The sequence below is a fragment of the Caulobacter sp. BE264 genome (assembly GCF_031457805.1).
In the GTDB taxonomy this organism is placed as follows: domain Bacteria; phylum Pseudomonadota; class Alphaproteobacteria; order Caulobacterales; family Caulobacteraceae; genus Caulobacter.
Map to the genome: position 1 here is coordinate 280,774 of NZ_JAVDXI010000001.1, position 111,536 is coordinate 392,309.

A 111,536-nucleotide genomic window follows, 5' to 3' on the forward strand; every position below is an offset into this window, starting at 1 on the left:
CACCTTGATGGCGTTGCGGCGCTCAGGGCGTAGCTGGATGTCGAGGTAGCCCTTCTCGGCGGTGCCCTTGATGGTGCCGTTCAGGTCCAGTTCCTCGGCCGCGCCGGTGCGGGCGAACTTGCGCAGGCGGCGCAGGGCGACCTTGATGTTGCGGGTGCCCAGTTCGACGCTGTCGTCGAGGTTCTTGTACTCGCGCTTGTCCCAGACCTTCACCGCGCGGCCATGGCGGCTCTTGTCCTGGCCGATGCGCACGCCCTCGGGATTGTAGCCGTTGTTGCCGAACGGGCTGGTGCCGCCCGAGCCGATCATCTTGTTGCCGCCCTCGTGGCGCTTCTTCTGCTCGCGCAGGCGCTCCTGCAGGGTCTCCATCAGCTTCTCGAAGCCGCCCATGGCCTCGATCTGGGCCTTCTCCTCGTCAGTGAGGAACTTCTCGGTCAGGGCCTTGAGCCATTCCTCGGGAATGTCGGCGGCCAGGCCGTCATTGACCGTCTCCAGTCCCTTGAAGACGTGGCTGAACACGCGGTCGAACTTGTCGAGGTTCTTCTCGTCCTTCACCAGGCTGGCGCGCGAGAGGAAATAGAAGTCCTCCACCGACCGGTCGATGACGTCCTTGTCCAGCGCCTCCATGAGCAGGAGGTACTCGCGGAGGCTGACCGGCACCTTGGCCTGACGGAGCTCAGAGAAGAAGCGGAGGAACATCGGCGCGACTTTCGAACGGTTGTTCGGATTGTGCTGTGTTCCGGCGGCCGACGCAATGCAATCCTCCCCCCAGCGGGGGAGGCGGGCCGAAGGGCCGGAGGGGGAAGTTTTCAGACCTTGCCTCTTCCCCCTCCGTCGTCTCTTCGAGTCGACACCTCCCCCGCTAGGGGGAGGATTTGGGGCCGCCCCTCACCCCCGTCGCAGGATGAACTCCAGATCGTTCGTCTCGCCCACGGGGAAGAAGTACTCGCCGACCTTCTCGAACCCCAGGCGGCCGTAGAGCCGCTGCGCCCCAAAGTTCTCGGACCACACCCCGATCCACAGGCGGCGCGGGCCGGCGGGCTCCAGCCAGTCGAGCGCGGTCTTCAGGAGGGCGGAGCCACGGCCGCCACCCTGGTGGCTCTTCAACACGTAGATTCGCTTCAACTCGCCGTCCTCGGGCGCAACCTCGTCGTGCGGTAAGTCGCAGGGGCCGGCCAGGGCGTAGCCGATCGCTTCGCCGTCCTCGTCCTCCATCAGCCAGGTGGCCTTGTCGGGATGGCCAAGGTCGTTGCGGGTCCGCTCCAGGCCGTAGGCGTAGGCCAGGAACGTCTCCAGGTCCTCGGGCGGATAGAGGTGAGCGAAGGTCTCGCTGAAGGTGCGCGCGCCCAGGCTGGACACCGTGTCGGCGTCGTCGATCGTGGCCCTACGGATGGTGTACGAGGCGGTGGTCGGATCAGCGTTCACGGTCTAGGAGTCTCCCATGGCTGTCGCGCTTTATACGCATTTGGACATGCTCGACCACCGGCCCGGCGATGGGCACGTCGAGCGCCCTGAACGCCTGCGGGCGGTGGTCGACGCGCTGAGCGACGATCCCAATCTGGCGCTGGATCCGTTCGACGCGCCGCTGGTCGAGGTCGAGGACCTGCTGCGGGTTCATCCCAAGACCTATGTCGACGCCGTCTTCGCCGCCGCGCCCGCGACGGGGCGGGTGGCGCTGGATCCCGACACCGTTCTGTCGGCGGGCAGTCTCGCCGCCGCGCGCCGGGCCGCTGGCGCCGGCGTTGCAGCGGTGCGGGCCGTGGCGGCAGGGGACGCCGGGCGCGCCTTCTGCGCCGTGCGCCCGCCGGGGCACCACGCCGAGCCCGGCGTGGCCATGGGCTTCTGCGTCTTCTCCAGCGTCGCCGTCGCCGCGCGGGCGGCCCAGGCGGCCGGCCTGCAGCGCGTGGCGATCGTCGACTTCGACGTGCATCACGCCAACGGCACACAGGCCGTCTTCGAGCACGATCCGACGGTGTTCGTCGCCTCGATCCACCAGTCGCCGCTCTATCCCGGCACCGGCGATCCCAGCGAGACGGGCCTGGGCAACATCGCCAACGCCACGGTGCCCGCCCATGCATCGCGCGAGACCTGGCGGGCGCGATTCGAAGGCCTGCTGGACAAGGTCGACGGCTTCGCCCCCGAACTTGTGATCATCTCCGCCGGCTTCGACGCGCACGCCCGCGATCCCCTGTCGGCGCAAAGCCTTGAGGAGGACGACTTCGCCTGGGCGACCCGCGCGATCCTCTCGGTGGCCCGCGCGCGCGCCAAGGGCCGGGTTGTGTCCTCGCTCGAGGGCGGTTACGACCTTCAGGCGCTAGGGCGTTCCGCCGCCGCGCATGTCCGCGCTCTTCAGGAGGGGTGAGAAGACGGGTTGGCCTCTTGGCCGCGCGACTTCTCCTAAACATGGCCGACGCCACCATCGCCGACCACACGTCCCCGCCCGCGCGATCGGGCGTCATCACCCTGGCGCGCCATGGCGAACCCGCCCTGTCGCGCAAGGTCCGCCTGAACGCGCCGGAATACGGCGAATGGTGGGGCCGCTACGAAGAGGGCGGCCTGAAGGCTGGACAGACGCCGCCGGCCACGCTGGTCGAGATCGCCCGCAGCGCGGACGCCATCATCGCCTCCACGCGCCGTCGCTCGATCGAGACCGCCCAGGCGGTGGTGGGCGAGCGGGCCTTCGCCACCGATCCGACCTTTATCGAGGCGCCGCTGCCGCCGCCGCCCTGGCCCCTGTGGGTTAGGATGTCGCCAAAGCGACTGGGCTTCTTCGCCCGCTTCTGGTGGTGGTTCTTCGACAATCACGGCGGCCAGGAAACACGAAAAGAGGCCGAGGCGCGCGCCGGGCAGGCTGCGGATCTCCTGATCGAACTCGCGGCGAGCGGCCAGGACGTGCTGGTCCTGGCGCACGGCTTCTTCAACTGGATGATCGCCGACGCGCTGAAGGCGCGGGGATGGGCGAAAATCGTTGATGAAGGTCACGCCTACTGGAGCATCAAGCGCTTCCGCCGCGCCTGACTGTTCAAAGCCTCTTCCCTTAACCACGCCTTGGCTCTAGGCCGTTGCCCGCACCGCCTGTCGCCACTAGGCTGACGGCTGTTCACCTGAGAGTTGAAATGACCGACGCCGCGAACACGCCCGCTGACATCTCCGCCCTCAGCTTCGAGGAAGCGCTGTCGCAGCTGGAGCGCATCGTGCAGGAGCTGGAGTCCGGTCAGGCTGCGCTCGAGCGCTCGATCGACATCTATGAGCGCGGCGCGGCCCTGAAGGCGCACTGCGAGAAAAAGCTCGAGGCTGCGCGTCTGAAGGTCGAGAAGATCGTGCTGGGGCAGGGCGGCGCGGTGGCCGCGGAACCGGCCGAGTTCAACTGATGCCTGGCGATCGCCCGGCGTGCGAGGGGAGCCCCTCATGAGCGACCTCGCCAAACGCATCGTGCAGGCGGCTGACATCGTCACGGTGGCGCTGGACGAGCTGTTGCCGCGCGCCGACGGTCCCGAGAGCCGCCTGACCGAGGCCATGCGCTACGCGGCCCTGGGGCCGGGCAAGCGCCTGCGGCCGTTCTTCGCCCTCGAAACCGGCAAGATGTTCGACCTGCCCGAGCGGCCGGTGCTGCGCGCGGCCTGTGCGCTGGAATGCATCCACGCCTACAGCCTGGTGCATGACGACCTGCCGGCGATGGACGACGACGACGTGCGTCGCGGCCGTCCGACCGTGCACAAGCAGTATGACGAGGCGACGGCCATCCTCGCGGGCGACGCCTTGCAGACGGCCGCCTTCGAGATCATGGCCCACCCCGACACCCACGACGACGGTCATGTCCGTTCCGAGCTGGTGCGCAAGCTGGCCATCGCCTCGGGCGCGCGCGGCATGTGCGGCGGCCAGATGATCGACCTCCTGGGTGTTCGCGACGACCTGGGCGCGGTGGCGCGCATGCAGCGCCTGAAGACCGGCGCGCTGATCGCCTTCGCCTTCGAGATTCCGCTGATCATCGCCCGGGCCAAGGACGCCGAGCGCTCGGCCCTGATGGCCTTCGCCCAGGACCTGGGTCTGGCCTACCAGATCGTCGACGACATCCTCGACGCCGAGGGCGACGAGGCGACACTGGGCAAGGCCGCCGGCGGCAAGGACGCCGTCAAGGGCAAGGCCAACTACGTCACCTTGTTGGGGTTGGATGCGGCCAAGGAGCGCGTGGCGCTTTTGGCCGAGCAGACGCGTTCCCATCTCGAAATCTTTGGCGATCGGGCCGAACATCTGCGCGAAAGCGTTGATTTCGTGCTGGACCGCCGCAACTGACCGCGCTTTTTACAGACATGTCATCCAAAACGCCTCTCCTCGACACCATCGCCTCGCCCGCCGACACGCGCGGGCTGTCCCTCGCCGAGCTGAAGCAGCTTGCGGCCGAGGTGCGCGCAGAGACGATTGACGCCGTGTCGGTGACGGGCGGCCACCTGGGCGCGGGCCTGGGCGTGGTCGAGCTGACGGTCGCCCTGCACCATGTGTTCGAGACGCCCAAGGACATCGTTATCTGGGACGTCGGCCATCAGGCCTATCCACACAAGATCCTGACCGGTCGCCGTGACCGCATCCGCACCCTGCGCCAGGGCGGCGGCCTGTCGGGCTTCACCAAGCGGTCCGAGAGCGAATACGACCCCTTCGGCGCGGCCCATGCGGCCACCTCGATCTCGGCGGCGCTGGGCTTCTGCGCCGCGCGCGACGCGAAAGGCGAGGACAATAGCGTCATCGCCGTGATCGGCGACGGTTCGCTGGGCGCCGGCATGGCCTATGAGGCGATGAACGCGGCGACCGACACGACCAAGCGCCTCATCGTCATCCTCAACGACAACGACATGTCGATCGCCCCGCCGGTGGGCGGCATGAGCGCGTACCTCGCCAACCTCGTCTCGGGCGGCGCCTATCGCTCGGTGCGGAAGCTGGGCAAGACCGTCGTCGAGAAGCTGCCGACCCCGATGCGCGAGGCCGCGCGCAAGGCCGAGGAATACGCTCGGGGCATGGTCACCGGCGGCACCTTCTTCGAGGAGCTGGGCTTCCACTATGTCGGTCCGATCGACGGCCACGACATGGACGCCCTGGTCAGCGTGCTGAAGAACGCCAAAGCGTTCGGTGACAAGCCGGTGCTGGTCCACTGCGTCACCCAGAAGGGCAAGGGCTACGCTCCGGCTGAGGGCGCGGCCGACAAGCTGCACGCGGTGGTCAAGTTCGACGTCGTCACCGGCCAGCAGCAGAAGGCGGCCGGCGGCCCGCCCAGCTACACCAAGGTGTTCGCCCAGGAACTGATCAAGCAAGCGGAAAAGGACGACAAGATCGTCGCCATCACCGCCGCGATGCCGTCGGGCACGGGCCTTGATCTCTTCGGCAAGGCCTTCCCCGATCGCACCTTCGACGTCGGCATCGCCGAGCAGCACGCCGTGACCTTCGCGGCGGGCCTGGCGGCCGACGGCATGAAGCCGTTCGCCGCGATCTATTCGACCTTCCTGCAACGCGGCTACGACCAGGTGGTGCACGACGTCGCCATCCAGGGCCTGCCGGTGCGCTTCGCCATGGACCGCGCCGGTCTGGTCGGCGCCGATGGTCCCACCCACGCCGGCAGCTTCGACATCGGCTTTATGGGCGCTCTGCCGGGCATGGTGCTGATGGCCGCTGCCGACGAGGTGGAGCTGGCCCGCATGGTCGCCACCGCCGCCGAGATCGACGACCGTCCCAGCGCCTTCCGCTATCCGCGCGGCGAGGGCCTGGGTCTCGACATGCCGGCCATCGCCGAACCGCTCGAGATCGGCAAGGGCCGCATCGTTCGCGAAGGGACCAGCGTCGCCATCGTCTCGTTCGGCACGCGCTTGACTGAGAGCCTGAAAGCCGCAGACCTCCTGGCCGCGCGCGGCCTGTCGGCCACCGTCTGCGACGCCCGCTTCGCCAAGCCGCTGGACCTGGATCTGCTGTTGCGCCTGGCGCGCGAGCACGAGGCTATCGTGACCGTTGAAGAAGGCGCCATGGGCGGTTTCGGCGCCTTCGTGCTGCAGGCTCTGGCCCAGCACGGCGCCCTGGATCGCGGCCTGAAGATCCGCACCCTGTGCCTGCCCGACCTCTTCCAGGACCAGGACAAGCCTGACGCGATGTACGCCCAGGCGGGTCTCGACGCCGAGGGCATTCTGCACGGCGCGCTGTCGGCGCTGGGCATGGACAATGTCAGCGCGGCCGGCGCGGGGCGTCGGGCCTAAGGGCTCTTCTGCGAGGGCGAACGACGTTCCGGCGGGCAGGGGAAGGTCGGGTTTCTCGCGCCAGGCTCAAGGCTGCTTATGGCCCAGAGCGGACAGATCCTCCCCCGCTATGCGGGGGAGGTGGCCCAGAGGGCCGGAGGGGGCTAACGCGAGGCCTGCCCGGCTCGCCCCCTCAGTCGCTTCGCGACAGCTCCCCCGCATCGCGGGGGAGCATCTAACCTCCCGTCTCCACCCCTCGACGGCCCTTCCGCACGTCTGCTTTCGACCGCCAGAGCCCCCCGGTCCGGCATTCAGCAGCTCAGACCTCGCAGGCCTTAAAGAACGCCTTCACCTGGTCTCGATCCGCCATCGTGGCCGCCAAGCTGTGGCGTTGGCCGTTCGTGAGGAGCGCGAGATCACCTGACTGTCGAAACTCCGCCAGGGCGGCGGTGCTGGACTTGCCACGCGCTTCAAGCAGGTCGCCGCTCATCGGGTCTTCCACCCGGGCGGCGTCGAAGCGGCTCTCGGTCCTGCCGGACGCCAGGACGAGCTGTGCGTCGCTGAGACCGGCCACGGCGAGATCGATCTGATCGCGGCCAGGCTGGCAGCGGATCATCATGACGACGTCATCGCTGTTGGGACGGCCATAGGCGAGACGTGGTTCGGCGGCGTCGTCACTGACATAGGCCCATTGCAGACCGGTGGACGCCGGCTTCTCGTGCGCGCACCCGGCGAGGGCGGCGGCAAGGCCGAGGGCGGCGAGGGCGAGAGTTCGGGACGCCATGATGATGATCCTCCACGTCCGATCAACGTCGAGGCCGCATGAATGGCTCCTGAAACAGGAAGGGCGCGGAAGCCGCTCGGCCGCCGCGCCCGATCTGTGTCTCCGAAAAGCCGCGCTTAGAAGGGCGAGAACTTCTCGACCAGCGACTGGCCGGCCGGCGTCTTCTGGACGCGGCTGATATCACCGCGGCCGCCGTAGCTGATGCGGGCTTCGGCGATCTGGGTATGGCGGATGGTGTTGGCCGAGGAGATGTCCTCGGGGCGCACGATGCCGGCCACGGTCAGCTGCCGCAGCTCGGCGTTGGTGCGGACTTCCTGGGTGCCCTGGATGACCATGTTGCCATTGGGCAGGACCTGGCTGACCACGGCGGCGATGGTCAGGCTGATCTTTTCCGACCGGCTGACGCCGCCCGAGCCGGCGTTGGTGGTGGTCGAGTTGGTCTCCAGCGCCGAGGCGGGGTCGAAGCCGCCCGGCAGGATCTTGCCCAGGCTCGACTCCATGCCCAGAAGATGCGGCACGCCGGCCTTCATGTTGGCGGTGCGCGAGCTGTTGGTGGCGTTCTTGGTGCTGGCGCTGTCGTCGATGTCGATCATCACCGTGACGATGTCGCCGACCCGGCTGGCGCGCTGGTCGTTGAAGAAGGCGCGGGCGCCGACCCGCCACAGCGAGTTGGCCGAAGCCGCCTGCGGGGCGGGCTCGCGAGCCGACACATATTGTTGCTGCATGGGGGCCAGCTGAGCCGGGTAGCCGACCGGCGCCAGGTCAGGGCCCTTCACGGCTTCCTTGACGGTCGAGCAGGCGGCCAGCGGGGCCAGGAGGACAGCGGCGGCGAGGATGGCGGGACGACGCATGGTCTATGGCCTCTTAGCGAGCAGCGAAACGGACGGGTTGAGAACGGGCTTGCAAGGTCTGGGCCTGCGGGCCGACGGCGGCGAGGCCGGGCGCGACGGCGACCGCCTGAAGGACTTTTTTCGACAGGGTGTTCTGGACGGCGAACACGTCGCCGACGGCCGCTCCGGTGACCGCCTTGCCTTGAAGCGACAGGGAAATTCCGCTGTCTTCATAGGTGATGGTGATCAGGTCGCCGGTCTTGATGACCTGGGCGGCGGCGACGTCCTTCATGCCGACTGCGGCGCCTTCACGCAGGGGGCGCCTGGCGGCGAGGCCGATCACGGCGTCGGCGTCGCGGGGCGCATCGGCCGGCGCACCGGCCATCTTCACCCAGATGAGGTCCTGCGGCTGGACGATTTCGCCGGCCGAGAGGCTGCGGGCGTAGGCAAGAACTTCCACATTGGCGCGCGAGGCGCCCGCAAGGCGGGCTCCAGCGGCCGCAGCCGACGAGACGCCGCCGTTATCAACGCCCTCGCGGACGATGATCCGGCGCACGCCGTTGGCGTTGGTCCAGTCATAGCCGGCGCGACGGGCCGACATCTGCACCTGGCCGGCGTCGAGCACGGCGGTGGCGCCCATGCGGGCGGCGACCACGACGTTGGCGGCGGGACCGCTGACGCCGTCGAAGAGATCGCCCAGCGTGATGCGCCCGTCGGCGTCGGTGGTGTCCATCCGCAGGGTCACCGGCGTTCCGGCGAAGGCGGGCGCCGAGAGGGCGGTGATCACCAGGGTGGCGGCGGCGGCGAAGAGGAAGGCCTTCATGAGCTTACGACCGCAGCTGTGAGGTGGCTTGCAGCATCTGGTCGGCCGTCGAGATCACCTTCGAGTTCATCTCGTAGGCGCGCTGGGCGGTGATCAGGGCGGTGATTTCCGAAACCGCGTCGACGTTCGAGGCCTCGGTGTAGTGCTGCAGCAGCATGCCAAAGCCCGGTTCGCCGGGGGCCGCGAGGGTCGCGGCGCCGGAGGCGGCGGTCTCCAGGAACAGGTTGTCGCCGATGGCTTCCAGACCGCCTTCGTTCAGGAAGTTGGCGAGCTGGATCTGGCCCACGGTCTGGGGCTGAGGCTGGCCGTCCAGCTTCACCTGGACAAGGCCGCTCTTGCTGATCGTGATGTCCGTGGCGTTCTGCGGGATGGTGATGCCCGGCTGAACCAGGTAGCCGTCCTCGGTGACGATCTGGCCCTGGTCGTTGGTCGAGAAGTTGCCGGCCCGGGTGTAGGCCGTCTCGCCAGACGGCAGCAGGATCGGCATGTAGCCCTTGCCCTGGATCGCCAGGTCCAGCGGGCTGTCGGTCAGGGTCGGGGTGCCTTGCTCGGTGATGCGGTAGACCGAGCCGGCCTTGACGCCGCCGCCGACCTGCACGCCCGTCGGGACGATATTGCCGTCGCTGGACGACTGCGAGCCGGCGCGCTCGATCGTCTGATACAGCAGGTCCTGGAACTCGGCCCGTTGGCGCTTGAAGCCAACGGTGTTCATGTTGGCGATGTTGTTCGAGATGACTTCGACGTTCAGCTGCTGAGCAGCCATACCCGAAGCGGCGGTGCGGAGAGCTTGCATCGGCTAGCGGTCCTTAATTGACTTTGCCCAGCCGCTCGACGGCGGTGCGCGACAGTTCAGCGGTGTTGTCCATCATCTTGGCGACGCTCTCGTAAGCGCGCTGGATCTCGATCAGCTTGGTGATCTCGATAACCGGTTGGACGTTGGAGGCTTCCAGCATGCCCTGGTGGATCTGTGCGTCCGTGACAGGCTGCGGGTTGGTGTTGGTGGTGTTGCGGTAGAGGTTGTCGCCGTCCTTGGCGAACGTCGACAGGTCGTCGGGGCGCACCAGCGCGATGCGACCCACGCGGATCGCGCCTTGGCTGACGATGCCGTCCTTGCCGATGGTCACGGGGCCCAGGCGGGGATCGATGGTGATCTGGCCGCCGCCATCGTCCAGCACTGGCGCGCCGGCCTGGGTGACCAGCACGCCTTCGGGATTGGTGGTGAAACGGCCGTCACGGGTGTAGCGCTCGCCGCCGCCGGCCTGGACCTTGAAGAAGCCCATGCCGTTGATCGCCAGGTCATAGTCGCCGCCCGTCTTGGTCATCGGACCCTGGGTGAAATTGCGGGCCACGCCGGTGTCCAAGACGAACTTGACCGGCGAGGACCCGTCCAGAGTCTTGGCCGGCTTGGCTTGTTCGGTGCGGACCATCAGGTTCTCGACCTTGAAGCCCGTGGTGTTGGCGTTGGCGATGTTGTTGGCCACGATGTCGAGCTCGCGGCGAAGCGTCATCTGACGCGACAGGCCGACATAAAGCGCGTTGTCCATGGCGAGTTAACTCGGGCGGCTGACGCGACAAATGCGTCGCAGCCTAGGAAGCAACCTTCGTGCCAACGCCAAAAGTTCATATAATTCAATAAATAGGAAGGTTAACGACGGGGTGTTGGGCGGAGTCTGCCGGGCAGATTCAGCCTGCGACTAATTGGCCGCCAAAACACATCGTTAACCATGCTTCACGCATGAGTACGGGCATAGATTCCAAGGAACCGCGCGCGTGGCCAAGAAACCGGAAAAGGAAGCTCCCGCTCCCGAAGGCGAAGAGGGCGCTGAAGGCGAAGCTCCGGCTAAGAAAAAGCCGCCAATCCTGATCATCGCGATCGCTGCGGGCGTGCTCGTTCTGGGCGGCGGCGGCGCGGCCGCTTTTTTCCTGATGAAGCCCAAGCCCGCCGCCGAAGCCGGCGAGCACGGCGAAAAGAAGGAAGAAAAGAAGGAAAAGAAAAAGGAAAAGAAGGAAGAGAAGAAGGAAGGCGAGAAGGGCGCCGAGGGCGCCGCCGGCACGCCGGTGATCAAGGAAGGGCCTGACGGCGTAGTGTTCTACACGCTGCCCGACATCGTCGTGAACATGCAGACCGCTGACGGCAAGTCGACTTTCCTGAAGCTGAAGCTGACCTTCGAGCTGCCTGACGAGGAAACGGCTGATGAGCTGACGCCGAATCTCCCCAGGTTGCAGGACATGTTCCAGACCTTCCTTCGCGAGTTGCGTCCTGAGGACCTGAACGGCAGCCAGGGCACTTACCAGCTGCGCGTGGAGCTGCTGCGGCGGGTGAACCTGGTCGCAGCGCCGGCCAAGGTGAACGCCGTGCTCATCGAGGAGATGCTGATCAACTAGTCCTCGGGGCTGGTTGGGCGAACGATCATGGCGGACGAACTCGACGATCAGGCGGCGATGGCCCAGTGGGCCTCGGAGAACCCTCCCGGAGGCGACGAGGGGGTGAACCAGTTTGGCGATTTTTCCGGCGGCATGGGCGGCTGGGACGATGGCGGCGGCGACGGCGCCTCCGAGCGGATTCTGAACCAGGACGAAATCGACAGTCTCCTGGGCTTCGATCTTTCGGGCGATGGTTCCGACGACCGGACCGGCATCCGCGCCATCATCAACTCGGCGCTGGTGTCTTACGAGCGTCTGCCGATGCTCGAGATCGTCTTCGACCGCCTGGTGCGGTTGATGACGACCAGCTTGCGGAACTTCACCTCCGACAACGTCGAGGTCAGCCTCGACAACATCAGCTCGATCCGTTTCGGCGACTATCTGAACTCGATCCCGCTGCCGGCCATCCTGGCGGTGTTCCGCGCCGAGGAGCTGGACAACTACGGCCTGCTGACGGTCGACTCGAACCTGATCTACTCGATCGTCGACGTTCTGCTGGGCGGCCGTCGTGGCACGGCCGCGATGCGCATCGAGGGGCGTCCTTACACCACGATCGAGCGCGTGCTGGTGCAGCGGATGATCGAGGTGGTGCTGCATGACCTGAAGAGCGCTTTCGAGCCGCTGCATCCGGTCAGCTTCTCGCTGGATCGCCTGGAGACCAACCCGCGCTTCGCCGCCATCGCCCGTCCCGCAAACGCGGCCATCCTCGTCAAGCTGCGGATCGACATGGAAGACCGCGGCGGCCGTATCGAGCTCTTGCTGCCCTATGCGACGCTGGAACCCATCCGGAAGATGCTGCTGCAGCAGTTCATGGGTGAGAAGTTCGGTCGCGACAACATCTGGGAAGGCCACTTGGCCACCGAGCTGTGGAGCACGCAGATGGAGGTCCGCGCCGTTCTCGACGAGCAGCAGGTGCCGCTGTCGCGCGTGCTGAACATGCAGGTCGGCGACACTCTGATGCTGAACGCCACGCCTGATAGCCTGGTGGAGCTGCGCGCCGGCGCCATTCCGCTGACGCGCGGACGCATGGGGCGCCGCAACCATTCGATCGCCGTCCGGGCCGAGGCGCCCCTGACGCCGGCGGCGAAGAAGGCCGTGCAGAAGCTGAAATGAGCATCGTCGCCCTGGCCATGAATGGTTTCCTGGCGGTGCTGCTGATCGCGGCGCTGATCTTTGGCTGGCGTCTTGAACGCCGGCTCAAGGCGCTGCGCGACAGCCACGAAGGGTTCGCCAAGGCTGTCGCCGACCTCGACCAGGCCGCTGCGCGCGCCGAGCAGGGGCTCGCCGACCTGCGCGCCGCCACCGACGAGGCCGCCGAGACGCTGGCCGTGCGGATCGAGCGCGCCCAGGCGCTGGCGGCGCAACTGGAAGAGCGGGTCAACCGGCCTGTGTCGCCCTCGGCCCAAGCCGCTCCTGAGCGCGAGGCGTCCGCCCGTCCGTCGCGCGCGATAGAGGCCTCGCCGACCGCTTCGGTCAGTGAGCGCCGTCTGTCGGCGGCGGACTTCGAGCGTCTGCTCGAGCGAGAAGATCGAGTCGAGCGCGCCGCGCGCGGCGAACCGACGCCGCGTCCTGCGCCGCGCCCAAATTTGCCCCCTGAAACCCCGCGTTCACGAGCGCGGGTCGATGATGACCTGTTCGACGGGGCGGTTGATCCCCCGCGCCCTGCCAGCAATCCACGAGCGCCACGCCGATGAAGAATATTCCGCGCATCCTGCCCCTGATCGGCGTCGCCGCAGGCGGCGTGCTCGCCATCAACGCCCTGTCGGGCGCCAAGTCGCTGCCCGACCTCGTTAGCGGCGCCAAGGCGTTCGCCGAGGGCGTCGCCAAGCCCGAAGCCAAGGAAGGCGAAGAGGCCCCCTCGGCCGAAGGCGCCGCACAGCCCGCCGCCGCGAAAGCGCCGCCGCCCCGGGTGTGTGCGCCGTCAGCCGACGCCCTGGCGCGGGAGGCGGGTCTTTCGCCGGCTGAACTGCGCATCCTGCAAAGCCTGGGCGCGCGCCGGGGGCAGCTGGATCAACGCGAGCAGGATATCGACGTCCAGCTTCAGCTGCTGGCGGCCGCGGAGGCCAAGCTCGACGCCAGGATGAAGGCCCTGACCGGGCTGAAGGGCGACATTCAGGGGCTCCTGGGCCAGGTCGACGCCCAGAAGCAGGCTGAGGTCGATCGGCTGGTGGTCGTCTATCAGGGCATGAAGCCCAAGGACGCGGCCGCCCGGATGACCTTGCTTTCGGACGAGGTTCGACTGCCGATCGCGGCCAAGATGAAGGAAAAGACGCTGGCGATGATCCTGGCCAACATGGCTCCGGGCGACGCCAAGATCTTGACCGAACGCCTCGCCTCGCGCCTCACCAATCCGGCGGTGGACAAAGGCAAGGCTGCGGTCGCTGATAACGCCGCGCCCGGCCAGCGCGCCGCTGGCCCGCTGGCGGGGGCGACGCCCGCCGCCGCCAAGCCGCCCGCTCCCCAGGCTGGTTAAGGGAGGCCCATGACCCTCCGTCAGCTCCTGCGTTCCAGCGTCGCCGCCGCGTGCATCGCGGGCACGCTGGCGCCGACCGGCTACGCCGCGCCACCGCCGACGGCTGCGCGCGGGGCGCTGGACGTGCGTGTCGCGCAGGCGGCGGAGTTCTCACGGGTCGAGTTCCACTGGGCCGGCGGCGCGCGAATGACGCCCGTCCGGCAAGGCCAGACCCTGGTCCTGCGGTTCAGTCGCGACGCCAATCCTGATCTGTCCGCGCTGAGGATCGCGCCACCGCGCTGGATCAAGTCAGCGGACGCCCGCCGCGTGAACGGCGTGTTGGAAATCGTTCTGACCCTGACCGATGACGCCGACGCCAAGCTCGGCACGGCGGACGGCGTCGACTTCGTCAATATCTATCCCAAGGCGGGCGTCATCGCCTCCGCCGCAGCGGCGTCTCCGGCGACGGCGGCTGCGCCGATCGGCCGCCCCAATCCCATGCCGCGCGACGGCGTCGTTCGGGCCGGGATCGAGCGGCGGGACGGGCAGGTCACGCTGTCGTTCGACTGGGCCGCGCCGGCCGGTGCGGCGGTCTTCCGGCGAGGCGAGGCGGTGTGGATCGTCTTCGACACGCCCGCCCGGCTCGACATCTCCAAGCTGCCCGGCACGACGCCGCGCTATTCGAAACTGCAAGTCTATCGCGGGGCCGACTATGTCGCCCTTCGCGTCGTCGCCCCGCCTGGGGAGCCCTATGTCGCGGTCGGGTCAGGTCCGTCCTGGCGGGTCAGCTTCGGCGCGGGACCGCAGCAGAGCCCGGAGATCATTCAGGTCACGCGCGCCGAGCAGTCGCCTTCGGCCGCGCTCTCCGCCGCCGTCGCTGGCGTCACGCGGGCGATCTGGGTCGACGATCCTGCGGTCGGCGACCGCATCATCGTCGCGCCGGCCCTGGCGCCGGCCAAGGGACTGCCGTCGCGTCGCGAGTACGTCGAGTTTGCGCTCCTGCAATCGGCGCAGGGCTTGGCTGCAGAAGCCTACGCCGCCGACCTGATGGTCCAGGCGCAGGCCGATCAGGTGCGGATCGGCCGCCCCAAGGGGCTCGCCCTGTCGCCAGCCTCTGCGGCAGCCCCGCCGGAGGAGGCGACCGCCGGCGCGCCGCAGCCGCTGTCGATGCCGGCGCTCATCGACCTGGAAACTTGGCCCAAGACAGGCTCGGGCGGGTTCCTGGCGCGATACAATGCGCTGCAGAGCGCCGTTTCGGCGGCGACCGATGATGAGGCTGACGTCGGCGCAAGGCTGGCGCTGGCCCGCTTCCTGGTCGGCTCACAGATGTCATTCGAGGCGATCGGGGTCCTGAACGCGGGCGCGCGCAAGCATCAGACCTTGATGGGCAATCCCGAGTTCCGCGGTCTGCGGGGCGTGGCGCGCGTGCTGGCGGGGCGTCTCTCGGAAGCTGACGCGGACTTCTCGTCGCCGGTGCTGGCCGACGAGCCGTCGAGCGCCCTCTGGCGCGGCTACATCTCGGCCAAGAACGGCCAATGGCTCGATGCGCGCACCCAGTTCGCCAACGGGTCCCGCGCGCTGGATCTCTTCCCGCCGATCTGGCGAGCGCGTTTCCTGAAGGCCCAGGCCGAGGCGGCGTTGGGCGTCGGGGACCTGACCGGCGCCATGCAGTCGGTGACCAAAGCCCTGGCTCTGGCGAAGATCCCGATCGAAGACCAACTCGACATCCGCTTGGTCCAGGCTCGAATCTTCGAGGCCAAGGGCGAGAAGGTGCGTGCGCAGCGCATGTACACGGCTATCGCGAAGGCGCCGATCGATCGCATCGCCGCGCCCGCCACCTTGCATGCGACCCAGCTTCAATACGCTCGCGGCGAGATCAACGCGACCAAGGCGGCCGAAATGCTGAACCAGCTCCGCTATCGCTGGCGCGGCGACGGCGTCGAGCTGGAAGTCATTCGCGCGCTGGGCAAGCTCTACATCGACCAGGGGCAGTATCGCGAGGCGCTGGAGGCTTTGCGGTCTGCGGGACGTCGTCTGTCGGACCGCCCTGAGGCCGTCGCGCTGCAGAACGATCTCTCCGAAGCCTTCCGCCAGCTCTTCCTGCAAGGTCTGGCCGACGGCATGCAGCCGATCCAGGCCGTGGGATTGTTCTATGACTTCCAGGATCTGACGCCGATCGGCGCGGACGGCGACCAGATGGTGCGCAATCTCGTGCGCCGACTGGTTGATGTGGACCTGCTGGGCGATGCGGCCAAGCTGCTGAAGTACCAGGTCGAGAACCGCCTGAACGGCGTTTCGAAAGCTCAGGTCGCGACGGATCTGGCCTGGATCTACCTGATGGACAAGAAGCCCGAGGACGCGCTGAACACCATCAACGCGACTCGCACCACGATCCTGCCGCCTGCGCTCAACGCCGAGCGTCGCCTGGCCACGGCGCGCGCTCTGATGGGGCTTGGGCGCTACGACGCGGCGCTTGATCTTGTCGAGACGGACGCCAGTCGCGACGGACAGGAAATTCGCGGCGAAATCGCCTGGAAGCAAAGGTCTTGGCCGGCGGCGGGCGCGCTCTATGAGCGCTCCCTGGGCGACCGCTTCAGAACGGGTGGGGCGCTGAGCGCCGCCGAAGAGGCCCGTCTGCTGCGCGCCGCCGTGGCCTATAGCCTGGCCGATGATGACGCCGCGCTTGGGCGTCTCCGCGCCCGCTGGTCCGGCTTTGTCGATACGGCGAGCAACCCCGAAGGTCTCCGGGTGGCGCTGCAGGGCATGTCGCTCGGCTCGGTGTCCGCGTCCGATTTCGGACGGGTGTCCGCTGATAACGAGGCGTTCAACGGCTGGATTGGGCGCCTGAAGGAACGCTTCCGCACCGGGCAGCCTGCGGGGGCGCCAGCGCGCGCGGGCGGTTAGGGCAGGGCTCACCGCAAACGACCACGTGACGGGCCATCCAGGGGCATGGCGTTTCAGGCTGGCGTGAAAACCGGCGAAATATCTGATCTGAAATCGGATTGGTCTTATGGCGGGCCTCGGGCGATTGGCCTAGTTAGGGCCCCGCCGCGCGCCAATCGGATGAGCGTGACGCGCGACCGCTTGCCTTTGACTCGCAGGCATGTCATGACAACGTTGTCATAGGGTGGACGACATTGGCTAAGAACAACGACGCCGGCGATAACGGCCGCGAAGTCTTGGTGCTGCTGGGCGGAGCAGGCGATCTGGCGCTCCGGATGCTGCTGCCTTCGCTGTACTTTCTCGAGCTAGACCGGCTTCTGCCGCACGATCTGCGGATCATCGGGGTTGCGCGGGCCGACCATGATGCGGCCAGCTACAAGGCGCTGGTGCGTGAGCAGCTGGGCAAGCGCGCCACGGTGGAGGAGGCGGTCTGGAATCGCCTCGCCGCGCGCCTCGACTACGTCCCGGCCAACATCACCAGCGAAGACGACACCAAGAAGCTGGCCGAGCGGATCGGCGAGCACGGCACGCTGGTGATCTTCTTCTCCCTGTCGCCCAGCCTCTACGGCCCGGCCTGCCAGGCGCTTCAGGCCGCCGGCCTGACCGGCCCGCAAACGCGCCTGATCCTCGAGAAGCCGCTCGGCCGCGACCTGGAAAGCTCCAAGGCCACCAACGCCGCCGTCGCCGCGGTGGTCGACGAGAGCCAAGTGTTCCGCATCGACCACTACCTGGGCAAGGAGACGGTTCAGAACCTGACCGCCCTACGGTTCGCCAACGTGTTGTTCGAGCCGCTGTGGGATCGCAACACGATCGACCACGTGCAGATCACCATCGCCGAAACCGAGAAGGTCGGCGACCGCTGGCCCTACTACGACGAGTACGGCGCGCTGCGGGACATGGTTCAGAACCACATGCTGCAGCTGCTGTGCCTAGTGGCCATGGAAGCCCCGTCGGGCTTCGATCCGGACGCCGTGCGCGATGAGAAGGTCAAGGTGCTGCGCAGCTTGCGTCCGTTCACCAAGGAGACCGTGGCCCACGACACCGTGCGCGGTCAGTACGTGGCCGGCGTGGTCGAGGGCGGCGCGCGGGCGGGCTATGTCGAGGAGGTCGGTAAGCCGACCAAGACCGAGACCTTCGTGGCCATGAAGGTGGCCATCGACAACTGGCGCTGGGACGGCGTGCCGTTCTTCCTGCGCACCGGCAAGAACCTGCCGGATCGCCGCACCCAGATCGTCGTCCAGTTCAAGCCGCTGCCGCACAACATCTTCGGCCCGGCGACCGACGGCGAACTGTGCGCCAACCGGCTGGTGATCGACCTGCAGCCGGATGAAGACATCTCGCTGACGATCATGAACAAGCGGCCGGGTCTCTCGGACGAGGGGATGCGGCTGCAATCGCTGCCGCTGTCGCTGTCGTTCGGCCAGACCGGCGGGCGTCGTCGCATCGCCTATGAGAAGCTGTTCGTTGACGCCTTCCGTGGCGACCGCACCCTTTTCGTGCGTCGCGACGAGGTCGAGCAGGCTTGGCGCTTCATCGATGGCGTCTCGGCCGCCTGGCAAGAAGCCCAGATCGAGCCGGCCCACTACGCGGCAGGCACCTGGGGGCCGCAGTCGGCCCAAGGGCTGATTTCGCCCGGCGGTCGGGCCTGGAAGGCCTGACGATGCCTCATAGTCCCACCAAGCTCGAAACCTTCGCGTCGCGCGAAGACCTGTACGACGCCGCCGCCTCGATCCTCGTCGGCGCGCTGACGACCGCCGTGGCCAGCCACGGGCGGGTCGGGTTCGCCGCGACCGGCGGCACGACGCCGGCGCCGGTGTACGACCGCATGGCGACCATGACCGCGCCGTGGGACAAGATCACCGTCACCCTGACGGACGAGCGCTTCGTTCCGGCTATCGACCCCAGCAGCAATGAGGGTCTGGTTCGCCGGCATTTGCTGGTGGGGGAGGCCGCCAAAGCTTCGTTCGCGCCCCTGTTTTTCGATGGCGTCAGCCACGAGGACAGCGCGCGTCGGGCTGAGGCGGGTGTCAACGCCGCGGCGCCCTTCGGCGTTGTCCTGTTGGGCGTTGGTCCGGATGGCCACTTCGCCTCGCTGTTTCCCGGCAATCCGGTGCTGACCCAGGGGTTGGACCTAGCCTCCGATCGCAGCGTCCTGGCCGTGCCGCCGAGCGATCCGGCGCCGGACATTCCGCGCCTGAGCCTGACGCTCGCGGCGCTGACGCGTACCGACCTGATCGTGCTGCTCGTAACCGGCGCGGCCAAGAAGGCGCTGTTGGAAGGCGACGTCGATCCGGCCCTGCCGGTCGCCGCCATCCTGAACCAGGACCGCGCCAAGGTCCGCATCCTCTGGGCGGAGTAGATCGCCATGAGCCTGAACCCGGTCATCGCCGAAGTCACCGCCCGGATCGTGGCGCGCAGCAAGGACAGCCGCTCGGCCTATCTGGCCAACATGGAGCAGGCCATCGAGAACCAGCCGGGACGGGCCAAGCTGTCCTGCGCCAACTGGGCCCACGCCTTCGCCGCCTCGCCGGGCGTCGATAAGGTTCGCGCTTTGGATCCGAACGCGCCGAACATCGGCATCGTCTCGGCCTACAACGACATGCTGTCGGCCCACCAGCCGCTGGAAGCCTATCCGGCGCTGATCAAGGACGCGGCGCGAGAAGTGGGCGCGACCGCTCAGTTCGCCGGCGGCGTGCCGGCCATGTGCGACGGCGTCACCCAAGGCCGTCCCGGCATGGAGCTGTCGCTGTTCTCGCGCGACGTGATCGCCATGGCCACCGCTGTGGCCCTGACCCATGACGCCTTCGACTCGGCGCTGTACCTGGGCGTCTGCGACAAGATCGTGCCGGGCCTGGTGATCGGGGCCCTGACCTTCAGCCACCTGCCGGCGCTGTTCGTGCCCGCGGGCCCGATGACCTCGGGTCTGCCCAACAGCGAGAAGGCCCGGATCCGCGCGCTCTACGCCGAAGGCAAGGTCGGCCGCGCCGAGCTGCTGGAGGCCGAGAGCGCCAGCTATCACGGCCCAGGCACCTGCACCTTCTACGGTACGGCCAACACCAACCAGATGCTGATGGAGCTGATGGGCTTCCATCTGCCTGGCTCTGCCTTCGTTCACCCGAACACGCCGCTGCGCGAGGCCCTGGTCAAGGAAGCCGCGCGTCGCGTCGCCGCCGTGACCAATAAGGGCAACCAGTTCATGCCGGTGGGCCGCATGATCGACGAGAAGTCGATCGTCAACGGCGTGGTGGGGCTGATGGCGACGGGTGGCTCGACCAATCTGGCGCTCCACATCATCGCCATGGCCGCCGCTGCGGGCGTGCAACTGACCCTGGAAGACCTGGACGACATCTCCAAGGCCACGCCGCTGTTGGCGCGGGTCTATCCGAACGGTTCGGCCGATGTGAACCACTTCCAGGCCGCCGGCGGCATGGCCTTCGTGATCCGCGAATTGCTGAAAGCGGGTCTCGTGCACGAAGACGTCCAGACGATCGCGGGCGCGGGCTTGTCGCTGTACACGCGCGAACCGGTCCTCGAGGACGGCGTGCTGGCATGGCGCGACGGGGCGCAAGACAGCCTGGACACCGCCATCGTCCGTCCGGTCTCCGACCCCTTCAGCAAGGAAGGCGGTCTGCGTCTGATGGCCGGCAATCTGGGGCGTGGCGTGATGAAGATCTCGGCCGTGAAGCCCGAGCATCACGTGATCGAAGCCCCGTGCGCCGTGTTCCAGGAACAGGAAGACTTCATCGCCGCCTTCAAGCGCGGCGAGCTGGACCGCGATGTGGTGGTCGTCGTCCGCTTCCAGGGACCGTCGGCCAACGGCATGCCCGAACTGCACAACCTGTCGCCGTCGATCTCGGTGCTGCTGGATCGCGGACACAAGGTGGCCCTGGTCACGGATGGCCGGATGTCGGGCGCGTCGGGCAAGACGCCCGCCGCGATCCACGTCACCCCGGAAGCCGCAAAAGGCGGGCCGCTGGCCTATGTCCAGGACGGCGATGTGATCCGCGTCAACGCCGAGACCGGCGAATTGAACATCCTGGTGGACGAGGCGGTCTTGCGCGCTCGGACGCCGGCGAACGTCCCGGCGTCCAAGCCGGGCTTTGGTAGGGAACTGTTTGGATGGATGCGAGCGGGGGTCGGCGCGGCCGACGCCGGCGCGTCCGTCTTTGCCTGAGGAAGCGCTAGGTCATGGACGTCAATCACAACGGCGGGCTTGGCCTCGTCGGCGACATCGGCGGGACGAACGCCCGCTTCGCCCTGGTCGAGTTCGACGGTCAGGACCCGCGCCTGATCGAGCCGACGGCCTATAAGGGCGAGGACTACGGCACGGCCGAGGACGCGATCGAGGACTACCTGCGCAAGGTCGGCGTCAGGCACCCCGACCAGGCGGTGGTCGCCGTGGCCGGTCCGATCGACCATGGCCAGGTCCACATGACCAACCTGGACTGGCGTATTTCTGAGGACGGCCTTCGCCGCGCCGGCGGCTTTCGCAACGCCAAGCTGATCAACGACTTCACCGCCCAGGCGCTGGCGGCCCCCCGCCTAAGCCCCAAGGACCTGCGTCAGGTCGGTTTGCTCCCGACCTCGGGCGAGGGGGATCTTGCCATCCTCGGCCCGGGCACCGGCTTCGGCGTCGCCGGCCTCGTGCGTCGGCATGGCCAGGAGATCCCTCTGGCCACCGAAGGCGGTCATGTCGCCTTCGCGCCGGTCGATGACGTCGAGATCGAGGTGCTGCGCGCCCTGACCAAGCGTCTGGACGGCGGTCGGGTGTCGGTCGAGCGCATCCTCTCGGGCCCGGGCATGGAGGATCTTCATATCGACCTCGCCGCTGCTGAAGGCCGCGTGGTTGAGGCGCTAAGCGCCAAGCAGATCACCGAACGCGCCGTGGAAGGCTGCGCCGACAGCTTGGCTACCGTGAATCGTTTCTGCGCCGTGTTGGGCTCGACGGCCGGCGACATCGCCCTGACGCTGGGCGCGCGCGGCGGCGTGTTCATTGCGGGCGGCATCGCGCCGCGCATCATCGACATCCTCGAGAAGAGCCCGTTCCGCGAGCGCTTCGACAGTAAGGGCCGGCTTTCGGGGTTCACCCAGGCGATCCCGACTCATGTGATCCTGCACCCGCACACCGCCCTGATCGGCGCGGCGGTGGCGTTGACGCCGGAGGGCCGCGCGGCCGTTTCGTAGTCGATTTCTTGGGGCTCGCCATGACAGCCTTGTCATGGCTAAGTACGCGCCGAACCGAACGAATCGGGGCGGCGAGGGACGGAATTGAGCGCCAAAGTCACGATCCACGACGTGGCCCGCGAAAGCGGAGTCTCGATCAAAACCGTCTCGCGGGTGCTCAATCGCGAGCCCAACGTCAAGGCCGACACCCGCGATCGGGTGCAGGCCGCCGTGGCGGCGCTGAACTATCGCCCCAATATCTCGGCCCGCAGCCTGGCGGGTTCGAAGGCGTATCTGATCGGCGTCTTCTTCGATAACCCGAGCCCGGGCTACGTCACCGACGTTCAGCTGGGCGCAATCGCGCGCTGCCGGCAGGAGGGCTTTCACCTGATCGTCGAGCCGATCGACTCGACCGCCGACGTCGAGGAGCAGGTGGCGCCGATGCTGGCGACGCTGCGCATGGACGGCGTGATCCTGACGCCGCCGCTGAGCGACCATCCCGTGGTTCTGGCGGCGCTGGAGCGGGAGGGCGTGGCCTATGTTCGGATCGCGCCGGGCGGTGACCTCGACCGCGCGCCCTGGGTTAGCATGGATGACCGACTGGCCGCCTATGAGATGACCAAGCACCTCATCGATCTGGGTCACAAGGATATCGGCTTTATCATCGGCCACCCCGATCACGGCGCCTCGCACCTGCGCCACCAGGGATTCCTGGACGCCATGCGCGACAGCGGGTTGCTGGTGCGCGACAATCGCGTGGAGCAGGGGTGGTTCTCGTTCCGCTCAGGTTTCGAGGCGGCGGAGCGGCTTTTGAGCGGGCCGGACAAGCCGACGGCCATCTTCGCTTCGAACGATGATATGGCGCTGGGCGTTATGGCGGTGGCCAATCGTCTGCGCCTCGACGTGCCGTCCCAACTGTCGGTCGCCGGCTTTGACGACACGCCGGGCGCGAAGATCACCTGGCCCCAGTTGACCACCGTCCGCCAGCCGATCCACGCCATGGCTGGCGCGGCCGCTGACATGCTCATGCAGGGCGTGGAGCGGGAGGAGGGGGCGCCGCCGCCATCGCGGCTGTTGGACTTCGAATTGGTAGTGCGGGAGTCCACCGGCCAGGCTCCGCGGTAGCGATTGGCGGCGTGGGTGATGTTACCGCAATCATATTCCCCTTGACAGCGCTGTCCAATGCGCGCGAGATCACGTTGATCAAGACAGTCGCCACGACAAGGCGGCGTCAGGAGGAAACCCCATGACCTCGCCTGGCCAGTCCAGCGGCTGTTGCGCCCTGTGCGCACGATCACTCCCCTCCAAGCGGGCCTGAACCCGCTTCTCTTTGCTCGACGCGGTCACCCCGCAAGCGCCGCGTCGAGCGCCTTTCCTCAAAATACCGCTCCGCCCGACGGACGCCCCTTCCAAGGATCGCCCATGCTTCCGCGCCGTTTCGCCTTCGCTTCCGCCCTGGCTCTCACGATCGCCTGTGGAGCGGCTGGCGGGGTCCTGGCTCAGACGCCGCCGAACGCCATCGCCAACCCGGCGGTCTGGCCGAAGGCGGCCAGCCCCGCGACGATCACCGACGCCAAGACTGAGGCTTTCATCACCCAGTTGATGAGCCGGATGACCGTCGAGGAGAAGGTCGCTCAGACCATCCAGGCCGACGGCGCTTCGATCACGCCCGAGGAGCTCAAGCAGTATCGGCTGGGCTCGGTGCTGGTCGGCGGCAACTCCGCGCCGGACGGCAACGACCGCGCCAGCCCCCAGCGCTGGATCGAATGGATCCGAGCTTTCCGCGCAGCCGCGCTGGACAAGCGCGGCGACCGCCAGGAGATCCCGATCATCTTCGGCGTCGACGCCGTGCACGGGCACAACAACGTCGTGGGCGCTACGATCTTCCCGCACAACGTCGGCCTGGGCGCCGCGCGCGATCCTGACCTGATCCGCCGCATCGGGGAGGTGACCGCCAAGGAGATGGCGGCGACGGGCGCGGACTGGACGTTTGGACCCACCGTGGCGGTGCCGCGCGACGAGCGCTGGGGCCGCGCCTACGAGGGCTATGGCGAGGACCCGGAGATCGTGAAGGCCTATTCCGGCCCGATGACGCTGGGCCTGCAGGGCGCGCTGGAAGCGGGCAAGCCGCTGGCGGCGGGACGCGTGGCCGGCTCGGCCAAGCACTTTCTGGCTGACGGCGGCACCGAGAACGGGCGTGACCAGGGCGACGCCAAGATCTCCGAAGCCGATCTCGTGCGCCTGCACAACGCGGGCTATCCGCCCGCGATCGAGGCCGGGATCCTGTCGGTGATGGTCTCGTTCTCCAGCTGGAACGGCGTCAAGCACACCGGCAACAAGAGTCTGCTGACCGATGTCCTAAAGGGCCGGATGGGCTTCGAGGGCTTCGTCGTCGGCGACTGGAACGCCCATGGCCAGGTCGAGGGCTGCACCAACACCAGCTGCGCCCAGGCCTACAACGCCGGCATGGACATGATGATGGCCCCCGACAGCTGGAAGGGCCTCTACGATAACACCCTGGCGCAGGTGAAGGCTGGGCAGATCCCGATGGCGCGCATCGACGACGCCGTGCGTCGTATCCTGCGCGTGAAGGTCAAGGCGGGCCTGTTCGCGGATAAGCGTCCGCTGGAGGGCAAGCTCGACCTGCTGGGCGCGCCCGAACACCGCGCTGTGGCGCGGGAAGCCGTGCGCAAGTCGCTGGTGCTGCTGAAGAACGAGGGCGTTCTGCCGTTGAAGAGCTCGGCCCACGTGCTGGTCGCCGGCGACGGCGCCGACGACATCGGCAAGGCCTCGGGCGGCTGGACCCTGACGTGGCAGGGCACCGGCAACAAGAACAGTGACTTCCCGCACGGCCAGTCGATCTACGCCGGCGTCGCCGAGGCGGTGAAGGCCGGTGGCGGCAGCGCCGAGCTGTCGGTTACGGGCGATTTCCAGAAAAAGCCGGACGTGGCGATCGTCGTGTTCGGCGAAAATCCCTACGCCGAGTTCCAGGGCGACATCACCAGCATCGAGTACCAGGCTGGCGACAAGCGCGATCTGGCGCTGCTCAAGAAGCTGAAGGCCGCCGGTGTTCCGGTGGTGGCGGTGTTCCTGAGCGGCCGCCCGCTGTGGACCAATCCAGAGCTCAACGCCTCGGACGCGTTCGTGGCGGCGTGGCTGCCCGGCTCGGAGGGCGGCGGCGTAGCCGACGTGCTGGTCGGCGACAGAGCCGGCAAGCCCCGCCACGACTTCCAGGGCAAGCTGTCCTTCTCCTGGCCCAAGCGCGCCGACCAGGAGCCGATCAATGTGGGCGACCCAGGCTATGATCCGTTGTTCGCCTACGGCTACGGCCTCAGCTACGCCAAGCCAGGCAAGGTGCCGACGCTGTCAGAAGACCCTGGCGCGGCCTCGGCGGCGGCGAACGTCGATCGCTACTTTGTCGACGGCAGGACGCCGCCGCCGTGGATGATGAGCGCGTCCGGCGCGGCGTCGCTCAAGGCGATTGACGCCGGCGCACAGGAAAACGCGCGCCAGGCCACCTGGAGCGGCGAAGGCTTCGGCGTGGTTGGCGTGATGGGTTCGGCCGTGGATCTTTCCCGCCAGACGACCGGCGACATGGCGGTGATGTTCCGCTACCGCGTGGACGCCGCGCCGACCAAACCTGTTTCGCTCAGCCTAACCTGTGGCGAATCCTGCCGGGCGACGGTAGACGTTACGTCAACGTTGTCAGGTGCGAAAACGGGCGAATGGCGTACGGCGAAGATCAAACTTTCCTGCTTCCAGGCCAAGGGGGCGGACATGACGCATGTTTTGTCCCCGTTCGGGCTGTGGACAACAGGGCCGCTGACGCTGTCGTTCACGGAAATCCGCTTGGCGTCCAACGAGGGCGACGCTTTCTGCCCGGCCTAACCCTGGAAGGAGCGACGGCATGATCCGCGCCCGTCGCTCTCGCATCGTCGCCACCCTCGGCCCTGCGTCGAGCTCTTTCGAGATGATCGTCACCCTGGCCAAGGCCGGGGCTGACGTCTTTCGCCTGAACTTCAGCCACGGGGCGCACGAGACCCACGCGGCCGTGTACGCGGCCATTCGCGAAGCTGAGAAGGTCGTTGATCGTCCGCTCGGCGTGCTGGCTGATCTTCAGGGGCCCAAGCTGCGCGTCGGAAAATTCGCCGACGGCCCGGTGATGCTGAAGCCAGGGCAGGCGTTCCGCTTCGACAGCGATCCGACCCCAGGGGACGAGACCCGCGTGCACCTGCCGCATCCGGAGATCCTGACCGCGATGCGGCCGGGCGCGACGCTGCTGCTGGATGACGGCAAGCTGCGCATGACGGTGACCGAGGCGGGCCCTGGCTACGCTAACACCCAGGTCGTCAATGGCGGCAAGCTGTCGGAACGCAAGGGCGTGGCGGTGCCGGACGTGGTCATCCCGATGTCCCCCCTGACCGCCAAGGATCGCGAGGATCTGGCCTTCGCCCTGCGATTGGGCGTGGACTGGGTGGCGTTGTCGTTCGTCCAGGCGCCCGAGGACATGGCCGAGCTGCGCCGCATCGTCGAAGGCCGCGCCGCCGTGCTGGCCAAGATCGAAAAGCCCCAGGCGCTGAAGGTTCTGGGTCCTATCCTGGACCTCTGCGACGGCGTGATGGTGGCGCGGGGCGATCTTGGCGTGGAGATGGCGCCCGAGGAGGTGCCGGTCGCCCAGAAGGAAATCCTGCGGGCCGCGCGCGAGCGGGGCATTCCCGTGATTGTCGCCACCCAGATGCTGGAGTCGATGACCAGCTCGCCGACCCCGACCCGGGCCGAGGCGTCAGACGTCGCCAATGCCGTCTACGAGGGCGCGGATGCGGTGATGCTGTCGGCGGAGTCTGCGGCCGGCGACTATCCTGAAGAGTCCGTCTCGATGATGAACCGCATCATCGAACGGGTCGAACGCGACCCGAAGTGGCCCGAGCTGATGTACGCCGAACAGAGCCACGACGACGTGGACGCCGATGTTCTTGTGGTCGCCGCCGCGGGCGCCGCCAAGGCGGGGTCAACCAAATGCCTCGTGGCGTTCACGACGACCGGGGCGACCGCGCGCCGTCTGTCACGCGAGCGCCCGCTGCAGCCCGTGCTGGCGCTGTCGCCCGAGCTCAGCGCCGTCCGTCGCATGTGCCTGGTCTGGGGTGTCGAGCCGCGCGTCAGCGCTCAGCCTGACAGCCTGGAGGTCGTGACGACCGACGCGTCGAGCAAGGCTCTTGAGTTAGGACTGGTGGCGCCGGGCGAGCGACTGCTCGTGGTGGCCGGCACGCCGTTCGGGGCTCCGGGCGCGGCGAACCTGCTGCGTCTGGCCCATGCGCCAGCACCGGCTCGACGTCGCTAGCTGAACGAGGCCGGGAGGAGTCGCTCATAGCCGCGCCTGACCGCGCCATAGCACTCGCAAGCCATGGCCTCGAGGCCGGCGCGGTCGAGAATGTCGACGACGCCACGACGATACCGGATCACGCCCTTGGTCTGCAGGGAGCCGGCGACGGCCGTTACAGTTGTTCTCTGCACGCCCAGCATGTCGGCCAGAAACTCTTGGGTCAGGCACACGGTGTTGGTGTCTAAGCGATCATGGCACGAGAGGAGCCAGCGGCAGAACCGCGCCTCGACAGCATGCAGGGCGTTGCAGGCGACCGACTGGATCGCGTGGCCAAAGAGCGCCTCGTTATGACGATCCACGACCTCCCGCAGCGGCGCGCTGCGCCGCCAAGCTTCATGAAGCGGGGCGGCTGCGATCCGTAAAGCCGAGCCCGGCGCTTGGACGATCGCGCGTCCGAGGGACTGCCGCGGCGCCACGGCCGCCATCAGGCCGAGCGCGCCCTCCCGCCCGATAGTGGCGGATTCGATCGCTGCGCCGTTGTCCATCAAGGTCATCAGCGAGAGGACGCAATCGGTCGGGAAGTAGGCTTGGTCGATCAGATCGCCGGGTTCGTACAGAAGTCGGCCCTTCTCAAGCTCGACTTGCGAAAGGTGAGGCGTCAGGAGGGCCTTGTCTTCCGGCGGGAGGGCGAACAGCAGGCGGTTCATAGAGGTCGGCAACGGCCCAGTCATGTGGAGTCGAACGCCGTCTCCCGGCAAGGGTTGCAAGCTATAGGTGGACTTAGGAGCAGGCGCCGTCGCGTAGCCGACACAAGGCAGTCAGGAACGGTCTAAATGCAGAAGAGTCCACAGAACTGACTATTTTTCGTTTTAACTGACCCTCAGTCCGCTTTGTCGGGATTCCGACTTAGATCCGTCAGCAAGCAGGCCGTGCGCGCTTCCTTTTCTGACCGGATAAAGAAAGAGCCGCCTTGGAAGGCGGCTCTTAGGGGCGTCAGGCCAGATTGATGTGCTGTTGGCGGCCGACATCCGGGGTATCGCCGGTCAGATTGGCCTTGGCGATCTCCCAGGCGAAGCGAAGGCCGCCCTTGGAGGCCCAGGTCTCGGCGTCGGTCAGGTCGAATCTCAGCAGCGTCAGGCTTGGGTCATCCTTGCCGCGCGGGAACCAGGCGGCGACCATGGGATTCCAGTAGCGCTCAATGCGAGCGCGATCCTTGTCCTCGGTGAGGCGGCCGCCGATGCAGGCCTGATAGTCCTGATCCTTGGCCTGGATGATGAACATGGCCATGTCCTGGCCGTCACCCAGCGCCTGAATCAAGCCGTTGTCTTCGTTGGTGAAAAACCAAAGCGCGTTGTCTTCGGGCTCGGCGAAGGCGGTCATGGGCTGGAAGTGGTCGCCACGCGCGGGCACGCCGAGCATGCCGAACCGGACGTCGTCGATTTCTTTCCAGAGCCGGCGTTCGGCGTCTGCTCTGTCGTGAATAGCGTCTTGCATGGGAGGCCTTCCTTGCGATCGGGGAATCGCAAGGAAGAACCAATGGCGCGGGCGGCGGTTCCTACGCCTCAGGTCTCGCGACTTGTTCCTGGGAAAAGGAACGCGCGCCTGACCTGTTCCCACGCACAAGGTTCGCCGACTACCCTTGCGGCGTCCCTGCACGCTGCGGCCTTGGGATCGCACCGCCGCGCGATCCCGCCGAACTGTCTATTTCGGCTTGGCGAAGGCGGAGGACATCCAGCCCCGCGCGCCGTTCTCGTCGTCCACTTCCATCCACACGCCATTGCGCTGGCCCGTGGGGTAGATTGTGGCCCCGGCCTTGACCGTTCCGACAATCGTAGCCGTGGGGGAAGCAGCCCCCCGAAGGGAGACGTCCTGGGTAGTCGCCAGGAGATTGGGCGCGGCCGTCGCGCTCATCGTCGCCGGAACGGTGGCGGAGACGGGGGTCGCGGTCGGCGCGTTGGCGCATTTGCCTTGGTAGAGACCGCCCATCACTGCGCGCCGCTGCTGGGCGATCTGGATGTTTTGGGCCTCGCGCTGCGCCTTGGCGGCCGCTGCAGCCTTGGCCTGGGCCGCAGCGGCGTTGGCGAACGCGCCGAGCCCGGGCACGCGGCCCAAGGCGCCGCTATAGAGAGCGGCGTTGACCCCAAGGCTAGCGGCGGCTTCCGCACCGCGCGCAGCGCCCTCGGCGCTGGCGATGGCGGAGGTCGACAGGCCCATCAACTGGTCCATCCGCACCATCTCCGCGCTGATCTGCTCGCAGCTCATCGACACGTCCGTGGGGTAGCTCAGTTGCAGCGGCGCCTGGGCGTAGGCGGCCGTCGCGCTGAGGGCGAGGCTCAGCGCGGCGAAGGTGGCCAGGGTCTTGGTCATGTTCAGCTCCCGAATGACGGAAGCCGGCGACCGTCTAAGCCCACCGCGGGCGGCCGGTCCGTCATAATGTGAACGACGGTATCCGGCGGCCGGCGGGGGGCCTATCCCCTGAACAGGGGGTGTCAGAAGCCCATCAGTCGGGCGTAGCGATCTCGATGGAAACTGGCCCCGCCGAAGAGAGCCTCGGTGACGCGGGCGCGCTTCATGTAGAGGCCGGCGTCATGGGCGTCGGTCATGCCGATGCCGCCGTGCATCTGGACCATCTCGTTCGACGCCAAATGGACCAGCTCGCTCGCCTTGGCCTTGGCCAACGACGCCAGTGCGCGGCTGTCGGCGCCGGCGTCCAAGGACTCAAGCGCGGCCTCGACGCAGGAGCGGGTCGTTTCGAGATCGGTGAACCACTTGGCGGCGCGGTGCTGAAGGGCCTGGAAAGTTCCGATGACCTGGCCGAACTGGGTGCGGGTCTTCAAGTAATCCAGGGTGATGTCGAAGGCGGCGCTGGCGCTGCCCAGCATCTCGGCGGCGAGGCCCGCATAGGCGCGATCGAGCGTCGGCTCCAGCACGGCCCAGCCCTTGTCGACCTCGCCGAGCACAGCGTCCGCGCCGACCTCGACGCCGTCGAAGACGATCTTGGCTGCGCCGCGCGAGTCGATCAACGACAGGTGCGAGCGACCAACGCCAGCAGCGTCGCCCGGCACGAGGAACAGGGTCAGGCCCGCTGTGTCGCCCGGCTGCCCGCTGGTGCGGGCCGCGACGATCAGCAGGTCGGCGGCTTCGCCGTCCAGCACCAGGGTCTTGGTTCCGTTCAGCACGTAGCCTGCGCCGCCCTTGGTCGCCGAGAGGGCGGTTCGGGCGGGTGCGTGATGAGCGCCTTCGTCGATGGCCAGGGTGGCGACAGCCTCGCCCGAAGCGATCTTGGACAGCCATGCCAGCTTCTGGGCGTCCGAGCCGCCCAGCTGCAAGGCCGAGGCGGCGATCATGGCGGTGGAGAGCAGGGGAGACGCGGCCAACGTGCGGCCGGTCTCTTCCAGGATCAGCCCCAGGCCCAGATAGCCGAACGCGGAGCCATCATAGGCTTCGGGCACGATCACGCCGGCCCAGCCCATCTGGCCCATCTCGGCCCAGGCGGCGGGATCGAAAGTCTGCTTGGTCTTGCTGTCGCGCAGCTTGCGCAGGGCGCCGACGGGCGCGCTTTCGCTGGCCCAGCCCTTGGCGGCGTCGCGCAGCATCGTTTGTTCTTCAGTCAGGACGGCCATGTTCAGGCTCCTCGAAAAGTCTTGGTCTCGGCGCGCCGTGCCGACGGCGCGCGCTGTTTGCTTTGCGGCGGCTACTGGTGGTCCAGAAGACCCAGGACGCGCTTGGCGACGACGTTGAGGTTGACCTCGCTGGTGCCGCCCTCGATCGAGTTGCCCTTGGCCCGCAGCATGGCGCGCGGGGCGGCCAGCTCTTCAGCGCTGAAGCCGTCGCCCTCCCAGCCCAGACCCTGCAGGCCCAGAGCCTCGACCAGCAGCTCGGTGCGCTCCTGGTTCATCTTGGCGGCGGCGTACTTGATGATCGAGACGGCGGCGCTTGGCCCAGAGCCCTGCTTGGACTCCGCCTCGGCGCGGCGCACGGTCAGCATGAAGGCGTGAGCGTCCATGGAGTGGGCCGCCAGGCGCGCGCGGAAGTCGCCGTCGGCGATCCGGCCTTCGCTGTCGACGCCGATCTCCTTCTTGGCCGCCTCGACGACCGAAAGACCGCCGCCGCCGCCGAAGCCCGAGGCGCTGATGTTCTGGCGCTCGTACTGCAGCAGACGCTTGGCGATATCCCAGCCGCCGTTGAGCTTGCCGACCAGTTGCTCCTTGGGGACCTTCACGTTGTCGAAGAAGGTCTCGCAGAAGGGCGACGAGCCGCTGATCAGCTTGATCGGCCGCGCCTCGACGCCGGGCGAGGTCATGTCGAACAGCACGAACGAGATGCCCTCGTGCTTCTTGCTGGTGTCTGTGCGCACCAGGCAGAAGATCCAGTCGGCCTGGTCGGCGTAGCTGGTCCAGACCTTCTGGCCGTTGATCAGGTAGTGGTCGCCCTTGTCCTCGCACTTGGTCTGTAGAGACGCCAGGTCAGAGCCCGCGCCGGGTTCGCTGTAGCCCTGGCACCAGCGGGTCTCGCCGCGCACGATCTCGGGCAGGAAACGGCGCTTCTGCTCCTCGGTGGCGTACTCCAGCAGCACCGGGCCCAGCATCCAGACGCCAAAGCTCATCAGGGCCGGGCGCGCTTTGAGGCGGCGAAGCTCTTGTTCCAGCACCTTGTTCTGGGCCTTGGAGAGACCACCGCCGCCATATTCCTTGGGCCACATCGGTGCGGTCCAGCCGCGTTCGGCCATCCGGTCGAGCCACAGCTTGGCGTCCGGGTTCTTCCAGACCATCTTGCGGCCGCCCCACGGCGCCTCGTCCTCGCCCATTGGCGCGTTCAGGGACTTTGGATAGTTGGCTTCGAGCCAGGCGCGGGTGTCGGCGCGGAAGGCGTCGAGATCGGTTCCCCCGAAATCGGCCATGGTCTCATCTCCCTAAGCGGACCGGTGTTTGGCCGACACACTACGCCTCGCGACGCCGGCGGCAAGCTGTTTCAAACAATCGTTCGCATCTTGGCGCGGGACCACGTCGGGCAATACGCGGTATAGAAACGCCTGCTCCTGGATCCCTTGGGGATTCGCGATTTCGGGATCTGGATGTCCTCGACAGTTTTCAGGCCCGCGGCCCATGCGATCGCCCCCACCGTGGCGGCGATCCTGGCTGCGTCGGCGGGCGTCATGCTGTTGGCTTCTGGGGCCACACCGTCCGAACCGACCCGCTTCCTACTGCTGCTCGCCTTCGCGCCGGACCTTCTGATCGAGATCAGCCACTTCTTTTCTTCGATCCTCGGGCTGGTGCTCCTTTTGCTGGCCTTTGGCTTGCGCGCGCGGCTCGGCGCAGCCTGGTGGGCGGCGCTGATTGTGCTTGGCGCCTCGGCGGTCCTGGCGATGTTCAAGGGCTTGAACTGGGAGGAGACCGCCATGTTGCTGGTCTGTCTCTTCCTGATACTGCCGTTCCATGACGCCTTTCCTCGAAAGGCGGCGCTGACCAAGATGGAGATCACCCCCGGGTGGTTGCTATCGGCCGCTGCGGCGATCGTCGGCGCCTCGGTCCTAGGCTGGTGGTCATTTCACCACACCGAGTTCGCCGACAAGTCCTGGATCAAGATCCTGCAGGACCACGACGAGGCGGCGCGGGCCATTCGCTCGTCGGTCGCCGCCGCCATCGTGCTGCTGGCCGTCGGGGTCTGGCGGCTGATCGCGACGGCGGCGACACCGCCCGTGGTCGATGACACCGACCCCGAGTTCGACCGCGTCCGCGCCATTCTGGCCAAGGCCGAAGGCGCCGAGCCCAGCGCCAACCTCGCGCTGCTGGGCGACAAGCGCTTCTTGTTTTCGGCCTCGGGCGAGACCTTCTTGATGTTCGGCGTTCGGGGACGATCGTGGATCGCTCTGGGGGCGCCGGTCGGCAAGCGCGAAGAGCGCATGGAGCTGTTCTGGCGGTTCCGCGAGCTGGCCGACGCCCATGCGGCGCGCGCGGGCTTCTACGGCCTTGGCCCCGACGATCTCCCCGATACGGTCGACCTGGGTCTGGCGATCCAGAAGACCGGCGAAAGCGCCGCAGTGCCGCTGGAGGCCTTCAGCCTTGTTGGTCGCCGCCGGGAGGTTCTCCGCCGAAACTGGCGCAAGGCCGGGGAGGGCGGGGCGGCCTTCGAGGTTCTGCCGGTGGGCGCGGCTCCAGCCATCATGGACGAGTTGAAGACGATCTCGGACTCCTGGCTTTCCCATCACGCGGGCGGCGAGAAGCGCTTTTCGATGGGCGGTTTCGATCCGCGCTACGTGGCCGAGTTCCCAGTCGCGATCGTTCGCAGCGAGGGCAAGATCGTGGCCTTCGCCACGCTCTGGACGACGGCCAGCAAGACGGCGTTCTCGATGGACCTGATGCGTTACTCGGACGAAGCGCCAAAAAACGTCATGGACTATCTGTTCGTTGAGCTCCTGCAATGGGGCAAGGACGAGGGGTACAGCGCTTTCGAGTTCGGAGTCGCTCCGCTTGCGGGGCTACAGGATCGCCCGCTGGCGCCGATCATGTCGCGCGTCGGCAGGCTGCTCTATGAGCGTGGCGAGGAGATCTATAACTTCCAGGGCGTGCGTCGCTACAAGGACAAGTACGACCCTGTCTGGCAGCCGCGCTACATTGCCGCGCCTCAGAAGTGGGCCATCCCCTTCCTGCTCGCCGACATCGGTCTGCTGTCGTCCGGCGGCGTCTCCGGCCTGGCGAAACGACCCAAGAAGCAGCCTGAAAGGGCCGCGACCTAGTAACGCGTCTGGTTGCCGGTCTGGACGCCCAGAAGGTTCACCAGATGCACGACCATCAGCATCAGTCCCACCACGCAGATCATCATCAGCGGACGCCACGGAACCATCCGCGGCCCCTTGAGAATGTTGATCGGACGGGCGCCGAGCCACCCGAAGAGTACGGCCAGGATCAGGAACAGGATCGCGGCGGCGGCGGTGACGGGCAGGTCCATGCGTGCTTCTAGGCCTGCGACAATCCGCCTGGCAAATGGTTAACCTGCGTTAACCCTCTTGCTTTTGAACCGCGCTACAGAGTGTTGGGACTCTGTCCTGATTCCTCCACAGTGAATCGCGCGGCCACAACATCTGGCGTTTTCGTCGCGTTTACACCCCAGGAATCGGTGACTAGCGTTTTCCCCAGATGCGGGGAGATCGATTCGCATGACGGCGGCGTCGCCATGGAGCGTTAAGGGGATAGACCCCAAGGCACGGGAGGTCGCGAAGGACCTTGCGCGTCGCTCCGGCATGACTCTCGGTGAATGGCTGAACCGCATGATCATCGAGGGCGATGGTCCGGCCGCTGATCCGCGTCCGGCGGGGGACGAGGCGCCGAACCGCGCCTATCTCGAGATCGTCAAGGACGACGCGCCGCCGCGTATCGAGATCGCTGAACATCCTGCTGACGAGGTTGGCCGTGTCGCCTTGGCGTTGGATCGGCTGACCCAGCGCATCGAGGCCGCCGAAGGGCGCAACGCCGCGGCGATCACCGGCATCGACCATTCCGTCCGCGACGCGCTGGCGCGTCTTGGCCAGTCCGAACGCGAGCAGATCGCTGTCGCCGCCCGGTTCGAGGGCGCGGTCGACGAGTTGAAGACAGAACAGGCGCGAGCGGCCGAACGCCTGCGTCGCATCGAGGCCGAGGCAGCCGGTCCGCGCTCCGCCGAGGCTCTGCGCGCGCTGGAAGGCGCTTTGGGCAAGGTCGCTGGCCATCTCTACGAGGGCGAAGCGCGCACCCGCGAGGCGATCGCGACCTTGGAAGCGCGGCTGAACCAGCAGGTCACGAGCGATCCCAGCGCCCTGGTCGACGCCGTGGTCGCGCGACTGGGCGAGCGTCTGGAAGCCGCCGAAAGCCGCACCAGCGAGGCGCTCCGCGAACTGGGCGCGTCGTTCCAGGCCCTGGATCAGCGTCTGGGCGCTGTCGAGAGCGCCAATCCCGCGACGGGCGTCCAAGAGCGTCTGGACAGCCTGGCCGCTACCCTCACGCAGAAGATGGAAGCCGCGCGCCTGGAGATGGCGGCGAAGCTTCGCGAAAGCGCCGACGGCCGCTTTGACCGCATGGAGCGCAAGCTCGGCGAGATGGCCGCTCACGTGCAGGCGGCCGAGCAGCGCTCGGCGCAGGCCATCGAACGCATGGGGCGCGAGATCGTCGGTGTCGCCGACGCCTTCAATCGCCGGGTCCATGCGGCCGAGAGCCGAAACGCCAGCGCCATAGAACAGGTTGGCGGCGAAGTCGCTCGCATCGCCGCAAGTGTCGAGCACAAGCTCAATCGCGCCGACAGCGTGCAAGCCCAAGCGCTTGAAAAGCTTGGTGGCGAGATCGCTCGTATCACTGAGAAGCTGGCTGAACGCATCGGCAGCGCCGAACGCCGCAACGCCCTGGCGATCGACGATGTCGGCGAACAGGTCGCCCGCGTCACCGAGCGCCTGAACCAGCGCCACGAACGCTCCAGCCAGGAGCTGGTCGATCGGATCCGCCAGAGCGAAGAGCGCACGCTCCGCATGCTGGAGGAAGCGCGCGAGAAGATCGACAGCCGTCTCTCGGAGGCGCAGCGAAAGCTGGAAGCCGCGCCGCCGCAGCCCGCGCCGGCCGCAGCGCCTGCGCCCGCGCCGGCGCGTCCATCGCCGCCGGCGGTCTCCCCGTTTGACGATAGCTATTTCAGCCAGGCCGCTTCGTTCAGCACGGTTGAGGATGAGGACGACGCGTTCGACGCGCCGCCGGCTCCGACCCGGGGCTTCGACGTGGCTGAGTTCCCGGCCGCCGAGCCCGAGGAACCGGCTTTCGCTCATGACGACTATGCGATCGCCGACGGCTTCGAGCCGGAAGCGCCGCGCTATGAGGTCGAGCCCGAGGTCTCCGACTTCGCGCCGACTCAACCCACGCGGCCGATGTCGACCCGCGACATCATCGAGCAGGCCCGCGCCGCCGCGCGCGCCGCGGCCGCCGCCGAAGGCAAGGGGGGCGGGAAGCCCAAATCTGCCAAGAAGGACAAATCGACCAAGGCCAGCGGCTCGCTGTTCAGCGGCTTTGGCGGCTTCTCGACCAAGAAGTCCAAGGCCCGTCTGGGCGCGACGGTGACGACGGCCGTTGTTGTGTTCGCCGCCGCTGGGGCGCTCGGCGCCGGCGTGGGCGGACTTCTGTTGCTCAACAGCGACGACGTCAACACTTCGCCCAGTCGCGTGGCCCAGGCGATCGCCGGACGTAAGGCCGATGTCGAGGTCAATGGTCCCGAAGCCGACACCACGCCTGGCGCGCCGCGCGCCGCTGTCGCTCTGACCACGGGCAAGGTCGTGCCGGCCGAGGTCGAGGCGTCGGCCGCGCCGCCGACCAACGAAGCCAAGACCCTGTTCGAGGACGCGGTCCGCAAGATCGATTCCGGGGACCGCTCGGGCGTCGAAACCCTCAAGCGCGCCGCGAACGGCGGCTACCCGGCCGCCCAGTTCTATCTGTCGAAGATGTACGAGGGCGGAAAGAACGGGGTGAAGGTCGACATGGCCGAGGCGCGCCGCTGGAGCGAGCGCGCCGCCAATGGCGGTGATCCGCGCGCCATGCACAATCTGGCCCTCTATTACTTCAAGGGCGAGGGCGGTCCGCGCAATTCAACGACGGCCGCCAGCTGGTTCCGTAAGGCCGCCGACATGGGGCTGGTCGACAGCCAGTTCAATCTCGCGCAGCTCTACGAAAGCGGCCTGGGCGTCAGCCAGAATCCCGCCGAGGCCTACAAGTGGTACGTGATCGCTGGCCGTGCGGGCGACTCCACCGCGCGAGGCCGCGCCACGGCGCTCCGCTCGCAACTGACCGCTGAGGCGCAGCAGACTGCTGATCGGTCGGCCCTGGCCTTCCGTCCGCAGACCCAGGTCCAGACCGCCAGCCTGTCGTCGGCCGCGCCGGCTGCGGCGAACGCCAATCTGGGCCTGGCCCAGCGTGTCCTGTCGCAGCTGGGCTATTATCAGGGGCCTCGCGACGGTGTTTCCTCGCCCGCCCTGCGCATGGCTATCGCCGCCTACCAGCGTGATCAGGGCCTTCCGGCCACGGGATCTATGGATGGTGAGACGCTCAACCGCCTGTCGGTGTACGCGCGCTAGAGCCGGCCAAGCCGCGCCTCGTGCGTCGGTGCTATACCGCGCTCGACGCCGTTTGCCGACCGCCTCTGCGTGCGCGTGGGGACAAAGTCCATTGCAATCAAACACCTTCCTGGGCCAATTCAGATCCTGACATCGGGCTTCTCGCGCTGAAGATCGTCCGTGGACCTATCGCGTCCGGTCGGTAATAGTCGGGCGCGGGGCAGGGTGGGCGACCAAGGTCGCCTTCCGAAGGAGTTATGGCATGAACGAGTCCGCGGGCGGGCGGACGCCGGTACCACCGGCGGCATGGGTCTTTGGTCTGTCGACCTTGATCCCCTTCTTTGTGGCTTCGGGCCTGTTCTGTTATGGCCCTGCGGCCATCCGGAGTTCCGCGCTGCTGGGGTTGTTGGCCTACGCGGCCGCGATGGTGTCCTACTTCGGCGGCGTTCGCACCGGCCTTGAGATTGAGAACCCGAGCCCGCGTTGGTCGGTCCTGGGCATTTCTCTGCTATTTCCGTTGGCCGGCTTTGGTCTGCTTCTCGGCGAGCTCAAGTTCGAACCGGCCTGGCAGCTGTCAGGCTTCCTGCTGGTGTTCCTGCTGCAGTGGGTTTGGGACGTCACCGATCATGATGGGCCAAGCTGGCGGCCTCGGATGCGTACGTTGATGACCGCCGGTGCGGCGGTCTCCCTGGCGTTCTCGCTGGAGCAGGCCCTCCAGATGTGACGCCGACGTCAGTCGGGTCTCAACGACTTCTGGCCGACGGCATGCACCCGCCGCGGCCCCAAGGCGCCAGCCAAAAGCGGGCCGTCGAACAGGCTTGAGAAGGCCTCATCCAGAATGTTCAGTCCGCCCGTATAGGCCCCGAACGCGGGCAGAACGAGGCGGGCGCCATCGGTGACGAAACAGCGCCGACGGACCATCGCGCGCCCGCTCGACACCTTGGCCGCCGGATGCAGGTGGCCCGCCACCTCGCCCGGCTGCGCGCCGGGAAGCGGTTCATGCCGGAGGGTCAGCCCCGCGATGTTGGCTTCGTCGATCACATCGCCCGGCAAGGCCTTGGGGCCATCGGCGTCGTGGTTGCCCACCGCCCAGACCAGTTCGCGGCCAAGAGCCAAGCCCTCCAGTCGCCGATAGTCGTCCATCGCCAGCCGGGTCTCACCCGCGCCGTCGTGGAAGCTGTCGCCCAGGAAAATCAGCCGTTCAGGCGTGAGTTGCGTGATCTCGCGGTCAAGGCGATCCAGGGTCTCGCGCGTGTCATAGGGCGGCAGCATCTGGCCGAAACGGGCGGCGTAGCTGCTGCCCTTCTCGAAATGGAGATCGGCCACGATCAGCGTGCGCTCGCGTTCCAGCCACAGCGCGCCCGACCAGCGCAGCATGACCTCGACATTGGCCAGGGCGACACGAAGGCCGCCGCAGGCCGAGGGCTCGAAACGGGTCATGGGCGCGCCTCGGCGATCAGGTCGGCTTCGGCCTCGGCCAGGATCATCTCGCCGGCGGCGTCGCCCGGGGCGCGCTCGCGGCCGATCTCCAGGATCATCGGAACCGCGAAGGGTGAGACGCGATCCAGGGGCATGTGGCGGATACGACCCTTCACGCGGGCCAGCATGTCGCCCAGGCGCGCGATGTCCAGCAAGCCGGTCGCCGCATCGTGACGGGCGCACCGAAGCATCAGGTGGTCGGGTTGGTGTTTGCGCAGCACGTCGTAGATCAGGTCGGTGGAGAAGGTCACTTGCCGGCCGGACTTCTCGGCGCCGGGATGGCGGCGCTCGATCAGGCCCGCGATCAGGGCGCACTGCTTGAAGGACCGCTTCATCATGAAGCTTTCGTCCAGCCAAGCCTCAAGGTCGTCGCCCAGCATGTCCTGGGCGAAGAGTTCGTCGAGATCGAGGCCGTCCATCGGCCTCAGCGACCAGAGGTTCAGCGCGTAGTCGTTGCAGACAAAGCCTAGCGGGCCGACGCCCAGGCGATCCAGGCGGCGGGTCAGCAACATCGCCAGGGTGGTGTGGGCCAGGCGTCCGTCGAAAGGATAGCAGACCATGTGAAACCGCTTCCCGCGCGGGAAGGTCTCCAGCAGCATCTCGCCTTCCTGCGGGATCGCCGAGCGGATCTTCTGCCACGACAGCCATTCCTGCACATCGCCGGGCAGGGCGCTCCACTCGCGCTCGTCATGCATCATCTGGCGCACGCGGCCAGCCAGATAGGTCGACAGCGGGAATTTCGAGCCGCCCCAGCTGGGCATCTTCGGATCATCGTTGGGCGCGGGCGAGACATAGGCGTCGGCCCCGACCAGGCTGTTGTAGCGCCAGACCTGTCCGGCGAAGACGAAGGTGTCTCCGGGCGTCAACTGTTCGAAATAGCCTTCCTCGGCCTCGCCGATCTTACGGCCGCCGACAGGTCTGCGGCCGCCCCCGATGCGGATGTTGATCGTGGCCGGCGAGATGATTGCGCCCACGTTCATCCGGTGCTGCTGGCGGGCCTGGGCGTTACGCGCGGTCCAGAGGCCGTCGGCGGTTTGCACGATCCGCCGGAACTTGTCGTAGGTGCGCAGCGCGTAGCCGCCGGTCGAGACAAAGTCGACGACGGCTTCGAAGTCCTCCCAGGTGAGGTCGGCGTAGGGGCCGGCCGAACGGACTTCGTCATAGAGCTCGGTCAGCTTGAACGGCTCGGAGCAGGCGCAACCCATGACGTGCTGGGCCAGAACGTCGAGCGCGCCGATGCGCGGCGGCTCGCCGTCGAGATGGTTCTCTAGGATCGCGTCGGCGGCGGCGCGGCATTCCAGCATCTCGAAGCGACTGGCCGGCACGAACAGAGCCCGACTGGGCTCGTCCAGGCGGTGATTGGCGCGGCCGATCCGCTGCACCATCCGCGAGGCCCCCTTGGGCGCGGCCAACTGGATGACGAGGTCGACGTCGCCCCAGTCGATGCCCATGTCCAGGGTCGAGGTGCAGACCACCGCGCGCAGCTCGCCCCGCGCCATCGCCGCCTCGACCTTGCGGCGCTGTTCGGCCGACAGGCTGCCGTGGTGCAAAGCGATTGGCAGGCCTTCGTCGTTCAGCTCCCAAAGTCGCTGGAACGCGAACTCGGCCTGGAAACGCGTGTTGACGAAGACGAGGGCGGTCTTGGCCGCTTTGATGACGTCGTAGACCTCGGCCATGGCGTGCTCGGCCGTGTGGCCGGCCCAGGGCACGCGTCCGCCGGAGACCAGGACCTCGACGACCGGCTGGGCGCCGCCCGAGCCCAGGACGAGGTCGATGGAGAAATCCTCCCCCTCAGGGGGGAGGTGGCGCGAAGCGCCGGAGGGGGAAGGGGCAAGGTCAGCAGAACTTCCCCCTCCGTCGGCTGCGCCGACACCTCCCCCGCTAGGGGGAGGGTTCTTGTTCACGCCCAGCCACTTTCGCACCAGATCCGGATCATCGACCGTGGCCGACAGTCCGACCCGGCGCATGTTGGGCGCGAACTGCTGCAGTCGGGCCAGGCCCAGCGCCAGGAGATCGCCGCGCTTGCTGGGCCAGATCGCGTGGGCTTCGTCGATGATCACGCAGGAGAGGTCGGCGAAGTACTCGCGCGCGCCTTCCCAGGCGCAGAACAGCGCCAGTTGCTCGGGCGTGGTCAGCAGGATGTCGGGCGGGCGGACCTTTTGCCGGGCCTTGCGGCTCTCGCCGGTGTCGCCGGTGCGGCTCTCGGCGACGATCGGCAGGCCCATCTCGCGGATGGGGGTGAGCAGGTTGCGCTCGACATCGACCGCCAGCGCCTTCAGCGGCGAGATGTAGAGGGTATGGACCCCGGCCGGTGTGTTCCGAGGCGGGCGCTCGGCCAGTTCGATCAAGCTGGGCAGGAAGCCCGCCAGCGTCTTGCCGCCGCCCGTCGGCGCGATCAGCAGGGCCCCGCGACCGGCGCGCGCTTTTTCCAGCATCGCCAACTGGTGCGCGCGTGGTGTCCACCCGCGCTTGGAGAACCAGGCCTGGAACTGGGGAGGGAGGGCGTTCGCCGCGGACATTGCCCGCGATATAGCATGTTCCCTTTCTGTTTCACCTGACTTTTGCGCGCGCGTGGCGCGAGTCTGGTTGCTTCCGCCGAGGCTTGCGATTGTCTGGACCAACGCTCGCGGCGCCACATGACGCTTCCGGCCAAGGTGGGGGTTTGATGCGGTTGGGTTGGCTGATGGCGTTGGTGCTCATGGTCCCTTGGACCACTGGGGCGGCGTACGCTGAGGCGTGGCGGACGCAGATCGACTGCGAGGCCATCCAGCGGGCTGCGGAAGCTGGCGATGCGTCCTTCTATGTCGATCTGGCCGTTTGCCATATTCGCGGCGACGGGCGTGAGCCGGATGTCGCCAAGGGGTTGCCGTGGCTGCGCAAGGCGCTGGCCTTGGACGACACCGACGCCATGGTCGAACTGGGGAACTTGTATCTCTTTGGCGCGGAGGGCCTGGATTCGGATCCGGACGCCGCCTTGAAGCTCTACGCCCGCGCGGCGCGATTGGGTGACCCCAACGGCATGTACAATCTGGCGGTCATGCACCGGGGCGGACATGGAGCGCCGGAAAACCCAAGGCTGGCGCGCGCCTGGTATCTTCGCGCCGGCGAGGCAGGTTCAGCGCCAGGGGCCTTTGGCGCGGGCGTCGTCCTGCTGGAGGGTTATGGTGGTCGGGTCGATGAAAGGCGGGGCTTACTGTGGCTGCGTCGCGCCATCGAGATGGGCTCGGCCGAAGCGATGAACGAACTTGGCCGCCTCCACGCGGAGGGTTCGGGCGTGATGTCCGATCCGGCCAAAGCCCTCTACTTCTATCGCGCTGCGGCCCGGAACGACCTACCGGACGCGATGTATCGGCTGGGCGCGGCGCACTACAACGGTCAGCTGACCGACAAGAACTACGTCGAGGCGATGCGCTGGTTCCAGCGGGCTGCGGACCGGGGCGACCACGACGCCTGGTTCGCGCTGGGGCTGATGTGCGAGATCGGCCGCGGCGTTCGAGCTGATCCTGAGCTCGCCCTCCAGATGTATCGCCGGGCCGTGGAGAGCGACGAGCCGGCCCTGCGGGAGAAGGCCCAACGGGCGATTGGCCGGTTGCTGGGCCTGGCCGACGATGATGAGACGCCGGTCGGCTAGGACGCCGCGCGGTCTGTTTCCATTCTGTTTCGAGCCGGCTTCTGCTAACGGACAGAGGTGACTGCTTCGCCGCCGACTCTGGACTTGGCTCCCGCTCTGGTCGTCCTGCCGGGACCGCGCGCCGGCTTGGCGGACGGCGGCGAGGCCAGGATGTTGCGCGCGCCGGACGCGCGCGATCTTTTCGAGCACGGCCCCGTCCTGGTGGCTCACGCGGCCATGACCGCCCGCCGACTGAACCTGTCGCCGCCGCCGCGTTCGTCGCGCCTGTTCGATGTGCTTGAACTTCACGCGTTTGTTCGGCCGGCGGCGTTTTGCGCGCCTTCGGCGGTAGGACTGGCGACAGCGCTGGGTCTGCGCGAACCGCACGGCGCGGCCGAGCAGGCCCAGACCCTTCGCGAGGCCGCTGATGCGCTTTTGCGGGAACTGGCGCTGACGCCGGTCCCGTCTCGCGAGGAGGCTTTGGCGATCGCCGAGACCCTGGCCAAGGCGGGGTGGGCTTGGGGGGCGGCGGTCATCGGCGCCTTGCGCTCGGTCCCCGTCGGTAACCAGTTTCGGGGTTCCGGCCTCGATGTCTGGGCGCGGCTTGTCGAGTGGGAGGACCAGGCGCCGCCCGGCGAAGCAGGGTCCCGGCCCATCGATCCCGAACGCGCCGGCGAGCGCCTGGCCGAGCTGCTGCAGCGCTCGGGGCTGGAAGAAGTCCGTGAAGCTCAGGCGACTTTCGCCAAGGAGGCCGCCTTCGCCTTCCAGCCGCGCGAGCGAGAGGGCGAGCCGCGCATGATGCTGGCCGAGGCGGGCACGGGCGTCGGCAAGACCCTGGGCTATCTGGCGCCGGCGTCCCTGTGGGCCGAGGCCAATGGTCCGTCTGTCTGGGTCAGCACGTATACGCGGGCCCTGCAGCGGCAGATCGAGCGCGAGAGCCGGTCGATCTATCCCGATCCCAAAGAGCGCGCCCGCAAGGCGGTCGTGCGAAAAGGCCGTGAGAACTATCTGTGCCTGTTGAACTTTCAGGAGCAGATCAACGGGGCTCAGCTGGGTAATGGCGACCTGATCGGCCTGGCCCTGACGGCGCGTTGGGCGCGGGCCACGCGCGACGGCGACATGACCGGCGGCGACTTTCCCGCCTGGCTACCCACCCTGACCGCCGTGCCCCCTTCGATGCAGGCCAGCCCGGCAAATCTGGTCGACCGGCGAGGCGAGTGCATTCACGCCGGTTGCCAGCACTATCGGATCTGCTTCATCGAGAAGGCGGTGCGGGCGTCCAAGCGCGCGGATCTGGTGATCGCCAACCATGCTCTGGTTCTCACGCAGGCGGCGTTTGACGGCGCGCGCACAGCGCGGGGACTGAAGGGCGACAACGAGACCACCAGCCTCAAGCGGATCGTCTTCGACGAGGGCCACCATCTGTTCGAGGCCGCCGACAGCGCCTTCTCGGCCGCCCTGTCCGGCGCTGAGGCGGCGGAACTGCGGCGCTGGATCCGTGGGCCCGAGGGGCGGGGCCGTCGCGGGCGCGGCCTCGAGGCGCGCTTGCTGGACATCCTGGGCGACCGGGAGGGCGCGCGCGGTGCGATGAGCCAGGCCATCCAGGCGGCGGCGGCTCTGCCGGGCGAGGGCTGGTCGGGGCGCGTCGCCCCGCCTGACGGCCAGATCAACCCGATCGGACCGATCGAGAACTTCCTGGTTGCGGTCATCGAGCAGCTCCGCGCCCGCAGCGGCGATCGGGGCGGCGCTGACCTCGGTTTGCAGTGCGATGCGCGTCCGCCGATCGATCTGGTTCGTGAGCGCGCGCCCGAGGCGGCCAAGGCGCTGGCGGCGATCGAAGCGCCGCTATTGGCGCTGGCGCGGGCGCTGGAAGACGTACTGGATGAGGACGCCGAGCACCTGGGCGCCTCGGAGCGGGCCCGTATCGAAGGCGCGCTGCGCGGCCTGGATCGCCGCGCCCGCATGACCCTGCCCGCCTGGCGCTCGATCCTGAAAGCGCTAGAAGAGGATGACGCCGAGCCGACCGAAAGCGACCCGGACTTCGTCGACTGGTTCGAGGCCACGTTCTTGTACGGGCGGGTGGTGGACGCCGCCTGCCGTCGCCACTGGGTCGATCCGACCGAGCCGCTGCGGGCGGCGGTGCTGTCGCCTGCGCACGGCGTGCTGGTGACCAGCGCCACTCTTGTCGATCCCGCGCTGGAAGATCCGTTCGCCCTGGCCGAGATGCGCACGGGCGCGGCGCGCCTGCCGACCGCGCCCAAAGTGCTGCGGCTTGTTTCGCCTTTCGACTACGAGAACAACGCCAAGGCCTTCGTCGTCACCGACGTGAACAAGGAAGATCCCCGCCAGGTCTCGGCGGCCATGCGCGAACTGTTCCTCGCGGCCGGGGGCGGGGGGCTGGGGCTGTTCACCGCCATTCGTCGCCTGAAGGCCGTGCACGAGCGCATCGCTGCGCCGCTGGCCGACCAGGGCCTGGCGCTCTATGCCCAACATGTTGATCCGCTGGAGGTCGGCGCGCTGGTCGACATTTTCCGGGCCGAGGAGGACGCGTGCCTGCTGGGCACGGACGCCATTCGTGACGGGGTTGACGTCCCGGGTCGCTCGCTGCGGCTCCTGGTATTTGATCGCGTGCCCTGGCCGCGCCCGGACGTACTGCACAAGGCGCGTCGCCTGCGCTTTGGCGGCAAAGGCTATGATGACGCCGTGGCGCGGGCGCGGATCAGCCAAGCCTTCGGGCGCCTGATCCGACGCGCCGATGATCGCGGCGTGTTCGTGATGCTGGACGCCGCAGCCCCCACGCGGTTGTTCTCAAGCCTGCCCGAGGGGGTGACGCTGGAACGTGTGAGCCTGGTCGAGGCCATAGAGGCCACTGCAGCCTTCCTGAAGACGACAAAGTCTTAGGGGCAGGCGGCCTGGCGATGCGTCCGGCGCGTGTCCGGAACCGTACCGCTCCTCGTGACCAGGAGCACTGTGTACATGCGCGTCCGATACTCCGCCGCCTTGGCCGCTCTGGCGTCCGCGCTTCTGCTCGCTGGCCAAGCCTGGCCCTTCGAACTTTCTCCGAAGGCCCGCGCAGCGTTGGCGAAGGGTGACGCCTATGCCGAGGTGACGCCCGATCCTGACGGCATCTCGGGTCATGTGCGGGGTGTGGTGGACATCAACGCGCCGCCCGAGAAAGTCTGGCGCATCATGACCGACTGCTCGGCGGCCAAGGTGATGATCACCACGCTCGCCGTCTGCCGGATCGTCGAGGGCGACATGGCCCGGGGTTGGGACATTCGCGAGCACGTGACGCGCCGCAACCTGGTTTTCCCTGGGATGCGGATTGTGTTTCGCTCCGACTATGAGCCCTACAGCCGGATCAAGTTCCGACTGGTCGGCGGCGACCTTAAGGTCGAACAGGGCGAGTGGAAGCTTCAGCCGCTGGACGGCGGGCGGCGGACCCGCGTCTACTACGACAACCGTCTGGCTGTGGACTGGCCGGTCCCCAAGGCGCTGATCCGCGAAGCGCTGCGCAAGGACACGCCCAAGGTCCTGATGAACCTCAAGCGCCTTTGCGAGTGAGTTAGTGTCCTAGCTCGCCGTTACGTACTTGATCAGCGCTGCCATGTTCTCGATGTAGGTCCCGGTCGAGATGCCGATCTTCGGCGTGTCGGTGATGTAAGGCGAGGTGTCCGTCGCATCGCCGACGCGGGTCTGGCTGAAGTCCCCGGGCGCGGGCGTGGGCGAGCCGTCGCCGATGTACGGATTGCTGGTCGCCCGGAGCTCTGTCGGCCACCAGCCTTCGGCGTTGAGCGCGGCGATCAGGCCTGCGGCCTTGTCTGGCGAGGTCTGACCGGTGTCGGCCTTCAAGGTGTCCACATTGAGGTCCGACACCGATATGTCGCCGGTCGTAAAGTACTTGGGCAGCGCCTTGCGGCCGCCCTTGAGCGGCGAGTCCTTGCTCGCGATCTCGGGTGGTGTGGCTTGCAGCTTGGCCAGTCGCTGGCGCAGGCCTGCGACGTTCACCGCGCGGAACGACGAGTAGTGGATGACCGTGCCCTGCGGGTTCTGGTCGGCGTAGTACTCGCCGTTGACGACATTGCTGCCCCGACGATGGATGTAGAGCGGCTTGCCCGTCCCGACCTGAATGAAGGTGGGGTAGGGGCGACCCTTCTGGATTTCCTGCGGCAGCTTGATGCTGTCCAGCCAGTCCAGCGCCTCGCCCAGGCGCGCCAGGTACTTCGGGTCGCCGGTCAGTTCGTAGAAGTCCATGCACGACGCGATGTTCGCGCCTGTGGTGTGGGAGGCGAACGCCTCGGGCTCGTAGCTGCGCGCGCCGGCGGGCTTGAGCGTGTCGACATAGTGCTGCAGGCCCCAGGCGGGTTGAGGCTGGGGCTGCTGGCAGATCACGAAGCAGTCCATGGCCTTTCGGATAGCGGGCAGGGCGCGGGGATCGCCCAGGCTCTGCCAGACCATGATCAGGAACTTGATGTTCTCGCCGGCCACATCGTCGTTGAAGGTGATGTAGCCGGTGTAGTCGGCATGGCCGTGGTTCTGGAAATCGGTCTTCAGGGGGAAGCGCTGGGGCCAGCCGCCGTTGGGATACTGGCTGTCCAGAACAAACTGCAGCGCCTTGTCCAAGGCGGGCTTGATGCGCTTGTCTTTCTTCTCGACATAGAGGCGCAGCAGGAACTGCGAGGTCTCGGCGGTGCCTGCGTCATCGAACGTGGCGTTGCCGTAGTAGTGCTGGAATTCTTCGAGCCGCCAGCCGTTTTTCCCGATTGTGTCATACCATTTGCGGATCGAGGCTTCGCCCGCGAGATCGCCCAGATAGTTCCAGCCGCCAGCAGGATGCTGGATCGCGATCAAGGCCTTGGCGGCCTTACACGCGGCTTTGTAGTAATACTCGTCGCCCGTCGCGTGATAGGCGTCGAGGAACAGGTGCCCCATCGTCGCCGTGCCTGGCGGCTGCACCCAGATCATGGTCGGAAAGGCCTCCATCTCGCCCCAGCGGCGCGAGAAATCCGGCAGATAGCTCCAGACGTAACCGCCCTTGTAGGCGACCTTGTCGACCATGAAGCGCGTGGCCGTCTTCATCGTTTTCAGCGCCGTGTCTCGGCCCGGCGCGGCGACTGCGCGGAGCGGCGCGAGAGCGCCCGCTGCGGCGAAGGCCGCCGCCGAGGTGGCCAGGAGGCGACGGCGGGAAAGCGGGCTCAGAGGCATGGATGAACTCCGGTCAGCGCGGAGCTTACATCGAAGGATAGGCGAGCGAACCTCCCTGGCCAGCGACGGCTCCGTCATCTTTGAAGTGACGTTGTCGCTATTATGATACCGGTGTCATAGATTTGACTACCCACTTTTCACGGCAATATCGGTAATTCGCTCGTCGGTCTGGCGATGCGACAGGTCCCCCCCCTGCGACAGGCGGCCGCGTTGTCTGTCGTTGCGCGTTCGGCGAAATTTGAGTGGCCATTTGAGGCGACGCCGCCGCGCTCGGCGCAGCGCGGCCGACGCCGTCCTGTTGGGGAACAGGACAACGCCCCCGGACCGGAGAGGTCCGGGGGCGTTTTCATCTCACGCTTGACGCCCTGGCACAGGCATTGCCGCCGAACGGTGATCACTCTGCGTCTAGCGGTCGCATGGCGGATTGGCGTTCATATCTTGTAAACCTTTCGATCATGGGGACGCGACACGACCACTTGACCGAAGCCGAGCGGCTCGAGCGACAAGCCGAGATCGCCGACAATGCGCACGCCCGCGCGGCTCTGCTGCGCATGGCGCAAGCCTCACGCGGCGCCGCTGCGCTGGTGGGTCTGTTTGAGGCCAGCCACGACGAACCGCTGCCGATCGTCCGCAGCTAAGGCCCTACTCCGTCAGACAGGTCTCGACACAGCGAACCGCCAGGGTTTGGGTGGCGTCCAGAAACGGCGCTGAAAGATCGGTCTGGGACAGCACCAAGGGCACTTCGGTACAGCCCGCGACCACAGCCTGCGCGCCTTTGCCGATCAAACGGTGAGCAAGGGCGGCCATGGCGTCCCGCGATTCCTGACCCACATCGCCTCGCTTGATCCGGTAGAGCAGGGCCATGAACTCGACCTGTTCGTGGTCGTCCAGCGTTACGACTTCCAGGTCGAGCTGCGAGAAGCGATCTCGATAGAGGCCAAGCGCCAGGCTGGTGCCCAGAACGCCGACGACGTTCGCGCCTTGGCTGCGGGCGGCGAGGCCGGCGGTTTCCAGCATGTCGATCAACGGCAAGCCTGAGGCGCGGACCTCAGCAGCGTAGGCGTGGGCGGTGTTGCACGCGATCGCCAGCACTTGCGCCCCGGCGTCGCGCAAGCCCGCCGCCATCCCCGCGAGCACCGGACCGGGATCCGAGCCCTCGACATTGCGGTCGGGAACCTTGGGGTTGATGTCCACCAGCACCCGGAGATGGTCCTGCTCACGGCTCACGGGCGTCGCGGCCTGCAGCTTTGCCAGAAAGTCGAGCGTGGCGGCCGGACCCATGCCGCCCAGAACGCCCAGGACCTTGCTCATCGGAGGCGCTCCTAGCCGAGGGCGGGTTCAAGCACGGTCTGATAGCCGAACAGCCCCTGCGCCCCGCCGGTGTGGAGGAACACAATGCGCTCGTCCTTGAAGGCGCCCTTGCGCGCCTGATCGATCAGACCCTTCATCGCCTTGCCCGAATAGACCGGATCCAGCAGCAGGCCCTCGGTGCGGGCGGCCAGGGCCAGGGCGTCAATGACGCCTTGGTCCACGAGGCCGTAGCCTTCGCCAACATAGTCGCAGTCGGCGACGACCGCTTCGCGCCGCACCCGGCCCGCTGCGCCGATCGTCTCAGCCGTGGCGACGGCGAGGTTGTAGACGTTTTCTTCCTGCTTCGGCTTGGGCGCCCGCACGCCAAAGCCCAGGATCGGGATATCGACCGATAGCGCCGCGAAGCCGGCGACCAGGCCCGCATGGGTGCCGGCGCTGCCTGTCGCGGTCACCAGGCGGTCGATCTTCAGGTCCATCTGGTCGGCCTGGACGACGAGTTCGCGCGCGCAATCGCCATAGCCGAGCGCCCCGACCGTATTCGAACCGCCGCCGGGGATCACATAGGGCTTGCCGCCCCGCTGACGCACGCTCTGGGCGGTGACCTCAAGCTCGGCGACCATGTCTGTCCCGCCGGGCACGTAGCGCAGCGAGGCGCCCATCAGCTTGTCGAGCAGGACATTGCCATTGCCCATGTAGTCACTGGCCTTGGAGCCGGTCCGCTCCTCCAGGATCACCTCAGTCTTCAGACCAAAGCGCGCCCCGGCCGCGATGGTCTGGCGGACGTGGTTGGACTGGACCGCGCCTTGGGTGACCAGGGTGTCGGCGCCCTGAGCCAAGGCCTCGCCAAGGAGGAACTCCAGCTTGCGGGTTTTGTTGCCGCCGCCGGCCAGGCCCGTGCAGTCGTCACGCTTGACCCACAGGTCTATGCCCAGCGCCGCGCCGAGGCGGGGAAGGGGCTCCAGAGGCGTGGGCAGGTGCGCGAAACGGGCGCGAGGAAAGCGAGCGAGGTGCATGGGCGCGGTTCCTGATCGAGTCGCGCTCTTGTTATCACGTCCGATGCGCTGGTCGCCGCACGACTTCAGGGCTGCTGCGCCTGAGCCTTGGTTTCAATGCGCCGTCGGGCGCGCTCGGCCGCCAAGGCGCGGGCCTCGGGGTCCTTGAGCTGCTTCTTGATCATCTGAACCAGTTCGTAGGGCGGGTCAGTGGTTGGCGGGGATCCGCTCGGATCACCCATGATCTCGGCCACGACATTCGCCGTGTCCCTGGCCTTTTCCTGATCGTACCACTGCCGAAGCGTGCCGCAGACCGTTTTGGGGATGATCGTGCCTCCCATGGTCTTTTTCACGCAGACCACCCGGTCCGGCTCGGCCTTATGGAGCGCGTTCAACTGCTCAATGATCTCCTGATCCGGCAGGGTCTTCTGGAGCACCTTGCGAGACGCTTCCACCGTCACCGCATCCACGGATCCATCTTGGCTAGTCTGGACCGACAGCGCGAAAAGCAGAGCAACGATCAGCATGGCGACAACCTGCGGGTGAGCAGGCCTCTATGGCCCGCTTTTGAGGACTAGCCCAGCCGTTTTGTTCGCGCCTTCGATCCGAACGGGTTCGGTTTGCGCGTGATTTCAGCGTCCGGTCGTTCTTGAGGCTGGGGAACCGTGCTAGACTCTACGCCATAAAACGGTCGCCACGGATCACAAACACGCTCGGGGCCGACCGCGAAATTATGGGAGGACGTCATGAACCAGCGTGACCTTCTGGGGACGGCGGTTCTTGCGGCGACGATGTCAGCCGCACTGTCGGTTAGCGCCGTAGCCAACGCCTCGACCCTCGTCATCGGGGGCGGTCTGGCCAAGGAATGTTCCGAGGCCGCGCTTGACGGCCGTGCGGACAAGGCTTCGGTGCTGACCTGCACGACCGCCCTGGAGACCGAGAACCTCAACTTCAGGGATCGCGCGCGGACCTTCGTCAATCGCGGCGTTCTGCAGATGCGGCAGCGGGATTTCACCCGTGCTCGCGCCGATTTCGACACCGCGTCGAAGCTTGACCCGAACCTGGGCGAGGCCTGGGTCAATCGTGGCGCGGCCTATGTGGGCGAAAAGCGCTATCGTGAAGGCGTCGATCAGATCGACAGGGGCTTGGCCCTGGGGGTCAAGGATCCCGAGCGCGCCTGGTTCAATCGCGGGCTGGCCAACGAAGGGCTGGGCGATCTGAACGCCGCCTATCGCGACTATTCTCGGGCGGCCGCCTTGAAGCCGGATTGGACGGCGCCAAAAACCGAACTCGCGCGTTTCACGGTCAAACGACCCTGAGGCGGGAATGATCGAGAGGCCCGAATGATCGAGTCCGGCCGCGCGAGGGGCGCCAGATAAGGGGGCGTCATATGATGCGATCAAGCGCCGCTTCCTTGGTGATGGGCTGGCTCCTGGTCTGGCCTGTGTGCGCCGGGGCGCAGGATCTGCGGGACATTCAGGCGCGAAACGCCGCCGCCCATGCGCTCGAAGACCTCCGTCGCGAGGCGGTGCAGAGCCAAATCACGGCCTCCAACGCTCAGGAGCGGGCTCGCACCGACGTCATCCTGCGCGACCTGAGCGCAGGCGTGGTCACCGGACCCGTCGTGTTGAGGCAGACGACCGCGCCGCCCGCGCTCGATGAAGCGACGCGGCTCGACTTGGATTTCGATGCCTCTATGGACCGCCTTGAAAGGCTTACCCAAGAGGCGCTGGCGCAGAGCAATACGCGGATGCGGGCGATCCGACCCGCCAGCGAGCCCAAGGAGTAAGGATCTCATGGAGTGGGAAGGCGGCCGTCGGTCGGGCAATATTGAGGACCGACGTGGGCTTGGACCCGTCGGGATCGCGGGCGGTGGAATCGGCGCGGTGGTGCTCGCGGCGATCGGCTACTTCGTCTTCGGGGTCGACCCTCGGACAACTCTTGAGGCGACACAGCGCCTGCAGCAGCCCGCCCAACAGGAGGGCGTGCGGGGCCAGGTCTCCGACGCCGAGGGGCAGTTCGTCGATGTGATCGAAACCTCGAACCGAGACGTCTGGACGCCGATCTTCCGTCAGGAAGGCGTGGACTACAGGCCGCCCGCCGCCATCGTTCTCTACGAGCAAAGCACCGGCACAGGGTGCGGTACCGGCCAATCGGCGATGGGCCCGTTCTACTGTCCTGCCGACCAGAAGGTCTATCTGGATCTTTCGTTCTGGCAGGAGCTGGACGCGCGCTTTGGCGCCAAGGGCGAGTTCGCGCGCGCCTATGTGATCAGTCATGAGGTCGGCCACCACGTCCAGCATCTGCTGGGCGCAGATCAGCAGGCCAGGAGGCTCGGGGCGCGCGGCGAAGAGAGCGGCTCGGTCAGGCTGGAGCTGCAGGCCGACTGCTACGCCGGGGTCTGGGCGGCGCGGGCCGGAGACGCCTCAGGCGGTGGTATCGTCATCAATCCCGCCGACATCGAGGACGGCCTTGGCGCAGCCGCGGCGGTGGGCGACGACACGATCCAGAAGCGCTCCCAAGGTCAGGTCGTGCCCGACAGCTTCACCCATGGTTCCAGCGCCCAGCGCATGCGCTGGTTCCGGCGGGGTTTTGAGCAGGGCGACCCGGCGGCTTGCGACACCTTCTCGGCGTCGCGGCTCTGATCGCACGGCCGCACTTGACCTGTGCGTCAGCGAGCCTAGTCTCCGCCCTCTGTTCACCGGGGGGCCGCCTGCGCGGCTGAGATTGGGCCCACGCCCTGACCCGTAGAACCTGATCCGGGTCATGCCGGCGAAGGGAGGGAACGCGGGCGGGAGCGTTTGTTTCGTCCGTAAGACCGACTCAAGCACGCACGTCCGGGTCTCCTTGGAAGCTTGAGGAGCGCCCGAAATGAATATCCAGAGCACCATCAAGGCCGTGGCCGAGACGATCTCGACCGGTCCGATCCCCGGCTCGCGCAAGGTCTATCAGGCCGGGGAGCTGTACCCCGAGCTGCGTGTGCCGTTCCGCGAGGTGGCCGTCCACCCGTCGGCGAACGAGCCGCCGGTCACCATCTATGATCCCTCGGGCCCCTACAGCGACCCGACCGTCCAGATCGACATCGAGAAGGGCCTCCCGCGCACCCGCGAGGCCTTCGTCGTGGCGCGCGGCGACGTCGAGGAGGTCACAGATCCTCGCCAGGTGAAGCCGGAAGACAACGGTTTCGCCCAGGGCAAGCACCTGGCGCCGGAATTCCCTGACACCGGCCGCAAGATCTATCGCGCCAAGCCCGGCAAGCTGGTCACCCAGCTGGAATACGCCCGCGCCGGGATCATCACGGCCGAGATGGAATATGTCGCCATCCGCGAGAACCTTCGCCGCGAGCAGAACCGCCCGTGCGTGCGCGACGGCGAGGACTTCGGCGCTTCGATCCCCGACTTCGTGACGCCCGAGTTCGTGCGCCAGGAAGTGGCGCGCGGGCGCGCGATCATCCCGGCCAATATCAACCACGGCGAGCTGGAGCCGATGGCGATCGGCCGCAACTTCCTGGTCAAGATCAACGCCAATATCGGCAACTCGGCGGTGCTCTCCACCGTCGCCGACGAGGTCGACAAGCTGGTCTGGGCCACGCGCTGGGGCGCCGACACGGTCATGGACCTGTCGACGGGCCGCAACATCCACAACATCCGCGACTGGATCATCCGCAACTCGAGCGTGCCGATCGGCACGGTGCCGATTTACCAGGCGCTGGAGAAGGTCAACGGCGTGGCTGAGGACCTGAACTGGGAGGTCTTCCGCGACACCCTGATCGAGCAGTGCGAGCAGGGCGTCGACTACTTCACGATCCACGCCGGCGTGCGCCTGCCGTTCATCCCGATGACCGCCAAGCGGGTCACCGGCATCGTTTCGCGCGGCGGCTCGATCATGGCCAAGTGGTGCCTGGCGCACCACAAGGAGAACTTCCTCTACGAGCGCTTCGACGAGATCTGCGAGATCATGCGCGCCTATGATGTGTCGTTCTCGCTGGGCGATGGCCTGCGCCCGGGCTCGACCGCCGACGCCAATGACGAGGCCCAGTTCTCGGAACTGCGCACCCTGGGCGAGCTGACCAAGGTCGCCTGGAACCACGGCGTCCAGGTGATGATCGAAGGGCCTGGCCATGTCGCCATGCATAAGATCAAGGCCAACATGGACGAGCAGCTGAAGCACTGCCACGAGGCCCCGTTCTACACCCTCGGTCCGTTGACCACCGACATCGCGCCTGGCTACGACCACATCACCTCGGCCATCGGGGCGGCGATGATCGGCTGGTTCGGCACGGCGATGCTCTGCTACGTCACGCCCAAGGAGCACCTGGGCCTGCCGGACCGCGACGACGTGAAAACCGGCGTCATCACCTACAAGCTGGCCGCTCACGCCGCCGACCTCGCCAAGGGTCACCCGGGCGCAGCCATGTGGGACGACGCCATCAGCCGCGCACGCTTCGAGTTCCGCTGGGAGGACCAGTTCAACCTGGGCCTTGACCCGGAAACCGCGCGCAAGTTCCACGACGAGACCCTGCCCAAGGAGGCGCACAAGACCGCGCACTTCTGCTCGATGTGCGGTCCCAAGTTCTGCTCGATGAAGATCAGCCAGGAGGTCCGCGACTTCGCGGCCGCCAAGGCCCCGAACGACGCCGAGCTGGGCATGGCGCAGATGAGCGAGAAGTTCCGCGAGCAGGGCTCGGAAATCTATCTGAAGACCGAGTGACGTCGTTTTCACTGGCGCGGCGGGGGAGACGCCTCCACCGTCGCGCCATGAAACGCTTGAGTCTCGCTACGGCCGTCGCTGTCCTGTCCCTGGCCGCTCCGGCTTTGGCGGAGAGCCCGTTCTGGCCCGTCCAGCCGAAGAATGGCCCGGTAGCGACCGAGTTGCGCGGCGCCTGGAAGTCCCGGGGCTATGGCTGGATTGTCCAGTTTGGGCCCGACGGCGCGCAGCTGTTCCACACCGCCGGCGGCGCCTGCTATCCCGATCCGCGTCGCGAGCCGGATCCCGACGGGGTCTTGGCCCTCTGGCGGGCCGAGGGGCCGGGCGTCGTCAGCCTGACGGGCGATGCCGAGGGCACGCGCTACACGTTTGATCGCCTGCCGAACCTGCCGACGGACTGCATCTCGGCCGCAGGCTGGACCCCGGATCGCATCGTCGCCTTCGCCGCCGACACCTTCGCCGAGCTCTATCCGCGCTCGGCCGAACGGAAACTGGATTGGCCGGCGCGCAAGGCCAAGGCGCTGGCGCAGGTGGGCCCTTCGGCGACCGAAGATCAACTGTGGCTGGCCCTGGCCGGCCTCCTGGCCGGACTGGATGATCCCCACGTCGAGCTGCACGGGATAGCGCAGGGCGCCAAGCGCGACCTGGAACCAGGGGAATCGCCGACGCTTCTGCGCGTACGTGCGGCCGACCCCGCCGGCGAGGAAAGGGCCTGGCTCCAGGCCTATCGTGAGGGAATCCTGACCAGCCTGCTGCAAGGCAAAGGGCGTCAGGCCGCTAACAATCGCATCTTCTGGGGGCGGGTCGACGATGTGGGTTACCTCAACATCTTGACCATGGGCGCCTTCGCGCGCAACGCCGCGCCGGATGATCCGCGCCCGCTGGACGCCGTTCTGGACGAAGCCTTCGCCGCCTTCGCCGGCGCCAAGGCGGTGGTGGTCGACGTCAGCAACAACCGGGGCGGATACGACACCATCAGTCGGCGCATCGCGGCGCGCTTCACGGCCCAGCCCCGCGTCGCCTACGCCAAGGTCCCGGTCGGCGCGAAAGGCCCGCAGCAGACCATCAGGGTCGAGCCCTCCGGAGCGGTCGGATTCACGGGGCCTGTCTATGTGGTGACGAGCGACATCACGGTCAGCGCCGGCGAGACCTTCACCTTGATGATGAAGGCGTTGTCGAACGTAACCCAGGTCGGCGCGACGACGCGCGGCGCCTTCTCCGATCAACTGCCCAAGCCTCTGCCGAACGGTTGGACGCTGGCCCTGCCGGCGGAGCTCTACCGTTCGGCGGATGGCCAGGAGATGGAAGGGCGGGGGTTGGCGCCGGAAATCCCTTTGGTTGTCTTCCCGGAGGCGGACTTGTCGGAGGGGCATGCCAAGGCCATCGCGGATCTGATCACGAAAATCCGTGAGGGCGCTGTCGGGACGGCCGCGCGCTGAACGTCCTTGCGGGGTCAGCAACCCGCAAGGCGCCCGCATCATGACCTATGTCGACGGATTTGTGGTTCCGATCCGCAAGGCCGAGTTCGAGGCTTACCGCGCGCTGGCGCGAAAGGCCGCCGAGATATGGCTGGAGCATGGCGCGCTCTCCTATGTCGAGTGCCTCGCAGAAGACGCGCCCTACGGGGAGCGGACCTCGTTTCCCAGCGCGGTCCAGTTGGAAGACGACGAGGTGGTCGTGCTGTCCTGGATCACCTACCAGGATCGAGCGACGCGTGACGCTGTGATGGCCAGGATAATGGCCGATCCGCGCTTCCAGAACGAGATGGCGGGGCCGCCCTTCAACACCCAGCGCATGATCCTCGGCGGGTTCGAAACCTTCATCGAATCCTTACGCGCATAGATTGTTTCGAGGCGCGCGCGGATCGAACGCTCGCCGGGCGGGCAGAAACTCGTCGCCGCGGACATGGCGCCGCGACCGATTTTGTTTCCCCTCTGAAACATCGTGTCGTGTTGCTCATTCGCACGCGTCAAATATGTCTATTTTTCAAAGCCTAGGCCGCATTTGGCGCGGATTGGGACACACCACTGTGTGCATTGTGCTGCAATAGCTGAGCTTGTTCCCAATGGTTGTTGCGGTGGTCTCCGCCCAGCCTTAAGGAGCGGCAACCCAGCGTTGGCGCCGATCGCGTCAGCGTCCCTCGCAACTCATGCTTTTGTGGGCCTGAATGACCCTTTCGACCGTGCTCCTCTACGGGCTGGCCGCCGTTTCGCTGGATCCTGCGGCCGCGGCGGCTCCCGCCACCACGGCCACCGTGGTCGCCGAGGACGTCCAGACGGCGCAGCGGGCGAAGGATGAAGGACCCAACGAGGTCGAGGGGCTCGTCATCCAGGCCGATCCACGTGGCAAGGTCGAGGGCGCTATCCAACCCGAGATCGAGCTGAACGAAGAAGAGATCAAGAGTTTCGGCGCCAATAGCATTGGTGAGCTTCTCACCCTCCTGACTCCCCAGACCGCCAGCACGCGCGGCCGGGACGGTGGCGGCGGCGGGCCGGTATTGCTGATCAACGGTCGGCGGATCTCGGGCTTCCAGGAAATCCAGGGCGTCCCCCCCGAGGCGATCGAACGCTTCCAGGTCCTGCCGGAAGAGGTCGCGCTGAGCTACGGCTACAAGGCCGACCAGCGGGTCGTGAACATCATCCTGAAGAAGAACTACACGGCCACCACGATCCAGGCGGCGGCTACGGTCGCGACCGACGGCGGCCGCACGACGCTGAATGGCGGCGGCAACCGGGTCAATATCGACGGCGACAAGCGCTGGAATCTGGATCTCCAGCTACAACGCGATCCCTATCTCCTGGAGACGGACCGGAACATCGTCCGCGCGCCCAACGGCCAGCCCTTCGATCTCGTCGGCAATGTGAGCGGCCTGGGCGGCGGCGAGATCGATCCGGCCCTGTCCGCTGCGGCCGGCGGCCTCGTGACCATCGCCGGTGTGCCGGACGCAGCCCGGGCGGGGAAGGTTGGGCTCTCGGCCTTCTCGCCGCTGGCGGGGCGTTACAACACCGATCACCTGACCGCCAGCCGGTCGCTGATCTCCAAGTCCGAACGCGCGACGCTGCGCGGATCGATCAGTCGCGACCTGAACAAGACCACACAACTGACGATCAGCGGCAATCTGGAAGACACCAGCAGCCAGGCCTTGCTCGGCCTGCCAGGGCTCACGTTCACCCTGCCGGCGGGCAGCCCGTTCTCGCCGTTCTCCAAGCCCGTCACCGGTTATCGCTTCATCGACGCGCCGGGCGCGCTGGCGCGCGACACCGACGTCCTGCGCACCCAGGTCAGCATGGCCGCCAACGGTCGCGTGAAGGACTGGCGCTGGACCCTGACCGGCGACTTCGATCGCACCGCCACCGACACGACGACCGGTCGCGGTCTGGACGCCTCGGCCTTCCAGGCGGCGGTGGCGGCGGGCGATCCCAGCGTCAATCCGTTCGGGACGATCGCATCCAACCTCTACAAGGCCGTGGCGCCCGACACTGCGCACTCGGTGTCGACCTCGGCCAGCGCTGAGCTCGTGCTGAACGGCAACCTGTTCCAGCTGCCGGCGGGCGGCGTTCAGACCACCTTCAAGATCGGCGCGGACACGCGGGGCCTCGACGCCAAGACCGTGCGGTCGGGTGTGAGCACCCAGCGCAAGGTGACGCGCGACCGTGAGAACCTGCAGACCAGCTTCACCCTGCCGCTGACCAGCACGCGGAACGATGTGCTGGCCAAGGTCGGCGACCTCTCGGCCAACTTCAACGCCGGCTACGAGAACCTGTCGGATCTCGGTGGCCTCACGACCCTGGGCGCGGGCGTGAACTGGACGCCGATCAAGCCGCTCAGCCTGATCGCCAGCTTCACCGACGAGGAGGGGGCTCCCTCGACCAACCAGGTCAATGATCCGCTGGTGGTCACGCCGAACGTCTCGGTGTTCGACTTCACGACGGGCCAGACCGTGCTGGTCACCCGCACCGACGGCGGCAATCCGAACCTGCGCAACGACAATCGCAAGGTCTCGAAGTTCCAGGTCAACTACAAGCCGCTGGAGAAGGTGGAGCTGACCTTCAACGCCACCTACACCCGCGCCGAAACCAGCAATGTGATCTCGAGCTTCCCGGCGATCACCCCGGACCTCGAGCGAGCCTTCCCGGAACGGTTCACGCGGGACGCCACCGGCCGCCTGCTGGCCATCGACGCCCGCCCGGTGAACTTCGCCAGCGCCGAGCGTGAAGACATCCGGTGGGGCTTCAACCTGTTCAAGCCCGTGGGGAAGCCGACGCCCGGGGCCGCAGCGGGTCCCGGCGGGCCAGGAGGCATGGGGGGCGGGCGCTTCGGCGGTGGTCCGGGCGGCGGCATGGGCGGCATGATGCGCTTCGGTGGTCCCGGGGGCGGGGGCATGGGCCCTGGCGGTCCGGGCGGCATGATGCGGCCCGGCCAGGGCATGCTGCAGATGTCGGTCTACCACACCTGGCGTCTGACGGACGAACTGACCACCCGCAAGGGCCTGCCCGTGCTGGACCAGTTGGATGGCGCGGCGATCAGCTCGCGCACGGGCCAGGCCCGCCATGAGGTTCAGGTGCAGGGCGGTTACTTCAAGGATGGCCTTGGCGTGCGCTTCAACGGTAACTGGAAGGCGTCCACCTGGGTGAACGGCGGGGCCACCGGCGGCCAGACCCTGTATTTTTCCGACCTTGCTACCCTGGGCCTCAGCGTCTTCGCCAGCTTCAACGCCCCGGCGCGTAAACCTCTGGTCGACAAGTATCCGATCCTGAAGGGCGCTCAGGTCTCGCTTAACGTCGAGAACGTGTTCGATGCCAAGCAGACGGTGCGTGACCAGAACGGCGTCACCCCGCAGGCCTACCAGCGCGACTATCTGGACCCACTGGGCCGCACCGTGCGAATTGGCTTCCGCAAGCAGCTTTAGCGGCTCTAGCCGGACGGGAGCGCGCGGACGGTCTCAACCCGTCCTTAAGTACTGCGGCGCAGACTGGAGATCTGAGCGGCCGGTTTTCGGCTGGATCGGAGGCCGTCATGGCGACCATGACTTCCAGTACGCGCCGCACCGGCGACCATTTCGAGCCCACGGACGTGGACCCTCAGGTCCAGCGGCGCTTGCGCGGCTATCTCGAACAGATCGACTACACCGCCTACGCCTCCAACAAGGCGGTGCTGGGCGCGACCTTTCCCAAGGTGGAGGGCGCCCAGTTCCAGCGGCTGGCCGTGGCGGCGGCGACTGCGCGGGCCAAGTGGGTCAGCGAAGCCGCGATGATGGCGGAAGGCGGGGCGACGCTTTCGGAAGGTCAGCTGGCGCGTCTGGCTCATCTGCGGTCGACCTACGAGGAGCTCTCCGCTGTCTACGAGGCCACACGCCGGATGGTGGAGCGGGGCTACATCACGTACAAGCCGATCGCGGGATAATTACCCGGGCGATATTGACTCAAGATTTCATCCGGATAAAAGGCGCTCCAGGAGGTTCGCCATGTCCGGACGCAAAGCGCTGCTTCGCGGTTATAAAGAACGCAAGTTCGATGCCGGTGTGTACGCTGTTCGCTGCGTGACGACCGGCGAGGTCTGGATCGGTGCGACGCCCGACCTTTCCACCCGACAGAGCGGAATCTGGTTCTCGCTACGGCTCGGCTCGCACCGTGAGCCGAGTCTTCAGGCGGCTTGGAACGCTCACGGCGCGGACGCCTTCGCCTTCGAAGCGGTTGAGGTGATCGATGTCGATGGCCTGGACGCCTTTGGCCGCGCCTCGCGATTGCGGGATCGCCGGGACCACTGGATCGGCGCGGCGGGCGCCCGGGGGCTGAACTGATGGATGAGCGGTTTGTGGTCTTCCACGGCCATCGGCGGATCGCCGCAGGTTCGAGACTCGAGGCGGCGCTGGCGGCGGAGGCCCTCTCGCGTGAAGCCGGGGTGCTGATCTTCGATCCGGCTGGGCGCTCGGTGGACTTCGACCTCAGTGGTGGTCCCGACGCGGTCAGGGCCCGGCTGCAACCCGAAGAGACGCCGCCGCGTGGCCGGGGCCGACCTAAGCTTGGCGTCGTGGCCCGCGAAGTGACCTTGCTGCCGCGCCACTGGGACTGGCTGGCCGCTCAGCCCGGCGGCGCTTCGGTGGCGTTGCGCAAGCTGGTCGAGGCCGCCCGGCGCGCGGCGGAGGGACCCGATCGAATCCGAGCCTCGCGGGATGCGGCCTATCGGTTCGCTTCAGCCATGGCTGGAGATCTCCCAGGGTTCGAGGAAGCCATGCGGCGACTGTTCGCCGGCGATGACGCGGGCTTCGAAGCGCTGATCGAGGCGTGGCCTGGCGATATCGCCGCCCAGCTTAGAACCTACGCCGCCGAAGCCTTCGCCGCCGAAGAGGGCGCTTAGCGCGCGGAGCGGGCCAGTACATCGCTAAGAACAGCCTGGTAGGCAGCGTCGAACGCGGTCTTGTCGTCCTCGGCCTTCGCTGGCCACAGCGGGCGCAGGGCGGCCGTTCTGGCTGCTGCGTCCAGCAGCCAGGCCCTGTCTGTCTTGGCCAGCCGAGCGACCCGCGCCTCGACCTCCGCCTTCGGAACACCCGCATAGGCCAGCAGAGACCGCAGGGCCCACAGCGCCTGCTCCTCGGGATTGGGCGTCGCCGCGCCGGGAAGACGGTGCGCGGTCCAGCGGATCGCATCCAGAAGCTGGGCGCGATAGCGCGGATCGTCCCAGGTGCTGGGCGTGTGGCCAAGATTGGTTTGGAACAGGCGGCCCTTGCCGATCTGGCGCGTCCAGGTGACGGGCACGAACCAGGGACGCTTCAGCGGCGTCTCGGTGAAGTCCAAGGCCTGCAGCACCCGGACCTTGGCGGGGTCATAGTCCGAGTACTGATAGATTTCCTCGGCGTAGGCGAAGCGCCCCGGCCAAGCCTTGTTGACCGGGTTGGGGCCACCGAGCGACTGGATGGTCACCGGCGTGCCCTGCGTCCAGGGATGCCCCGCGAACTTGCCGTTGATGAAGTCGGTATAGGTCTGGCCGGGGCCGGAATAGGGCCAATGGGTGTCGGTGGCGCTATGCAGGCCCACAAAGCCGCCTTGGCCGCTCTCGACCCAGCGCTGGATCGCCTGCCAGTTGGCGGCCGAGATGGGTAGCTTGCCTGTGGTGTAGAAGATCAGGACGTCGATGGTCTTGAGCTTCTCGGGCGTGATTTCGCGAGCGTCCTGCGTGGCCTCAACGCTGAAGGCGCCGCTCTGGCCGCCGATCTCGGCGATGGCTACTTCGGACAGTGTCGGACCGTTGCTGTTCTTGGGGCGGGCGACCGGTGCGTGCAGCCAACCAACCGACTGGTCCAGATAGAGCACGCGGATCTTCGGTGCGGCCTGCGCGCCTGAACAGGCGAGGGCGGTCACCAGCGCGACAAGGGTCAGAAGGCGGGTCATAGCGTTCTCAGGCCTTGGGTTGCATCAGATCCCAGCGATTGCCGGACAGGTCTTCGAAGACAGCGACCGTGCCGTAGGCTTCATGGCGGGGTTCTTCAAGGAACCGCACTCCGGCCTCGCTCATGCGGGCGTAGTCGCCAACGAAGTCGTCCGTATGCAGAAACAGCCAAACGCGCCCGCCGCCTTGGCGACCGATCGCCTCGGCCTGCTCGCCCACGGCGCGGGCGAGGAGGAAGTTCGTCCCGTCGCTCCCCGGCGAGACGATGACCCAGCGTTTGCCGTGCCCCATGTCGGTGTCTTCCACGAGTGTGAAGCCAAGCTTGCCGACATAGAAGGCGATCGCCTCGTCGTAATCAGCGACCAACAGGGAAACGAGCGCGACACGGCGGGCCATACTTGCGACTCCAGATGACGGGCAAACTGATAGCACGCGTCTGCGATACCGCCTTTGCATCGTTTCTCGGCCGGAAGGCGGATATGGTCGACCCCTGTGTTTCAAGGAGAGGCCCCCATGATCCCGCATCTGATCTCGGCTCTTGCCTTCGTCGTCGCGCCCGCCGTCGAGACCAAGATCACACCCGTCGCCGCGAAGGATCTGCCGGCCGCGGTGGTGGCCGTCGTCAGGGCCGCCGCGCCGGGCATGACCATCAAGGAAGCCGAGCTCAAGGAGCGCGAGAACCGCCGCTACTTCGACGTGGAAGGCGTGATGCCGGACGGCTCGGAGATCGAATTCGACCTGCTGGAGAAGGACGGCGTCTGGGCCATCGTCGAAACCCAGCGCGACATCGCCTGGTCCGACGCGCCCAAGATTGTGCGAGACGTCGCCGCAGCCTCGGGGAAGGCCATCACGCCGGTGCGGGTGATTGAGAGCAAGCAGAACGACGGCGTGGTCATCTACGAACTGTTCGCCGCCGGGAAGCCTAAGGATCCGTCGATGGAGGTCAGCTTCAAGGACGGTCAGGCCAAGGTGCTGACCGAGGTATGGCCGCACTAGCGCGGCCGCTCGGCCACCTAACGGTCTAGCCGCCGGAGTAGCCGCCGATGATCGGCAGGATCTCTCCGGTGATGAAGCTGGCGGTCTGGGGCGATGCCAGGAACACATAGGCCGGCGCGATCTCTTCGGGCTGCGCGGCCCGCCGCATGGGCGTCTTGGCTCCGAACTGGGCGACATGCGGCGCGGACTTGTCGGCCGGGTTCAGCGGCGTCCAGACCGGGCCGGGCGCGACGGCGTTGACCCGGATTCCCTTGTCGATCAGGTGGGTGGCCAACGAGCGGGTGAAGGCGTGAATCCCGCCCTTGGTCATCGAGTAGTCCAACAGGTCCTTGTTTCCCAGCAGGCCGGTCACCGAACCTGTATTGATGATCGAGCCGCCATTGGGCAGATGCCGCACCGCCGCCTGGGCCATGTGAAAGTAACCGTAGAGGTTGGTCCGCAGGGTGCGGTCGAAGTGTTCGGGCGTGAGGTCCTCGAACGCTGTGACATGTTCCTGGAAGGCGGCGTTGTTGACCAGCACGTCCAGGCGACCGAAAGCCTCGACAGTGCGTTCGACCGCCGCCCGGGCGTAGCCTGCATCCGCCACATCGCCTGGCAGCAGAATGGCGCGGCGGCCCTCGTTTTCCACGGCGGCCTTGGTCTCCGCCGCATCGCGGTCCTCATCGAGATAGGCGATGGCGACGTCGCAGCCTTCGCGGGCGAACAGCACCGCCACCGCGCGACCGATGCCGCTGTCGGCGCCGGTGATCAGCGCGACCTTTCCCTCGAGCTTCCCTGAGCCCTTGTAGAAGGGCGCCTCGTACATCGGCGCGGGATTCAGGCGATGCTCCTGGCCGGGCTTCGCCTGATGCTGCTCGGGATAGGGCGGCGCAGGATATGCGCGCGCGCCGGCCTGCATCGCCTTGGGCGGGCTTTCGGCCGGCTCGTTCTTGGGATCGAATGATCGCGCTTCCTGCGCGTCGAGCGGCGCCTGGATCTCGCGATAGGCCTGGGCGACCCGTTCGCCGGTATGCTCGAACTCCGGGGTATGGCTCTTGGTCATGGCGCGCTCCTGAGGGACGGAGTTGGGTAACCGTCGGGGTGGCGCGATGTTCCAAGCGCCGCTAAATGCAGGTTGCCCGGAAAACGGGCATGAGCCACTTTGCGCTCCTTCTTTGACAGTGGTGACGACCATGCCGCGCGACGCGGCCGGAACGGCGCTCCTCCCGGAGCGGCCGCGCGGCCCCATTATGACCGATCTGATCGAACTGCTCCGCCTGGCGGGGCCGGTCGTGCTGTCGCGTCTGGGCATCATGGTGATGGGCCTGACCGACGCGATCGTGGTGGGACATTTCTCGGCGCAGCAGCTTGGCTATCACGCCATGGCCTGGGCGCCGTCCTCGGTATTTGTCACTGCGACGGTGGGTCTTCTGGTCGGCGTTCAGGTGATGACCGCGCGGGCGATGGGGGCGGGCAATCCGCATGAGACCGGCGCGGTGCTGCGGCGCGGCTTGGCCTACGCCGCGTGGCTGGGCTTTGGGTCGATGACGCTTCTGGCGCTGTCTGGGCCCATGTTCCTGCAGGCCATGGGGTTGAAGGACGGCCTTGCCGAGGGCGCGACCCTGCCGCTGATCGTGTTTTCGCTGTCCCTGCCGGTTTACGCGATTTCGGTGGTTCTGACCTTCTGGCTAGAGGGGCTTTCGCGGCCCGGACCGGGCGCGGCGATGATGTGGCTGGCCAATGTCGTGAACCTGGGCGCCAACCTCTTACTGGTGCCGGGCGTGATGGGGCTTCCGGCGCTGGGCGCTGTGGGCGGCGCCTGGGCGACCTTTATCGCGCGATCGGCGCTGGCGCTGGCGTTGGCCATCTTTGTGATCCGCATGAAGGACGCTCGCGAGCTGGGCGTATTCGACAAGCCCGCGCGCAATCGGTCGGCTGAGATCGAGCAGCGTCGCATCGGCTATGGCGCCGGCGCGTCCAACTTCTTCGAGGTTTCGGCCTTCGCCGGCATGAACCTGATCTGCGGCTGGATCAGCGCTTTGGCCGTGGCCGCCTACACGGTGGTGCTGAACGTCTCGGCGATCATCTTCATGGTGCCGCTGGGCGTGGCTTCGGCGACGGCGGTTTTGGTGGGGCGAGCCTATGGCGCCCGCGACCCCGCAGGCATGACCCGCGCCGGGTGGATCGCCTTTGCGGTGATCGCAGTGATCGGCGTGTTGTTCGGCCTGCTGCTCTATCCCACCAAGCATTGGGTTGCCCTGGCCTACACCACCGATCCGGCGGCGTTGGCGCTTATCTTGCCGGCCCTGGTGCTCTCGTGTCTGTTCTTCGCGCCCGACGCGGTGCAGGTCGTCGCGGCCCAGGCGCTGCGTGCGCGCGGCGAAGTCTGGGTCCCGACGATCACGCACCTGATCAGCTATGCGCTGGTCATGGGGCCGCTGGCGTGGTGGCTGGCGATCCCGAAGGGCATGGGCCTCAACGGCGTGCTGATTTCGATCATCGTCACCAGTTTCCTGGCGGCAGGCTTCCTGCTGATGCGGTTCCGGATGCTGGACTGGCGAGACCGCAAAGCGGCGCTGGGGGCGGCTTAAGCCCCCAGAATCCAGCCTTCTTCGGTGGCGGCGGCGACCAGCGCCTCTTCGCCCAGGGCCTTCGGTGCGTCGAATGACGCGCCCAGCTTGCCGGCCTCGTCGAGCTTGGCGAAGTGTTCGGCCAGGCTGCGGACCTGGGCCAGGTCCTTGACCTCGCCCGGCGCCGGTGTCGGCTTCAGCAGCGAGGGATAGACCTCCGCCACCACGACCTCGACGCCTTCCAAGTCGGCGTCGGTCAAGGCCTTGAAGCCCGTCTCGAACGGCCAGACCCTAACGGCGTCGCCGCGGGCGTCCCTCAGGCGGCGCACGGCAGGGATGCCCATGATCGCCTGACCGCCCACCGAGCCATTGTAGTAGAGCTTCCAGATCGAATGCGCGCCCTTGGCCGCCTGGTCGGCATAGCGGAACTCAGGCAGATCTTCAGGACCGTGCTCACGCGGACGCTTGGGTTGCAGGGTGGTCAGGGCGTCCTTCGGTGGGCAGCCCCAGAACGGGAACGGGCCGCCAGTCAGACGCCGGTTGATTTCCGAGCCCACGCCAAAGCGGTTGTTGGTGTTGTCGGCCTTGTCCTTGACCATCTTGGCCAACTGATCCCAGACCGCTCGCCAGGGCGCTTCGCCGGGCAGGGCCAGGGCATGGGCGAGGCCGCGCGGAAAGCCGAGCGGGAAGTCGAAGCCCACCAGAGCGCGTTCGCCGCGCTTTTTCAGGTCGTCGAGAATAGCCGCCAGCTTGGTCTCGGCCTCGCCGCGCGTCGCCGGATTGTAACTCTCGAAACTCAGGCGGAAACGCACGTCGCGCTTAAGCACGCCGATCCAGATCGAGTCCGCGCCCGTGGTCGGCTTGGCCGCCGCGCTCCAATCGACGATTACATAGGCGCTGAACAGACGCGACACGGCACGCGGCTCCTTGGACGGAAACGAAGCCGCGCTTCTACCGCTCCGGGAACGTCAGGACCAGCCCGGTTCAGCGTTACCGACGATCAGGCCGCGTCACGAATCTTGGTGGTCGGGCCGATCGGGCGGCCGTGACGCGCGAACCAGCGGATCGGCGGCTCGCAGGCGGGGCCCACGGCGGCGCGGACGATCGCCGGCGGACGGCGCTCTTCCGGCGTCATGAACAGGCCGTTGGTCTTCAGCTTCAGGCCGGCCACCTTGTGGGCGCCCAGCATGGTCAGCGGAACGGCCAAGACCAGGCCGGCGAGAATGGGCGCGGTGGCGGTCAGAAGGTCCGGCGTGAACCAGAACGAGCCAGCCAGGATCAGGCCCGACAGGCTGATCCAGCCCATGGCGGCCCAGGCCTCCTTGAAGTCGACCTTGTCGGCGTCGCGGCGCTGAGCGGCCCAGCCGCCGACCTTGCCAGCCAGGATTTCGACGATGGCGCGGGTCTGAGTGAACATCAGCATCGGCGCGACCAGGGCCGAGAACAGCATTTCGACGGCCAGACCGGCGGCCATGCGCCGCTTGCCGCCAAAACCCTTCACTTCCCCCTTGCGCGCCAGCACCAGGATGGCGCCCAGGATCTTGGGGCCGAACAGCAGCACGAAGGTGATGATCATCGCCCAGGCGGTGGCCTGGATCTCGCGCCAGTCGATCAGGGCGTGGGCGGCGGCCTTCAGGTCGGCCATGGTGAAGGCGGCCTTCTTCAGCTCGGGCATCAGGGCGCGCGAGATCAGGCCGGCCGACAAGCAGAAAAACCACAGCGGCGAGAGGGCGTAGCTCAGCACGCCGATCACCAGGTGCATGCGGCTCATCCAGTGAAGGCCCGGCAGGGCGATCAGCGGCACATGCTGGATATTGCCGCGGCACCAGCGACGGTCACGCGTGGCGAAGTCGAGCAGGTTCGAGGGGCTCTCTTCGTAGGAGCCATCCAGATAGGGGGCCAGATGCACGCTCCAGCCGCCGCGGCGGAGCAGCGCGCTTTCCAGCGCGTCGTGGCTCATGACCTCGCCGCCGAAAGGCTTGGGGCCGGGCAGGTGCGGCAGGCCGCAGGTCTCGGCGAAGGCGCGGGTGCGCACGATCGCGTTATGACCCCAGAACGAGCTCTCCGAGCCCGACCACCAGGCCAGGCCCGTCCAGGCGACGCGGCCGTACAGGCGCGTGGCGAACTGCAGGGTGCGGGCGAAGATCGTCTGACCGTTGATGATCATCGGCATGGTCTGGATCAGACCTGCGCCGGGGTGCCGCTCCATGGCGTCGGCCAGACGCACCATGGCCTCGCCCGTCATCAGGCTGTCGGCGTCCAGCACCAGCATGTGCTCGTAGGCGCTGCCCCAGCGGCTGACCCAGTCAGCGACGTTGCCGGCCTTGCGTCCCGTGTTTTCCTTGCGGATGCGGTAGTAGACGTTGCAGCTGGCCTCGCGACGGAAGCGGGCGAAGCAGGCCTGCTCGGCCAGCGCCACCTGAGCGTCGCGCGTGTCGCTGATCACGAAGATGTCGAAGTTACGGGCCGCGCCGGCCTCGGCGATCGAGGCGTCCATGGCGCGCAGCCGCGCGAAAACCGCCGTAGCGTCCTCGTTATAGACCGGCATCAGGATGGCGGTGCGCGTATGCAGCTTGGGCATCGGCGTATCGCCGTCGATGCCCAGCGGGTCCTTCGGCTTGCCCATCAGCACCACGAAACCGATGAAGGCGGTGCAGAACCACAGCGACAGGGCCAGGAACAGCGGCGCCAGGAGCGCGACCACCACGGCCTCAAGGCGAGTCACGCCGCCCAGTGCGATCGTGTCGAACGACGCCTTCCAGCCCGCGACGCCCATGGCCACGGTCATCAGGCCCAGCAACCAGCGGCGCAGGGTCATGTTCTGGATCAGCGCCGTGGCGCGACGCGCGCCGCCCTGCCAGAAGCTCAGCGGCTGAACCGGCATGGCCAGAGGCGCTTCCGAAGGGATCTCGACGGTGTCACGGCGAACGACCTGATCGAGGCTCACGCTGGTGGAGGTGCGCACATCGAAGAGGGCGGAGCGATCGCTCATATCGTCAGTTCTCGGACTTTTCCGGCAAGCCGGGCTCTCTCCGCGCGCGTCTTCCGCCTCAGCCTCTTTTCGCCAGCCCGTGGGTTCGCTAGGGAACGGGGCGGGGCGTCTGGAGCGCTGCGCGGCGGAAGCTACCGGCGTGGAGAGCCGCCGGTGCGCCTACAGTAAAACTTCGATCACAAATTCGCTACCAGAAATCACGTTGATTTCGCAGTTGCGAGAAGAATTTGTGACCTCGCGCTCGGCAGCGGTGGGCGGACATTCCGGGATCGGTTCATAAGTATATGAATTTTCGAGTGATTATAGGCGCTATTGCGCTTCTGGGGCTCGCGGCTTGCGGGAGAGATTCTCCTGAAACGGGTCCCGCTGGGAGCGCGGTTGAAGTCGTTATGTCGACTGAAGGGCTGCCAAAATACGACTCGGAGGGCGTTATCGCCAGTCTGGAGGGTCAGATTCTCACGCTCGATCACGAAGGTGCGAGCCCCGCGGGCCTCAAGCCAGGCCGTGATCGCTTCAGGGTTTACGCGGATGTCTTGGCGGAGGCGCCGATCACGCCAGGATCGCGGGTCTCCTTCTCATTCAAGAAGACGCCCCGGAGCCTGGACATCGCGGAATTGCGCACACGGCCCTGAACAAAGAAAGCGGGCGGCCGGTCGCCCAGCCGCCCGCTCGCTTCTTGCCTGACCACAGGACCGGCTGACGTCCGGCCCCGTGGCGATTATCGTCAGCCCAGCTTCACCAGCATTTTGCCAAGGTTCTCGCCGGTGAAGAGCTTGAGGAACGCGTCCGGGGCGCGTTCGACGCCTTCCTCGACCGTTTCCTTCCAGGTGATTTTACCGGCCTTGATCCACTCGGACATGTCCTTGGCGAACTGCGGGTAGAGATCGAAGTGGTTCGAGACAATGAAGCCTTCCAGGCGGAGGCTCTTGCCGACAGCCAGGATGATGTTTGACGGGCCCTCGGGCTTTCCGGTCTCGTTGTACTGCGAGATCATGCCGCAAAGCGCGAAACGGGCGAACGGGCGGGCGGAGTTGATGGCCGCTTCCAGGTGCACGCCACCGACGTTCTCGAAATAGACGTCGATACCCTTGGGCGCCACCTTGGCCAGTTCGGCCACCACGTCCGGCGTGGCCTTGTAGTCGATCACGTGGTCGACGCCGATCGACTTCAGGAACGCCACCTTCTCGGGCCCCCCCGCCGAACCGATCACGGTGTGCCCCTTCAGCTTGGCGATCTGGCAGACGATCGAGCCCACCGCGCCGGCGGCGGCCGAGACGAACACGACATCACCGTCCTTGAGCGCCGCGACGCGCAGGAGACCAGCATAGGCGGTCATACCGGGCATGCCGACCACGCCCAGGAACGCCTGCGGAGGGATGCCATGGGTCTCGATCTTGGTGATCGCGCCCATGCCCGCGGCGGCCAGCGACTTGGGATGAGCGTTATAGGCCTCGCGCCAGCCGAACATCGAGCTGACCATGTCGCCCGGCTTGAAGTCGGGGTCGTTGGAGGCGATCACCTCGCCGATCGCGCCGCCCTGCAGGGCTTCGCCCAGCTGGAACGGCGGCACGTAGCTGGGGCGGTCGTACATGCGGCCGCGCATGTAGGGGTCGACCGACATCCACAGGTTCTTGACCTGGATTTCGCCGTCGCCCGGCGCGGGCAGCTCGACGGTCGCCAGGTCGAAGTCCGACGCCTTGGGCATCCCGACGGGACGAGCTTTCAGACGGATCTCGCGCGAGGTGGTCATGGGTGTCCTCCCTGCCTTGGTCGTGGCCAAGGGCTGCAAATTTAAACGGATGTTTAGCGCGCCCTCACGCAAGTCGCCAGTGCTTCTAAGCGACGGCGAAGCGCGGTAGACAGCGGCCCATGACCCAGACTCTGAAAGCGGGCGTCGTCGGCGCCGGAGTGTTCGGCGGCTATCACGCCAAGAAGTACGCCGAGCTGGACGGCGTGACCCTGGTCGGCGTGTTCGACATCGACCTGGCGCGCGCCAAGGCCCTGGCCGAACCGCTCGGCGCGCAAGGCTATGACGACATGGACGCGTTCCTGGCCGCCGTCGACGTGGTCACCGTCGCCGCACCGGCCGTTCATCACGCCGCGCCGGCCCTGGCCGCGCTCAAGGCGGGCAAGCCGGTCTATTCGGAAAAGCCGATCGCGGTGTCGCCTGACGACGCTGACAAGATGGTCGCCGCCGCCGCCAAGGCTGGCGTCCCGCTCGCCTGCGGGCATCAGGAACGCGTGGTGTTCCAGGCCATGGGCCTGCTGGACATTCCCGAACAGCCGCTACGCTTGGAAGCGGTGCGTCGCGGCACCCCGTCGGACCGCAATCTCGACGTCTCGGTCGTGCTGGACTTGATGATCCACGACATCGACCTGGCCCTGGCGCTCTGCGACGGCGCGCCGATCGCGGTGGAAGGCGAGGGCGCGATCACCCGCTCGACCTCGCTCGACTGGGTCAAGGCCGAGGCGACCTTCGACAACGGCTTCACCGCCGTGTTCGACAGCTCGCGCGTGGCCGAGGCCCGTGAGCGGACCATGAAGGTCGTCTACCCGTCGGGCGAGGTCGAGATCGACTTCCTGCAGCGCACGTTCCGCAACACCACGCCCTATCCGCTGATCGAGAACTTCACTGAGACCCCCGCCGGCAAGGATCCTCTGGGCCTTTCGGTCGCTGGCTTCCTGTCGGCGGTGCGCGGCGAGGCCCCTGGGCCGATCGTGACCGGCGAGGAAGCTGCGCGCGCGCTGGATCTGGCGCTGGCGGTCGAGCAGGCGGTCGAGGGCTAAGCGCCCCCCCGACCAACCTGAGCGCCAACCGTCAGGCGGGGAACATCGCTGTCAGGGTCTGTTCCAGAACGACCAGCGGCATCGGACCCTGCAGCAGCACGTCGTGGAAGGTCTTCAGATCGAAGCGGGCGCCGGCGCGCTTCTTGGCGTCTTCCCGCAGTCGCACCCATTCGACGTGACCGATCTTGTAGCTGCAGGCCTGGCCCGGCCAGATGCAGTAGCGGTCGATCTCGCGTTGGACGCGGGGGCGGGGCATGCCCGTCTGACTGACCATGTAGTCGACGGCCTGAGCGCGGCTCCAGCGCTTGAAGTGCAGGCCCGTGTCGACCACCAGGCGCACGGCGCGGAACTGCAGCGACTGCAGGTAGCCGATCTCGCCCAGAGGATCGCCGTCGTAGACGCCCATCTCGGCGGCCAGCTGTTCGGCGTAAAGCGCCCAGCCCTCGCCATAGGCGGCGAAGCCCATTCCGGCGCGCCTTAGCATCGGGATCTCCTGGGAACCCAGCAGCATCGATCCATGCCAGACGTGCCCGGGCAGGGCCTCGTGGTAGGTGAGGGTCGGCAGATTGTACTTCGGCCACTCGGCCGTGTCCTTGAGGTTGATGTAGAAACGACCCGGGCGCGAGCCGTCCAGCGCGGGTGGCTGGGCATAGCCGTTTGGCGCGCCATCCTCGATCTCCTGCGGCACGCGAACGATCTCGACCGGCGCGGCCGGCAGGGTCTTGAACACCGTGCCCATGCGGGCGCGGATCGCGGCGGTCTGGCCGTTGAGGTCCGTCAGGAGCTGGGCGCGACCCGCGTCGGTGTTGGCGTATTGCTGGTCCGGGCGAGCGGAAAGCGCCGATAGGCGCTGGGCGACCGTCCCTTCGGTCAGTCCCAGGCGACGCAGGCGCGCATCGATCTGGGCCTCCAGCTCAGCCACCTGTTGCAGGCCCAGCCGATGCACCTCATCGGGCGTGCGGCGTGTGGTGGTCTGGAAGGCCAGGGCATCGGCGTAGAAGGCGTCGCCGTCAGGCAGTTTCCAGGCGCCGGCGTCGCCTGTGGCCTTGGCGCGGGCCGCTTCCAAGGCTGCGATCTGCCGGTCAAGGGCGGGATTGACGCTGGCGCTGACGATCTCCGCCGCGCGGGCCGCCCAGTCCCCTGGGAGGCCTGCCTTGGCGGCGCGCGTGGCGAGGGATCGGGTCACGCTGGCGTCGGCCGCGGCGACGGCTCGCTGTCGCCGCAGCTGCGCCAGGCCGGCGTCCAGGGCGAAGTCGGGGGCCAGGACGCCCTTGGCGACGTCCATCGCCAGAGCCTCGGTGTTGCTATCCAGGGCGACGGCATAGGCCTTCAGGCGCGAGAGATAGGCCTCTGCGTCGTCCTGCGTCCGGATCGGGTGCCGCGAATCCAGGAAGTCAGGGGTCGCCTGATAGGCTCCGGTCAGCTGGCTCAGCACATAAGGCGAGTAGGGCGCGTAGCCGAACCCGGCCCGGCCTTCGCCGAAGTCGTACTTCAAACCGCCCTCGACCGAACGGCGGTAGGTGTAGGTCGTCACCTCCAGGTCGATGCGCGCGGCTGGCGAAAGCTGGTCCGTGGGGATCTTGGAAAGTTGCGACAGCCTGGCCCTGCGCGAGGCTATCCAGTCGTTACGGCCGGCGCGTGAGACATCGTTGAGCTTGCCGCGCTGCGCCGCGCGCGTACCCACATCCAGACCCAGCGACGTCGTCATTTCCGGCGCGGCGTCGAGTTCGGCGGTCCAGAAAGAGTCGAGCAGCGTCCGAAGCTCGGCGTCACGTGGGCCTGGCGCGCCAAACGCCGAGGTCGCGGCGAGCAGCGGCGCCGTCGCGGCCGCACCGATCAGAAACTGGCGTCTATCCATCTTGTGGTGTTCCCCCACTTGGACCTTCACGGTAAGCCCATTCACCACCGGCTCGCCAGAGCCGAGGCGATCGGTGAACGATCGCCGATTCGATGATCGGAACCCGCAGGAGAGTTCTTTGTCCCACGCCGCGTGGCCTGTCGATCCTGGCGCGATCGCCCCGTTTCTAGCGGCCATCGTGCTGATCGAGCTGACGCCGGGCCCGAACATGGGCTATTTGGCGGGCCTGTCGGCGGTCGAGGGGCGTCGCGCCGGGCTGGTGACAATCGCCGGCATCACCGCAGGCCTGCTCGCCTATATGCTCGCTTCAGTGGCGGGACTGACCGAGATCCTCCGACTGAATCGTCCGCTCTATGAGATCCTACGCTGGGCGGGGGTCGTGTATATTCTATGGCTGGCTTTCGACGCCTGGCGCGGCGAGAAGCCGACTGACTGGCGAGGTGAAGACGGCCGGGCCTGGGTGCATTTTCGTCGCGGGCTGCTGGCGAACCTGCTCAATCCCAAGGCCGCGCTTTTCTACGTGACTCTTCTGCCCGGCTTCATTCAGACCGGTCACGCGTCGCCGACGATGCAAGCCCTGATCCTGGGCGGGACGCATATCCTCGTCAGCATTGTGGTCCACGGCGCCATCGTCCTCTCGTCAGACGGCTTGGCGCGTCGCGTGATCGCCACGGGCTCCAGTCCCGTCAGCCGCCGCCTGTTCGCCCTGGCGCTGGCCGCCACCGCCGCCTGGATCGCCGTCGAAACCGGACGCTGACGCCGGCTAGTCTTCATCAAGGTCGAACGGCAGCTCGTCCTGATCGTTGTTGGTCTCCCGCCGCGCCTTGGAGACTGGTTGGTAGACCGGCGCCGGTTTCGTTTGGGGCGCAGGTTCGTCATCGTCCCAGGGCGGGTCATCGAACATGTCCGGCTCGCGGGACGCGACGGGCGGTGGTGCGGGGCGTGACCCCGGACGCGACGCGGTCGGCCGTCTTGCGTCGTCGAAAGACGAGCGACGGGCCAGCGGCGGGGGTGTGTCGGGCAGGGGGGGCGGGGGGGCGTGGAAGTCGTCGTCTTCTTCCTCGTCCGGCTCCAGGGCGACGGGCGGCGTGGCCTGGAGCGGGGGAGACGCCACGACGGTCTCCGCCGCCTCCCGCACGGGACGCGGCGGCAGCGGGCGGCGCACGATCGCCTCGCAACGGGCCAGCCAGCGATTGGCTTCCTGCATCAGTTCGGCGGGCGACTTGCTCTCGCGACGCGTCTCGTCGCCCGGCGCCCAGAGGTCCAGAGCGAAGTCGGGGTTTCGCGGATCGTCGAAGATCAGGCGGAGGGTCACCGTCTGGGCCTGAGGCGCGACATGGTCGATCGCGCGCCGGCCTTCGCCTCGAAAGACCCGGCCCATCACCTGCCCGTCCACCAGAAGTTCTGCGCCGACCAGCTCCTCCAGGCGGTAGATTAGGCACCAAGCGCCGCGATCCCAGGCGACCGCCAGCAGGTTGGTGGAGAAGGAAAAGCCCGCGCCGCGTCCGCGCCCGCGCGCGACCACAACGCCTTCCGGCTCGCTCTTGAGAACGTTGCGCAGGGCGCGGCGAATGCGCCGGTCCTCATCGCCGTACCAGATGGCCAGGCTGCCCAGGAACGTCACCGCCGAGCCGGCGATGGCCACGAACAGCAAAAGACGCGCGAGTTCGCTCATAGTGTCTCAAGGCTAACGAGAGTCGCGACAAGGCGACAGGCGGCCTACGGGACGCGGCAAATGTCCTGTTCACGCAGGAGCGAGACCTGCAGGGGCGCTCCGCCAGGACCGTTGGCGCTGGATAGGAGGGCCGTCATGGGGCGCCCTCCCACCTTTACGCAATGAAGCTCCTGGCGCATCGGCTTGGAACCCGGACCGCTATCCTGAACCGGACGCGTCGGCGCCTCGGCCGCCAGCAAGCCCAGCACGATGCGGCGCAGCTCTTCGCCGTCGCCCTGGCCGACACGCATGTAGCAGCCGACCTGTGGCGGACTATCCGACATCAGAATCTGGCCAGCGCCCTTCATCACGTAAATCCCGCGCCCCTTGTCCGCCAAGACGATGAACGGGTTGGAGAGGCCGGCCAGCTTGACGCCCTTGTGCACGGCCGCCAGGCAGCCGTGGGTCAGCGCGTAGCGCGCGGCCTCTGTGGGCGATGTCGCAACGGCGGCCGGTGGCGCGACCGGCGTAGTCGTCGCCAGGACGAAGGCTATCACAGCTGATGCGAGCATCTGAAACCTCCGAGGGTTTCAGAGTTTTTGCACTAAACCCTGGGTGTGTCTATCGCGCCTAGTCTCGGAAATGACCGACCACCGGCACGTGGTCCGAGGGCTTTTCCTTGTCCCGCTCGTCACGGTGGATCACGAGGCCGGTCAGGCGATCCGCCGCCTGAGGCGAAAGCAGCAGGTGATCGATGCGGATCCCGAGGTTCCGCTGCCAGGCGCCGGCCTGATAGTCCCAGAAGGTGTAGCCGCCCGGCGCACCGTCTGCCTGCATGTAGGCGTCGGCAAACCCGAGGTTCTTCAGGGCGCGGAAGGCCGCGCGGCTCTCGGGCTGGAACAGCGCGTCGCCGAGCCAGGCCTGTGGGTTGGCCACGTCTTCGGCTTCGGGAATGACATTGTAGTCGCCGGCGATCACCAGAGGTTCCTCGAACGCCAGCAGGCCCTGGGCATGGGCGTGCAGGCGGCGCATCCAGGAGAGCTTGTAGGCGAACTTCTCGGTCCCGATCGGGTTGCCGTTCGGCAGGTAGATACCCACCACCCGGAACGGCGTTGGCGCGGCGATCACCGCCTCGACATAGCGCGCCTGCTCGTCGGCCTCGTCGTCGGAGAGGAAGGGCAGGCCTTTGCGGACATCCTCGATCGGATGCTTCGAGAGCAAGGCCACGCCATTGTAGGTCTTCTGGCCGTGGACGGCGACGTTATAGCCAAGCCGTTCAAAGGCTTCGGTCGGGAACTTCTCGTCGACGCACTTGATCTCCTGCAGCACGGCCACGTCGGGGGCTTCCGACTCGAACCACGCCAATACCCCTTCTAGGCGAGCGTTGATCGAATTGACGTTCCAGGTGGCGATACGCATTGACGGCTCCAAGGTGCGGCGGGAGGCTAGGGCGCATGAAGGCCGCGCTCAAGTCGGGGAAGAAGCCCATCGATCGCACGCAGCTGGCGTTGATGACGCTGGCGACCGGCGTTTGCGGCCTGCTGGCCGTGCTCGGCGCGATCCTGGCGATCTTTACGCCTCTGGTCTTTGACCGCGCCGGCAACGTCTTCAATCCGATCGCGTGGCTGGGTTTCGCCTTCGCCGCCCTGTTCTGGGTGGTCTGCCTGCTGGGGCCGCTGGCGGGATGGATCCTCTGGCGCAAGGGGGCGACGCCGCTGGCCTGGGCCGCCATGGTGACGCCCCTGGCCTGGGGCGCGGCCACGATGACGCTTTTACAGTTCGTGCCGGTCTGACAGCTCAGATCGAGAAGCTGACGCCGCAGCCGCAGCTGGACTTGGCGTTAGGGTTGCGAACCCGAAACTCCGCGCCGGCCAGTTCGTCGACGAAGTCGATCTCCGAGCCCTTCAGCAGGGCCAGCGACACCACGTCGACCAGCGCCGCTGCGCCATCACGCTCGACCTTCAGATCATCGTCCTCGACGGTGTCGACCAGATCGAAGCGGTACTGAAAGCCCGAGCAACCACCGCCGTCGACGGCGACGCGCAGCATCAGCGGACGGCCCTCGGTCTGCGCGATGGCCTTGATCCGGCGGGCGGCGTTTTCGGAAAGCGTTAAGTCGATCTGGGTCATGGCTGTGGAAAAATCACCTTCGGCCTATATGAGGGTGTCGAGGCCTCTTCGGAAGGGGCCAAATCGTCCAATGCGATAAAGGCGGTCTATGTCCCAGACTCCGTACTTCGTCCCCCGCGCGCCCTACGCCGAGGATCCCTCCAAGTCGAAGGGGCGTCGGTTCAAGGAGGACGAGAGCCGCACCCGCACGCCGTTCGCGCGTGACCGCGACCGCATCATCCATACCTCGGCCTTCCGGCGCCTGAAGGAGAAGACCCAGGTCTTCGTCGCTCACGAGGGCGACAACTTCCGCACGCGCCTGACCCACACCCTGGAGGTCGCGCAGGTGGCGCGCTCTTTGGCGACCGCCCTGGGCCTGGACGCCGACCTCGCCGAGACCATCGCCCTGGCGCACGACCTGGGCCACCCGCCGTTCGGCCACGCGGGCGAGGACGAACTCGAGATCCAGATGCGCGAGTACGGCGGGTTCGACCACAACGTGCAGACCTTCCGGGTCGTGACGGAGCTGGAGCACCGCTATCCCGATTTCGTGGGCCTGAACCTGACGTGGGAGACGCTGGAAGGCGTGATCAAACACAATGGGCCGGTGACCACCAAGTTGGGCAAGCCCTCGTGGAAGGCGATCTCCAAGTACGACAACGAGTATGAGCTGGGCCTCAACACCTGGGCTTCGGCCGAGGCCCAGGTCGCGGCCCTGGCCGACGACATCGCTTACAACAACCATGACGTCGATGACGGCGTGACGGCGGGCCTGTTCACGCTGGATGAGCTGATGGACGTGCCGTTGATCGGCCCGATCCTGGCGGCGGTGAAGAGTGAGCGGCCGGATCTCGACGCGCGCCTCACCCATCTGGAGGCGGTGCGCCGCATGATCGGGGCCATGGTCGACGACGTGATGGGCGAGACGCTGCATCGCGCGGCGGCCAGCGGCGTCCAGTCGGCTGACGAGGTCCGGGCCCTGGACCATGCTCTGGTCGCCTTCTCGTCGGACATGGCTGAGGATCTGGCCAGGCTGCGCGGCTTCCTCTACGAGCGAATGTATCGTCACTGGCGCGTCAATCGCACGCGCAGCCAGGCTCGCCGTATTCTGGGCGAAATGTTCTCGCTTTTCTTGCGGGAGCCGGAGGTGCTGCCCACCGTCTGGTTCGCCAAGTCGCAGAACCGCGACGAAGCCGGCCGAGCCCGTGTGGTCTGCGACTATATTGCGGGTATGACCGACCGCTTCGCGATAGAAGAACATCGCAAGCTGTTCCACCTCGACGTCTGGAACTGATCTCCGAAGGATCGGGACCCGGACCGGGGAGGCGAGCAGTCAATCGCCCGCCACCGGAACGGGGCGGGCGCTTCTGGGACGGGCCGGCCTTGGGTAACCTAGCGTCGCGCGCGTCTGATTCGATGCGTCGTTCCGTGCGCCGCCCGTCGGCGCGCCGAGTTTTGGAGCCTATCTGAGATGTCCGATCCGCACCGCGGGGCCTATACGCCGCCTACCGACGCGCCGTTGTCGTTCGATGCGCGTCAGCCGGTGCGGGGCGCGCGCCCGCTCCCCATGACCCTCATCATCAGCGCGGTGGTGCTCGTGACCCTGGTGGTGGCGGTCGTCATGATCTATCGCGGCGGCGTGCGCGGACCCAATGAGCCGCCCCAGGCGGTCGGAACCGAAGTCGCGCAGATGAAGACCCCTCCGGCCGAGGGCAGCCAGCCCAAGGACCCGGCCTCGGGCCTCCAGATCTACCACAACGAGGATCCGCAGCCGTCGGCGACGTTCGCTGCGCCGCCGGAAACGCCCCAGGCCCGTCCCGTCGCGCCGACGGCGGCGACCCCTGTGGAGACCGCCAGCCTGCCGGCGGCCAAGCCGGCCACGCCGGCCCCGACCATCGAGTCGCTGGCCACCGCAGCGGCGACCCAGAAGCCCGCCCCCAAGCCCGTTCAGCTGGCGCAGACCGCGCCCAAGCCCGTCTCGGCGGCGCCGGTCACGGCCGTCAGCGCGCCCAAGCCCGCCGCGACGGCGACCGGGCCGGCTTCCGTGCAGATCGGCGCCTTGTCGTCGCCGGCGCTGGCTGACAAGGCCTGGACCGAGGCCGTACGCTTGGCGCCGGGCCTCGCGGCCGGCAAGGGCAAGAAGGTCGAGACGGTCGATAAGAACGGCACGACGCTCTACCGCACCTCGGTGACGGGTTTCGCCACCCGCGAGGCCGCCAAGGCCTTCTGCGAGGCGATCGCCGCCTCGGGCAAATCCTGCTTCGTAAAGTGAGCCTTCTGATGGGCGCGCCTTCCGCCGCTATTCTCGGCTGCGCCGGGACGACCTTGACGGCCGACGAGGTCGCCTTCTTCAAGGACGTGAAGCCCTGGGGCTTCATCCTGTTCAAGCGCAACATCGCCGACCCCAACCAGGTCCGGGCCCTGACGGCCGCCCTGCGCGAGACGGTGGGCCGACCTGACGCGCCGATCCTGATCGACCAGGAGGGCGGCCGCGTCGCGCGTCTGCAACCGCCACACTGGCGCACCTATCCTCCGGGCCGGGCCTATGGCGAGCTGGTCGCGAACGATCCGCTGGTCGCGCGGGAGATCACGCGTCTTGGCGCGCGTCTGATCGCGCATGACCTGCATGCGCTGGGGATCAATGTCGACTGCGTCCCGGTACTGGATGTTCCCGATCCCAAGGGCCACGAGATCATCGGCGACCGCGCCTATGGCGATACGCCCGAGCAGGTCGCGACCTTGGGCCGCGCGGCGGCGGAGGGTCTGCTGGCCGGCGGGGTTCTGCCGATCATCAAGCATATTCCGGGGCACGGCCGGGCCATGGCCGACAGCCATCTAGAGCTGCCGGTGGTGAACGCCAAGCTGGCCGAACTGGACGCGCGCGACTTCGCGCCGTTCCGGGTGCTTTCGGACATGCCGATGGCGATGACCGCGCACGTCGTCTACACGGCCATCGACCGCAAGAACCCGGCCACGACCTCGAAGAAGGCGATCAAGAAGATCATTCGAGAGTCCATCGGCTTCGACGGACTGCTGATGAGCGACGACCTGTCGATGAAGGCTCTGTCGGGCGACTTCAAGCAGCGCGCCAAGGACAGCCTTTCGGCCGGCTGCGACGTCGTCCTGCACTGCAACGGCGACATGGCCGAGATGAAGGCCGTGATGTCCGGCGTCGGGCGGATGGGCAAGGAGGCCCGTCGCCGCGCGCAGGCGGTCATGGGGCGCCTGGTCAAGGTCCCCGAACCGTTCGATGTGGCCGAAGCCCGGGCGCGCTTCGATGCGGCCTTCGACGGAAAGTACGCTTGAGCACGGGCTTTCAGCCCACATTCGACTTTGAGGCCGCCAACGAGGCGGCCGAGGATGGCGCAGCGCTCGTCATCGACATCGATGGCTACGAAGGCCCGCTTCACGTGCTGCTGGCCCTGGCGCGGAGCCAGAAGGTCGACCTTCTGCAGTTGTCGATCACCCGTCTGGCCGAACAGTATCTGGCCTTCGTCCAGCAGGCGCGCCGCGTGCGGTTCGCCCTGGCGGCCGACTATCTGGTCATGGCCGCCTGGCTGGCCTATCTCAAGTCGCGCTTGCTGCTGCCCAAGCCCGAGCGCGCCAAGGCTGAGGAGCCGCCGGCCGAGGAAATGGCCGCGCAACTGGCGTTCCGGTTGGCCAAGCTGGACGTGATGCGCAAGGCCGTGGAGGCCCTGAAGGAGCGTCCGATCCTCAAGCGCGACGTCTTCATGCGCGGTGACCCGGATGCCGTGAAGATCGTCTCGTCGACCCGGCTGGAGGGCGATCTCTACGGCCTGATGAGCGCCTACATCGTTCAGCGCAAGCGTGAGCACAGCCGTCACTATGCGCCGCGTCCGCCTACGGCCTACCCGCTGGAAGATGCTCGTGACCGCCTGCGGGGGCTCTTGCCCAAGATGGAGGACTGGACCGTCCTGACCTCGGTAGCGCCCTTGGGGCGGGTGCTGGAGGAGGATGATGGTCCGTCATCGGCGTCTTATTTGGCGTCTACGCTCTCTGCGTCGTTGGAGCTGGTGAAGGAGGGCGTATTGGAGGCGCGGCAGCTCGAGCACTTCCAGGACATCTACTTGCGGACACGAGCGGAGCCGCTGGACGTCGGTTCGTGAACTTGCTCTTCGCTCCGACCTCCCCGGCGAAGGCCGCGGTCCAGATCGAACGCATTGTCGTTCGACAGATCGACAGAGCGCTTTTCGCATCACCCCAAACCGCTCAGGCTGAATCTGGGCCCCGGCATTCGCCGGGGAAATCGGCTATGGCGAGGCCATGACCATCGAACTGGACCCTCTCTTTGTCGAGCGCTGCATCGAGGCGCTGTTGTTCGCGGCCGCCGAGCCGCTGAGCGATGTCGATCTGGCCAAGCGTCTTCCCGAAGGCGCCGATATCGCCGCCGCGATCGCGGCCCTGCGCGGGCGATACGAGGGGCGGGGGATCGAGTTGGCCTGCGTTGCGGGGCGGTGGCGATTCCAGACGGCCGCCGACCTGTCGTTCCTGATGACCGAGGAACGGGAAGAGCCGCGTCGCCTGTCAAAGGCCGCGCAGGAGACTCTGGCCATCGTCGCCTACCATCAGCCCGTCACGCGCGCCGAGATCGAGGCCGTGCGGGGCGTGCAGGCCAGCCGGGGAACCATCGACGTCCTCCTGGAGCTGGGTCTGATCCGCATGCGGGGGCGGCGGCGCACCCCCGGACGGCCGGTGACGTTCGGCACCACCGACGCCTTCCTGGAGCACTACGGCTTGGCGACTTTGGCGGACCTGCCCGGAATCGCCGAGATGAAGGCTGCCGGCCTCCTGGAAATGAATCTGCCGCCGGGCTTCACCGTGCCGGATCCGCTGGGCCTGAGACCCGGCGAAGAGGAAGATCCCCTCGATCTCGACGACGGTGATGCGCCCGAATTCGCGCAGGATTTCCTGGGCGAGCCCGAAAAAGCCTGACCCGCTCGGCGCCGACGCTTCTGAGGTCCGGTCACGCTTGGCTCTGCGCCATGCGAGCGCCTATATAGAGTCAGAGATTGTAACGACGCGGCGCACGGTCTAAAGCGCCGCTGTCGCAAGGAGCACCGACGCTATGGGTAGCATGAGTTGGATTCACTGGGTGATCGTCATCGGGGTCGTCGCCCTGTTGTTCGGCGGTCGCGGTAAGCTCTCGGGCATCATGGGTGACGCCGCCAAGGGCATCCGGGCGTTCAAGGACGGCCTGAAGGAAGACACCAGCAGCGAAGTCGCCGACAACAAGGCCAAGGGCGCTCTGCCGCGCACCGAGGCCGAAGCCGAAGAGCTTCGCAAGTCGTAAGATCGAGCGCGCGGGGTTCTGCCTCGCGCGATGGTCCAACCTCGCGGGGCGCTTTGCGGCTCCTGCGGTCTAAGGCGCGTCCATGCTTCCTGATATCGGCGGCACAGAACTTCTCATCATCGCCGCCGTCGCCCTGATCGTGGTGGGTCCCAAGGACCTTCCCCTTCTGCTGCGCAAGCTCGGCCAGTTTGTCGGTCGCATGCGCGGCATGGCGTCGGAGTTCCGCGCGAGCTTCGATGAGATGGCGCGTCAGTCCGAACTCGACGAACTGCGCCGCGAGGTTCAGGCCATGCGGTCGGGACAGTTCTCCAGCCCCGTCAAGGACGCCGCCGAGGCCGCGCGCGACGTTCAGGTCGACCAGGTCTTCGCCGACATTGACGCCTCGCTGTCCAGCGGCGCGATGCAGGCCCATCCCTATGCGGCCGCCGAGACCCACAACTCGATCCTGCCGACGGCTGAACCGTCGGCGGAGATTGTCGAGGCCAAGCCCAAGCGCGCGTCTCGCAAGAAGGTCGCCGTCGAACCTGTTCTGGTCGAACCCAGCAAGGCGCCGCGCAAGCGGGCCAGCGCCAAACAAGAGATCACCGTGGAGGCGCCCAAGGCCGTCCGCACGCCGCGCAAGCGCGCCAGCAAGGCCGGCGGCTCCACCGCTTCGGACATCGTCTCGTGAGTACAGCCATCGGACATGACCCCGACGAGGAGATCGAGGCCTCCCGGGCGCCGCTCCTGGATCACCTGATCGAGCTTCGCACGCGTCTGATCATCTGCGTCGCGGCCATCGCCATCGCGTTTGGCGTTTGCTTCGCGTTCGTCAAGCCGATCTTCCTTTTCCTCGTCCGTCCGTTCACGGTGGCGGAGGGGCTGAAGGCGATGCAGGACGGGGGCGGGCAGCACGGTCCGTTCGACCTGTTGCTGGCGCTGGTGGGCGTGAAGAAGCTCGCGGCCGGCTCGCTGGCCAACATCACCCTGCAGGCCACCGCGCCGCTGGAGCAGTTCTTCACCAATATCAAGCTGTCGGCGTTTGGGGCCATCATCCTGGCGTTCCCGATCATCGCCTGGCAGCTCTACCGGTTCGTGGCGCCGGGTCTCTACAGGAAGGAGCGCAATGCGTTCCTGCCGTTTCTGATCGCCTCGCCCGTGCTGTTCCTGATGGGCGCCTCACTGGTCTATTACGTCATGCTGCCGTTTGTTTTGTGGTTCTCGCTGAGCCAGCAGATGGTCGGTGACGGCGTGACGGTGGTTCTGCAAACCCGGGTGTCGGAGTACCTGACCCTGGTGACCACGCTGCTGCTGGCGTTTGGCCTCAGCTTCCAGCTGCCGGTCGTGCTGTCGCTGGGCGGCCTAGCCGGGCTGGTGACCTCTCAAATGCTGCGGACGGGGCGTCGCTATGCGATCGTCGCCGTGTTCGTGGTCGCGGCGGTTGTCACGCCGCCTGACCCGATCAGCCAGATCACCTTGGCGGTCCCGCTCTGCCTGCTCTACGAGATCTCGATCTGGTGCGTGTGGCTCATTGAGCGCCGTCGTCGGGAAGAAGACGAGCAGGCGGGTAAGGATCTCGTCGCCTTGTAAACGAAAGGGCTCCGCGATCCTGTCGCGGAGCCCCTTCTTTGCTCCCAGAGGAGCGGGGTGTTTTCGGGTGGCTTTAGGCGGCCGCGCCGACGCGAGCCTGCAGCTGAGCCTTGGCGGCGCGGACGGTGTCGGCGACGCACGACTGGTAGGTGGAGACGCTGAAGCGCGGCTGGGCCTTGCAGACGGTCTGGGCGGCCACGCGGATTTCCGAGTGGATCTGGTCGCGGCTCTTGCCCTTCAGCGCGATGCGAACGACCGAGACGCTTTCAGTCGTCAGGGCCTTACCGGTTTCGCGAGCGCGGACGATCATGGCCAGCTGACGGTTGGCGCTGGTGACGGCGCTTTCGACGCAGTCCTGGGCGACCAGCTTGCCGTTGGTGGTGCAAACGGTGGTGGCGGCGGCCTTGATTTCGTTCTGGATTTCAACCGAGTTCTTGCCGGCGATCGAAACGCGGACTTGGTTGGTCTTGGCGCTGGCCGGGGCGGCGACGGCGGCGGCGATGGCGAGGGCGGCGAGAGCGGCGAACGTCTTCATGGTCATCCTTTGAATGATCGAGTGAGTGGCCGGGGAGGGCCGTTTTTCGGGGAGGAAGAAGCGCACTGAATTGAGCGGGGCTTTTCCGCGCTTCGAATTAAACTCGCATGAGCAAGCACGGCTAATTTCCGCTAACGCTTGAGCTGAATCTTCTAAAATCCATGTTTTGTGGGGTTTGGTGTTGTCTCGCGCGGTGCGTCATCCGGTCGCACGTCGCTCGAATTCGAGATTTTCCGCAATGAAACGTCTGTGCGGTCTCGACTCTTCGGGATCACGAAGCCGTTGGGACGGCGCGCCATCGCCCGGAAAGCTTGGCGCCCCCGCCGACGCGCCTTAGAGAGAGCGTTCTTAACGTTCTTCCCGAGCTAGCGTTCGATGCACGACATCAAGGCCATCCGCGAAAATCCCGCCGCCTACGACCGCCACTGGTCAGCCAAGGGCCGCTCGGGTGCGGCTGACGAAGCCGTGCGTCTCGACGCCGAGCTGCGCGCGGCCCAGACGACGCTGCAGGAGGCCCAGGCCAAGCGGAACGAAAGCTCCAAGCTGATCGGCATGGCCAAGGCCAAGAAGGACGAGGCCGAAGCCCAGCGCTTGATGGCCGAGGTCGAGTCGCTAAAGGGCGTCATGGCCGCCGCCGCCGAGGCTGAAGGCGTCGCCGGCGGCAAGCTGCGCGACCTGCTGGCCAGCCTGCCCAACATCCCCGCGCCGGAAGTTCCCGCAGGCGAGGACGAGCACGGCAATGTCGAGCAGCGTAGCTGGGGCGACGCCAAGGCTCTGCCGGCCGGCAAGCTGAACGCGCCCAAGGATCACGTGGACCTCGGCGCCGCCCTCGGCGGCATGGACTTCGAGGCCGCCGCCCGCATGAGCGGCGCGCGCTTCGTCGTCCTCAAGAAGGAGATCGCCCGCCTGGAGCGCGCCATCGGCCAGTTCATGCTGGACCTTCAGACGGTCGAGCACGGCTATACCGAGGTCAGCCCGCCCCTCCTGGTGAAGGACGAGGCGCTGTTCGGTACGGGGCAGCTGCCGAAGTTCGCCGACGACCTTTTCCACACGACGGATGAGCGCTGGCTGATCCCGACCGCCGAGGTCTCCCTCACCAACATCGTCCGCGAGCAGCTCATCGCCGAAGAAGAGCTGCCGATGCGCCTGACCGCGTTGACGCCGTCGTTCCGCGCCGAGGCCGGTTCGGCTGGCCGCGACACCCGCGGCATGATCCGCCAGCACCAGTTCTACAAGGTCGAGCTCGTCTCGATCACCACACCCGACCAGTCCGAGGCCGAGCACCAGCGCATGGTCGAGTGCGCCGAGACCGTGCTCAAGAAGCTGGAGTTGCAGTTCCGCACCATGCTGCTGTGCACCGGCGACATGGGCTTTGGCGCCAAGAAGACCTACGACCTCGAGGTCTGGTTGCCCTCGCAGAACATGTATCGCGAAATCAGCTCGTGCTCGAACTGCGGCGACTTCCAGGCCCGCCGCATGGACGCCCGCTACCGCAAGACCGGCGAGAAGGGCGGCCACTTCGTGCACACCCTGAACGGTTCAGGCTTGGCGGTCGGCCGCACGCTGGTGGCGGTGCTCGAGAACTATCAGGACGAGGGCGGTCGCATCCACATCCCGGCGGCGCTGCAGCCCTACATGGGCGGCGTGACGCACATCGGGGGCGCAGCGTGAGGATTCTCCTCACAAACGACGACGGCATCCACGCGCCGGGCCTTGTGGCTCTGGAGAAGATCGCGCGCGCCCTGACCGACGATGTCTGGATCTGTGCGCCGGAGTACGAACAATCGGGCGCCAGTCGCGCCCTGACCCTGGCCGATCCGATCCGCGTGCGAAGGCTCGACCCGCGCCGCTTCGCCGTCGAGGGCACGCCGACCGATTGCGTGATGATGGCGGTGCAGCACCTGATCGAGGGCGGCAGGCCTGATCTCGTCCTGTCCGGCGTCAATCGGGGCCAGAACATCGCCGAGGATGTGACGCTGTCGGGCACGGTGGCCGGGGCGATCGAGGGCATGGCGATGGGCATCCCGTCGATCGCCCTCTCGCAGTCGATGAACTACTTCCACGACGAGATCGTCGCCCACTGGGAGACGGCCGAGGCCTTCGCGCCCGGCATTATCCAGCGTCTCCTGGAAGTGGGCTGGCCGGCTGACGTGGTCATGAACGTCAACTTCCCCGCGCTGCCGCCGGAGGACGTCAAGGCGGTCGAGGTCACGCGTCAGGGTTTCCGCGATGGCCATATGCGCCACATGGACAAGCGCACCGACCTGCGCGGCCGCGACTATTACTGGATGGGCTTTACGGCCAAGGCGTCCCAGCCGGCGGAGGGCACCGACCTGCGGGCCATTTATGAGGGACGGATTTCCGTCACGCCGCTGCACATCGACCTGACGCACAATGAGACTGTCCATGCGCTGAAGGGCGTGCTGGGCGGCGCGCCGCCCAAGAAGGTGGGCGCATGAGCGGAGGGACGACGAAGGCCGCCGAGAACGCCAAGGCCGACCTGCCACGCCTGATGAAGGCGTTGCGCGACCAGGGCGTCACCGATCCCCAGGTGCTCAAGGCCATCGAGACCACGCCGCGCGACCTGTTCACGCCGGACCTCTTCAAGGATCGCTCGTGGGAAGACTCCGCGCTGCCGATCGCCTGCGGCCAGACCATCAGCCAGCCGTATATCGTCGGCCTGATGACCCAGGCCCTGACGGTCGAGCCGCGTTCGCGCGTGCTGGAGATTGGCACCGGCTCGGGCTACCAGACGACGATCCTCAGCAAGGTGTCGCGGCTCGTCTATACGATCGAGCGCTATCGGACGCTGATGAAGGAGGCCGAGGCGCGCTTCAACACGTTGGGCTTGACCAATGTCATCACCAAGTTTGGCGATGGCGGCGAAGGATGGGCCGAACAGGCGCCGTTCGACCGCATTATGGTCACGGCCGCGGCGGAAGATGATCCCAAGAGGCTGCTCTCGCAGCTGAAGCCGAACGGCGTGCTGGTCGCGCCGGTCGGGAAGGGGCCTGTCCAGAGCCTTCGGCGCTACGCCGGGGATGGCAAGGGGGGCTTCCGGGTCGAGATTCTTTGTGACGTGCGCTTCGTGCCCCTGCTGGCCGGCGTCGCCAAGGATCAGTGAGTTTCTGGGGACGCGTTCGTCGCGTCTCGGGATGTTAAAGGTTGGTTTACCCTGGCGGAGCCCTTTGGAGCTCCGACGGGAAAGGAGACGCTATGAGGCAGTTGTGGACGCAAGCGGCGGTGATCGCCCTGACGGCTGGAACACTCGGCGCTCCTGCGCTCGCCAGCGGTCAGGCGGGGCAGCGCTTCACGCCGAACTTCCCGATCACCCAGCCGGCCGCGCCGCCGCCCGGTGAAACGATGCAGGCCCCGGCCGGCGAGGCCGAGACCCTGCCGCGCCCGACGCCGATCGCCACCCAGCCCCTCGCGGCCGTTGCTCAGTCCGAGCTTCCTCCGCCGCCGGCCCAGGCCGCCGCGCCGGCGCCGCAGCCTGTGTTGCGCGCCACGCCGCCCAAGACCGTGGTGACCACCACCGTCACCGGCCCCGTCGTCGAGGTCGCCGGCAAGCCGCAGGTTCGGATCGTCGAATCCGGCGACGCGCTGGACGCCATCGCGCGCGGCATGGGTTCGACCCGCGCCGAACTGGTCAAGCTGAACGACCTGGAGCCGCCTTACCGCCTGAAGCTGGGCCAGAAGATCAAGGGGCCCGCCACGACCGCCAAGGCCTATGTGGTGCAGACCGGCGACACGATGTTCGCGATCGCCAAGCGCTTCAACGTCACCGCGGCCGCCTTGGCCGAAGAGAACGATCTGAAGGCCGGTTCGGCCATCAAGAAGGGGCAGAAGCTGCTTCTGCCGGATGGTTTCAAGGATAAGGGTCCGATCAAGACCACCCAGGTGATCCCCGGAACGCCTGCCGCAACGGTCGCCGAAGCGACGCCGACGCCGGCTGCGCAGCGTCCTTCGACCCCGGCCGCGACGCCTGCGCGCCAGCCGGTCTCGACTGAGACCCGAGAGGCGGCGACCACCAGTACAACGACCCTGAGCGTGACCGGCGCGGTCGTCACCGTGGCGGGGCCGCGGCAGGTTCACACCGTCAAGTCGGGGGACACCCTCACCGCGATCGCCCGCAAATTCGACATGACTGTCAGCGAGCTGGCCGACGCCAACAAGCTTGATCCCGACAAGCCGCTGAAGCTGGGCGCGAAGATCAAGGGGCCCGCCACGACGCAGAAGGCCTACTCGGTCCAGACCGGCGATACGCTCGGGGAGATCGCCAAGCGCTTCAACGTCAGCGTCAAGGCCCTGGCCGCCGAGAACAATCTGCGGGCCACGGCTTCGCTGAAGAAGGGCCAGAAGATCGCGCTGCCCGACGGTTTCCGCGACAAGGGCCCGATCAAAACCACGACCACCAGCGTCGGGGCCACTCGTCCGACCACGCCGCCGGCCAACACCTACGCTCGCGTGGACAGCAGCGCGATGTCCTCGCCGGCGCCCGCCACGCCGTCCAGCCCCATCCCCTACACGGCCAGCGGCGGCGCCACGCGCCCGAGCGCGCCGGTCGCCGCCCAGCCGATCACGCCGCCAGCCAATACCCGGCCGATCATCGAGACCGCCGCCGCGCCGACCGAGGCCGAGATCATCGCCTCGGGCAAGGGCAAGTTCGCCTGGCCGCTGCGGGGCGAGATCATCTCGACCTTTGGCGTGAAGGGTACGGGGCAGCGCAATGACGGCCTCAACATCCGTGCGCCGCAGGGCACGCCGGTGCTGTCGTCGGCCGACGGCGAGATCGCCTACGCTGGCAATCAGGTTCCGACCTTCGGCAACCTGGTGCTGGTCAAGCACGCCGACGGCTGGGTGACGGCCTACGCCCACCTCTCCAGCACCAATGTGAAGATGCGCCAGCAGGTCAAGCAGGGCGAACAGCTGGGCACCGTTGGGGCCACCGGCGGGGTCAACGAGCCGCAGCTGCACTTTGAAATGCGCTATGCGCCGACGGTGAAGGACAAGGCCAAGCCGGTTGATCCCGGACTGGTGCTGCCGCGCTGATAAGAATGGGCCCGCTTCGTTGAAGCGGGCCTTTTCTTTGCGCCCTCAAAGCGTTCGCGTCATGAAGACACTGTTGGGATCCGGCTTGTAGTCGCCAAAGGGCTCGCAGGTCTCGAAGCCATTGCGAGCATACATCGCCCGAGCGGGAACAAAGAAATCGCCGGCTCCGGTCTCGAGGCTGAGGCGCCGCAGACCCAGGGCGCGCGCGTGCGCGACGAGGTGGTCCAGCACCGCCTGACCCACGCCCTGGCCCCGCCGCGCTGCGGCGGTATGCATGGACTTGACCTCCCCGTGGCCGTCGCCCAGCCGCTTGACCGCGCCGAACCCGGCCAGGGTGTCGCCGTCCCAAGCCGCGAAGAAGTCGAGATCCGCCTGGCGCATGGCGTCCCGCGGCATGACGTGACAGCTCTCTTCCGGGCCGGTCGAGCGCATGGTCGAGAAGTGGTGAGCCAGCAGGGCGATGACACGGGGGTCGTCGAAGTCGCCGGCGATGATGCGCAGCTGCGGCTTGGTCATGGGATCTAGACCGTCGTGGTGTTGATGATCAGGTAGCGGGCGGGAATAGACCCGGGATTGGCGATCCGCTTGGCGTCGACGCCCTGATGGCGCAGGCAGTCGCCAGGGCCGAGCCGATAGGTTTCGGCCTCGATGTCGAGGCTTAGCTCCCCTTCGAATAGATAGAAGAACTGTTCGCGCCCGGCCGGCGCGCATCCGCCGCGCTGTGGTTGATCGAGCGTGTAACGGATCTCGGCCCCAGCCGGCAGTTCGCCCAGCGCCAGCTCGGTGGCGTAGCCCTCGGTGGGCGGCGCGATCAGGGTGCGTAGAAATCCGCTGCCTGGATCGCGCCAGCATGCGGCCTCGTCGCTTCGCAACAGGCGCGGCGCGTTCGTCTCGACCGCCGCCAACAAGCGCGACATCGTCAGACCATAGGCGTTACACAGCCGTCCCAGCGCGTTGGCCGTGGGGCTGGTCTCACCCCGCTCGATGCGCGAGATCGTCGCCCGGCTGAGCCGCGTGAGAGCCGCAGCCGCGTCCAGAGACAGGTCGCGCTCCCGTCGCAAGGCCTCAAGTCGGGCGGCCAGGGCTAGGTCAGCGGTCGTATCGGCGTCCGGGGAAGGCACGGCGCTCTCGTCTGCTTTTCTCGCAGAGGAGAAATTTTCTCAAAAATGATTGGATTGCAAGCCTGGTCTCGGCTCGGGCCTAGCTCGGCAACGCGACTCCAAGCTCTCCGGACAGATCACGGACGAACTGCCAGGCCACGCGGCCCGAGCGTCCACCGCGCATCTGTGACCACTGAAGGGCGCGCCGATCCAGATCGGCGGCGTCGAGGCCGAACCGCTCAGCGTAGGCACGGATCGCCTGCAGGTACGTCGCCTGGTCCATGGGCGGAAAGCCGATCCACAGGCCGAAGCGGTCAGAGACGCTCATCTCCTCCTCGGCGTTCTCGGCCGCCGCGATAGCGCCCTGGCTTTCGACGTGGTCGCGCGGCATCAGGTGACGACGGTTGGACGTGGCCACGAACAGCACGTTTTCTGGCGGACCCGAGACCCCGCCCTCCAGCGCCGACTTCAGCGCCTTGGCCGCCGCCGCGCCGTCCTCGAACGAAAGGTCGTCGCAAAGTACGACGAACCGCTCCGCTCGGGCGCGCAGCAGATCGAACAGCGGGGGAAGGGCGGTCACCTCGTCGCGATCGACCTCGACCAGCTTGAGGTCTGGATGGGTCTCGGCCATGGCCATGAACGCGGCCTTGGTCACCGAGCTCTTGCCAGTGCCCCGCACGCCCCACAGCAGGACATGATTGCTGGGCAGGCCTTCGGCGAAGCGCCGAAGGTTCTCGACGAACCGCGCCTTCTGGCGGTCAATCCCGACCAGGAGGTCTAGCGACAACGGATAGTCCTGCGCGGCGACAAACGCGCCGCTCGCGGGCTCGTGTCGGAATAGGCGTGCGCCACTGAAATCCGGCGCTCGGGGGGCGGGCGGCGCCAAGCGTTCCAGGGCGTCGGCGATGCGGGCGAGGAGGGGAGCGATCGCGTCGGTCATGTGTGGCTCCATACCCTCACGCGCTCGCATTGCAAAAGATAAGGCGAACGCATAGCTTCCGCCGACTTGGCGCGACCCTATTTTAGGCGGCGCGTATTCGGATTTTTTGGAGAGACCATGCCCACCGGTTCCACCACGGCGACCCTGATGAACATCCTGCCCATCATCCTGATGGTCGTGCTGTTCTACTTCATGCTGATCCGTCCGCAGCAGAAGCGCCAGAAAGAGCATATGAACATGCTCAACAACCTGAAGCGCAACGACACCGTCGTGCTGTCCAGCGGCATGATCGGCAAGATCGTCCGGGTCGAAGACCGTGAAGTGGGCGTCGAGATCGCCACGGGCGTGACCGTCAAGGTCGTGAAGGGCATGATCGCCGAAGTCCGCGCCAAGGGCGAACCGGCCGCCGCCAACGACGCCAAGAACTAGTCAGACGTTCCGCGCGTCGTAACCATCGGTTCGGATGTCCATCCAACGGGCTCCGAACATGTTGATCTGGGTTTTCGGCGTCGGGCGTTCATCGCCTGACGACCGGATCCCAGCGCAAATCCAGGCGTCCAACGGCGTCGATCCGAGCTTTTATCCATGCTGACACTGTCTCGCTGGAAGATTGTCTTGGTCACCCTCTCGGTGATCTTCGGCATTCTCTTCACCTTGCCCAATCTCCTGCCGCAGAAGACGCTGGATAGCTTCCCGGGCTGGCTGCCCAAGCAGAAGCTGAACCTCGGCCTCGACCTGCAGGGCGGTTCGTACCTGATGTACGAGGTCGACACCGACGCTCTGCGCAAGGAGCGCCTGAAGAACCTCGTCGAAGATGTGCGCACCGTTCTGCGAGGCGAACAGATCACATTCGGCGAATTGGCCGAGGTGAACGGTACGGTTCGTCTGCGGATCGCAGATGCGGCCAAGGTCGACGAGGCCGCCAGCCTGCTGCGCCGCTCGGTCGGTTCGCCCTTCGCCCGCTCGGTCAGCGGCCGCGATGTCAACGTCAACAAGCGCGACGATCAGCGCCTTGAACTGTCCTTCGTACCGGAAGCTGCGGCGCAGGATGCGTCGATGGCCGTCGATCAGAGCATCGAGACCATTCGTCGACGCATCGACACCTTGGGCACCAAGGAGCCCAACATCACCCGCCAAGGCGCCGATCGCATCGTGATCCAGGCCGCCGGCGAAAGCGATCCTGAGCGACTCAAGGCCGTGGTCGGCAAGACCGCCAAGCTGACGTTCCAGATGGTCGACGACTCGGTCACGCCCGAAGACATCGCCGCCGGCCGTATCCCGCCCGGCTCGGAGGCCCTGCCCAGCGACGACCGCTACCAAGCCGCCTATGTGGTGCGTAAGCGCGCCCTGGTGTCGGGTGACGAGCTGGTCGACTCCCGCCAGAGCTTCGACGATCGCGGCGCGCCCGCCGTGTCGTTCAAGTTCAACGGCGCGGGCTCGCGCAAGTTCGGCGACGCCACCGCCCGCAATGTTGGCAAGCGCTTCGCCATCGTTCTGGACGGCCGGATCATCTCGGCGCCGACCATCAACGGCGCCATCCTGGGCGGCAGCGGCATCATCACCGGCTCGTTCACGGCCGAGAGCGCCTCGGACCTGGCTCTTCTGCTGCGCTCGGGCGCGCTTCCCGCGCCTTTGAAGGTCGAGCAACAGAACACCGTCGGCGCCGAACTGGGCGCGGACGCCGTGCGCGCCGGCGCGGTCTCCACCCTCGTGGCCTTCATCACCATCGTCGTCTTCATGATCCTCAGCTACGGCCTGCTGTTCGGCGGTATCTCGGTGATCGCGCTGATCATCAACGGCATGCTGATCGTGGCGGCGATGTCGCTGACCCAGGCGACGCTGACGCTGCCCGGTATCGCCGGTCTGATCCTGACCCTGGCCGTGGCCGTGGACGCCAACGTGCTGATCTATGAGCGGATGCGCGACGAGGCCCGGGCTGGCAAATCGCCGATCATGGCGGCCGATGCGGGCTTCTCGCGCGCCATGACCACGATCATCGACGCCAACGTCACCACCCTGGTGGCGGCGGGCATCATGTTCGCGTTCGGCGCGGGTCCTGTCCGGGGCTTTGCCTGGACCCTGTCGATTGGCGTGTTCACCTCGGTGTTCACCTCCGTGCTGGTTAGCCAGCTTCTCATCGGCTGGTGGTTCCGCGCCGCCCGCCCCAAGAAACTTCCGATCTGAGTGAGCGCACCCATGGCCTGGCCCCTAATCAAGCTGCTCCCGCAGAAAACCAACCTCACCTTCGTCAAGTTCGCGCGCCTGATGGCGCTTATCAGCGCGACCCTGGTCGTCGCCTCGCTGATCGGCGTGTTCAAGCCCGGGCTCAACCTCGGCATCGACTTCAAGGGCGGCTCCGTCATGGAAGTCTCGACCGCCCCGCGTGCGGTCGATCTGACCAAGGTCCGCAGCACGCTCGAAGCCCAGGGCCTCGGCGACGTGCAGGTGCAATCCTTCGGCTCTCCTGATCGCGCCCTGGTGCGGTTTCAGACGCCCGCCGGCGGCGACCCTGGCGTCACCCTGACCAACGTCAAGACGGCTCTGAAGCAGTCGCTGGGCGACCCTGTCCAGTTCATCAACCCGTCGGCGGTCGGCCCCAAGGTCTCGGGCGAGCTGTTCCGCAGCGGCGTCCTCGCTCTGGTGCTCGCCGTTGGTCTGATGTTCCTCTACATCTGGTTCCGCTTCGAGCCGCAATTCGGCCTCGGCGCCGTGGCTGGCCTGCTGCACGACCTGATCCTGACCTTCGGCTTCATCGTGCTGTTCAAGATCGAGTTCAGCCTCAACACCGTGGCCGCGCTGCTGACCGTGATCGGCTATTCGATGAACGACACCGTCGTGGTCTTCGACCGCCTGCGCGAGAACCTACGCAAGTACAAGAAGATGCCGTTGAAGGACGTGATCGACTTATCGATCAACGAAATCGTCTCGCGCACCATCATCACTGGCGTCACGGCGATCATGGCCCTGACCGGCCTAGCGATTTTCGGCGGCGACGCCTTGTTCGGCTTCTCTGTGGTCATGATCTTCGGCATCGCGGTCGGCACCTACTCGTCGATCTATGTCGGCGCGCCGATCATCCTGCTGTGGGGTGTGAAGCGGGGTGAGGAGGAAGCCACGCCGATCAAGCTCGGCGCGGCCTCGCGTCCCTGATGCGGCAGCCGCCGTCCATCGACGCCTGGGGCGGCGGCGGCTTTCGGGTGGCCGGCGTCTGGCGACCCGGTTCGCTGCTGATCCTTGATGATCAGCCGCGCGACTGGGCTGCAACGGCGCTCTCGGAGTTGACGCCGGACTCGTTCGCCGAGGTCTTCGCGGCGGGCGGCGCGGTGGAGTTCGTGCTTCTGGGCGTTGGTCTGGCCAACGCCCTGCCGCCGCGCCCGGTCCGTGACGCCCTCAAGGCCGCCGGTGTCGGGCTGGAGTTCATGAGCACCGAGGCCGCCGCGCGCACGTACAACGTCCTGGCCAGCGAAGGCCGCAGGCTGGCGGCCGCGCTGATCGCGGTCTAGCCGCTTGCGATTTCATCCCTCGGGTATGGCGGCTTTGCCCGACTCCCAAACATCCCTATGGTCCCCTTAAGGGAAATGGGATCCGAGGGGGAAACCGATGACTGGACTGCTTTCGAACTTCCGCAACACGATCATCGTCAGCTTCGTGCTGGCCTTGGTGATCGTCATTGGCTACGGCCACAGCCCGCATGGCCACGACGCCACGTACTTCCAAGCCATCTTCCGCTGGCTGCACGTGCTGTTCGGCATCCTGTGGATCGGGCTGCTCTACTATTTCAACTTCGTGCAGATCCGCGTGATGCCGCAGATCCCGGCCGAGCTGAAGCCGGCGGTCAGCAAATACATCGCGCCCGAAGCGCTATTCTGGTTCCGCTGGGCCGCCCTGGCGACGTGGGTGATGGGCGTTCTGTTGGCTTATAACCGCGGCTACCTCGTTGAGGCCTTCACCCTCGGCCTCGCCGGCGGCTACACCCCGGGCGTCGACATGGGCTTCACCTTCATCGGCACCGGCATGTGGCTGGCGACGGTGATGTTCTTCAACGTCTGGGTCTTCATCTGGCCAAACCAGAAGATCGCCCTGGGCATTGTCGAGGCCGACGCGGACGCCAAGGCCAAGGCCGCCAAGACCGCCATGCTGTTCTCGCGCACCAACACGCTGCTCAGCATCCCGATGCTGGCCACCATGGCGATGAACCAGACGCTGTTTGGCTAAATCCCGCGCGAAAATGCTGTAAGGGGAGGGCCCGTCGCGACTCGCGGCGGGCCTTCTTCGTTCCGGACCCATGGCAGACACCGAGACCCTCGAAGACCTCGTTCGCCGCGTCGATCCTGACCGCTGGTTGGCGACGCGTTTCATCGCGGATTCCGCTGCGCGCGCGGACGTGATCGCACTCTACGGTCTCAACTACGAGCTGGCCCGTGTCGCAGGCGGCGTATCCAACGCCCTGATGGGCGAGATCCGCCTGACCTGGTGGCGCGAGGCGATGGAAGAAATCGCCGCCGGCAAGCCGCCGCGCAAGCATCCCAATGTCGAGGCCCTGGCCGTGTCCGGCTTTGACGCCAACGCTCTGGCCGTCTTGGCCGAGGCGCGGTTCTCGGATCTGGACGAAGGGCCGCTGAAGGACGAGGCGGCGGTGCTGGCCTATATCGACGGCACCGCCGGCGCGCTGGCCGTGCTGGCGGCGCGCCGGCTCGATCCCGACACTGATCCGCATACCGTCAAAGGCGCGGCGCGCGCGTGGGGCCTCGCCGGCCTGTGGCGTCTGAAGCAGGCGGGGCGGTCGCGTTTGCCGCATGACTGGACCCAGGCGGATGTCCGGCGGCGGGTCGAGACGCAGTTGCGGGCCGCGCGCGCCGAGCTTCGTCGCCTGCCCGTGGCGGCGTTCCCAGCCGTCGCTCCGGCCGCCTTGGCGCGGGTCTATACGTCCGGCCGGGAGATCGGCGAGCTCGAGAAGAAGGCGCGACTGACCTTTGCGTCGGCGACAGGCCAGGTTTGATGGCCTCCGTTGTGAAACCCGATTGGCCTGAACGGGTTACATCCAATGACGGTGACGCTTGGATCCGTGGCGGCGACTCCCCCGCCCAGGCGTCGCCAGAGCGCTGATCGTCGATCCGCGTTACGTTTTGGGCTGCGCGTCGCTGTTATAAAAATGAAATAAATACAGCGTCTTACGTGGTAACAATCCGAAACAGACTTTGCTTTGCCGCGGCGCCGCGTCGCACCTAAATGCTAAGCGGGGGCGAAAGGTCGGCTGCAAGGTCGTCCGTTAGCCAATAAGGGTCTCGAGTGTCGGCTTCGGGTTATTTTCAGCACACGGTCGCAGGACCGGTGATCTTCGCGGGGATCGGCCTGCACACGGGCGCGCACGTTCGCGTCGCCGTGCGCCCGGCGGTCGCCGACATGGGGATCGTCTTTGTGCGAACCGATGTGCATGACCGCGACAACCGCGTGCCGGTCACGGCTGACGCCGTTTGCCAGACGCAGCTCGGCACGGTGATCAACAACGCCGACGACGTGCGGGTTTCGACGATCGAGCACCTGATGGCCGCTCTGGCCGCGCTCTCGATCGACAACTGCATCGTCGAGGTCGACGGTCCGGAAGTGCCGATCATGGACGGCTCGTCCGAGCCCTTCGTCCAGATTCTGGATCGCGCGGGCCGTCGCCGTCAGGACGCGGTGCGCCAGTACATCGAGATTCTCACGCCGATCACGGTGGAGGAGGGCGACAAGCGCGCCAGCCTGCTGCCGGCCGATCGTTTCGAGGTCGCCTTCGAGATCGCCTTCGCCAGCAAGGCGATCGGTCGTCAGGCCGTGGACCTGGTGGTGGACGAGGACTCGTTCCGCGCTGAGCTGTCCGACTGCCGCACCTTCGGCTTTGTTCGCGACGTCGAGGCCCTGCGAGCAATCGGCCTCGCCCGCGGCGGTTCGATGGAGAACGCCGTGGTCATCGATGGTGATCGCGTTCTGAACCCGGAGGGTTTGCGCCGGCCGGACGAGTTCGTCCGCCACAAGGCGCTGGACGCGGTGGGCGACCTCTACGTGCTGGGCAAGCCGATTATCGGCCGTTTCGAAGGCGTTCTGGCCGGCCACGGCCTCAATAACGCCGTGGTTCGAGCGTTGCTGGCTCAGCCGCGCGCCTGGCGCCTGCGCGCCTTCGCGCCGGTCCTTGCCGAAGCGGTCTAGGAGCGTTTCCGAAACGTCAGGGCCTGGCCTTCGCATTTGCGCCGTCGGCGGCGTGGTGTAGAAGCCTTGCACGGCGCAGGGGCGCGCGTTTGCTTCGAGGGTGAGATAGTCCGTGCTTCGTATTTTCCAGGGACGTTCGGCCGTCACTATCGCCGCTGTCGTCGTGGCCGCCTCGGTTGCGGGCTGCGCCGGCAAGGCCAAGAAGCCGACCCTCGCCTACGAAGAGCGTCCCGTTGAGCTGCTATATTCCACCGGCGCGGATCGCCTGGACCGTGGCAACTGGAACGAGGCCGTCGACTACTTCCGCGAAGTCGAGCGTCAGCATCCTTATTCGGAATGGTCTCGCCGCTCGATCCTGATGACGGGCTACGCCCACTACATGGGCAATCAGTACGCCGAGGCGATCGGTGACGCTGACCGATTCATCTCGCTCTACCCGGGCAATCCGTCGGCCCAATACGCCTTCTATCTGAAGGCCATCTGCTACTTCGAACAGATCGTCGACGTGAACCGCGACCAGGCCGCGACCGAGCAGGCGCTGGCCGCATTGCGCGACGTTGTTCAGCGGTACCCGAACACCGAATACGCCACCGACGCCCGCCTGAAGATAGACATGGTCAACGACCAGCTGGCCGGCAAGGAAATGGCCATCGGGCGTTGGTATCTGAAGAACGGCCAAACGCTGGCGGCGATCGGCCGGTTCAAGACCGTGATCGAGCGCCACCAGACGACCTCGCATACGCCCGAAGCACTGTTCCGCCTCGTTGAATCCTACCTGACGCTCGGTCTCGCGGAAGAAGCCAAGCGCAACGGCGCGGTCCTGGGCTACAATTTCCCGGGGGATCGCTGGTACGCGGACGCCTACAAGCTGCTGAACGACAACGGTCTGCGCCCAGCGGTCGAGCCTCTCAAGGCCGGCGCCAAGCGAAATGCGCTGGAGCGTATCCTGTCGAAGGACAAGAGCACGACCCTGGCGCCTCCCGGTGAGCGCAAGTCCAAGAAGGGCCTGCTGGGTCCGCTGGGCATGTAGATCGCAGCGGGATCACAGTTGATCCCGTTTCGTTCCGCCTTTGCGCTTTGAAAAATCCTGATTCCCGGCGATCTTGCGGCCCATGCTGATCGGCCTATCCATCCGTGACGTCGTGCTTATCGAGAGCCTGGACCTCGCCATCGGCGAAGGTCTGACGGCGCTGACCGGTGAAACCGGCGCGGGCAAGTCGATCATCCTCGACGCTCTTGGCCTGGCGACCGGCGCACGGGCCGACGCAGGGCTGGTTCGCCGAGGGGCTACCGGGCACGCCTCGGCCACCGCGATCTTCGCGTTGCCCGCCGACCATCCCGCCTTCGCCTATCTCGACGAAAAGGGCCTGTCCTACGCGCGCGACGAAGACCTTGTGCTACGCCGACAGTTGTCCCCCGATGGCCGCTCGCGCGCCTTCGTCAACGATCAGGCCACCAGCGTGGGCGTGCTCAAGGACCTCGGCGCGCTGCTTTTGGAAGTGCATGGTCAGCACGAGACCGTCGGATTGCTGGACCCCAAGACCCATCGGGGCCTGCTTGACGCGTTCGGTTCGGTCAACTTGGGCGCGGTGGCTTCGGCGTGGAGCGCCTGGCGCGCGGCGCGGGACAAGGCCGACGATCTTCGCGATCTGGCCGGCCGCGCGGCGGCCGAGACCGAGGAGCTGACGCTCCGGCTCTCCGAACTGGATCGTCTCGATCCGCGGGAGGGGGAGGAAGCCAGCTTGGCCGAGGAACGGGCTCTGCTGAGCTCAGCCGAGAAGGCCATGGCTGACATCGCCGCCGCTCAGGATGCGCTGGGCGGCGACAACCTGTCCGGCCGCCTGGCGCAAGCCTACCGTGCTCTGGAACGCGCTCGCGATCGTGCGCTGCAAGCTGGCGCTCCCGCCGAGGGCGCGGCCATGACCCGTTTGTCGGCCGCCTGCGAAGCGGTGGACCGGGCGTTGGTCGAGGCGCAGGAGGCCTCTGCCGCGATCGACGCCGTGGCCGAAACTTTCGAGTTCGAGCCAGATCGGCTGGAGAAGGCTGAGGAGCGACTGTTCGCGCTGCGCGGCATGGCGCGGAAGCTGAACGTGCTGGTCGATGACCTACCCGCCAAGCGCGCGGAATTCTCCGCCCGCCTTCAGGCCATCGAGACCTCCGAAGACGCCCTGAAGGCGGCCGACAAGGAGGCCGCCGAAGCGCGCGAGGCCTATCTCTATGCCGCCGAGGCGCTATCAGCCGAACGCCGCGCGGCCGGCGACGCGCTCGCCAAGGCCGTCGAGGCCGAATTGGCGCCGCTGAAGCTCGAAAAGGCCAAGTTCCGCGTGGCGCTGGAGTCGCTCGCCGAAGACCGCGCCGGACCTTCGGGACTGGACCGGGTGGCCTTCGAGATCTCCACCAATCCTGGCGCGCCGTTCGGACCGATGGAAGCCATCGCCTCGGGCGGGGAGCTTGCGCGCTTCGCCCTGGCGCTGAAGGCGGCGCTGGCGGGGCGCGGCGGCGGGCCCCAGCCCTTGATGATCTTTGATGAAGTCGACCAAGGCGTCGGCGGCGCCGTTGCTGACGCGGTGGGGCTTCGTCTCAAGCGCCTGGCGGCCAACGCCCAGGTTCTGGTGGTCACCCACTCGGCCCAGGTGGCCGCGCGGGGAGACGCGCACTGGCGGATCTCGAAGTCGGGCGACGACACCTCGACGCGCACCAAGGTCGAACCGTTGACCATCGTCCAGCGGGAGGAAGAGATCGCCCGGATGCTGTCAGGCGCTGAGGTGACCCAAGCCGCTCGCGCCGCCGCGCGGGCTCTGCTCAGTCTCGAGGCGTAGAGCGTGAGGCCGAGACTGGGAACCGGTTTCGGCTATTCTCACGCTCTAAGTATTTGATTTAAAGCGTTTTTAACGCCTAAAATCGATTCTGATTTTGGCCTAAAGGCTCTATGCCGCGGCCTGCTTGGCCAGCGGGTAGGCGGCCCTCAGCGAGGCGTGGGTCAGACCGGCTGTCTCGGCGGCGGCGAAGTAGCCTTCCGCGGGCAGGCCCTGCAAGACAGTCATGGGGGCAAGACCACGCGCACTGCCGCCAAAGTTCATGATGTCCATGGCGATCTTGGCCGCCTCGCCTGACAGATCCGATCCGTCGAGCGCGAGACCAGCCAGGCGAGCGTCGCGCAGAACGCGCAAGGCTTCCTTGTCCGGAGGCACCCGCGCGATGACGCCGCGCGTCAGCGCGCGCAATAGGCCAACAACCTCCAGAAGACGCCCTGCGGGCGTACCGCGCGTGACATCCACCAGCTCGATCATCACGCCGCCGCGCAGCAGGCTGAGCGATAGCCCGGCCGTGCCGGTCAGCAGATCGCGGCCGCGCTGGGTGCCCAGGGTGCGGAACGAGGCCGGCAGGATGAGCTCCGGGGTGCTGGGCCCCTGCGCCGACCGCGCGAAGACGGCGGCGTACTTCAAGGTCGACTCGTCGATGAAGGCGATGTCGCGGTCTGACAGCTTGGTCAAAGTCCGGGCGGAGGTTTGCCGACCGCTCGCCAGATGGGTGACCATCGGCTCGATACGCACGGCGGTAGTGATATTGCGCCGAAGGCTGACCACGTGCTCAAGCGTGAAGTCGACCCGCAGGGCCGCGCCGCCCGCCGTGGTGAAGGCGACGGGCGTCCGCCGAGCCTCGTCCGCCGGTTCGACTGCGATGCGGACGGGGGAACGCGCGGAGTCGCGTCGCGCACGGGCCGCCAGTACGATCGCCGGGTCGATACGTCGGCAGACCGCCGCGCCGTCCTCCAAGCCGATCACCGAGCGGATCCCCAGGTCCGTCAACGAGGCCGCGCCCAAGAGATGGGTCAGCACATCCTCAAGGATCTTGACGCTGGTCGCCTGCGCGGCGAGGCCCTGATCCTGGTTCATCGCGATCAGGAACTCGCTGTCGGAAATACGGGCGCGAAGATCCTGCCGGTCCAGGTGATCGTGGAGCTTGCGTTCGACATAGGTCCAGACATCGGCGCGCTTATGGCTCCACCACTCGCCGGCCCAGGCGCGGATCGCCTTGATGCTGATGACATTCACCGAACCGCGCGCGACCAGATCCGTGCCCGCCAGACGCTGGATGACCGGCGCCGGAAGGGCCAAGCGTTCGCTCGCGTTCGAAGTTGGAGTGTCGAAGGGCATGGACCTGACGCTTATAATTCGCCTGAAGAGTGCCGACAGAGCGCTTAACCTCTCGTTTGGAAATAGGGTTTCCGACTGGGTTTACCGTGAAAGAAACCCTGGAAAACCAAGGGAACGAAGGTGGGCGCTTGGCGTTCACGCCCCCTCGGCGCATAAGGCGTTTATGAACAAGCTGCTCCTGGTGGCGGCCGGCGGGGCCGTCGGGTCCGTCGCGCGCTATCTGGTGGGCGTCGGCGCGATGCGGGTCATGGGACCCGGCTGGCCGTATGGAACCTTCACGGTCAATGTTGTCGGCGGCTTCCTGATGGGCTGCCTGGCGTCTTGGCTGGCCCACAAGGGCAATGGCTCTGGCGAGCAGTGGCGCGTGCTGCTGGGCGTCGGCGTCCTGGGCGGCTTCACCACCTTTTCGTCGTTCTCGCTGGAGACCGCGCTGATGATCCAGAAGCGCGCCTACGGCCAGGCGTTCACCTATTCCGCCGCGAGCGTCCTTCTGGCGATCGCGGCCCTGTTCGCGGGCCTGCTGGTGGCCCGGAAAGTCTTCGCATGAGCACCAAGGAAGTCCGCACCCTCTACGTTGACGCCGGCGAGGACGGGGTCCGCCTCGATCGCTGGTTCAAGCGCCGCTGGCCGCACCTGAACCATATCCAGCTCAACAAGCTGTTCCGTTCCGGGCAGGTGCGTGTCGACGGTTCGCGCGCTAAGGCCGACACGAAGCTGGCGGCCGGCAGCCAGATTCGCGTGCCGCCGCTGCCCGACGCGCCCGATCCGTCGGACAAGAACAAGCTGTCGGCGCGCGATGTCGCCTACGCCAAGTCGCTGGTCCTTTATGAGGACGAGGAAGTTCTGGCTCTCAACAAACCCGCCGGACTGGCGGTGCAGGGCGGCACCAAGACCACCAAGCATATCGACAAGCTGCTCAGCGCCTGGGGCGAGGGCGTGGATCGTCCGCGTCTGGTCCACCGGCTTGATCGCGACACCTCGGGCGTTCTGCTGCTGGGCAAGACGCCGTCGGCCGCCGCGCGCTTGTCTGGGGCCTTCGCCAAGCGCAAGGCGCAGAAGACCTACTGGGCGATCGTGGCGGGCAATCCGCACCCGACCGAAGGCGTGATGGAGCTGCATCTGGCCAAGCGCGGGGTGGGCGATCGCGAACTGGTCGTGCCCGCCCAGCCCAAGGATCCCGACGCCCAGCCGGCCGAGACCGAGTTCGTCACCATCAGCCGCGCCGGGCCTCGCGTAACCTGGATGGCGCTGCGTCCGCACACCGGCCGCACCCACCAGCTGCGCGCGCACATGAAGGCCATGGGGCACCCGATCCTGGGCGATCCCAAGTACGGCGATGAAAAGTCAGCCCCGTTGTCGGAGGGACTGAAGCTGCAGCTGCACGCCCGCTCGATCCTCCTGCCACACCCGTCGGCCGGCATGCTGCACATCGAGGCTCCGCTAAGCCCCGAGATGCAGGAGGGTTTCCGCAAGTTCGGCTTCTCCGAGGACGAGGCGGACGCCGAACCCTTCGCCCGGCGTCAGACCAAGCGACGCTGATCGCGCCGCTTGGTCCCCCACCTGCCGCGCCCTGCATGGGGCGCGGGTCTCCGCCTTCGGCGGATTTCTAGACAAGGTCCGTGACAGCTCTGGCGTTTGCGCTGTCAGGAAAGACCTTGCTCTCGAGGATGGCGCGGTCAACGCCCATATGGTCCGCCAAAACGCCCTTGAAGAGGCTCCGTACGTCCAGCGTTGGCGCGGTGTCGCGGTTTTCGAATAGCGCCTTGTCGGCCAGGCCCGGCCAGTCGCCGACGATACCGCCGCGCTTGAGGGCTCCGCCCAGGATGAGGCCGGTTGAGGCTGTGCCGTGGTCTGTGCCGCCCGTGCCGTTGACCCGGGCGGTGCGGCCAAACTCGGTGACGACGAGCACCACAGTGTTTTTCCATTCAGGCCCAAGGCCCCGGTGCAGACCATCCAGCACCGCGTCCATATAGGCCAGGCGGGTGGCGATCTGGCCGGGTTGACTAGCGTGGGTGTCAAAGCCGTCGAGGGAGACCGCGGCGATCTGCGGTCCGCTGGCCTGGGTCATGAAGCCGCCCAGCGTCGATCCGAGCTTGCGCGCGGTCTCCACGCCGCCGCGGTTTTGTCCGCCCGCGCCCATCGCCGGCGTCGGACCAGACATGGCGGAAGCGCTGGTCTGTGCGGCCATCGCCGTCTCGGCCATGGCCTCGGTTTCCAGTCCGCGCGCAAACGCTGGACCAAGAAGCGGGTCCGACCGATAGAGATCCTGCAGCAGCGTGGGCAGGCGCGCGGTCTCGTCGACGCCCTTGCCGGGAGACCAGCTGGCGGCCTGGACCTTGCCCCGCAGGATCAGCGGCGCAGTGGTCCCGACCGACAGGCCCTCGACCTTGCGGATCGGCGTCAGGGCTTCCAGCGTGCGGTTCAGCCAGCCGCTCTCGGCCCCGTAGACCTGGGCTGAGCCGGTCTCCAGAACGTCCTGGGCCTCAAAGTGCGAGCGGGCGCGGTCGGGGCTGGCGATCGCCGGCGCGATGCGAGCCTGACCCTTCTGCGCCAGGGCGAAGACAGACTTCAACTCCGGGTGCAGGCCGAAGGTGTCGTCGAGCACAAGCACCTGATCGCGGCCCATCGCGATCGAGCCTCGCAAGGCCGCGTAGTTCTGATCTCCGACCGGCGGCGACACCGACAGGCCGTCCATGCCGCCGCGGCAGATGACGACCACCAGTTTCTTGCGCGCCAGGTCGCTTTCCGAGGCCGCGAAGGTCTGGGTTCCAAAGAGGTTGACGGTGAACCCCAGGCTGGCGCCCAGGCCCAGCAGCGAGCGACGGTTCATAGCGGCGGTCATCGACGTTGGAACTCCGGGCTCATGATCAGCAGGGCGAAGGCTTCTCGGCGGGTCTCGGCTCGGGCCACGGCCTTGGCGACCGGCGGTGTCAGCCGTGCGCCGAGGGCCGAAGCGGCCAGAGCGTTGGGATCGGTGCGATCGGCGACGGCGGCGGCGAAACCCTGCGCCCACTGCATGCGCTTGATGAGCGCGTCGGGCGCGGCCCAGGTCTGGGCGTCTTCGGGCCAGCCCTTGGGAGAGGGCGGCGCGAAGGGCTTCTGACCAAGACTGGTCAGGATCGGCGCGATGCGCTCGAACGCCGAAGGCTCGGCGCCGATCAGCCGCCAGGTCGACACTGTAAACTCGTAGGGCGTCTTGAACTTGACGGGCGTCGGGTCCCACGCCTCCGGACTCTCGATCAGGCTCTTGGCCACGGCCGCGAGGTCACCGCCGGTTTCCATCCAGCGTCGCTCAAGGCGTTGGACCAAGGCGGTGGGCGGTGCGTCGGCGACGAAGTGACGGGCGATCTTGCCGCAGACGTGGCGGGCGGTGCGAGGATCGGCGGCGAGATCGCGCAGGGCTGCGAGCGGCTGAGCCATCCCTTGCTGATTGTAGCGACGCCCCAGGATCGTCCGCACGCCGGGTTCATGGGCCTGTTCGCGGAACAGGAATTGACCGGCGCGGTCGTCCTGCTCTCGACCGATGGAAAAGCCTGTCAGGGCGCGTGCGAATTCGGTGACGTCGCCTTGGGTGTAGCCCGCGTCGATCCCGACGGTGTGCAACTCAAGGATCTCGCGCGCCAGGTTCTCATTCAGCCCGGCCGTGGCGTTGTTGCGGCGGCGCGCGGCGAACTGGGCGGCGCGGCTGCTTGGACCGATGGACTGGGCCTGGTCCAGATAGGTCAGCATGGCCGGATGGGTCGAGGACGCCACCAACAGGTCCTCGAAGCGGCTGAAGACATAGGGGCGGATCGCTTCGCGCTCGAACGGACCGACCAGCACCGAGGTGAGCTGCTTGGTGGCCGAGACGGTGAAGTGATTGGCCCAGAAGAGCGCCCAGCGCTCGCGGAAGGGCGCCGGCGTACTGGCGGCAAGACGGGCGCGCGCCAGGAAGTCGCCCCCAACTTTCTGGCGCAGGTCGCGCTGGGCGCTGACGAAGGCCTGGGCGGCCATCTTCGTGTCGTCCTCGCCGTCCTTCCGCTGGCGCTCGGCGCGTCGCTGCTGCTGATAAGCCCGCATCTGCTCGAAGCGAGCGCTGGCGGTTTCACCATCGTCCTGCGGAAGATCAGCGCCTTCGCTGCGGATTTGCGCGATTAAGAAGCCTTGGGGATCACCCCGGGCGCTCTCGATCTCGCCGGGGCGGGCCCCCAGGCCAAAGCGTGTGGCGGCGATGGCGGCCATCAGGTCCTTGGTGGGCAGGCTCAAGCAACGCTCTCCCTTGCGCGACATCGCGATCTTGCCCATTCAACGCCCGTCCGTCGCCGATCCGTCGCGGATAATCGCGAAAAGAGCCTTTCCCGTGTCCGACAAGTCCGAACTGCTGCTGAAGCCGAAGCGCTTCTACAAGACCGCCGCCGCCGTGCAGGTCGATGGAGGCTTCGCGGTGCAACTGGACGGCCGCACGCCAAAGTCGCCGGCCAGGCGGCCGCTCGTGGCGCCGACCCAAACCTTGGGCGCGATCATCGCGGCCGAATGGGAGGCGCAGGTCGAGTACATTGACAACAGCCTGATGCCCGCGACACGCCTGGCTTTCACCGCCATCGACCGTATCGCCGAGACGCGCGCCGAGGTTGCTCGGGAGATCACCGCCTACGCCGCCTCTGACCACCTCTGCTATCGTGCGGAAAGCCCGCGGCCCCTCGTCGAGCGCCAGGAGCGTGAGTGGGGGGCGGTGCTGGATTGGGCGCAGGCCGAACATGGCCTCATGTTCACACCCGTCGCCGGGATCATCCACACGCCGCAGCCGCCGGCCACCCTGGCGTCGGTCGAAGCCCTGGCCCTGACCCTGGATGATTTCGCTTTGGCGGGGGTCGCCTTCGGGGCGGGACTTCTGGGCTCGACGGTGCTGGCTCTGGCCGTTCGCGCAGGCCGGCTGACCGGCCAGCAAGCGTTGGACCTGTCACGGCTGGACGAGATCTATCAAGCCGAGCAGTGGGGCGAGGACGCCGAGGCCAAGGCCCGGGCGGAGGCTCTAGGCGTCGAGGCGGCGATGATCGAGCGCTGGTTCGCCGCCTTGCGGTGACGCTCCGGCGACGGCTTATGCTGCGCTGCCGCAAGGTCCGCCTTGCGCCCTGGCGCGGGCCTCGCTACGGCTTGGTCATAAGGTGGAAGAACCGCCAGATGAACGAACCGGGCAGGGGAGTACGCGCGTGCAGCACATTCTCGAGGAACTGGAGCGTCGTCGCCAGCAGGCTAAGGCCGGGGGCGGCGAAAAGCGCGTAGAGGCGCAGCACGCCAAGGGCAAGCTGACCGCCCGCGAGCGGATCGACCTCTTGCTGGACGAGGGCTCCTTCGAGGAGTTCGACATGTTCGTTGAGCACCGCTGCGCCGACTTCGGCATGCAGGACCAGAAGATCCCCGGCGACGGCGTCGTGACCGGATGGGGCACGATCAACGGCAAGGTCGTCTACGTTTTCTCCAAGGACTTCACCGTGTTCGGCGGCTCGCTGTCGAACGCCCACGCCCAGAAGATCGTCAAGGTGCAGCGTCAGGCCATGAAGGTCGGCGCGCCGGTGATCGGCCTGTTTGACGCGGGCGGCGCGCGGATCCAGGAGGGCGTCGACAGCCTGGCCGGCTACGCCGATATCTTCGTCGAGAACGTCATGGCCTCAGGCGTCATCCCGCAGATCAGCGTGATCATGGGGCCCTGCGCCGGCGGCGACGTCTATTCGCCCGCCATGACCGACTTCATCTTCATGGTGAAGGACACGAGCTACATGTTCGTGACCGGTCCCGATGTGGTGAAGACCGTCACCAATGAGGTGGTCACCGCCGAAGAGCTGGGCGGAGCCCGGGTCCATGCCGCCAAGTCGGGCGTCGCCGAAGGCGCGTTCGAGAATGACCTGGAGGCCATGACCCAGGTTCGTCGCCTGATCGACTTCCTGCCCTCGTCCAACCGCGAGACCGCGCCCGAGCGCGAGAGCTTCGACGAGCCGCTGCGCGAGGAGATGAGCCTCGACACCCTGGTCCCGGCCGATCCGACCAAGCCCTACGACATGAAGGAACTGATCCTGAAGGTCGTCGACGAGGCGGATTTCTTCGAGATCTCCAGCGAGTGGGCCAAGAACATCATCTGCGGCTTCGCGCGTATGGATGGCGAGACGGTCGGCATCGTCGCCAACCAGCCGCAGGTGCTGGCCGGCGTGCTGGACATCGACAGCTCGCGCAAGGCCGCCCGCTTCGTGCGGTTCTGCGACGCCTTCAATATCCCGATCGTCACCTTCGTCGACGTGCCGGGCTTCATGCCCGGGACCAAGCAGGAGTACGGCGGCCTCATCAAGCACGGCGCCAAGCTGCTGTTCGCCTATGCCGAGGCCACCGTGCCGAAGATCACCGTCATCACCCGCAAGGCCTATGGCGGCGCCTATGACGTGATGAGCTCCAAGCACCTGCGCGGCGACCTCAACTACGCCTGGCCAACGGCCGAGATCGCGGTGATGGGCGCCAAGGGGGCGGTGGAGATCATCTTCCGCGCCGAGGCCAAGGACCCCGAAGCGCTCGCCGCCCGCGAGGCCGAGTACAAGGATCGCTTCGCCAATCCGTTCGTGGCGGCTTCCCGCGGCTATATCGACGACGTAATCATGCCGCACGGCACCCGCCGCCGGATCGTGCGCGGCCTCAAGAGCCTGAAGGGCAAGGAGCTCTCCAACCCCTGGAAGAAGCACGACAACATCCCGCTGTAGGGGGGAGAGCCCATCAGGTTAGGCGTACGCCGCTGGACCGCTAAATCTGAAAAGGGAGGAGGCTTTTGGGCCTCCCCCTTTTTCAATCTCTACAGATCGAAACGCACCCCCTGCGCCAGAGGCAGGGCGCCGGAATAGTTCACCGTCGCGGTCTGGCGACGCATGTACTGTTTCCAGCTGTCGGAGCCGCTTTCGCGGCCGCCGCCGGTTTCCTTTTCGCCGCCGAACGCCCCGCCGATCTCCGCGCCCGAGGGGCCGATATTGACGTTGGCGATCCCGCAGTCGCTGCCGGCGGCCGACAGGAAACGCTCGGCCTCGCGGACGTCATTGGTCATCACGCAGGAGGACAGGCCCTGGGGCACGTCGTTCTGGATGGCGATCGCCTCCTCGAAATCCGTGTACGGAACGACGTGCAGCAGGGGCGCGAAGGTCTCGCGTTGCATGCATGGCGCGGGGGCGGGCAAGCGGGCGAGGGCGGGGCGAACATAGTAGGCGTCCGGATGCTCATCGATCAGCACCCGCTCCCCGCCGGCGACAGTTCCGCCCTCGGCGCGGACCTGGTTCATCGCCTCGATGAAGGCGTCATAGGCGGCCTTGTCGATCAGTGGGCCCAGCAGCGTCTTGGGATCGCGCGGATCGCCGACCGGCAGGCGCTGGAAGGCGGTCTCGACCGCGTCGGCCAGCTTGTCGACCAGGCTTTCGTGGATGATCAGACGGCGCAGGGACGTGCAGCGCTGGCCTGCCGTGCCCGCCGCCGAGAAGACGATGGCGCGCAAGGCCAGCGACAGGTCGGCTGAGGGAGCCACGATCATGGCGTTGTTGCCGCCCAGCTCGAGGATCGAGCGGCCGAAGCGTTCGGCGACCATCGGCGCCACGGCCCGGCCCATGCGGGTCGAGCCCGTGGCGCTGACCAGCGGGATGCGCGGATCCCGGGCCAGTCGCTCGCCGGCGTCGCGGGCCCCCAGCACCACCGACGACAGGCCCTGTGGCGCGTCGCCGAAGCGGGCCAGGGCGCGTTCCAGGATCGCCTGGGTGGCCAGAGCCGTCAGCGGAGTCTTGTCGGACGGTTTCCAGATCACCGGATCGCCGCAGACCAAGGCCAGGCAGGCGTTCCAGGCCCAGACGGCGACGGGGAAGTTGAAGGCGCTGATCACCGCCACCGGACCCAGTGGGTGCCAGGTCTCGCGCATGGCGTGGCCTGGACGCTCCGAGGCGATGGTCAGGCCGTGCAGCTGGCGCGACAGGCCCACGGCGAAGTCGCAGATGTCGATCATCTCCTGGACTTCGCCCGCCGCCTCGGAGGCGATCTTGCCGGCTTCCAGGGTGACGAGGGCGGCCAGATCCGGCTTGGCCGCGCGCAGCTCTTCGCCGAACAGCCGCACCAGCTCGCCGCGACGTGGGGCGGGGACGACGCGCCAATCGGCGAAGGCGCGGCAGGCGGCGGCGACCTTGGCCTCGATCTGGCGGGCGTCGTCGAAGACGACATGGCCCAGGATCGCGCCGTCGATGGGGCCGCGCACGGGCTCTCCCGCGTCGACGGGCAGGGGCGGCGCGCCCAGCTTGGCCAGGATCTCGCGGGCGTGGGCGGCGGGGGTCGGGACGGCGTGAGTCATGGCGCGAGGACACGCCGGGGCGGGGAGGCGGTCAAGTCCCTCTCAAGCCGTCGCTGGCGTTGCGAGTCTCGCGCCCAGCGGCTAGGGACGGACAACGCAGGAGAACCCCCATGGCGCAGGCGAAACTCATCGACGGCAAGGCCTTCGCGGCCGATCTGAGGGCCAAGATCGCCGAGGAGGTCGCGGCGCTGAAGGCCGAGCATGGCGTGACGCCGGGTCTGGCGGTCGTGCTGGTCGGCGAGGATCCCGCCAGCCAGGTCTATGTCCGCAACAAGGGCGAGCAGACGACCGCTGCGGGCATGTACTCCGAGACCCACCGCCTGCCGGAGAGCACCACGCAGGACGAGCTGCTGGCCGTCGTCGCCAAGCTGAACGCCGATCCCAAGATCCACGGTGTGCTGGTGCAGTTCCCGGTGCCGCCGCATATCAGCCAGATGGACGTCGTAGCCGCCCTGTCGCCCGACAAGGACGTCGACGGCCTGACCGTGACCAACGCCGGCCGCCTGGCCAGCGGCCTGCCGGCCCTGGCGCCTTGTACGCCGACGGGCTGCATGATGCTGATCAAGGACGCGATCGGCGACTTGAAGGGCAAGACCGCCGTCGTCATCGGCCGCTCGAACCTGATGGGCAAGCCGATGGCCCAGATGCTGCTGGCCGCCGACTGCACGGTGACCATCGCCCACTCACGCAGCCAGGACCTGCCCTCGATCGTGCGCCAGGCCGACATCGTCGTGGCCGCCGTGGGGCGGGCCGAGATGGTCAAGGCCGACTGGGTCAAGCCGGGCGCCGTGGTCATCGATGTCGGCATCACCCGCTTCCCCGCCCGCGATCCGGAGGCCGCCGCCGCCGGCAAGACCCGGCTTGTCGGCGACGTCGCCTTCGACGAGGTTAGGGAGGTCGCCGGCGCGATTACGCCGGTTCCGGGGGGCGTTGGACCGATGACGATTGCTTGCTTGCTGGCCAACACGCTGACGGCGGCCAAACGCCTGTCGGGGATCGCCTGATGCGCAGGGGGCTGGTTCTCGTCGCCGTCGCCCTCGTCGTTTCGGCCTGCGGGGCCAAGGTCCCGCCGCCACCCACGCCTGAACAGGCCCTGGCGCTGCGTCCCGCCGATGCGCGCCTGGCCAGCCTGTACGAGACCTCGTGCCACGCCTGTCACGCCATTCCGGAAACAGGCGCGCCGCTGGTCCATGACCGCGCCGCCTGGGACCCGCGCTGGAAGCAGGGAGAGGCCGTCCTGCTGGATCACACGATCCAGGGTTTCAACGCCATGCCGGCGACCGGCCAATGCGCGACTTGCACGCCGGACGATTTCAAGGCCCTGATACGCTTCATGGCGGGGCGAGACGACTCCGCGTCTTAAAACACGGGGAGGCGGCATGATCTCGCGGCGTGGGGCTCTGATCGCGGGCGGAACGGGAGCGGCGGTGGTCGCCGGCGGTGCGGGCGCCGCCTATATGGTCGCCACGGGAGACAAGCCCGAACCGCCGTCGCCGGCGTCAGTCAACGCCCAGGGCAAGGTGCTGTGGCGCAACTGGTCGGGCGTGCAGCACGCCTATCCCGCCGCGCGCCTGGCGCCCAAGGATGAGGGCGAACTGGCCACCGCGCTGAAAGTCGCCCAGGCCCCGATCCGTCCCGTCGGCTCGGGCCACTCCTTCACCGCCCTGGCGCCCACCGATGGGACCCTGGTCTCGCTGGACTCGATGTC

General features: G+C 67.1%; 105 protein-coding genes, 1 pseudogene and 1 riboswitch (2 of these 107 only partly in view). Of the genes and pseudogenes, 68 read left to right on the forward strand and 38 right to left on the reverse strand.

Annotated features, from left to right (window positions below; all coding sequences use genetic code 11):
- Together J2X45_RS01350 and J2X45_RS01355 are read right to left on the reverse strand one after the other, a co-directional pair.
- Positions 1-699 carry the 5' portion of a VWA domain-containing protein gene (locus J2X45_RS01350; protein WP_310210256.1) on the reverse strand. It extends 480 nt beyond the left edge of the window, so only the first 699 of its 1,179 coding nucleotides appear in the window; the start codon lies at positions 697-699; the stop codon falls past the left edge of the window.
- Positions 700-888: 189 nt separating this feature from the next.
- Entirely contained in the window at positions 889-1,425 is a 537-nt protein-coding gene (locus J2X45_RS01355) for a GNAT family N-acetyltransferase (RefSeq protein WP_310210259.1), read from the reverse strand.
- A gap of 16 nt (positions 1,426-1,441) precedes the next feature.
- On the opposite strand from J2X45_RS01355, the gene J2X45_RS01360 reads away from it, so the two are divergent.
- The 5 genes from J2X45_RS01360 to dxs all read left to right on the forward strand — a co-directional run bounded on the left by J2X45_RS01360 (position 1,442) and on the right by dxs (position 6,233).
- A complete protein-coding gene (locus J2X45_RS01360; protein WP_310210262.1) occupies positions 1,442-2,362 on the forward strand; it encodes a histone deacetylase family protein in 921 nt (306 codons plus the stop codon).
- Positions 2,359-3,018, forward strand: coding sequence for a histidine phosphatase family protein (locus J2X45_RS01365; protein ID WP_310210265.1), 660 nt, complete (start codon positions 2,359-2,361; stop codon positions 3,016-3,018). Before J2X45_RS01360 ends, J2X45_RS01365 begins: the two co-directional genes overlap by 4 nt.
- Before the next feature lie 98 nt (positions 3,019-3,116).
- Positions 3,117-3,371, forward strand: coding sequence for an exodeoxyribonuclease VII small subunit (locus tag J2X45_RS01370; RefSeq protein ID WP_062093816.1), 255 nt, complete (start codon positions 3,117-3,119; stop codon positions 3,369-3,371).
- Positions 3,372-3,408: 37 nt separating this feature from the next.
- Positions 3,409-4,293, forward strand: coding sequence for a farnesyl diphosphate synthase (locus J2X45_RS01375; RefSeq protein ID WP_310210272.1), 885 nt, complete (start codon positions 3,409-3,411; stop codon positions 4,291-4,293).
- 17 nt (positions 4,294-4,310) lie between these two features.
- Entirely contained in the window at positions 4,311-6,233 is a 1,923-nt protein-coding gene (gene dxs, locus J2X45_RS01380; protein ID WP_310210274.1) for a 1-deoxy-D-xylulose-5-phosphate synthase, read from the forward strand.
- Between the two features lie 298 nt (positions 6,234-6,531).
- Here dxs and J2X45_RS01385 read toward each other — a convergent pair whose 3' ends face one another.
- From J2X45_RS01385 to flgF, 5 genes are all read right to left on the reverse strand, one after another.
- A complete protein-coding gene (locus J2X45_RS01385; RefSeq protein ID WP_310210277.1) occupies positions 6,532-6,996 on the reverse strand; it encodes a hypothetical protein in 465 nt (154 codons plus the stop codon).
- Between the two features lie 116 nt (positions 6,997-7,112).
- A complete protein-coding gene (flgH, locus tag J2X45_RS01390) occupies positions 7,113-7,847 on the reverse strand; it encodes a flagellar basal body L-ring protein FlgH (RefSeq protein ID WP_310210280.1) in 735 nt (244 codons plus the stop codon).
- Positions 7,848-7,860: 13 nt separating this feature from the next.
- Complete coding sequence (gene flgA, locus J2X45_RS01395) at positions 7,861-8,649, reverse strand: flagellar basal body P-ring formation chaperone FlgA (protein ID WP_310210284.1); 789 nt, start codon at positions 8,647-8,649, stop codon at positions 7,861-7,863.
- Positions 8,650-8,653: 4 nt separating this feature from the next.
- Positions 8,654-9,442 (reverse strand): flagellar basal-body rod protein FlgG, encoded by a 789-nt coding sequence (flgG, locus tag J2X45_RS01400; RefSeq protein WP_010919925.1) that lies wholly within the window; start codon positions 9,440-9,442, stop codon positions 8,654-8,656.
- Between the two features lie 13 nt (positions 9,443-9,455).
- Positions 9,456-10,193, reverse strand: coding sequence for a flagellar basal-body rod protein FlgF (gene flgF, locus J2X45_RS01405; RefSeq protein WP_310210290.1), 738 nt, complete (start codon positions 10,191-10,193; stop codon positions 9,456-9,458).
- A 226-nt stretch (positions 10,194-10,419) separates the two neighbouring features.
- Between flgF and fliL the strand changes: the two genes are divergently transcribed.
- The 12 genes from fliL (at position 10,420) to pyk (ending at position 26,969) form a co-directional block, all read left to right on the forward strand.
- Complete coding sequence (gene fliL / locus J2X45_RS01410; RefSeq protein WP_310210293.1) at positions 10,420-11,034, forward strand: flagellar basal body-associated protein FliL; 615 nt, start codon at positions 10,420-10,422, stop codon at positions 11,032-11,034.
- A gap of 27 nt (positions 11,035-11,061) precedes the next feature.
- Positions 11,062-12,186 (forward strand): flagellar motor switch protein FliM, encoded by a 1,125-nt coding sequence (gene fliM / locus J2X45_RS01415; RefSeq protein ID WP_310210296.1) that lies wholly within the window; start codon positions 11,062-11,064, stop codon positions 12,184-12,186.
- On the forward strand, positions 12,183-12,767 hold the full coding sequence (locus tag J2X45_RS01420) for a DUF6468 domain-containing protein (RefSeq protein ID WP_310210299.1): 585 nt from the start codon (positions 12,183-12,185) through the stop codon (positions 12,765-12,767). The genes fliM and J2X45_RS01420 overlap by 4 nt, the downstream gene beginning before the upstream one ends.
- Positions 12,764-13,546, forward strand: coding sequence for a MotE family protein (locus J2X45_RS01425; protein WP_310210302.1), 783 nt, complete (start codon positions 12,764-12,766; stop codon positions 13,544-13,546). The genes J2X45_RS01420 and J2X45_RS01425 overlap by 4 nt, the downstream gene beginning before the upstream one ends.
- A 9-nt stretch (positions 13,547-13,555) precedes the next feature.
- Positions 13,556-16,429, forward strand: coding sequence for an endoglucanase (locus J2X45_RS01430; protein WP_310210305.1), 2,874 nt, complete (start codon positions 13,556-13,558; stop codon positions 16,427-16,429).
- Between the two features lie 233 nt (positions 16,430-16,662).
- Positions 16,663-18,126 (forward strand): glucose-6-phosphate dehydrogenase, encoded by a 1,464-nt coding sequence (gene zwf / locus J2X45_RS01435; RefSeq protein WP_310210307.1) that lies wholly within the window; start codon positions 16,663-16,665, stop codon positions 18,124-18,126.
- Between the two features lie 2 nt (positions 18,127-18,128).
- Positions 18,129-18,827 carry a 6-phosphogluconolactonase gene (gene pgl, locus J2X45_RS01440; RefSeq protein WP_310210311.1) on the forward strand — a complete coding sequence of 233 codons (699 nt, stop codon included), beginning with the start codon at positions 18,129-18,131 and terminating at the stop codon, positions 18,825-18,827.
- Positions 18,828-18,833: 6 nt separating this feature from the next.
- Positions 18,834-20,642: a phosphogluconate dehydratase gene (edd, locus tag J2X45_RS01445; protein WP_310210315.1), complete on the forward strand. Its 1,809-nt coding sequence runs from the start codon at positions 18,834-18,836 to the stop codon at positions 20,640-20,642.
- Positions 20,643-20,656: 14 nt separating this feature from the next.
- Entirely contained in the window at positions 20,657-21,652 is a 996-nt protein-coding gene (glk, locus tag J2X45_RS01450) for a glucokinase (protein ID WP_310210317.1), read from the forward strand.
- A gap of 84 nt (positions 21,653-21,736) precedes the next feature.
- Positions 21,737-22,756 carry a LacI family DNA-binding transcriptional regulator gene (locus J2X45_RS01455; protein WP_310210320.1) on the forward strand — a complete coding sequence of 340 codons (1,020 nt, stop codon included), beginning with the start codon at positions 21,737-21,739 and terminating at the stop codon, positions 22,754-22,756.
- A 297-nt stretch (positions 22,757-23,053) separates the two neighbouring features.
- Positions 23,054-25,519, forward strand: a complete 2,466-nt coding sequence (locus J2X45_RS01460; RefSeq protein ID WP_310210324.1) for an exo 1,3/1,4-beta-D-glucan glucohydrolase — start codon at positions 23,054-23,056, stop codon at positions 25,517-25,519.
- 19 nt (positions 25,520-25,538) lie between these two features.
- A complete protein-coding gene (gene pyk, locus J2X45_RS01465) occupies positions 25,539-26,969 on the forward strand; it encodes a pyruvate kinase (RefSeq protein WP_310210327.1) in 1,431 nt (476 codons plus the stop codon).
- Here the strand turns inward: pyk and J2X45_RS01470 are convergent.
- From J2X45_RS01470 to J2X45_RS01490, 5 genes are all read right to left on the reverse strand, one after another.
- On the reverse strand, positions 26,966-27,682 hold the full coding sequence (locus tag J2X45_RS01470) for a Crp/Fnr family transcriptional regulator (protein ID WP_310210330.1): 717 nt from the start codon (positions 27,680-27,682) through the stop codon (positions 26,966-26,968). The two genes, pyk and J2X45_RS01470, sit on opposite strands and share 4 nt — an antisense overlap.
- A 262-nt stretch (positions 27,683-27,944) precedes the next feature.
- On the reverse strand, positions 27,945-28,445 hold the full coding sequence (locus J2X45_RS01475; RefSeq protein WP_310210332.1) for a pyridoxamine 5'-phosphate oxidase family protein: 501 nt from the start codon (positions 28,443-28,445) through the stop codon (positions 27,945-27,947).
- 207 nt (positions 28,446-28,652) lie between these two features.
- A complete protein-coding gene (locus J2X45_RS01480; protein ID WP_310210335.1) occupies positions 28,653-29,318 on the reverse strand; it encodes an SH3 domain-containing protein in 666 nt (221 codons plus the stop codon).
- A 122-nt stretch (positions 29,319-29,440) separates the two neighbouring features.
- Positions 29,441-30,574 (reverse strand): acyl-CoA dehydrogenase family protein, encoded by a 1,134-nt coding sequence (locus J2X45_RS01485; RefSeq protein WP_310210338.1) that lies wholly within the window; start codon positions 30,572-30,574, stop codon positions 29,441-29,443.
- Between the two features lie 71 nt (positions 30,575-30,645).
- Complete coding sequence (locus tag J2X45_RS01490; RefSeq protein ID WP_310210342.1) at positions 30,646-31,851, reverse strand: acyl-CoA dehydrogenase family protein; 1,206 nt, start codon at positions 31,849-31,851, stop codon at positions 30,646-30,648.
- 174 nt (positions 31,852-32,025) lie between these two features.
- Here J2X45_RS01490 and J2X45_RS01495 point away from each other — a divergent pair, with 174 nt between their 5' ends.
- Positions 32,026-33,687 (forward strand): bifunctional lysylphosphatidylglycerol flippase/synthetase MprF, encoded by a 1,662-nt coding sequence (locus tag J2X45_RS01495; RefSeq protein ID WP_310210345.1) that lies wholly within the window; start codon positions 32,026-32,028, stop codon positions 33,685-33,687.
- On the opposite strand, the gene J2X45_RS01500 is transcribed toward J2X45_RS01495, so the two are convergent.
- Positions 33,684-33,899 (reverse strand): hypothetical protein, encoded by a 216-nt coding sequence (locus J2X45_RS01500; RefSeq protein ID WP_310210347.1) that lies wholly within the window; start codon positions 33,897-33,899, stop codon positions 33,684-33,686. The genes J2X45_RS01495 and J2X45_RS01500 overlap by 4 nt on opposite strands.
- A gap of 208 nt (positions 33,900-34,107) precedes the next feature.
- Between J2X45_RS01500 and J2X45_RS01505 the strand changes: the two genes are divergently transcribed.
- Both J2X45_RS01505 and J2X45_RS01510 read left to right on the forward strand, forming a co-directional pair.
- Positions 34,108-37,029, forward strand: coding sequence for a peptidoglycan-binding protein (locus tag J2X45_RS01505; RefSeq protein ID WP_310210349.1), 2,922 nt, complete (start codon positions 34,108-34,110; stop codon positions 37,027-37,029).
- Positions 37,030-37,270: 241 nt separating this feature from the next.
- Positions 37,271-37,732 carry a DUF3429 domain-containing protein gene (locus J2X45_RS01510; protein WP_310210352.1) on the forward strand — a complete coding sequence of 154 codons (462 nt, stop codon included), beginning with the start codon at positions 37,271-37,273 and terminating at the stop codon, positions 37,730-37,732.
- An 8-nt stretch (positions 37,733-37,740) separates the two neighbouring features.
- Here the strand turns inward: J2X45_RS01510 and pdeM are convergent, their stop codons facing one another.
- Positions 37,741-38,448 carry a ligase-associated DNA damage response endonuclease PdeM gene (pdeM, locus tag J2X45_RS01515; protein ID WP_310210355.1) on the reverse strand — a complete coding sequence of 236 codons (708 nt, stop codon included), beginning with the start codon at positions 38,446-38,448 and terminating at the stop codon, positions 37,741-37,743.
- Positions 38,445-41,006 (reverse strand): annotated as a pseudogene (locus J2X45_RS01520) (ligase-associated DNA damage response DEXH box helicase). The gene pdeM and the pseudogene J2X45_RS01520 overlap by 4 nt, the downstream one beginning before the upstream one ends.
- A 143-nt stretch (positions 41,007-41,149) precedes the next feature.
- Here J2X45_RS01520 and J2X45_RS01525 point away from each other — a divergent pair.
- From J2X45_RS01525 to J2X45_RS01535, 3 genes are all read left to right on the forward strand, one after another.
- Complete coding sequence (locus J2X45_RS01525; protein WP_310210361.1) at positions 41,150-42,118, forward strand: tetratricopeptide repeat protein; 969 nt, start codon at positions 41,150-41,152, stop codon at positions 42,116-42,118.
- 57 nt (positions 42,119-42,175) lie between these two features.
- Complete coding sequence (locus J2X45_RS01530; RefSeq protein WP_310210364.1) at positions 42,176-44,998, forward strand: ATP-dependent DNA helicase; 2,823 nt, start codon at positions 42,176-42,178, stop codon at positions 44,996-44,998.
- Positions 44,999-45,073: 75 nt separating this feature from the next.
- Positions 45,074-45,661: an SRPBCC family protein gene (locus J2X45_RS01535; protein ID WP_310210367.1), complete on the forward strand. Its 588-nt coding sequence runs from the start codon at positions 45,074-45,076 to the stop codon at positions 45,659-45,661.
- A gap of 9 nt (positions 45,662-45,670) precedes the next feature.
- Here the strand turns inward: J2X45_RS01535 and J2X45_RS01540 are convergent, their stop codons facing one another.
- Positions 45,671-47,302 (reverse strand): pectate lyase, encoded by a 1,632-nt coding sequence (locus J2X45_RS01540; RefSeq protein ID WP_310210371.1) that lies wholly within the window; start codon positions 47,300-47,302, stop codon positions 45,671-45,673.
- A 455-nt stretch (positions 47,303-47,757) separates the two neighbouring features.
- Between J2X45_RS01540 and J2X45_RS01545 the strand changes: the two genes are divergently transcribed.
- Positions 47,758-47,940: a hypothetical protein gene (locus J2X45_RS01545; RefSeq protein WP_310210374.1), complete on the forward strand. Its 183-nt coding sequence runs from the start codon at positions 47,758-47,760 to the stop codon at positions 47,938-47,940.
- Between the two features lie 4 nt (positions 47,941-47,944).
- On the opposite strand, the gene J2X45_RS01550 is transcribed toward J2X45_RS01545, so the two are convergent.
- The 3 genes from J2X45_RS01550 to J2X45_RS01560 all read right to left on the reverse strand — a co-directional run bounded on the left by J2X45_RS01550 (position 47,945) and on the right by J2X45_RS01560 (position 50,132).
- The gene (locus J2X45_RS01550) at positions 47,945-48,613 is read right to left on the reverse strand and encodes an amino acid racemase (RefSeq protein ID WP_310210377.1); all 669 of its coding nucleotides are present in this window, start codon (positions 48,611-48,613) and stop codon (positions 47,945-47,947) included.
- A gap of 11 nt (positions 48,614-48,624) precedes the next feature.
- The gene (locus J2X45_RS01555; protein ID WP_310210379.1) at positions 48,625-49,626 is read right to left on the reverse strand and encodes a D-cysteine desulfhydrase; all 1,002 of its coding nucleotides are present in this window, start codon (positions 49,624-49,626) and stop codon (positions 48,625-48,627) included.
- A 65-nt stretch (positions 49,627-49,691) separates the two neighbouring features.
- Complete coding sequence (locus tag J2X45_RS01560) at positions 49,692-50,132, reverse strand: hypothetical protein (RefSeq protein WP_310210382.1); 441 nt, start codon at positions 50,130-50,132, stop codon at positions 49,692-49,694.
- Positions 50,133-50,396: 264 nt separating this feature from the next.
- Between J2X45_RS01560 and J2X45_RS01565 the strand changes: the two genes are divergently transcribed.
- The 10 genes from J2X45_RS01565 (at position 50,397) to J2X45_RS01610 (ending at position 60,669) form a co-directional block, all read left to right on the forward strand.
- Positions 50,397-50,924, forward strand: a complete 528-nt coding sequence (locus J2X45_RS01565; RefSeq protein ID WP_310212063.1) for a tetratricopeptide repeat protein — start codon at positions 50,397-50,399, stop codon at positions 50,922-50,924.
- A gap of 101 nt (positions 50,925-51,025) precedes the next feature.
- Positions 51,026-51,394 carry a hypothetical protein gene (locus tag J2X45_RS01570; protein ID WP_310210385.1) on the forward strand — a complete coding sequence of 123 codons (369 nt, stop codon included), beginning with the start codon at positions 51,026-51,028 and terminating at the stop codon, positions 51,392-51,394.
- 7 nt (positions 51,395-51,401) lie between these two features.
- A complete protein-coding gene (locus J2X45_RS01575) occupies positions 51,402-52,250 on the forward strand; it encodes a neutral zinc metallopeptidase (RefSeq protein ID WP_310210388.1) in 849 nt (282 codons plus the stop codon).
- 47 nt (positions 52,251-52,297) lie between these two features.
- Positions 52,298-52,403, forward strand: a riboswitch (TPP riboswitch).
- A 73-nt stretch (positions 52,404-52,476) separates the two neighbouring features.
- The gene (gene thiC, locus J2X45_RS01580; protein ID WP_310210391.1) at positions 52,477-54,315 is read left to right on the forward strand and encodes a phosphomethylpyrimidine synthase ThiC; all 1,839 of its coding nucleotides are present in this window, start codon (positions 52,477-52,479) and stop codon (positions 54,313-54,315) included.
- A gap of 47 nt (positions 54,316-54,362) precedes the next feature.
- Complete coding sequence (locus J2X45_RS01585; RefSeq protein WP_310210393.1) at positions 54,363-55,751, forward strand: S41 family peptidase; 1,389 nt, start codon at positions 54,363-54,365, stop codon at positions 55,749-55,751.
- A gap of 40 nt (positions 55,752-55,791) precedes the next feature.
- A complete protein-coding gene (locus J2X45_RS01590; RefSeq protein WP_310210396.1) occupies positions 55,792-56,154 on the forward strand; it encodes a DUF1428 domain-containing protein in 363 nt (120 codons plus the stop codon).
- Positions 56,155-56,479: 325 nt separating this feature from the next.
- On the forward strand, positions 56,480-59,221 hold the full coding sequence (locus J2X45_RS01595; RefSeq protein WP_310210399.1) for a TonB-dependent receptor: 2,742 nt from the start codon (positions 56,480-56,482) through the stop codon (positions 59,219-59,221).
- Positions 59,222-59,328: 107 nt separating this feature from the next.
- Positions 59,329-59,715 carry a hypothetical protein gene (locus tag J2X45_RS01600; protein ID WP_310210401.1) on the forward strand — a complete coding sequence of 129 codons (387 nt, stop codon included), beginning with the start codon at positions 59,329-59,331 and terminating at the stop codon, positions 59,713-59,715.
- 61 nt (positions 59,716-59,776) lie between these two features.
- Positions 59,777-60,112: a GIY-YIG nuclease family protein gene (locus tag J2X45_RS01605; RefSeq protein ID WP_310210404.1), complete on the forward strand. Its 336-nt coding sequence runs from the start codon at positions 59,777-59,779 to the stop codon at positions 60,110-60,112.
- On the forward strand, positions 60,112-60,669 hold the full coding sequence (locus J2X45_RS01610; RefSeq protein WP_310210406.1) for a DUF2239 family protein: 558 nt from the start codon (positions 60,112-60,114) through the stop codon (positions 60,667-60,669). Before J2X45_RS01605 ends, J2X45_RS01610 begins: the two co-directional genes overlap by 1 nt.
- Here the strand turns inward: J2X45_RS01610 and J2X45_RS01615 are convergent.
- Both J2X45_RS01615 and J2X45_RS01620 read right to left on the reverse strand, forming a co-directional pair.
- Positions 60,666-61,700: a ThuA domain-containing protein gene (locus J2X45_RS01615; protein WP_310210409.1), complete on the reverse strand. Its 1,035-nt coding sequence runs from the start codon at positions 61,698-61,700 to the stop codon at positions 60,666-60,668. The two genes, J2X45_RS01610 and J2X45_RS01615, sit on opposite strands and share 4 nt — an antisense overlap.
- Positions 61,701-61,707: 7 nt before the next feature.
- Entirely contained in the window at positions 61,708-62,094 is a 387-nt protein-coding gene (locus J2X45_RS01620) for a VOC family protein (RefSeq protein ID WP_310210412.1), read from the reverse strand.
- A gap of 117 nt (positions 62,095-62,211) precedes the next feature.
- Here J2X45_RS01620 and J2X45_RS01625 point away from each other — a divergent pair, with 117 nt between their 5' ends.
- Positions 62,212-62,694, forward strand: a complete 483-nt coding sequence (locus J2X45_RS01625) for a hypothetical protein (RefSeq protein ID WP_310210415.1) — start codon at positions 62,212-62,214, stop codon at positions 62,692-62,694.
- Between the two features lie 25 nt (positions 62,695-62,719).
- On the opposite strand, the gene J2X45_RS01630 is transcribed toward J2X45_RS01625, so the two are convergent.
- Entirely contained in the window at positions 62,720-63,736 is a 1,017-nt protein-coding gene (locus tag J2X45_RS01630; RefSeq protein WP_310210418.1) for an SDR family oxidoreductase, read from the reverse strand.
- Between the two features lie 112 nt (positions 63,737-63,848).
- On the opposite strand from J2X45_RS01630, the gene J2X45_RS01635 reads away from it, so the two are divergent.
- On the forward strand, positions 63,849-65,264 hold the full coding sequence (locus J2X45_RS01635) for an MATE family efflux transporter (RefSeq protein WP_310210421.1): 1,416 nt from the start codon (positions 63,849-63,851) through the stop codon (positions 65,262-65,264).
- Here J2X45_RS01635 and J2X45_RS01640 read toward each other — a convergent pair.
- Entirely contained in the window at positions 65,261-66,157 is an 897-nt protein-coding gene (locus J2X45_RS01640) for a cobalamin biosynthesis protein CbiG (RefSeq protein WP_310210424.1), read from the reverse strand. The two genes, J2X45_RS01635 and J2X45_RS01640, sit on opposite strands and share 4 nt — an antisense overlap.
- Positions 66,158-66,243: 86 nt before the next feature.
- Positions 66,244-68,235 (reverse strand): glucans biosynthesis glucosyltransferase MdoH, encoded by a 1,992-nt coding sequence (mdoH, locus tag J2X45_RS01645; protein ID WP_310210429.1) that lies wholly within the window; start codon positions 68,233-68,235, stop codon positions 66,244-66,246.
- A gap of 284 nt (positions 68,236-68,519) precedes the next feature.
- Between mdoH and J2X45_RS20290 the strand changes: the two genes are divergently transcribed.
- Positions 68,520-68,867, forward strand: a complete 348-nt coding sequence (locus tag J2X45_RS20290; protein ID WP_404979990.1) for a hypothetical protein — start codon at positions 68,520-68,522, stop codon at positions 68,865-68,867.
- Between the two features lie 92 nt (positions 68,868-68,959).
- Here J2X45_RS20290 and J2X45_RS01650 read toward each other — a convergent pair whose 3' ends face one another.
- Positions 68,960-69,985, reverse strand: a complete 1,026-nt coding sequence (locus J2X45_RS01650) for an NADP-dependent oxidoreductase (RefSeq protein ID WP_310210431.1) — start codon at positions 69,983-69,985, stop codon at positions 68,960-68,962.
- A 119-nt stretch (positions 69,986-70,104) separates the two neighbouring features.
- On the opposite strand from J2X45_RS01650, the gene J2X45_RS01655 reads away from it, so the two are divergent.
- Complete coding sequence (locus J2X45_RS01655) at positions 70,105-71,022, forward strand: Gfo/Idh/MocA family oxidoreductase (RefSeq protein ID WP_310210434.1); 918 nt, start codon at positions 70,105-70,107, stop codon at positions 71,020-71,022.
- Positions 71,023-71,053: 31 nt separating this feature from the next.
- Here the strand turns inward: J2X45_RS01655 and J2X45_RS01660 are convergent, their stop codons facing one another.
- Positions 71,054-72,898, reverse strand: a complete 1,845-nt coding sequence (locus tag J2X45_RS01660) for a DUF885 family protein (protein WP_310210437.1) — start codon at positions 72,896-72,898, stop codon at positions 71,054-71,056.
- Between the two features lie 100 nt (positions 72,899-72,998).
- Here J2X45_RS01660 and J2X45_RS01665 point away from each other — a divergent pair, with 100 nt between their 5' ends.
- Positions 72,999-73,637 carry a LysE family translocator gene (locus J2X45_RS01665; RefSeq protein WP_310210440.1) on the forward strand — a complete coding sequence of 213 codons (639 nt, stop codon included), beginning with the start codon at positions 72,999-73,001 and terminating at the stop codon, positions 73,635-73,637.
- Between the two features lie 6 nt (positions 73,638-73,643).
- Here the strand turns inward: J2X45_RS01665 and J2X45_RS01670 are convergent, their stop codons facing one another.
- The 3 genes from J2X45_RS01670 to xth are packed head-to-tail and all read right to left on the reverse strand — an operon-like array spanning position 73,644 to position 75,953.
- Complete coding sequence (locus J2X45_RS01670; protein ID WP_310210443.1) at positions 73,644-74,555, reverse strand: hypothetical protein; 912 nt, start codon at positions 74,553-74,555, stop codon at positions 73,644-73,646.
- Positions 74,556-74,599: 44 nt separating this feature from the next.
- Positions 74,600-75,106: a hypothetical protein gene (locus tag J2X45_RS01675; RefSeq protein ID WP_310210446.1), complete on the reverse strand. Its 507-nt coding sequence runs from the start codon at positions 75,104-75,106 to the stop codon at positions 74,600-74,602.
- A gap of 58 nt (positions 75,107-75,164) precedes the next feature.
- Complete coding sequence (gene xth / locus J2X45_RS01680; RefSeq protein ID WP_310210449.1) at positions 75,165-75,953, reverse strand: exodeoxyribonuclease III; 789 nt, start codon at positions 75,951-75,953, stop codon at positions 75,165-75,167.
- Between xth and J2X45_RS01685 the strand changes: the two genes are divergently transcribed.
- Positions 75,953-76,327, forward strand: coding sequence for a hypothetical protein (locus J2X45_RS01685; RefSeq protein WP_310210452.1), 375 nt, complete (start codon positions 75,953-75,955; stop codon positions 76,325-76,327). The two genes, xth and J2X45_RS01685, sit on opposite strands and share 1 nt — an antisense overlap.
- Positions 76,328-76,331: 4 nt before the next feature.
- Here J2X45_RS01685 and erpA read toward each other — a convergent pair whose 3' ends face one another.
- Complete coding sequence (gene erpA, locus J2X45_RS01690) at positions 76,332-76,664, reverse strand: iron-sulfur cluster insertion protein ErpA (RefSeq protein WP_310210455.1); 333 nt, start codon at positions 76,662-76,664, stop codon at positions 76,332-76,334.
- Positions 76,665-76,752: 88 nt separating this feature from the next.
- Between erpA and J2X45_RS01695 the strand changes: the two genes are divergently transcribed.
- The 8 genes from J2X45_RS01695 (at position 76,753) to tatC (ending at position 83,523) form a co-directional block, all read left to right on the forward strand.
- Complete coding sequence (locus J2X45_RS01695; RefSeq protein ID WP_310210458.1) at positions 76,753-77,937, forward strand: deoxyguanosinetriphosphate triphosphohydrolase; 1,185 nt, start codon at positions 76,753-76,755, stop codon at positions 77,935-77,937.
- A 177-nt stretch (positions 77,938-78,114) separates the two neighbouring features.
- Positions 78,115-78,915 (forward strand): SPOR domain-containing protein, encoded by an 801-nt coding sequence (locus J2X45_RS01700; protein ID WP_310210461.1) that lies wholly within the window; start codon positions 78,115-78,117, stop codon positions 78,913-78,915.
- On the forward strand, positions 78,912-79,949 hold the full coding sequence (gene nagZ, locus J2X45_RS01705) for a beta-N-acetylhexosaminidase (RefSeq protein WP_310210464.1): 1,038 nt from the start codon (positions 78,912-78,914) through the stop codon (positions 79,947-79,949). The genes J2X45_RS01700 and nagZ overlap by 4 nt, the downstream gene beginning before the upstream one ends.
- Entirely contained in the window at positions 79,946-80,770 is an 825-nt protein-coding gene (locus tag J2X45_RS01710) for a ScpA family protein (RefSeq protein WP_310210466.1), read from the forward strand. Before nagZ ends, J2X45_RS01710 begins: the two co-directional genes overlap by 4 nt.
- Before the next feature lie 157 nt (positions 80,771-80,927).
- Complete coding sequence (gene scpB, locus J2X45_RS01715) at positions 80,928-81,596, forward strand: SMC-Scp complex subunit ScpB (protein WP_310210469.1); 669 nt, start codon at positions 80,928-80,930, stop codon at positions 81,594-81,596.
- Between the two features lie 133 nt (positions 81,597-81,729).
- Positions 81,730-81,954, forward strand: coding sequence for a twin-arginine translocase TatA/TatE family subunit (tatA, locus tag J2X45_RS01720; protein ID WP_310210472.1), 225 nt, complete (start codon positions 81,730-81,732; stop codon positions 81,952-81,954).
- 82 nt (positions 81,955-82,036) lie between these two features.
- Positions 82,037-82,624: a Sec-independent protein translocase protein TatB gene (gene tatB / locus J2X45_RS01725; protein WP_310210475.1), complete on the forward strand. Its 588-nt coding sequence runs from the start codon at positions 82,037-82,039 to the stop codon at positions 82,622-82,624.
- Positions 82,621-83,523, forward strand: coding sequence for a twin-arginine translocase subunit TatC (gene tatC / locus J2X45_RS01730; RefSeq protein ID WP_310210478.1), 903 nt, complete (start codon positions 82,621-82,623; stop codon positions 83,521-83,523). Before tatB ends, tatC begins: the two co-directional genes overlap by 4 nt.
- Positions 83,524-83,596: 73 nt before the next feature.
- Here tatC and J2X45_RS01735 read toward each other — a convergent pair whose 3' ends face one another.
- Positions 83,597-84,064 (reverse strand): hypothetical protein, encoded by a 468-nt coding sequence (locus tag J2X45_RS01735; protein ID WP_310210481.1) that lies wholly within the window; start codon positions 84,062-84,064, stop codon positions 83,597-83,599.
- 369 nt (positions 84,065-84,433) lie between these two features.
- Between J2X45_RS01735 and serS the strand changes: the two genes are divergently transcribed.
- The 4 genes from serS (at position 84,434) to J2X45_RS01755 (ending at position 89,110) form a co-directional block, all read left to right on the forward strand.
- A complete protein-coding gene (gene serS, locus J2X45_RS01740; RefSeq protein WP_310210484.1) occupies positions 84,434-85,729 on the forward strand; it encodes a serine--tRNA ligase in 1,296 nt (431 codons plus the stop codon).
- The gene (gene surE, locus J2X45_RS01745) at positions 85,726-86,517 is read left to right on the forward strand and encodes a 5'/3'-nucleotidase SurE (protein ID WP_310210487.1); all 792 of its coding nucleotides are present in this window, start codon (positions 85,726-85,728) and stop codon (positions 86,515-86,517) included. The genes serS and surE overlap by 4 nt, the downstream gene beginning before the upstream one ends.
- Positions 86,514-87,182 (forward strand): protein-L-isoaspartate(D-aspartate) O-methyltransferase, encoded by a 669-nt coding sequence (locus J2X45_RS01750; RefSeq protein WP_010919863.1) that lies wholly within the window; start codon positions 86,514-86,516, stop codon positions 87,180-87,182. Before surE ends, J2X45_RS01750 begins: the two co-directional genes overlap by 4 nt.
- Positions 87,183-87,274: 92 nt before the next feature.
- Entirely contained in the window at positions 87,275-89,110 is a 1,836-nt protein-coding gene (locus tag J2X45_RS01755) for a LysM peptidoglycan-binding domain-containing protein (protein WP_310210493.1), read from the forward strand.
- A gap of 45 nt (positions 89,111-89,155) precedes the next feature.
- On the opposite strand, the gene J2X45_RS01760 is transcribed toward J2X45_RS01755, so the two are convergent.
- The 3 genes from J2X45_RS01760 to J2X45_RS01770 form a co-directional block, all read right to left on the reverse strand.
- Positions 89,156-89,626: a GNAT family N-acetyltransferase gene (locus J2X45_RS01760; protein WP_310210497.1), complete on the reverse strand. Its 471-nt coding sequence runs from the start codon at positions 89,624-89,626 to the stop codon at positions 89,156-89,158.
- A gap of 5 nt (positions 89,627-89,631) precedes the next feature.
- Positions 89,632-90,231 (reverse strand): XRE family transcriptional regulator, encoded by a 600-nt coding sequence (locus tag J2X45_RS01765; protein WP_310210499.1) that lies wholly within the window; start codon positions 90,229-90,231, stop codon positions 89,632-89,634.
- A 79-nt stretch (positions 90,232-90,310) separates the two neighbouring features.
- Positions 90,311-91,150 (reverse strand): ATP-binding protein, encoded by an 840-nt coding sequence (locus J2X45_RS01770; RefSeq protein WP_310210502.1) that lies wholly within the window; start codon positions 91,148-91,150, stop codon positions 90,311-90,313.
- 117 nt (positions 91,151-91,267) lie between these two features.
- On the opposite strand from J2X45_RS01770, the gene yajC reads away from it, so the two are divergent.
- The 9 genes from yajC to recN all read left to right on the forward strand — a co-directional run bounded on the left by yajC (position 91,268) and on the right by recN (position 100,155).
- Positions 91,268-91,579: a preprotein translocase subunit YajC gene (gene yajC, locus J2X45_RS01775; protein WP_310210506.1), complete on the forward strand. Its 312-nt coding sequence runs from the start codon at positions 91,268-91,270 to the stop codon at positions 91,577-91,579.
- A 156-nt stretch (positions 91,580-91,735) separates the two neighbouring features.
- Complete coding sequence (secD, locus tag J2X45_RS01780) at positions 91,736-93,334, forward strand: protein translocase subunit SecD (protein WP_310210509.1); 1,599 nt, start codon at positions 91,736-91,738, stop codon at positions 93,332-93,334.
- Positions 93,335-94,300, forward strand: coding sequence for a protein translocase subunit SecF (gene secF / locus J2X45_RS01785; RefSeq protein ID WP_310210512.1), 966 nt, complete (start codon positions 93,335-93,337; stop codon positions 94,298-94,300).
- Positions 94,300-94,653, forward strand: a complete 354-nt coding sequence (locus tag J2X45_RS01790) for an MTH938/NDUFAF3 family protein (protein ID WP_310210515.1) — start codon at positions 94,300-94,302, stop codon at positions 94,651-94,653. Before secF ends, J2X45_RS01790 begins: the two co-directional genes overlap by 1 nt.
- A gap of 97 nt (positions 94,654-94,750) precedes the next feature.
- Entirely contained in the window at positions 94,751-95,365 is a 615-nt protein-coding gene (locus tag J2X45_RS01795) for a urate hydroxylase PuuD (RefSeq protein ID WP_096050955.1), read from the forward strand.
- 70 nt (positions 95,366-95,435) lie between these two features.
- The gene (locus tag J2X45_RS01800) at positions 95,436-96,149 is read left to right on the forward strand and encodes a squalene/phytoene synthase family protein (RefSeq protein ID WP_310210519.1); all 714 of its coding nucleotides are present in this window, start codon (positions 95,436-95,438) and stop codon (positions 96,147-96,149) included.
- A gap of 290 nt (positions 96,150-96,439) precedes the next feature.
- The gene (gene lpxC / locus J2X45_RS01805) at positions 96,440-97,336 is read left to right on the forward strand and encodes a UDP-3-O-acyl-N-acetylglucosamine deacetylase (protein ID WP_310210522.1); all 897 of its coding nucleotides are present in this window, start codon (positions 96,440-96,442) and stop codon (positions 97,334-97,336) included.
- 112 nt (positions 97,337-97,448) lie between these two features.
- Positions 97,449-98,366: an outer membrane protein assembly factor BamD gene (locus J2X45_RS01810; RefSeq protein ID WP_310210524.1), complete on the forward strand. Its 918-nt coding sequence runs from the start codon at positions 97,449-97,451 to the stop codon at positions 98,364-98,366.
- Between the two features lie 82 nt (positions 98,367-98,448).
- Entirely contained in the window at positions 98,449-100,155 is a 1,707-nt protein-coding gene (recN, locus tag J2X45_RS01815; RefSeq protein ID WP_310210528.1) for a DNA repair protein RecN, read from the forward strand.
- A gap of 108 nt (positions 100,156-100,263) precedes the next feature.
- Here recN and J2X45_RS01820 read toward each other — a convergent pair whose 3' ends face one another.
- Positions 100,264-101,493: a hypothetical protein gene (locus J2X45_RS01820; RefSeq protein WP_310210530.1), complete on the reverse strand. Its 1,230-nt coding sequence runs from the start codon at positions 101,491-101,493 to the stop codon at positions 100,264-100,266.
- Between the two features lie 163 nt (positions 101,494-101,656).
- Between J2X45_RS01820 and crcB the strand changes: the two genes are divergently transcribed.
- A complete protein-coding gene (gene crcB, locus J2X45_RS01825) occupies positions 101,657-102,040 on the forward strand; it encodes a fluoride efflux transporter CrcB (protein ID WP_310210533.1) in 384 nt (127 codons plus the stop codon).
- Entirely contained in the window at positions 102,037-103,032 is a 996-nt protein-coding gene (locus tag J2X45_RS01830; protein WP_310210536.1) for an RluA family pseudouridine synthase, read from the forward strand. Before crcB ends, J2X45_RS01830 begins: the two co-directional genes overlap by 4 nt.
- 67 nt (positions 103,033-103,099) lie before the next feature.
- On the opposite strand, the gene J2X45_RS01835 is transcribed toward J2X45_RS01830, so the two are convergent.
- Positions 103,100-104,335 carry a DUF1501 domain-containing protein gene (locus J2X45_RS01835; RefSeq protein ID WP_310210539.1) on the reverse strand — a complete coding sequence of 412 codons (1,236 nt, stop codon included), beginning with the start codon at positions 104,333-104,335 and terminating at the stop codon, positions 103,100-103,102.
- A complete protein-coding gene (locus tag J2X45_RS01840) occupies positions 104,332-105,777 on the reverse strand; it encodes a DUF1800 family protein (protein WP_310210541.1) in 1,446 nt (481 codons plus the stop codon). The genes J2X45_RS01835 and J2X45_RS01840 overlap by 4 nt, the downstream gene beginning before the upstream one ends.
- A gap of 55 nt (positions 105,778-105,832) precedes the next feature.
- On the opposite strand from J2X45_RS01840, the gene J2X45_RS01845 reads away from it, so the two are divergent.
- On the forward strand, positions 105,833-106,555 hold the full coding sequence (locus tag J2X45_RS01845) for an ATP12 family protein (protein ID WP_310210544.1): 723 nt from the start codon (positions 105,833-105,835) through the stop codon (positions 106,553-106,555).
- Between the two features lie 127 nt (positions 106,556-106,682).
- Entirely contained in the window at positions 106,683-108,215 is a 1,533-nt protein-coding gene (locus J2X45_RS01850) for an acyl-CoA carboxylase subunit beta (RefSeq protein ID WP_310210546.1), read from the forward strand.
- An 89-nt stretch (positions 108,216-108,304) separates the two neighbouring features.
- Here J2X45_RS01850 and J2X45_RS01855 read toward each other — a convergent pair whose 3' ends face one another.
- Positions 108,305-109,828 carry an aldehyde dehydrogenase family protein gene (locus tag J2X45_RS01855; RefSeq protein WP_310210548.1) on the reverse strand — a complete coding sequence of 508 codons (1,524 nt, stop codon included), beginning with the start codon at positions 109,826-109,828 and terminating at the stop codon, positions 108,305-108,307.
- Between the two features lie 110 nt (positions 109,829-109,938).
- Between J2X45_RS01855 and folD the strand changes: the two genes are divergently transcribed.
- The 3 genes in view from folD to J2X45_RS01870 are tightly spaced (at most 16 nt apart) and all read left to right on the forward strand, a layout consistent with a single transcriptional unit that may run on beyond the window.
- The gene (gene folD / locus J2X45_RS01860; RefSeq protein ID WP_310210549.1) at positions 109,939-110,832 is read left to right on the forward strand and encodes a bifunctional methylenetetrahydrofolate dehydrogenase/methenyltetrahydrofolate cyclohydrolase FolD; all 894 of its coding nucleotides are present in this window, start codon (positions 109,939-109,941) and stop codon (positions 110,830-110,832) included.
- Positions 110,832-111,191 carry a cytochrome c5 family protein gene (locus J2X45_RS01865; RefSeq protein ID WP_310210552.1) on the forward strand — a complete coding sequence of 120 codons (360 nt, stop codon included), beginning with the start codon at positions 110,832-110,834 and terminating at the stop codon, positions 111,189-111,191. Before folD ends, J2X45_RS01865 begins: the two co-directional genes overlap by 1 nt.
- A 16-nt stretch (positions 111,192-111,207) precedes the next feature.
- Positions 111,208-111,536, forward strand: the 5' portion of a protein-coding gene (locus J2X45_RS01870) for a D-arabinono-1,4-lactone oxidase (protein ID WP_310210555.1). Its footprint extends 1,078 nt past the window's final position; 329 of the gene's 1,407 nt are visible here — the first part of the coding sequence; it begins with the start codon at positions 111,208-111,210; the stop codon falls past the right edge of the window.

Excerpts from the sequence above, each read along its gene's own strand:
- J2X45_RS01360 (WP_310210262.1), top strand. The coding sequence starts at position 1,442 with ATGGCTGTCGCGCTTTATACGCATTTGGACATGCTCGACCACCGGCCC.
- J2X45_RS01370 (WP_062093816.1), top strand. The coding sequence starts at position 3,117 with ATGACCGACGCCGCGAACACGCCCGCTGACATCTCCGCCCTCAGCTTC.
- J2X45_RS01375 (WP_310210272.1), top strand. The coding sequence starts at position 3,409 with ATGAGCGACCTCGCCAAACGCATCGTGCAGGCGGCTGACATCGTCACG.
- dxs (WP_310210274.1), top strand. The coding sequence starts at position 4,311 with ATGTCATCCAAAACGCCTCTCCTCGACACCATCGCCTCGCCCGCCGAC.
- J2X45_RS01385 (WP_310210277.1), bottom strand. The coding sequence starts at position 6,996 with ATGGCGTCCCGAACTCTCGCCCTCGCCGCCCTCGGCCTTGCCGCCGCC.
- flgH (WP_310210280.1), bottom strand. The coding sequence starts at position 7,847 with ATGCGTCGTCCCGCCATCCTCGCCGCCGCTGTCCTCCTGGCCCCGCTG.
- flgA (WP_310210284.1), bottom strand. The coding sequence starts at position 8,649 with ATGAAGGCCTTCCTCTTCGCCGCCGCCGCCACCCTGGTGATCACCGCC.
- flgG (WP_010919925.1), bottom strand. The coding sequence starts at position 9,442 with ATGCAAGCTCTCCGCACCGCCGCTTCGGGTATGGCTGCTCAGCAGCTG.
- flgF (WP_310210290.1), bottom strand. The coding sequence starts at position 10,193 with ATGGACAACGCGCTTTATGTCGGCCTGTCGCGTCAGATGACGCTTCGC.
- fliM (WP_310210296.1), top strand. The coding sequence starts at position 11,062 with ATGGCGGACGAACTCGACGATCAGGCGGCGATGGCCCAGTGGGCCTCG.
- J2X45_RS01420 (WP_310210299.1), top strand. The coding sequence starts at position 12,183 with ATGAGCATCGTCGCCCTGGCCATGAATGGTTTCCTGGCGGTGCTGCTG.
- J2X45_RS01425 (WP_310210302.1), top strand. The coding sequence starts at position 12,764 with ATGAAGAATATTCCGCGCATCCTGCCCCTGATCGGCGTCGCCGCAGGC.
- J2X45_RS01430 (WP_310210305.1), top strand. The coding sequence starts at position 13,556 with ATGACCCTCCGTCAGCTCCTGCGTTCCAGCGTCGCCGCCGCGTGCATC.
- pgl (WP_310210311.1), top strand. The coding sequence starts at position 18,129 with ATGCCTCATAGTCCCACCAAGCTCGAAACCTTCGCGTCGCGCGAAGAC.
- edd (WP_310210315.1), top strand. The coding sequence starts at position 18,834 with ATGAGCCTGAACCCGGTCATCGCCGAAGTCACCGCCCGGATCGTGGCG.
- glk (WP_310210317.1), top strand. The coding sequence starts at position 20,657 with ATGGACGTCAATCACAACGGCGGGCTTGGCCTCGTCGGCGACATCGGC.
- J2X45_RS01460 (WP_310210324.1), top strand. The coding sequence starts at position 23,054 with ATGCTTCCGCGCCGTTTCGCCTTCGCTTCCGCCCTGGCTCTCACGATC.
- pyk (WP_310210327.1), top strand. The coding sequence starts at position 25,539 with ATGATCCGCGCCCGTCGCTCTCGCATCGTCGCCACCCTCGGCCCTGCG.
- J2X45_RS01470 (WP_310210330.1), bottom strand. The coding sequence starts at position 27,682 with ATGACTGGGCCGTTGCCGACCTCTATGAACCGCCTGCTGTTCGCCCTC.
- J2X45_RS01475 (WP_310210332.1), bottom strand. The coding sequence starts at position 28,445 with ATGCAAGACGCTATTCACGACAGAGCAGACGCCGAACGCCGGCTCTGG.
- J2X45_RS01480 (WP_310210335.1), bottom strand. The coding sequence starts at position 29,318 with ATGACCAAGACCCTGGCCACCTTCGCCGCGCTGAGCCTCGCCCTCAGC.
- J2X45_RS01485 (WP_310210338.1), bottom strand. The coding sequence starts at position 30,574 with ATGGCCGTCCTGACTGAAGAACAAACGATGCTGCGCGACGCCGCCAAG.
- J2X45_RS01490 (WP_310210342.1), bottom strand. The coding sequence starts at position 31,851 with ATGGCCGATTTCGGGGGAACCGATCTCGACGCCTTCCGCGCCGACACC.
- J2X45_RS01495 (WP_310210345.1), top strand. The coding sequence starts at position 32,026 with ATGTCCTCGACAGTTTTCAGGCCCGCGGCCCATGCGATCGCCCCCACC.
- J2X45_RS01500 (WP_310210347.1), bottom strand. The coding sequence starts at position 33,899 with ATGGACCTGCCCGTCACCGCCGCCGCCGCGATCCTGTTCCTGATCCTG.
- J2X45_RS01505 (WP_310210349.1), top strand. The coding sequence starts at position 34,108 with ATGACGGCGGCGTCGCCATGGAGCGTTAAGGGGATAGACCCCAAGGCA.
- J2X45_RS01510 (WP_310210352.1), top strand. The coding sequence starts at position 37,271 with ATGAACGAGTCCGCGGGCGGGCGGACGCCGGTACCACCGGCGGCATGG.
- pdeM (WP_310210355.1), bottom strand. The coding sequence starts at position 38,448 with ATGACCCGTTTCGAGCCCTCGGCCTGCGGCGGCCTTCGTGTCGCCCTG.
- J2X45_RS01535 (WP_310210367.1), top strand. The coding sequence starts at position 45,074 with ATGCGCGTCCGATACTCCGCCGCCTTGGCCGCTCTGGCGTCCGCGCTT.
- J2X45_RS01540 (WP_310210371.1), bottom strand. The coding sequence starts at position 47,302 with ATGCCTCTGAGCCCGCTTTCCCGCCGTCGCCTCCTGGCCACCTCGGCG.
- J2X45_RS01545 (WP_310210374.1), top strand. The coding sequence starts at position 47,758 with ATGGGGACGCGACACGACCACTTGACCGAAGCCGAGCGGCTCGAGCGA.
- J2X45_RS01550 (WP_310210377.1), bottom strand. The coding sequence starts at position 48,613 with ATGAGCAAGGTCCTGGGCGTTCTGGGCGGCATGGGTCCGGCCGCCACG.
- J2X45_RS01555 (WP_310210379.1), bottom strand. The coding sequence starts at position 49,626 with ATGCACCTCGCTCGCTTTCCTCGCGCCCGTTTCGCGCACCTGCCCACG.
- J2X45_RS01560 (WP_310210382.1), bottom strand. The coding sequence starts at position 50,132 with ATGCTGATCGTTGCTCTGCTTTTCGCGCTGTCGGTCCAGACTAGCCAA.
- J2X45_RS01565 (WP_310212063.1), top strand. The coding sequence starts at position 50,397 with ATGTCAGCCGCACTGTCGGTTAGCGCCGTAGCCAACGCCTCGACCCTC.
- J2X45_RS01570 (WP_310210385.1), top strand. The coding sequence starts at position 51,026 with ATGGGCTGGCTCCTGGTCTGGCCTGTGTGCGCCGGGGCGCAGGATCTG.
- J2X45_RS01575 (WP_310210388.1), top strand. The coding sequence starts at position 51,402 with ATGGAGTGGGAAGGCGGCCGTCGGTCGGGCAATATTGAGGACCGACGT.
- thiC (WP_310210391.1), top strand. The coding sequence starts at position 52,477 with ATGAATATCCAGAGCACCATCAAGGCCGTGGCCGAGACGATCTCGACC.
- J2X45_RS01585 (WP_310210393.1), top strand. The coding sequence starts at position 54,363 with ATGAAACGCTTGAGTCTCGCTACGGCCGTCGCTGTCCTGTCCCTGGCC.
- J2X45_RS01590 (WP_310210396.1), top strand. The coding sequence starts at position 55,792 with ATGACCTATGTCGACGGATTTGTGGTTCCGATCCGCAAGGCCGAGTTC.
- J2X45_RS01595 (WP_310210399.1), top strand. The coding sequence starts at position 56,480 with ATGACCCTTTCGACCGTGCTCCTCTACGGGCTGGCCGCCGTTTCGCTG.
- J2X45_RS01600 (WP_310210401.1), top strand. The coding sequence starts at position 59,329 with ATGGCGACCATGACTTCCAGTACGCGCCGCACCGGCGACCATTTCGAG.
- J2X45_RS01605 (WP_310210404.1), top strand. The coding sequence starts at position 59,777 with ATGTCCGGACGCAAAGCGCTGCTTCGCGGTTATAAAGAACGCAAGTTC.
- J2X45_RS01610 (WP_310210406.1), top strand. The coding sequence starts at position 60,112 with ATGGATGAGCGGTTTGTGGTCTTCCACGGCCATCGGCGGATCGCCGCA.
- J2X45_RS01615 (WP_310210409.1), bottom strand. The coding sequence starts at position 61,700 with ATGACCCGCCTTCTGACCCTTGTCGCGCTGGTGACCGCCCTCGCCTGT.
- J2X45_RS01620 (WP_310210412.1), bottom strand. The coding sequence starts at position 62,094 with ATGGCCCGCCGTGTCGCGCTCGTTTCCCTGTTGGTCGCTGATTACGAC.
- J2X45_RS01625 (WP_310210415.1), top strand. The coding sequence starts at position 62,212 with ATGATCCCGCATCTGATCTCGGCTCTTGCCTTCGTCGTCGCGCCCGCC.
- J2X45_RS01630 (WP_310210418.1), bottom strand. The coding sequence starts at position 63,736 with ATGACCAAGAGCCATACCCCGGAGTTCGAGCATACCGGCGAACGGGTC.
- mdoH (WP_310210429.1), bottom strand. The coding sequence starts at position 68,235 with ATGAGCGATCGCTCCGCCCTCTTCGATGTGCGCACCTCCACCAGCGTG.
- J2X45_RS20290 (WP_404979990.1), top strand. The coding sequence starts at position 68,520 with ATGAATTTTCGAGTGATTATAGGCGCTATTGCGCTTCTGGGGCTCGCG.
- J2X45_RS01650 (WP_310210431.1), bottom strand. The coding sequence starts at position 69,985 with ATGACCACCTCGCGCGAGATCCGTCTGAAAGCTCGTCCCGTCGGGATG.
- J2X45_RS01655 (WP_310210434.1), top strand. The coding sequence starts at position 70,105 with ATGACCCAGACTCTGAAAGCGGGCGTCGTCGGCGCCGGAGTGTTCGGC.
- J2X45_RS01670 (WP_310210443.1), bottom strand. The coding sequence starts at position 74,555 with ATGAGCGAACTCGCGCGTCTTTTGCTGTTCGTGGCCATCGCCGGCTCG.
- J2X45_RS01675 (WP_310210446.1), bottom strand. The coding sequence starts at position 75,106 with ATGCTCGCATCAGCTGTGATAGCCTTCGTCCTGGCGACGACTACGCCG.
- xth (WP_310210449.1), bottom strand. The coding sequence starts at position 75,953 with ATGCGTATCGCCACCTGGAACGTCAATTCGATCAACGCTCGCCTAGAA.
- erpA (WP_310210455.1), bottom strand. The coding sequence starts at position 76,664 with ATGACCCAGATCGACTTAACGCTTTCCGAAAACGCCGCCCGCCGGATC.
- J2X45_RS01695 (WP_310210458.1), top strand. The coding sequence starts at position 76,753 with ATGTCCCAGACTCCGTACTTCGTCCCCCGCGCGCCCTACGCCGAGGAT.
- J2X45_RS01700 (WP_310210461.1), top strand. The coding sequence starts at position 78,115 with ATGTCCGATCCGCACCGCGGGGCCTATACGCCGCCTACCGACGCGCCG.
- scpB (WP_310210469.1), top strand. The coding sequence starts at position 80,928 with ATGACCATCGAACTGGACCCTCTCTTTGTCGAGCGCTGCATCGAGGCG.
- tatA (WP_310210472.1), top strand. The coding sequence starts at position 81,730 with ATGGGTAGCATGAGTTGGATTCACTGGGTGATCGTCATCGGGGTCGTC.
- tatB (WP_310210475.1), top strand. The coding sequence starts at position 82,037 with ATGCTTCCTGATATCGGCGGCACAGAACTTCTCATCATCGCCGCCGTC.
- J2X45_RS01735 (WP_310210481.1), bottom strand. The coding sequence starts at position 84,064 with ATGACCATGAAGACGTTCGCCGCTCTCGCCGCCCTCGCCATCGCCGCC.
- serS (WP_310210484.1), top strand. The coding sequence starts at position 84,434 with ATGCACGACATCAAGGCCATCCGCGAAAATCCCGCCGCCTACGACCGC.
- J2X45_RS01750 (WP_010919863.1), top strand. The coding sequence starts at position 86,514 with ATGAGCGGAGGGACGACGAAGGCCGCCGAGAACGCCAAGGCCGACCTG.
- J2X45_RS01755 (WP_310210493.1), top strand. The coding sequence starts at position 87,275 with ATGAGGCAGTTGTGGACGCAAGCGGCGGTGATCGCCCTGACGGCTGGA.
- J2X45_RS01760 (WP_310210497.1), bottom strand. The coding sequence starts at position 89,626 with ATGACCAAGCCGCAGCTGCGCATCATCGCCGGCGACTTCGACGACCCC.
- J2X45_RS01770 (WP_310210502.1), bottom strand. The coding sequence starts at position 91,150 with ATGACCGACGCGATCGCTCCCCTCCTCGCCCGCATCGCCGACGCCCTG.
- yajC (WP_310210506.1), top strand. The coding sequence starts at position 91,268 with ATGCCCACCGGTTCCACCACGGCGACCCTGATGAACATCCTGCCCATC.
- secD (WP_310210509.1), top strand. The coding sequence starts at position 91,736 with ATGCTGACACTGTCTCGCTGGAAGATTGTCTTGGTCACCCTCTCGGTG.
- J2X45_RS01790 (WP_310210515.1), top strand. The coding sequence starts at position 94,300 with ATGCGGCAGCCGCCGTCCATCGACGCCTGGGGCGGCGGCGGCTTTCGG.
- J2X45_RS01795 (WP_096050955.1), top strand. The coding sequence starts at position 94,751 with ATGACTGGACTGCTTTCGAACTTCCGCAACACGATCATCGTCAGCTTC.
- J2X45_RS01800 (WP_310210519.1), top strand. The coding sequence starts at position 95,436 with ATGGCAGACACCGAGACCCTCGAAGACCTCGTTCGCCGCGTCGATCCT.
- recN (WP_310210528.1), top strand. The coding sequence starts at position 98,449 with ATGCTGATCGGCCTATCCATCCGTGACGTCGTGCTTATCGAGAGCCTG.
- J2X45_RS01820 (WP_310210530.1), bottom strand. The coding sequence starts at position 101,493 with ATGCCCTTCGACACTCCAACTTCGAACGCGAGCGAACGCTTGGCCCTT.
- crcB (WP_310210533.1), top strand. The coding sequence starts at position 101,657 with ATGAACAAGCTGCTCCTGGTGGCGGCCGGCGGGGCCGTCGGGTCCGTC.
- J2X45_RS01830 (WP_310210536.1), top strand. The coding sequence starts at position 102,037 with ATGAGCACCAAGGAAGTCCGCACCCTCTACGTTGACGCCGGCGAGGAC.
- J2X45_RS01835 (WP_310210539.1), bottom strand. The coding sequence starts at position 104,335 with ATGACCGCCGCTATGAACCGTCGCTCGCTGCTGGGCCTGGGCGCCAGC.
- J2X45_RS01840 (WP_310210541.1), bottom strand. The coding sequence starts at position 105,777 with ATGGGCAAGATCGCGATGTCGCGCAAGGGAGAGCGTTGCTTGAGCCTG.
- J2X45_RS01855 (WP_310210548.1), bottom strand. The coding sequence starts at position 109,828 with ATGACTCACGCCGTCCCGACCCCCGCCGCCCACGCCCGCGAGATCCTG.
- folD (WP_310210549.1), top strand. The coding sequence starts at position 109,939 with ATGGCGCAGGCGAAACTCATCGACGGCAAGGCCTTCGCGGCCGATCTG.
- J2X45_RS01865 (WP_310210552.1), top strand. The coding sequence starts at position 110,832 with ATGCGCAGGGGGCTGGTTCTCGTCGCCGTCGCCCTCGTCGTTTCGGCC.